The 112,003-nt window shown below is 60.8% G+C and carries 107 protein-coding genes, 1 other RNA gene and 4 pseudogenes (1 of these 112 cut by a window edge); 43 read left to right on the top strand and 69 right to left on the bottom strand.

Translation table 11 applies throughout. The annotated features are described in order from the left end of the window. From NTD84_RS23115 to NTD84_RS23090, 6 genes are all read right to left on the bottom strand, one after another. Positions 1-754, bottom strand: the 5' portion of a protein-coding gene (locus NTD84_RS23115; protein WP_157714327.1) for an ABC transporter ATP-binding protein. It extends 389 nt beyond the left edge of the window; only the first 754 of its 1,143 coding nucleotides appear in the window; the start codon lies at positions 752-754; its stop codon lies off the left edge, out of view. Between the two features lie 68 nt (positions 755-822). Then, positions 823-1,920, bottom strand: coding sequence for a polyamine ABC transporter substrate-binding protein (locus NTD84_RS23110; protein WP_315975572.1), 1,098 nt, complete (start codon positions 1,918-1,920; stop codon positions 823-825). 277 nt (positions 1,921-2,197) lie between these two features. Further along, positions 2,198-3,310: a polyamine ABC transporter substrate-binding protein gene (locus NTD84_RS23105; RefSeq protein ID WP_262170392.1), complete on the bottom strand. Its 1,113-nt coding sequence runs from the start codon at positions 3,308-3,310 to the stop codon at positions 2,198-2,200. A 169-nt stretch (positions 3,311-3,479) separates the two neighbouring features. Then, entirely contained in the window at positions 3,480-4,844 is a 1,365-nt protein-coding gene (locus NTD84_RS23100; RefSeq protein ID WP_262170389.1) for an aspartate aminotransferase family protein, read from the bottom strand. 58 nt (positions 4,845-4,902) lie between these two features. Then, positions 4,903-6,261: a glutamine synthetase family protein gene (locus NTD84_RS23095; RefSeq protein WP_262170387.1), complete on the bottom strand. Its 1,359-nt coding sequence runs from the start codon at positions 6,259-6,261 to the stop codon at positions 4,903-4,905. A gap of 80 nt (positions 6,262-6,341) precedes the next feature. Next, the gene (locus tag NTD84_RS23090) at positions 6,342-6,662 is read right to left on the bottom strand and encodes a glutamine amidotransferase (RefSeq protein ID WP_262170385.1); all 321 of its coding nucleotides are present in this window, start codon (positions 6,660-6,662) and stop codon (positions 6,342-6,344) included. Between the two features lie 278 nt (positions 6,663-6,940). Here NTD84_RS23090 and NTD84_RS23085 point away from each other — a divergent pair, with 278 nt between their 5' ends. Together NTD84_RS23085 and NTD84_RS23080 are read left to right on the top strand one after the other, a co-directional pair. After that, positions 6,941-8,317, top strand: a complete 1,377-nt coding sequence (locus NTD84_RS23085; protein ID WP_262170382.1) for a glutamine synthetase family protein — start codon at positions 6,941-6,943, stop codon at positions 8,315-8,317. Between the two features lie 203 nt (positions 8,318-8,520). Continuing rightward, positions 8,521-9,147, top strand: coding sequence for a TetR/AcrR family transcriptional regulator (locus tag NTD84_RS23080; RefSeq protein ID WP_262170379.1), 627 nt, complete (start codon positions 8,521-8,523; stop codon positions 9,145-9,147). A 202-nt stretch (positions 9,148-9,349) separates the two neighbouring features. On the opposite strand, the gene NTD84_RS23075 is transcribed toward NTD84_RS23080, so the two are convergent. The 7 genes from NTD84_RS23075 to NTD84_RS23045 form a co-directional block, all read right to left on the bottom strand. Then, positions 9,350-9,565, bottom strand: coding sequence for a molybdopterin-binding protein (locus NTD84_RS23075; RefSeq protein WP_003229256.1), 216 nt, complete (start codon positions 9,563-9,565; stop codon positions 9,350-9,352). A gap of 33 nt (positions 9,566-9,598) precedes the next feature. Next, positions 9,599-10,402, bottom strand: a complete 804-nt coding sequence (gene ssuB / locus NTD84_RS23070) for an aliphatic sulfonates ABC transporter ATP-binding protein (protein WP_262170378.1) — start codon at positions 10,400-10,402, stop codon at positions 9,599-9,601. Next, positions 10,399-11,181, bottom strand: coding sequence for an aliphatic sulfonate ABC transporter permease SsuC (ssuC, locus tag NTD84_RS23065; RefSeq protein WP_262170376.1), 783 nt, complete (start codon positions 11,179-11,181; stop codon positions 10,399-10,401). The genes ssuB and ssuC overlap by 4 nt, the downstream gene beginning before the upstream one ends. Before the next feature lie 8 nt (positions 11,182-11,189). Further along, complete coding sequence (gene ssuD / locus NTD84_RS23060; protein WP_262170374.1) at positions 11,190-12,338, bottom strand: FMNH2-dependent alkanesulfonate monooxygenase; 1,149 nt, start codon at positions 12,336-12,338, stop codon at positions 11,190-11,192. Positions 12,339-12,363: 25 nt separating this feature from the next. Next, a complete protein-coding gene (locus NTD84_RS23055; RefSeq protein ID WP_262170373.1) occupies positions 12,364-13,329 on the bottom strand; it encodes a sulfonate ABC transporter substrate-binding protein in 966 nt (321 codons plus the stop codon). Between the two features lie 90 nt (positions 13,330-13,419). Further along, a complete protein-coding gene (ssuE, locus tag NTD84_RS23050; RefSeq protein WP_262170372.1) occupies positions 13,420-14,013 on the bottom strand; it encodes an NADPH-dependent FMN reductase in 594 nt (197 codons plus the stop codon). A gap of 320 nt (positions 14,014-14,333) precedes the next feature. Further along, positions 14,334-14,972 (bottom strand): peroxiredoxin, encoded by a 639-nt coding sequence (locus tag NTD84_RS23045; protein ID WP_262170370.1) that lies wholly within the window; start codon positions 14,970-14,972, stop codon positions 14,334-14,336. A 93-nt stretch (positions 14,973-15,065) separates the two neighbouring features. Here NTD84_RS23045 and NTD84_RS23040 point away from each other — a divergent pair, with 93 nt between their 5' ends. Next, a complete protein-coding gene (locus NTD84_RS23040; protein WP_262170367.1) occupies positions 15,066-15,287 on the top strand; it encodes a hypothetical protein in 222 nt (73 codons plus the stop codon). On the opposite strand, the gene NTD84_RS23035 is transcribed toward NTD84_RS23040, so the two are convergent. From NTD84_RS23035 to argE, 3 genes are all read right to left on the bottom strand, one after another. After that, positions 15,266-16,627: an OprD family porin gene (locus NTD84_RS23035; protein ID WP_262170365.1), complete on the bottom strand. Its 1,362-nt coding sequence runs from the start codon at positions 16,625-16,627 to the stop codon at positions 15,266-15,268. The genes NTD84_RS23040 and NTD84_RS23035 overlap by 22 nt on opposite strands. A 474-nt stretch (positions 16,628-17,101) precedes the next feature. After that, the gene (gene argA, locus NTD84_RS23030; RefSeq protein ID WP_262170362.1) at positions 17,102-18,400 is read right to left on the bottom strand and encodes an amino-acid N-acetyltransferase; all 1,299 of its coding nucleotides are present in this window, start codon (positions 18,398-18,400) and stop codon (positions 17,102-17,104) included. 265 nt (positions 18,401-18,665) lie between these two features. Next, positions 18,666-19,823: an acetylornithine deacetylase gene (gene argE / locus NTD84_RS23025; protein WP_262170359.1), complete on the bottom strand. Its 1,158-nt coding sequence runs from the start codon at positions 19,821-19,823 to the stop codon at positions 18,666-18,668. 156 nt (positions 19,824-19,979) lie between these two features. Between argE and NTD84_RS23020 the strand changes: the two genes are divergently transcribed. Further along, positions 19,980-21,347: an inorganic triphosphatase gene (locus NTD84_RS23020; RefSeq protein WP_262170357.1), complete on the top strand. Its 1,368-nt coding sequence runs from the start codon at positions 19,980-19,982 to the stop codon at positions 21,345-21,347. 89 nt (positions 21,348-21,436) lie between these two features. Here the strand turns inward: NTD84_RS23020 and NTD84_RS23015 are convergent, their stop codons facing one another. Beyond that, positions 21,437-21,901 carry an Lrp/AsnC family transcriptional regulator gene (locus NTD84_RS23015; RefSeq protein ID WP_175391080.1) on the bottom strand — a complete coding sequence of 155 codons (465 nt, stop codon included), beginning with the start codon at positions 21,899-21,901 and terminating at the stop codon, positions 21,437-21,439. Positions 21,902-22,027: 126 nt separating this feature from the next. Between NTD84_RS23015 and NTD84_RS23010 the strand changes: the two genes are divergently transcribed. The 5 genes from NTD84_RS23010 (at position 22,028) to NTD84_RS22990 (ending at position 26,114) form a co-directional block, all read left to right on the top strand. After that, positions 22,028-22,366, top strand: coding sequence for a hypothetical protein (locus NTD84_RS23010; protein WP_262170353.1), 339 nt, complete (start codon positions 22,028-22,030; stop codon positions 22,364-22,366). 90 nt (positions 22,367-22,456) lie between these two features. Next, the gene (locus NTD84_RS23005) at positions 22,457-24,241 is read left to right on the top strand and encodes a GspE/PulE family protein (protein WP_262170351.1); all 1,785 of its coding nucleotides are present in this window, start codon (positions 22,457-22,459) and stop codon (positions 24,239-24,241) included. Positions 24,242-24,349: 108 nt separating this feature from the next. Further along, on the top strand, positions 24,350-25,270 hold the full coding sequence (locus NTD84_RS23000; RefSeq protein WP_008150402.1) for an SPFH domain-containing protein: 921 nt from the start codon (positions 24,350-24,352) through the stop codon (positions 25,268-25,270). 8 nt (positions 25,271-25,278) lie between these two features. Then, on the top strand, positions 25,279-25,728 hold the full coding sequence (locus NTD84_RS22995) for an NfeD family protein (RefSeq protein ID WP_262170349.1): 450 nt from the start codon (positions 25,279-25,281) through the stop codon (positions 25,726-25,728). Between the two features lie 68 nt (positions 25,729-25,796). Then, complete coding sequence (locus NTD84_RS22990) at positions 25,797-26,114, top strand: DUF2388 domain-containing protein (protein ID WP_410017375.1); 318 nt, start codon at positions 25,797-25,799, stop codon at positions 26,112-26,114. A 170-nt stretch (positions 26,115-26,284) separates the two neighbouring features. Here NTD84_RS22990 and gcvP read toward each other — a convergent pair whose 3' ends face one another. From gcvP to NTD84_RS22940, 9 genes are all read right to left on the bottom strand, one after another. Next, positions 26,285-29,158: an aminomethyl-transferring glycine dehydrogenase gene (gcvP, locus tag NTD84_RS22985; RefSeq protein WP_262170346.1), complete on the bottom strand. Its 2,874-nt coding sequence runs from the start codon at positions 29,156-29,158 to the stop codon at positions 26,285-26,287. Between the two features lie 153 nt (positions 29,159-29,311). Then, the gene (gcvH, locus tag NTD84_RS22980) at positions 29,312-29,695 is read right to left on the bottom strand and encodes a glycine cleavage system protein GcvH (RefSeq protein ID WP_262170343.1); all 384 of its coding nucleotides are present in this window, start codon (positions 29,693-29,695) and stop codon (positions 29,312-29,314) included. Positions 29,696-29,745: 50 nt separating this feature from the next. Further along, a complete protein-coding gene (gene gcvT, locus NTD84_RS22975) occupies positions 29,746-30,828 on the bottom strand; it encodes a glycine cleavage system aminomethyltransferase GcvT (protein WP_262170341.1) in 1,083 nt (360 codons plus the stop codon). Between the two features lie 155 nt (positions 30,829-30,983). Next, positions 30,984-32,600: an ABC transporter permease gene (locus NTD84_RS22970; protein WP_262170338.1), complete on the bottom strand. Its 1,617-nt coding sequence runs from the start codon at positions 32,598-32,600 to the stop codon at positions 30,984-30,986. A 188-nt stretch (positions 32,601-32,788) separates the two neighbouring features. After that, the gene (locus tag NTD84_RS22965; RefSeq protein ID WP_262170336.1) at positions 32,789-33,793 is read right to left on the bottom strand and encodes an extracellular solute-binding protein; all 1,005 of its coding nucleotides are present in this window, start codon (positions 33,791-33,793) and stop codon (positions 32,789-32,791) included. A 215-nt stretch (positions 33,794-34,008) separates the two neighbouring features. Next, positions 34,009-35,226 (bottom strand): 2-octaprenyl-3-methyl-6-methoxy-1,4-benzoquinol hydroxylase, encoded by a 1,218-nt coding sequence (locus NTD84_RS22960; RefSeq protein WP_262170763.1) that lies wholly within the window; start codon positions 35,224-35,226, stop codon positions 34,009-34,011. A gap of 136 nt (positions 35,227-35,362) precedes the next feature. After that, positions 35,363-36,550: a 2-octaprenyl-6-methoxyphenyl hydroxylase gene (gene ubiH / locus NTD84_RS22950; protein ID WP_262170334.1), complete on the bottom strand. Its 1,188-nt coding sequence runs from the start codon at positions 36,548-36,550 to the stop codon at positions 35,363-35,365. Next, entirely contained in the window at positions 36,547-37,881 is a 1,335-nt protein-coding gene (gene pepP, locus NTD84_RS22945) for a Xaa-Pro aminopeptidase (RefSeq protein WP_262170331.1), read from the bottom strand. Before pepP ends, ubiH begins: the two co-directional genes overlap by 4 nt. Before the next feature lie 27 nt (positions 37,882-37,908). Further along, positions 37,909-38,469: a YecA family protein gene (locus tag NTD84_RS22940; RefSeq protein WP_262170329.1), complete on the bottom strand. Its 561-nt coding sequence runs from the start codon at positions 38,467-38,469 to the stop codon at positions 37,909-37,911. A 194-nt stretch (positions 38,470-38,663) separates the two neighbouring features. Between NTD84_RS22940 and NTD84_RS22935 the strand changes: the two genes are divergently transcribed. From NTD84_RS22935 to NTD84_RS22920, 4 genes are all read left to right on the top strand, one after another. Continuing rightward, on the top strand, positions 38,664-38,873 hold the full coding sequence (locus NTD84_RS22935) for a TIGR02449 family protein (protein WP_003213954.1): 210 nt from the start codon (positions 38,664-38,666) through the stop codon (positions 38,871-38,873). Beyond that, a complete protein-coding gene (locus NTD84_RS22930; protein WP_017341388.1) occupies positions 38,870-39,187 on the top strand; it encodes a cell division protein ZapA in 318 nt (105 codons plus the stop codon). The genes NTD84_RS22935 and NTD84_RS22930 overlap by 4 nt, the downstream gene beginning before the upstream one ends. 30 nt (positions 39,188-39,217) lie before the next feature. Next, positions 39,218-39,396: non-coding RNA, 6S RNA (gene ssrS / locus NTD84_RS22925), on the top strand. A gap of 86 nt (positions 39,397-39,482) precedes the next feature. Continuing rightward, positions 39,483-40,088 carry a 5-formyltetrahydrofolate cyclo-ligase gene (locus NTD84_RS22920; RefSeq protein WP_262170325.1) on the top strand — a complete coding sequence of 202 codons (606 nt, stop codon included), beginning with the start codon at positions 39,483-39,485 and terminating at the stop codon, positions 40,086-40,088. A gap of 35 nt (positions 40,089-40,123) precedes the next feature. Here the strand turns inward: NTD84_RS22920 and NTD84_RS22915 are convergent, their stop codons facing one another. Beyond that, positions 40,124-40,279, bottom strand: coding sequence for a hypothetical protein (locus tag NTD84_RS22915; RefSeq protein WP_262170322.1), 156 nt, complete (start codon positions 40,277-40,279; stop codon positions 40,124-40,126). A 201-nt stretch (positions 40,280-40,480) separates the two neighbouring features. Between NTD84_RS22915 and NTD84_RS22910 the strand changes: the two genes are divergently transcribed. Then, the gene (locus NTD84_RS22910; protein ID WP_262170319.1) at positions 40,481-40,933 is read left to right on the top strand and encodes an EVE domain-containing protein; all 453 of its coding nucleotides are present in this window, start codon (positions 40,481-40,483) and stop codon (positions 40,931-40,933) included. Positions 40,934-41,057: 124 nt separating this feature from the next. Here NTD84_RS22910 and NTD84_RS22905 read toward each other — a convergent pair whose 3' ends face one another. Beyond that, positions 41,058-41,465: a flagellar basal body-associated protein FliL gene (locus NTD84_RS22905; RefSeq protein WP_262170318.1), complete on the bottom strand. Its 408-nt coding sequence runs from the start codon at positions 41,463-41,465 to the stop codon at positions 41,058-41,060. Positions 41,466-41,615: 150 nt separating this feature from the next. On the opposite strand from NTD84_RS22905, the gene NTD84_RS22900 reads away from it, so the two are divergent. After that, on the top strand, positions 41,616-42,593 hold the full coding sequence (locus NTD84_RS22900) for an NADPH:quinone oxidoreductase family protein (protein WP_262170315.1): 978 nt from the start codon (positions 41,616-41,618) through the stop codon (positions 42,591-42,593). A gap of 226 nt (positions 42,594-42,819) precedes the next feature. On the opposite strand, the gene NTD84_RS22895 is transcribed toward NTD84_RS22900, so the two are convergent. From NTD84_RS22895 to NTD84_RS22860, 8 genes and pseudogenes are all read right to left on the bottom strand, one after another. Then, positions 42,820-43,359: an energy transducer TonB gene (locus NTD84_RS22895; protein WP_262170312.1), complete on the bottom strand. Its 540-nt coding sequence runs from the start codon at positions 43,357-43,359 to the stop codon at positions 42,820-42,822. A gap of 351 nt (positions 43,360-43,710) precedes the next feature. After that, complete coding sequence (locus NTD84_RS22890; RefSeq protein WP_262170309.1) at positions 43,711-44,379, bottom strand: gamma-glutamylcyclotransferase; 669 nt, start codon at positions 44,377-44,379, stop codon at positions 43,711-43,713. A 220-nt stretch (positions 44,380-44,599) separates the two neighbouring features. Next, positions 44,600-45,568 (bottom strand): CDP-6-deoxy-delta-3,4-glucoseen reductase, encoded by a 969-nt coding sequence (locus NTD84_RS22885; protein ID WP_262170307.1) that lies wholly within the window; start codon positions 45,566-45,568, stop codon positions 44,600-44,602. After that, complete coding sequence (gene ubiD / locus NTD84_RS22880) at positions 45,568-47,034, bottom strand: 4-hydroxy-3-polyprenylbenzoate decarboxylase (RefSeq protein ID WP_262170304.1); 1,467 nt, start codon at positions 47,032-47,034, stop codon at positions 45,568-45,570. The genes NTD84_RS22885 and ubiD overlap by 1 nt, the downstream gene beginning before the upstream one ends. A gap of 61 nt (positions 47,035-47,095) precedes the next feature. After that, positions 47,096-49,051, bottom strand: coding sequence for an acyltransferase family protein (locus NTD84_RS22875; protein WP_262170301.1), 1,956 nt, complete (start codon positions 49,049-49,051; stop codon positions 47,096-47,098). A 272-nt stretch (positions 49,052-49,323) separates the two neighbouring features. After that, positions 49,324-50,583 carry a transcription termination factor Rho gene (gene rho, locus NTD84_RS22870; RefSeq protein WP_007942421.1) on the bottom strand — a complete coding sequence of 420 codons (1,260 nt, stop codon included), beginning with the start codon at positions 50,581-50,583 and terminating at the stop codon, positions 49,324-49,326. Positions 50,584-50,831: 248 nt separating this feature from the next. Then, on the bottom strand, positions 50,832-51,161 hold the full coding sequence (gene trxA / locus NTD84_RS22865; RefSeq protein ID WP_003177349.1) for a thioredoxin TrxA: 330 nt from the start codon (positions 51,159-51,161) through the stop codon (positions 50,832-50,834). A 120-nt stretch (positions 51,162-51,281) separates the two neighbouring features. Further along, positions 51,282-51,575: pseudogene (locus NTD84_RS22860) on the bottom strand (FadR/GntR family transcriptional regulator); the annotation flags it as partial. A gap of 159 nt (positions 51,576-51,734) precedes the next feature. Between NTD84_RS22860 and NTD84_RS22855 the strand changes: the two are divergent. From NTD84_RS22855 to ppx, 5 genes are all read left to right on the top strand, one after another. Beyond that, positions 51,735-52,520 (top strand): transporter substrate-binding domain-containing protein, encoded by a 786-nt coding sequence (locus tag NTD84_RS22855; protein ID WP_262170296.1) that lies wholly within the window; start codon positions 51,735-51,737, stop codon positions 52,518-52,520. Between the two features lie 21 nt (positions 52,521-52,541). After that, positions 52,542-53,210: an amino acid ABC transporter permease gene (locus NTD84_RS22850; protein WP_262170293.1), complete on the top strand. Its 669-nt coding sequence runs from the start codon at positions 52,542-52,544 to the stop codon at positions 53,208-53,210. Further along, positions 53,207-53,857, top strand: coding sequence for an amino acid ABC transporter permease (locus NTD84_RS22845; RefSeq protein WP_262170290.1), 651 nt, complete (start codon positions 53,207-53,209; stop codon positions 53,855-53,857). Before NTD84_RS22850 ends, NTD84_RS22845 begins: the two co-directional genes overlap by 4 nt. Continuing rightward, the gene (locus tag NTD84_RS22840) at positions 53,844-54,581 is read left to right on the top strand and encodes an amino acid ABC transporter ATP-binding protein (RefSeq protein ID WP_262170288.1); all 738 of its coding nucleotides are present in this window, start codon (positions 53,844-53,846) and stop codon (positions 54,579-54,581) included. The genes NTD84_RS22845 and NTD84_RS22840 overlap by 14 nt, the downstream gene beginning before the upstream one ends. A 165-nt stretch (positions 54,582-54,746) precedes the next feature. Beyond that, positions 54,747-56,249, top strand: a complete 1,503-nt coding sequence (gene ppx / locus NTD84_RS22835; protein ID WP_262170285.1) for an exopolyphosphatase — start codon at positions 54,747-54,749, stop codon at positions 56,247-56,249. A 165-nt stretch (positions 56,250-56,414) separates the two neighbouring features. On the opposite strand, the gene ppk1 is transcribed toward ppx, so the two are convergent. Both ppk1 and hemB read right to left on the bottom strand, forming a co-directional pair. Continuing rightward, the gene (ppk1, locus tag NTD84_RS22830; protein ID WP_262170282.1) at positions 56,415-58,637 is read right to left on the bottom strand and encodes a polyphosphate kinase 1; all 2,223 of its coding nucleotides are present in this window, start codon (positions 58,635-58,637) and stop codon (positions 56,415-56,417) included. An 18-nt stretch (positions 58,638-58,655) separates the two neighbouring features. Continuing rightward, positions 58,656-59,669 carry a porphobilinogen synthase gene (gene hemB / locus NTD84_RS22825; RefSeq protein WP_262170279.1) on the bottom strand — a complete coding sequence of 338 codons (1,014 nt, stop codon included), beginning with the start codon at positions 59,667-59,669 and terminating at the stop codon, positions 58,656-58,658. Positions 59,670-59,877: 208 nt separating this feature from the next. Here hemB and NTD84_RS22820 point away from each other — a divergent pair, with 208 nt between their 5' ends. Further along, positions 59,878-60,510: a DedA family protein gene (locus NTD84_RS22820; RefSeq protein ID WP_262170276.1), complete on the top strand. Its 633-nt coding sequence runs from the start codon at positions 59,878-59,880 to the stop codon at positions 60,508-60,510. Here the strand turns inward: NTD84_RS22820 and NTD84_RS22815 are convergent. After that, positions 60,491-61,726 carry a sterol desaturase family protein gene (locus tag NTD84_RS22815; RefSeq protein ID WP_262170273.1) on the bottom strand — a complete coding sequence of 412 codons (1,236 nt, stop codon included), beginning with the start codon at positions 61,724-61,726 and terminating at the stop codon, positions 60,491-60,493. The two genes, NTD84_RS22820 and NTD84_RS22815, sit on opposite strands and share 20 nt — an antisense overlap. Positions 61,727-61,842: 116 nt before the next feature. On the opposite strand from NTD84_RS22815, the gene elbB reads away from it, so the two are divergent. Next, a complete protein-coding gene (gene elbB, locus NTD84_RS22810; protein ID WP_262170271.1) occupies positions 61,843-62,511 on the top strand; it encodes an isoprenoid biosynthesis glyoxalase ElbB in 669 nt (222 codons plus the stop codon). 33 nt (positions 62,512-62,544) lie between these two features. Here elbB and NTD84_RS22805 read toward each other — a convergent pair whose 3' ends face one another. Both NTD84_RS22805 and NTD84_RS22800 read right to left on the bottom strand, forming a co-directional pair. Next, on the bottom strand, positions 62,545-63,000 hold the full coding sequence (locus NTD84_RS22805; protein WP_262170268.1) for a YaiI/YqxD family protein: 456 nt from the start codon (positions 62,998-63,000) through the stop codon (positions 62,545-62,547). A 107-nt stretch (positions 63,001-63,107) separates the two neighbouring features. Beyond that, the gene (locus tag NTD84_RS22800) at positions 63,108-65,006 is read right to left on the bottom strand and encodes an FTR1 family protein (protein ID WP_262170266.1); all 1,899 of its coding nucleotides are present in this window, start codon (positions 65,004-65,006) and stop codon (positions 63,108-63,110) included. 311 nt (positions 65,007-65,317) lie between these two features. Between NTD84_RS22800 and NTD84_RS22795 the strand changes: the two genes are divergently transcribed. The 4 genes from NTD84_RS22795 to NTD84_RS22780 are packed head-to-tail and all read left to right on the top strand — an operon-like array spanning position 65,318 to position 68,471. Then, positions 65,318-66,715: a COG3014 family protein gene (locus NTD84_RS22795; protein WP_262170264.1), complete on the top strand. Its 1,398-nt coding sequence runs from the start codon at positions 65,318-65,320 to the stop codon at positions 66,713-66,715. 15 nt (positions 66,716-66,730) lie between these two features. Continuing rightward, positions 66,731-67,102 (top strand): YcfL family protein, encoded by a 372-nt coding sequence (locus NTD84_RS22790; protein ID WP_262170261.1) that lies wholly within the window; start codon positions 66,731-66,733, stop codon positions 67,100-67,102. 34 nt (positions 67,103-67,136) lie between these two features. Next, positions 67,137-67,724 (top strand): penicillin-binding protein activator LpoB, encoded by a 588-nt coding sequence (gene lpoB, locus NTD84_RS22785; protein WP_017341418.1) that lies wholly within the window; start codon positions 67,137-67,139, stop codon positions 67,722-67,724. 3 nt (positions 67,725-67,727) lie between these two features. Next, positions 67,728-68,471, top strand: a complete 744-nt coding sequence (locus tag NTD84_RS22780) for a penicillin-binding protein activator LpoB (RefSeq protein WP_262170257.1) — start codon at positions 67,728-67,730, stop codon at positions 68,469-68,471. Between the two features lie 117 nt (positions 68,472-68,588). Here the strand turns inward: NTD84_RS22780 and rhtB are convergent, their stop codons facing one another. From rhtB to NTD84_RS22765, 3 genes are all read right to left on the bottom strand, one after another. Further along, positions 68,589-69,221, bottom strand: a complete 633-nt coding sequence (gene rhtB / locus NTD84_RS22775) for a homoserine/homoserine lactone efflux protein (protein WP_262170254.1) — start codon at positions 69,219-69,221, stop codon at positions 68,589-68,591. 139 nt (positions 69,222-69,360) lie between these two features. After that, positions 69,361-69,936 (bottom strand): mechanosensitive ion channel family protein, encoded by a 576-nt coding sequence (locus tag NTD84_RS22770; protein WP_262170252.1) that lies wholly within the window; start codon positions 69,934-69,936, stop codon positions 69,361-69,363. After that, positions 69,936-71,846 (bottom strand): ATP-binding cassette domain-containing protein, encoded by a 1,911-nt coding sequence (locus NTD84_RS22765; RefSeq protein ID WP_262170249.1) that lies wholly within the window; start codon positions 71,844-71,846, stop codon positions 69,936-69,938. The genes NTD84_RS22770 and NTD84_RS22765 overlap by 1 nt, the downstream gene beginning before the upstream one ends. Positions 71,847-71,896: 50 nt before the next feature. On the opposite strand from NTD84_RS22765, the gene NTD84_RS22760 reads away from it, so the two are divergent. Then, on the top strand, positions 71,897-72,361 hold the full coding sequence (locus NTD84_RS22760; protein WP_262170246.1) for a TIGR02444 family protein: 465 nt from the start codon (positions 71,897-71,899) through the stop codon (positions 72,359-72,361). On the opposite strand, the gene NTD84_RS22755 is transcribed toward NTD84_RS22760, so the two are convergent. After that, positions 72,358-73,620 carry an AlgP family protein gene (locus NTD84_RS22755; RefSeq protein ID WP_262170243.1) on the bottom strand — a complete coding sequence of 421 codons (1,263 nt, stop codon included), beginning with the start codon at positions 73,618-73,620 and terminating at the stop codon, positions 72,358-72,360. The genes NTD84_RS22760 and NTD84_RS22755 overlap by 4 nt on opposite strands. Before the next feature lie 192 nt (positions 73,621-73,812). Between NTD84_RS22755 and NTD84_RS22750 the strand changes: the two genes are divergently transcribed. Further along, complete coding sequence (locus tag NTD84_RS22750) at positions 73,813-74,478, top strand: FKBP-type peptidyl-prolyl cis-trans isomerase (RefSeq protein WP_262170240.1); 666 nt, start codon at positions 73,813-73,815, stop codon at positions 74,476-74,478. 57 nt (positions 74,479-74,535) lie between these two features. Here the strand turns inward: NTD84_RS22750 and NTD84_RS22745 are convergent, their stop codons facing one another. The 7 genes from NTD84_RS22745 to NTD84_RS22715 form a co-directional block, all read right to left on the bottom strand. After that, complete coding sequence (locus NTD84_RS22745; RefSeq protein WP_007899333.1) at positions 74,536-74,994, bottom strand: Rsd/AlgQ family anti-sigma factor; 459 nt, start codon at positions 74,992-74,994, stop codon at positions 74,536-74,538. Positions 74,995-75,172: 178 nt separating this feature from the next. Further along, on the bottom strand, positions 75,173-75,724 hold the full coding sequence (locus NTD84_RS22740; protein ID WP_262170237.1) for a disulfide bond formation protein B: 552 nt from the start codon (positions 75,722-75,724) through the stop codon (positions 75,173-75,175). Positions 75,725-75,974: 250 nt separating this feature from the next. Then, the gene (locus NTD84_RS22735) at positions 75,975-77,213 is read right to left on the bottom strand and encodes a heme biosynthesis protein HemY (protein ID WP_262170234.1); all 1,239 of its coding nucleotides are present in this window, start codon (positions 77,211-77,213) and stop codon (positions 75,975-75,977) included. Beyond that, a complete protein-coding gene (locus NTD84_RS22730; protein ID WP_262170232.1) occupies positions 77,210-78,370 on the bottom strand; it encodes a uroporphyrinogen-III C-methyltransferase in 1,161 nt (386 codons plus the stop codon). The genes NTD84_RS22735 and NTD84_RS22730 overlap by 4 nt, the downstream gene beginning before the upstream one ends. Before the next feature lie 16 nt (positions 78,371-78,386). After that, positions 78,387-79,154 (bottom strand): uroporphyrinogen-III synthase, encoded by a 768-nt coding sequence (locus NTD84_RS22725; protein ID WP_262170230.1) that lies wholly within the window; start codon positions 79,152-79,154, stop codon positions 78,387-78,389. Beyond that, on the bottom strand, positions 79,151-80,092 hold the full coding sequence (hemC, locus tag NTD84_RS22720; RefSeq protein WP_262170226.1) for a hydroxymethylbilane synthase: 942 nt from the start codon (positions 80,090-80,092) through the stop codon (positions 79,151-79,153). The genes NTD84_RS22725 and hemC overlap by 4 nt, the downstream gene beginning before the upstream one ends. 138 nt (positions 80,093-80,230) lie before the next feature. After that, positions 80,231-80,977, bottom strand: a complete 747-nt coding sequence (locus NTD84_RS22715; RefSeq protein ID WP_262170224.1) for a LytR/AlgR family response regulator transcription factor — start codon at positions 80,975-80,977, stop codon at positions 80,231-80,233. Positions 80,978-81,438: 461 nt separating this feature from the next. Here NTD84_RS22715 and argH point away from each other — a divergent pair, with 461 nt between their 5' ends. Next, the gene (gene argH, locus NTD84_RS22710) at positions 81,439-82,833 is read left to right on the top strand and encodes an argininosuccinate lyase (protein ID WP_017341432.1); all 1,395 of its coding nucleotides are present in this window, start codon (positions 81,439-81,441) and stop codon (positions 82,831-82,833) included. Here argH and NTD84_RS22705 read toward each other — a convergent pair. Beyond that, positions 82,787-83,356: a glutathione S-transferase family protein gene (locus NTD84_RS22705; RefSeq protein ID WP_262170219.1), complete on the bottom strand. Its 570-nt coding sequence runs from the start codon at positions 83,354-83,356 to the stop codon at positions 82,787-82,789. The genes argH and NTD84_RS22705 overlap by 47 nt on opposite strands. 176 nt (positions 83,357-83,532) lie before the next feature. Continuing rightward, a complete protein-coding gene (locus tag NTD84_RS22700; protein WP_262170216.1) occupies positions 83,533-84,192 on the bottom strand; it encodes a glutathione S-transferase family protein in 660 nt (219 codons plus the stop codon). Between the two features lie 124 nt (positions 84,193-84,316). On the opposite strand from NTD84_RS22700, the gene NTD84_RS22695 reads away from it, so the two are divergent. From NTD84_RS22695 to NTD84_RS22685, 3 genes are all read left to right on the top strand, one after another. Further along, positions 84,317-84,601: a hypothetical protein gene (locus NTD84_RS22695; protein WP_262170213.1), complete on the top strand. Its 285-nt coding sequence runs from the start codon at positions 84,317-84,319 to the stop codon at positions 84,599-84,601. A gap of 226 nt (positions 84,602-84,827) precedes the next feature. Further along, a complete protein-coding gene (locus NTD84_RS22690) occupies positions 84,828-85,073 on the top strand; it encodes a TIGR02647 family protein (protein ID WP_262170209.1) in 246 nt (81 codons plus the stop codon). Positions 85,074-85,256: 183 nt separating this feature from the next. Continuing rightward, a complete protein-coding gene (locus tag NTD84_RS22685; protein ID WP_262170206.1) occupies positions 85,257-88,103 on the top strand; it encodes a class I adenylate cyclase in 2,847 nt (948 codons plus the stop codon). A gap of 8 nt (positions 88,104-88,111) precedes the next feature. Here the strand turns inward: NTD84_RS22685 and rnk are convergent, their stop codons facing one another. From rnk to cyaY, 3 genes are all read right to left on the bottom strand, one after another. Next, positions 88,112-88,522 carry a nucleoside diphosphate kinase regulator gene (rnk, locus tag NTD84_RS22680; RefSeq protein ID WP_262170204.1) on the bottom strand — a complete coding sequence of 137 codons (411 nt, stop codon included), beginning with the start codon at positions 88,520-88,522 and terminating at the stop codon, positions 88,112-88,114. A gap of 234 nt (positions 88,523-88,756) precedes the next feature. Further along, on the bottom strand, positions 88,757-88,984 hold the full coding sequence (locus NTD84_RS22675; protein ID WP_262170200.1) for a DUF1289 domain-containing protein: 228 nt from the start codon (positions 88,982-88,984) through the stop codon (positions 88,757-88,759). A gap of 4 nt (positions 88,985-88,988) precedes the next feature. Next, complete coding sequence (gene cyaY / locus NTD84_RS22670; protein ID WP_017341439.1) at positions 88,989-89,321, bottom strand: iron donor protein CyaY; 333 nt, start codon at positions 89,319-89,321, stop codon at positions 88,989-88,991. Positions 89,322-89,629: 308 nt separating this feature from the next. Between cyaY and lptM the strand changes: the two genes are divergently transcribed. From lptM to NTD84_RS22640, 6 genes are read left to right on the top strand one after another with little or no spacing between them, the layout of a single operon-like run. Continuing rightward, positions 89,630-89,812 carry an LPS translocon maturation chaperone LptM gene (gene lptM / locus NTD84_RS22665; protein WP_262170195.1) on the top strand — a complete coding sequence of 61 codons (183 nt, stop codon included), beginning with the start codon at positions 89,630-89,632 and terminating at the stop codon, positions 89,810-89,812. A gap of 9 nt (positions 89,813-89,821) precedes the next feature. Continuing rightward, entirely contained in the window at positions 89,822-91,069 is a 1,248-nt protein-coding gene (gene lysA / locus NTD84_RS22660; RefSeq protein WP_262170192.1) for a diaminopimelate decarboxylase, read from the top strand. 4 nt (positions 91,070-91,073) lie between these two features. Beyond that, positions 91,074-91,904, top strand: a complete 831-nt coding sequence (gene dapF, locus NTD84_RS22655) for a diaminopimelate epimerase (protein ID WP_262170190.1) — start codon at positions 91,074-91,076, stop codon at positions 91,902-91,904. A 13-nt stretch (positions 91,905-91,917) separates the two neighbouring features. Next, entirely contained in the window at positions 91,918-92,643 is a 726-nt protein-coding gene (locus tag NTD84_RS22650) for a DUF484 family protein (RefSeq protein WP_262170187.1), read from the top strand. 2 nt (positions 92,644-92,645) lie between these two features. Further along, on the top strand, positions 92,646-93,545 hold the full coding sequence (xerC, locus tag NTD84_RS22645) for a tyrosine recombinase XerC (RefSeq protein WP_262170184.1): 900 nt from the start codon (positions 92,646-92,648) through the stop codon (positions 93,543-93,545). Further along, positions 93,542-94,249: an HAD family hydrolase gene (locus NTD84_RS22640; protein WP_262170181.1), complete on the top strand. Its 708-nt coding sequence runs from the start codon at positions 93,542-93,544 to the stop codon at positions 94,247-94,249. Before xerC ends, NTD84_RS22640 begins: the two co-directional genes overlap by 4 nt. A 186-nt stretch (positions 94,250-94,435) precedes the next feature. On the opposite strand, the gene sutA is transcribed toward NTD84_RS22640, so the two are convergent. The 4 genes from sutA to glnK all read right to left on the bottom strand — a co-directional run bounded on the left by sutA (position 94,436) and on the right by glnK (position 97,213). Beyond that, complete coding sequence (gene sutA, locus NTD84_RS22635) at positions 94,436-94,759, bottom strand: transcriptional regulator SutA (RefSeq protein ID WP_262170178.1); 324 nt, start codon at positions 94,757-94,759, stop codon at positions 94,436-94,438. 102 nt (positions 94,760-94,861) lie between these two features. Beyond that, positions 94,862-95,287 carry a secondary thiamine-phosphate synthase enzyme YjbQ gene (locus NTD84_RS22630; protein ID WP_046818495.1) on the bottom strand — a complete coding sequence of 142 codons (426 nt, stop codon included), beginning with the start codon at positions 95,285-95,287 and terminating at the stop codon, positions 94,862-94,864. A 213-nt stretch (positions 95,288-95,500) separates the two neighbouring features. Next, positions 95,501-96,838, bottom strand: coding sequence for an ammonium transporter (locus NTD84_RS22625; RefSeq protein WP_262170171.1), 1,338 nt, complete (start codon positions 96,836-96,838; stop codon positions 95,501-95,503). Positions 96,839-96,874: 36 nt separating this feature from the next. After that, positions 96,875-97,213 (bottom strand): P-II family nitrogen regulator, encoded by a 339-nt coding sequence (gene glnK, locus NTD84_RS22620; protein ID WP_002555808.1) that lies wholly within the window; start codon positions 97,211-97,213, stop codon positions 96,875-96,877. 418 nt (positions 97,214-97,631) lie between these two features. Between glnK and NTD84_RS22615 the strand changes: the two genes are divergently transcribed. Continuing rightward, entirely contained in the window at positions 97,632-97,892 is a 261-nt protein-coding gene (locus NTD84_RS22615) for an accessory factor UbiK family protein (protein WP_262170168.1), read from the top strand. A 579-nt stretch (positions 97,893-98,471) separates the two neighbouring features. On the opposite strand, the pseudogene NTD84_RS22610 reads toward NTD84_RS22615, so the two are convergent. Beyond that, a pseudogene (locus tag NTD84_RS22610) lies at positions 98,472-98,579 on the bottom strand (addiction module antidote protein, HigA family); the annotation flags it as partial. Beyond that, positions 98,576-98,794: pseudogene (locus NTD84_RS22605) on the bottom strand (type II toxin-antitoxin system RelE/ParE family toxin); the annotation flags it as partial. The pseudogenes NTD84_RS22610 and NTD84_RS22605, both read right to left, overlap by 4 nt. Before the next feature lie 131 nt (positions 98,795-98,925). On the opposite strand from NTD84_RS22605, the gene NTD84_RS22600 reads away from it, so the two are divergent. Next, positions 98,926-100,419: a YifB family Mg chelatase-like AAA ATPase gene (locus NTD84_RS22600; protein ID WP_262170165.1), complete on the top strand. Its 1,494-nt coding sequence runs from the start codon at positions 98,926-98,928 to the stop codon at positions 100,417-100,419. Between the two features lie 44 nt (positions 100,420-100,463). Here NTD84_RS22600 and NTD84_RS22595 read toward each other — a convergent pair whose 3' ends face one another. Further along, positions 100,464-102,440, bottom strand: coding sequence for a methyl-accepting chemotaxis protein (locus NTD84_RS22595; RefSeq protein ID WP_262170162.1), 1,977 nt, complete (start codon positions 102,438-102,440; stop codon positions 100,464-100,466). 179 nt (positions 102,441-102,619) lie between these two features. Beyond that, positions 102,620-103,540, bottom strand: coding sequence for a LysR substrate-binding domain-containing protein (locus NTD84_RS22590; RefSeq protein ID WP_262170159.1), 921 nt, complete (start codon positions 103,538-103,540; stop codon positions 102,620-102,622). A gap of 160 nt (positions 103,541-103,700) precedes the next feature. Here NTD84_RS22590 and NTD84_RS22585 point away from each other — a divergent pair, with 160 nt between their 5' ends. Next, a complete protein-coding gene (locus tag NTD84_RS22585; RefSeq protein ID WP_262170157.1) occupies positions 103,701-105,095 on the top strand; it encodes a NorM family multidrug efflux MATE transporter in 1,395 nt (464 codons plus the stop codon). Positions 105,096-105,194: 99 nt separating this feature from the next. Here NTD84_RS22585 and NTD84_RS22580 read toward each other — a convergent pair whose 3' ends face one another. Next, complete coding sequence (locus NTD84_RS22580; protein ID WP_262170154.1) at positions 105,195-106,868, bottom strand: putative bifunctional diguanylate cyclase/phosphodiesterase; 1,674 nt, start codon at positions 106,866-106,868, stop codon at positions 105,195-105,197. Positions 106,869-107,132: 264 nt separating this feature from the next. Here NTD84_RS22580 and rep point away from each other — a divergent pair, with 264 nt between their 5' ends. Both rep and NTD84_RS22570 read left to right on the top strand, forming a co-directional pair. Beyond that, a complete protein-coding gene (gene rep / locus NTD84_RS22575; protein WP_123367140.1) occupies positions 107,133-109,142 on the top strand; it encodes a DNA helicase Rep in 2,010 nt (669 codons plus the stop codon). Between the two features lie 70 nt (positions 109,143-109,212). Continuing rightward, on the top strand, positions 109,213-109,785 hold the full coding sequence (locus NTD84_RS22570) for a xanthine phosphoribosyltransferase (protein ID WP_090326577.1): 573 nt from the start codon (positions 109,213-109,215) through the stop codon (positions 109,783-109,785). 307 nt (positions 109,786-110,092) lie between these two features. Here the strand turns inward: NTD84_RS22570 and NTD84_RS22565 are convergent, their stop codons facing one another. The 3 genes and pseudogenes from NTD84_RS22565 to NTD84_RS22555 form a co-directional block, all read right to left on the bottom strand. After that, the gene (locus NTD84_RS22565) at positions 110,093-110,779 is read right to left on the bottom strand and encodes a DUF2931 family protein (protein ID WP_262170147.1); all 687 of its coding nucleotides are present in this window, start codon (positions 110,777-110,779) and stop codon (positions 110,093-110,095) included. A gap of 40 nt (positions 110,780-110,819) precedes the next feature. Further along, positions 110,820-111,506 carry a DUF2931 family protein gene (locus tag NTD84_RS22560; RefSeq protein ID WP_262170145.1) on the bottom strand — a complete coding sequence of 229 codons (687 nt, stop codon included), beginning with the start codon at positions 111,504-111,506 and terminating at the stop codon, positions 110,820-110,822. Then, positions 111,499-112,003: pseudogene (locus NTD84_RS22555) on the bottom strand (type VI secretion system tip protein VgrG); the annotation flags it as partial. The gene NTD84_RS22560 and the pseudogene NTD84_RS22555, both read right to left, overlap by 8 nt.

Genomic DNA, 112,003 nt, shown 5'->3' with positions numbered 1-112,003 from the left:
ATTCGCAGACCAGGCGACTGGTCGGGGTTTCGTAGATGTCGATCGGGCTGCCGATCTGGGCAATCCAGCCCAGGTGCATGATCGCGATGCGCTCGGCCATGGTCATGGCCTCTTCCTGGTCGTGGGTCACCATGACGCAGGTTACGCCGACGCGCTCGATGATCTCGACCAACTCCAGCTGCATTTGCGAGCGCAGCTTCTTGTCGAGTGCGCCCATGGGTTCGTCGAGCAGCAACAGCTTCGGCCGCTTGGCCAGCGAACGCGCCAGGGCCACACGCTGACGCTGACCACCGGACAGTTGATGAGGTTTGCGTTTGGCGTACTGGCTCATCTGCACCAGCTTGAGCATGTCCGCCACGCGGGCATCGACTTCAGCCGCCGGCAGCTTGTCCTGCTTGAGGCCGAAAGCGATGTTCTGCGCCACGGTCATGTGCGGGAACAAGGCGTAGGACTGGAACATCATGTTGATCGGCCGCTCGTACGGCGGCATGTCGGTGATGTCCACACCATCGAGGAAAATCCGCCCCTCCGTGGGCCGTTCGAAACCTGCGAGCATGCGCAGCAAGGTGGACTTGCCCGATCCCGAACCGCCGAGCAAGGCGAAAATCTCGCCTTTCTTGATTTCCAGGGACACATCGTCCACGGCAATCGTCTCGTCGAACTTCTTCGTGACCCGGTCGATTTTGACCAACACCTGTTTAGGTGACTGGTCGCCCTCGAGGGCTTTCTTATAGGCGCCGGAGGCAACTGCCATTTACGAAACTCCCAACAAAATTGCAGTTCGCTCGAGGTGAGCGAACCTTGGATAGTTTGAGCTTGAAGCTATTTACCCGACTTGACCTTGGTCCAGCTGCGGGTCATCAAACGTTGAATGTTTGGTGGTAACTCGACGGACACGTAGGTTTTGTCGAGGACGGCTTGCGGTGGATAAACCGCTTCGTCGGTGCGTATGGACTGTTCCATCAGTTTGTCCGACCCGGGGTTAGGGTTGGCGTAGCCGACGTAATCACTGACCTGGGCGATCACCTCAGGTTTCAGCAAATAGTTGATGAAGGCGTGGGCTTCCTTGACGTTGGCCGAGTCTTTTGGAATCGCCAGCATGTCGAACCACAGCGCGCCGCCTTCCTTGGGAATCGAGTACACGATGTCCACGCCTTTCTTGGCTTCAGCCGCGCGATTCTTCGCCTGGAACATATCGCCGGAGAAACCGATCGCGATGCAGATATCGCCGTTGGCCAGGTCTGCGATGTATTTGGAGGAGTGGAAATAGGTGACGTAAGGCCGGACGGCGAGCAACTTGGCCTCAGCCTTTTTGTAATCTTCGGGGTTGGTGCTGTTGGGATCGAGGCCCAGATAGTTGAGAACCGTCGGCATCATTTCATCGGCGGAATCGAGGAACGCCACGCCGCAACCGCGCAGCTTCTTGATGTTTTCCGGCTCGAATACCGCAGCCCAGGAGTCGATCTTGTCGACGCCCAGCGCAGCCTTGATTTTTTCCGGGTTGTAACCGATGCCGTTAGTGCCCCACAGGTACGGCACGGCGTACAGGTTACCCGGATCGTTTTGCTCAAGACGCTTGAGCAGCACCGGATCGAGGTTGGAATAGTTCGGCAACTTCGACTTGTCGAGCTTTTGGAAAGCGCCCGCCTTGATCTGTTTGCCCAGGAAGTGGTTGGACGGCACGACCACGTCATAGCCCGTACGCCCGGCCAGCAACTTGCCTTCCAGGGTTTCGTTGGAGTCGAAGACGTCATAGACCGGCTTGATCCCGGTTGCTTTCTGGAAGTCGGCCAGGGTGGTCTCGCCGATGTAATCGGACCAGTTATAAATATGCACGGTGCCGGCAGCCTGGACAGTGGCGGCAAGCGCCAGTCCAGCGCCACACAGCATGGCATTGCGCAACAAAGAAGAAATAGGCAAGTGGAGGTCCTCTAAAATTAGTTGGGCCCAAGTTGCCCCGCGTTACATGACAGGCATGGCTGCCCAGCAACAAAACCGGCGCGCAACTTACCCTCGAAAAACCGTTCCAGCAAAACTTTTATCAACATCCATGTGGGCATCTTTTGAAATGCCCGTGGATATCCGTGTGGGAGCGAGCCTGCTCGCGATGGTCGTCAATGATGACGAGGGGTGCCTGACACCCCGTGGTGTTCCTTCGTCCATCGCGAGCAGGCTCGCTCCCACAAGGGGGGTTTACTTACTTACCGGATTTGATCTTGGTCCAGCTGCGCGTCAGGATCCGCTGGGTCGCGGCCGGCAAGTCGGCAATCGCGTACAGCTTGGCCTGCACGTCGGCCGGCGGGTAGATGCCCGGGTCCGCAGTGATGTCTTTATCCACCAGCGGCGTGGCAGCCGCGTTACCGTTCGGGAAACGTACGGCGTTGGTGATGGCCGCCATGACTTCCGGCTTCTGCAGGTAGGTCATGAACTTGTAGGCGCCTTCGACGTTTTCGGCATCTTTAGGGATGGCGACCATGTCGTAGAAGCTGCCGGCACCTTCTTTCGGAATGTTGTAGCTGACTTTGACCTTGTCACCGGCTTCAGCCGCGCGGGACTTGGCCTGGTACACGTCACCCGAGTAACCCACGGCGACGCAGATGTTGCCGTTGGCCAGGTCGGAGATGTATTTGGACGAGTGGAAGTAGGCGATCGAAGGACGGACTTTCAGCAGCAGGGCTTCAGCCTTGTCGATGTCTTCTTTCTTCTGGCTGTCGGTCGGCAGGCCCAGGTAGTGCAACGCCGCCGGAATCATCTCGGTTGGCGAATCCAGCAGGCTGATGCCACAGGATTTCAACTTGGCGGCATTTTCCGGCTTGAAGATCAGGTCCCACGAATTGGTCGGCGCATCGGCGCCCAGTGCAGCCTTGACCTTCTCGGCGTTGAAGCCGATACCGATCGAGCCCCACATGTACGGGAAAGCGTGTTCGTTGCCCGGGTCGCTCACCGATACCGCTTTGAGCAGGTCAGGGTTCAGGTTTTTCCAGTTCGGCAGCTTGGACTTGTCCAGCTTCTGGTAAACGCCGGCCTTGATCTGCTTGGCCAGGAAGTTGTTCGACGGTACGACGATGTCGTAACCGGACTTGCCTGCCAGCAACTTGGCTTCGAGGGTTTCGTTACTGTCGAAAACGTCGTACACCACCTTGATCCCGGACTCTTTCTCGAAGTTCGCGATGGTGTCCGGAGCGATGTAGTCGGACCAGTTATAGACGTGCAACACCTTGTCGTCCGCCTGAACCGCGCCCGCCATAATGCCCATCAGGGACATGGCGAGAAGTGTCTTGCCAGCAAGCTTTTTTCCTAATGCCTTCATGCGTAATGCTCCAAATTTTTCTTTTTTGAACCACTTTGTTCAGCGGCCGAACCCGGACAACTGGAACCGCGGCTAGTCTGGCAAGATCCGAGGCGGTCTTTCAAGGAAAGGCCGCCCTTTACGGTTGCCCCAAGCGAAAGTTTCATCTCTGCCGCTCAGAGCCTAGCACTTAGCCCTGCAATGCACTGAGGGTCAGGTCCAGACACTTGCGTGCCTTTGTTACCAGCTCATCGATCTCGGCCTTGGTGATTACCAGCGGCGGAGCAATGATCATGGTGTCGCCCACGGCGCGCATGATCAGACCGTTGTCGAAGCAGAACTGGCGGCAGATCATGCCGACGCCCTTGCCTTCGTGACGCTTGCGCGTGGCCTTGTCCTGAACCAGTTCGATGGCCCCCAGCAGCCCGACCCCACGCACTTCCCCCACCAGCGGGTGATCGTTCAGTTCCCGCAGACGCTTTTGCAAATACGGTGCCGTTTCCGCGTGGGCGCGCTCGATAATTTTTTCTTCGCGCAGGATGCGGATGTTTTCCAGCGCCACTGCCGCCGCCACCGGGTGCCCGGAATAGGTGAAGCCGTGGTTGAAGTCGCCGCCTTCGTTGAGCACGGCCACCACTTCGTCACGCACGATCAGCCCACCCATCGGGATGTAGCCCGAGGTCAGGCCTTTGGCGATGGTCATCATGTCGGGCTTGAGGTCGTAGAAATCGCTGCCGAACCACTCGCCGGTGCGACCGAAACCGCAGATCACTTCGTCCGCCACGAACAGGATGTCGTACTTGGCGAGGATTTCCTTGATGCGCGGCCAGTAGGTCTCTGGTGGAATGATCACGCCACCGGCGCCCTGGATCGGCTCGGCAATAAAGGCACCGACGTTGTCCACGCCAATGTCCAGAATCTTCTCTTCCAGCTGGTTGGCCGCCCACACACCGAACTCTTCCGGTGTCATGTCGCCGCCTTCGGCGAACCAGTACGGCTGGGCGATGTGCACGATGCCCGGAATCGGCAAGTCGCCCTGTTCGTGCATGTACGTCATGCCACCCAGGCTCGCGCCGGCCACGGTGGAACCGTGATAGCCGTTCTTGCGGCTGATGATGACTTTCTTGTTCGGCTGGCCCTTGATCGCCCAATAGTGGCGGACCATGCGCAGCATGGTGTCGTTGCCTTCGGAACCGGAACCGGTGAAAAACACGTGGTTCATGCCTTCCGGCGCGATGTCGGCGATGGCCTTGGCCAGTTCCAGCACCGGCGGGTGAGCGGTCTGGAAGAACAGGTTGTAGTAAGGCAGTTCGCGCATTTGCTTGCTGGCGGCATCGGCCAGTTCATCGCGACCGTAGCCGATTGCCACGCACCACAGGCCGGCCATGCCGTCGAGGATCTTGTTGCCTTCGCTGTCCCAGAGGTACACGCCCTTGGCATTGGTGATGATCCGCGGGCCTTTCTCTTTCAGCTGCTTGAAGTCGCTGAACGGGGCCAGGTGGTGATCGTTGCTCAGGGTTTGCCATTCACGGGTTTGCGGATTGTTGCTGGTCATACAAATCTCCTAAAAAAATCAGGTGAAAGCGCCGCCCGAAAACGACGGCGCCGGCGCATCAGACGGCGAAAAGCAGGAATTCCCGTTCCCACGAACTGATCACGCGCTTGAAGTTTTCATGCTCGGCCCGCTTGACCGCGACGTAGCCCGTGATGAATTTCTTGCCCAGGTATTTTTCGATGGTCGCGCTGTTTTCCATGCGCTCCAGCGCGTCTTCGATGGTCAGCGGCAGGCGCAGGTTGCGGCGTTCGTAGCCACGCCCCACCACCGGCGCACTCGGGTTCAGGCCTTCGACCATGCCGATGTAACCGCAGAGCAGGCTCGCGGCGATCGCCAGGTACGGGTTGGCGTCGGCACCCGGCAGGCGGTTTTCCACCCGACGGTTTTGCGGCCCGGCATCCGGAACCCGCAGGCCCACGGTGCGGTTCTCTTCGCCCCACTCCACGTTCACCGGTGCCGAGGTGTCCGGCAGGAAGCGGCGGAACGAGTTGACGTTCGGCGCGAACAGCGGCAACAGCTCGGGGATCAGCTTCTGCAGACCACCGATGTGATGCAGGAACAACTGGCTCATGGTCCCGTCGTCATTGGAGAAGACGTTCTTGCCGGTCTCGAGGTCGATGATGCTCTGGTGGAGGTGCATTGCACTGCCCGGCTCGCCGGTCATCGGCTTGGCCATGAACGTCGCCGCCACGTCGTGCTTCAGTGCGGCTTCGCGCATGGTGCGCTTGAAGATCAGGATCTGGTCGGCCAGGGACAGGGCATCGCCGTGACGGAAGTTGATCTCCATCTGTGCCGTGCCGTCCTCGTGGATCAGCGTGTCGAGGTCCAGCTCTTGCAATTCGCACCAGTCATAGACGTCTTCAAACAGCGGATCGAATTCGTTGGCCGCTTCGATCGAGAACGACTGACGACCGATTTCCGGGCGGCCGGAGCGCCCGATGGGCGGCTGCAACGGGTAATCCGGATCGTCGCTGCGCTTGGTCAGGTAGAACTCCATCTCCGGCGCCACGATGGGCTGCCAGCCTTTATCGGCATAGAGCTTGAGGACTTTCTTGAGCACGTTGCGCGGCGACAGCTCGATCGGGTTGCCTTGCTTGTCGTAGGTGTCGTGGATCACCTGGGCGGTCGGCTCGATGGACCAGGGCACCAGGTACACCGCGTTCTGGTCGGGACGGCAGATCATGTCGATGTCCGCCGGGTCGAGCAGCTCGTAATAGATGTCGTCTTCGACATAGTCGCCGGTCACGGTCTGCAACAGAACGCTCTCGGGCAGGCGCATGCCTTTTTCCGCGATGAATTTGTTGGTCGGCGAAATCTTGCCCCGGGTGATCCCGGTCAAGTCGGCGATCATGCATTCGACTTCTGTGATCTTGTGGTCTTTCAACCAATCGGTGAGCTGGTCGAGGTTGTGACTCATAAATGCCTCTAGGCTTTGAGTTTCCTGACTCTCGCAAGTCAGGCAATGTTTGACGCATGGGCGTCGCGTTGAAATGCATGTCAACGACAGGCTATCGTGTTTTCCCCGAAGCGCACGGCGGATGCCGGGCGTGCAGAATCGCGAGCGGAGCGCCGGGTGATAGCCAGGCCGCTATTGTGAATCGGTTCTATATTGAATGAAGTAACCGTAATGGGGGTGCCATCGGCGGCGTCCAGAATATCGGACGGTAAAACGTGTTTCGTCAGCGCGGGGAAACGAGCCGACAGGCCCTGAGCCGGTGAGGCCACGGCGCAGAGGAAACGATCGCCACTGATGTGATAAGCATGCAGACCCATCTGCCTGGAGCAGATGGCGACGCCGATTAACGGCAGGCGAGACATGAAGCACCCCGGTATTATTGCTGTTATGGGTTTGAATCGAGCTTAGCCTTGTTCATTTTTTTACACAACACCCCCGTAAAAAATACAACACGGCCCGCTCAAGCCCGCGGACGGCAAAGTGTTCCAAGGCATAAAAACGCCCCAAAGTGCCTCAAAAAAGCCCCACAGGCGCTTTTTTAGGGCAAAAAAGGCCTCGCTTGACTTCGGCATGCCGTTCGGGTTGACTGAAACCCGAAGAGATCAATGATTGATATTTTTAACAACAAAGGTGTTGCATCATGTCGGTACCCCCGCGTGCCGTTCAGCTTAACGAAGCGAACGCGTTCCTTAAGGAACATCCTGAGGTTCTGTACGTTGACCTTCTGATTGCGGATATGAATGGTGTGGTGCGCGGCAAGCGCATCGAACGCACCAGCCTCCACAAGGTTTACGAGAAAGGCATCAACCTGCCGGCCTCTCTATTTGCTCTGGATATCAATGGCTCGACAGTGGAAAGCACTGGCCTGGGCCTGGACATCGGCGATGCTGACCGAATCTGCTATCCAATCCCTGACACCCTGTGCAATGAGCCTTGGCAAAAGCGCCCGACCGCGCAATTGCTGATGACCATGCACGAACTCGAAGGTGAACCTTTCTTCGCGGATCCCCGTGAAGTACTGCGTCAAGTTGTGACCAAGTTCGACGATATGGGCCTGACTATCTGTGCCGCGTTCGAACTGGAGTTCTACCTGATCGACCAGGAAAACGTAAACGGTCGCCCGCAACCTCCGCGCTCGCCGATTTCCGGCAAACGCCCGCACTCGACACAGGTCTACCTGATCGACGACCTCGACGAATACGTCGACTGCCTCCAGGACATCCTGGAAGGTGCGAAGGAGCAAGGCATCCCGGCCGATGCCATCGTCAAGGAAAGTGCCCCGGCGCAGTTCGAAGTGAACCTGCACCACGTGGCCGACCCGATCAAGGCCTGCGACTACGCGGTCCTGCTCAAGCGCCTGATCAAGAACATCGCCTACGACCATGAGATGGACACCACCTTCATGGCCAAGCCTTACCCAGGCCAGGCGGGCAACGGTTTGCATGTCCACATTTCGATTCTCGACCGAGACGGCAAGAATATTTTTGCCAGCGAGGATCCCGAGCAGAACGCCGCGCTGCGTCACGCGATCGGCGGTGTGCTCGAGACCCTGCCGGCGCAGATGGCTTTCCTCTGCCCGAACGTCAACTCGTACCGTCGTTTCGGCGCACAGTTCTACGTGCCGAACTCGCCGTGCTGGGGCCTGGACAACCGTACCGTGGCGATTCGCGTACCGACCGGCTCTTCGGATGCCGTACGCATCGAACACCGCGTTGCCGGTGCCGACGCCAACCCGTACCTGTTGATGGCGTCGGTCCTGGCGGGCGTGCATCACGGCCTGACCAACAAGATCGAGCCGGGCGCGCCCGTGGAAGGCAACTCCTACGAGCAGAACGAGCAAAGCCTGCCGAACAACCTGCGCGATGCACTGCGTGAGCTGGACGACAGCGAAGTCATGGCCAAGTATATCGATCCGAAATACATCGATATCTTCGTGGCCTGCAAGGAAAGTGAGCTGGAGGAGTTTGAACACTCCATCTCCGACCTTGAGTACAACTGGTATCTGCATACCGTTTAAGCGGTTGCAGTAAAAAGAACGCCGCAGGCCTCACAGCTTGCGGCGTTTTTTTATGGGAGCTCTGTGAAACCGAGGCGCCTGCTTCGCGAGCAAGCCCGCTCTCACACCGGTCCAGTGTGGGAGCGGGCTTGCTCGCGAAGGCGGCCTACGAGACAACATCCAACCCTGCTCGTACAATGCCCGCTGCCCCGCAGGAGACTCCAATGACGCGCACCGCCACCGCTCGCAAACCCCGCGCCCGCAGCCAGGCCCGGATCGATTCGATACTCGACGCCGCCCGCACGCTGCTGGCCGCCGAGGGCGTGGCCAGCCTGTCGATCTACAGCGTCGCCGAGCGCGCGGAGATCCCGCCCTCCTCCGTCTACCACTTCTTCGCCAGCGTTCCCGCCCTGCTCGAGGCGCTGACCGCGGACGTGCACGCCGCCTTCCGCGCCTGCCTGCAAGCCCCCATCGACCACGACGCGCTCGGCGACTGGCGCGACCTGTCGCGGCTGGTGGAACAGCGGATGCTCGACATCTACGACGAAGACGCCGCCGCCCGCCAACTGATCCTCGCCCAGCACGGGTTGACCGAAGTCACCCAGGCCGACCGCCAGCACGACATTGAACTGGGCGACTTGATGCACAAGCTGTTCGATCACCACTTCGAGCTGCCGCGGCTGCCGGCCGATGTGGATGTGTTTGCCCTGGCGATGGAGCTGGGTGATCGCGTGTACGCCCGCTCAGTGCAGCAGCATGGGCAAATCACGCCACGCATGGCCGAGGAAGGCATGCGGGTGTTTGATGCGTATCTCGGGTTGTATTTGCCACCTTATCTGGCCAAGCGCTGAGATTTTTATTGGCTCTACGGGCCTCATCGCGAGCAGGCTCGCTCCCACAGTGGTTTTGCGCCGGGCACAGAACCTGTGGCCACTAAAATCTCCTGTGGGAGCGAGCCTGCTCGCGATGGGAACCCCACCGACCTCACTGATTCACACCCACAAAAAACCCCGAAGGGCTCAAGCCTTTCGGGGCTGTGTGTACCGCATGCGATCACAACTTGGCGATCGACACCTCGGTGGATTTCACGAACGCGATTACTTCGCTGCCAACCACCAGCTCCAGCTCTTTCACCGAGCGAGTGGTGATCACCGAAGTCACGATGCCGGAAGCGGTCTGTACGTCGATTTCCGACAGCACGTCACCCAGTACGATTTCCTTGATCGAGCCTTTGAACTGGTTACGAACGTTGATGGCCTTGATAGTCATGATGTTGATTCCTGTCGTTGGATGAGGCGTGAGTTATTGCGCCCAACGCAATTGCGTAGGCAAGGGTGAAACGGGTTCCGGTTCCGGTGGCTCACCGGGCAGCGCGAGGACGCGGTTGAGGACTTCGGTTTCCAGCGTCGCCAGCCGATGGGAGCCGCGGACCCGAGGGCGCGGCAGCTCCACCTGCAGGTCGAGGCCGACCTCGCCCTCTTCGATCAGGATCACCCGGTCGGCAATCGCCACCGCTTCACTGACGTCGTGGGTCACCAGCAATACGGTGAAACCGTGCTTCTGCCAGAGCCGCTCAATCAGCTGCTGCATTTCAATTCGGGTCAGGGCATCCAGTGCGCCCAGCGGCTCATCAAGCAACAGCAAGCGCGGTTGATGGATCAGCGCGCGGGCCAGGGCCACCCGTTGCTTCTGGCCACCGGACAGCGCCGCCGGCCATTCATTGGCACGGTCCGCGAGACCGACCGACTCCAGCGCTTCCAGCGCCTGCGCACGCCAGTTGCCCTTGAGCCCGAGGCCAACGTTGTCGATGACCTTTTTCCAGGGCAGCAACCGCGCTTCCTGGAACATCAACCGGGTGTCTTCCCGGGCATCGCTCAACGGCGCGGAGCCGGCGAGCAGTTCACCGCCGGTGGGTTTATCGAGGCCCGCGAGCAAGCGCAGCAACGTACTTTTGCCGCAACCGCTGCGCCCCACCACGGCGACGAACTGGCCGGCCGGTATGTGCAGGTCGATCTCGCGCAGCACCTGCCGCGAACCAAAGGTTTTTTGCAGCTTGCGTACCGCCAGCGGAATACCGCGCAGCAGGCGTGGAGGCAGAGCAGTCATGCGGCACCTCCCTTGACGACCTGATAGGCCGGGTGCCAGCGCAGCCACACGCGTTCAAGTCCACGGGCCGCGAGGTCGGCGAGTTTGCCGAGCACCGCGTACATCAGGATCGCCAGCACCACCACGTCGGTCTGCAAAAACTCCCTGGCATTCATTGCCAGGTAGCCAATGCCGGAACTCGCGGAGATGGTTTCGGCGACGATCAAGGTCAACCACATGAACCCCAGGGCAAAGCGCACCCCCACCAGAATCGAAGGCAGCGCCCCCGGCAGAATCACCTGACGGAACAGGCTGAAACCGGACAGGCCGTAGCTGCGCGCCATCTCCACCAGCGCCGGATCGACGTTGCGGATGCCGTGATACGTATTGAGGTAGATCGGGAACAGGGTGCCGAGGGCGACCAGGAAGATCTTCGCCGACTCGTCGATGCCGAACCACAGGATCACCAGGGGAATCAGCGCCAGGTGTGGCACGTTGCGGATCATCTGCACCGAACTGTCGAGCAGGCGTTCGCCCCACTTCGACAGGCCGGTGATGAAACCCAGTGCCAGACCGATGCTGCCGCCAATGGTGAAACCCAGGGCCGCGCGCCAGCCGCTGATCGCCAGGTGCGTCCAGATTTCGCCGCTGCGCACCAGGCTGACGCCGGCTTCGATGACGGCGACGGGGGCCGGCAGAATCCGTGTCGACAACCAGCCCGCCGACACCGACAACTGCCACACCGCCAGCAGCAACACCGGCAACGCCCAAGGCGCAAGGTTGTGGATGATTTTCTTCATGGCGCGCCTCAGCTCTGGGACGCAGCTTTGGGAAGAATGTCGTTGGCCACCATCTCGCCGAACGGACTGACGTAGTTGGCGCCCTTCGGCAGCTCCGGTCGTTCGATGTCCAGGTGCGGAAACAGCAGTTCGGCGACCCGGTACGACTCCTCCAGGTGTGGATAACCGGAGAAGATGAAGGTATCGATGCCCAGGTCCGCGTATTCCTTCACGCGGGCAGCCACGGTTGGGCCGTCGCCGACCAAGGCAGTACCGGCACCACCGCGCACCAGGCCGACGCCGGCCCACAGGTTGGGGCTGACTTCGAGGTTATCGCGGCTGCCGCCGTGCAAGGCCGCCATGCGCTGCTGGCCGACCGAGTCGAAGCGCGACAGGGACGCCTGGGCTCGGGCAATGGTCTCGTCGTCCAGGTGCGAGATCAGTCGGTCGGCCGCTTGCCAGGCTTCGGCGTTGGTTTCACGAACGATCACATGCAGACGGATGCCGAAGCGCACCGTGCGCCCGAGCTTGGCGGCTTTGGCGCGCACTTGCTCGATTTTCTCGGCGACGGCGGCCGGTGGCTCGCCCCAGGTCAGGACCATTTCCACCTGCTCTGCCGCGAGGTCCTGCGCCGCTTCCGAAGAGCCACCGAAATACAGCGGCGGACGCGGTTGCTGGATCGGTGGATAGAGCAGCTTGGCGCCCTTCACACTGATGTGCTGACCGTCGTAATCGACGGTTTCGCCTTCCAGCACGCGGCGCCAGATGCGGGTGAATTCCACCGAAGCCTGATAACGCTCTTCGTGACTCAGGAACAAACCATCACCCGCCAATTCTTCCGGATCACCGCCGGTAACCAGATTGAACAGCGCGCGACCGCCGGACAGGCGATCCAGGGTCGCGGCCTGACGCGCGGCCACCGTCGGGGAAATGATCCCGGGGCGCAACGCGACAAGGAATTTCAAACGCTGGGTCACTGGGATCAGCGACGCCGCCACCAACCACGAGTCTTCGCACGAGCGACCGGTGGGAATCAGCACCCCGCCGAAGCCCAGGCGATCCGCCGCTTGCGCGACTTGTTGCAGGTAACCGTGGTCAACGGCGCGAGCGCCTTCGGCGGTGCCAAGGTAATGGCCGTCGCCGTGGGTAGGCAGGAACCAGAAGATATTGAGGCTCATGGAGTGGTCTCCTTAGGGAATCGAATTACTGCGCTTTGGCAACGGCTGCCGGTGGCGTCCAGATCACGTCTTTGATGCTGAGCGGCTTCGGAATCAGCTTGAGCTGGTAGAAGCTGTCGGCGATTTTCTGTTGCGCGGCGACCACGTCGGGGGTCAGGAACAGCGCACCGTAGCCCTGGCGTTTCACCGAGGTCAGGGTGATGTCTTGCGGCAGCCCGAGCAGTGGCGAAACTTGTTTGGTCACGTCCTCAGGATTGGCCTTGGACCATTCGCCAACGGCACGCACTTCTTCCACGAGGGTCTTGATCACCTCAGGATTTTTCTGTGCGTAGGGCTTGGTCGCGAGGTAGAACTGGTGGTTGTCGACGATGCCCTGGCCATCGCGCAGGGTGTGCGCTTGCAGTTGCTGTTCGGCGGCAGCCTGGTACGGGTCCCAGATTACCCAGGCATCGACGCTGCCCCGTTCGAACGCGGCGCGGGCATCGGCCGGCGGCAGGAATACAGTCTGGATGTCGGTGTATTTGAGGCCGGCGTCTTCCAGCGCGCGGACCAGCAGGTAGTGAACGTTAGAGCCTTTGTTCAGCACGACTTTCTTGCCCTTGAGGTCCTTCACCGATTTGATCGGCGAGTCCTTCGGCACCAGGATCGCTTCGCTGTGGGGCGCTGGCGGCTCGTAGGCGACGTAGAGCAGGTCAGCCCCGGCGGCCTGGGCGAACACTGGTGGTGTTTCGCCGGTAACGCCGAAGTCGATCGAGCCGACGTTCAAGCCTTCGAGCAGCTGCGGGCCGCCGGGAAACTCAGTCCATTGCACGTCCACGCCTTGGGCGGCCAGGCGTTTTTCCAGGGTGCCCTTGGCCTTGAGCAGGACCAAAGTGCCGTACTTTTGATAACCGATTCGCAACGTTTCGGCTTGAGCTTGAGTAATGGCGCCGAGGGACACAGCCGCAACAAACAGAGCGACCAGACCACGACGCAAAATGACAGTGCGCATTGCGCTCTCCTTTTTGCAGTTGGGTTTTGGCTGCACCTGCTTGGCCGTTGGCGGCTGAGTAAGGTGAGTACATCAAGTTTGGGGTAAGGTTTAAATGCTCCAGCGAGCACTCAACAGGCGTTCATTCAACACGTTCGGATCGAGCGGCTTGGGCCGGCGCGCCATGGCGCTGAAAAACAGCTCCAGGGATTCGCTCAGTCGTTCTTCAAGCTCAGGCGCCAGTTGCGCCAGCGCGCTGCCTTCGCCGTAAGCGATCTGACTGTCCACGGCGAAAATCCCGTGGAGCATCTCTTGGGCTTTCAACGCCGACAGCACCGGCTTCAGCGCGTAGTCCACCGCCAGCATGTGGGCGATGCTACCGCCGGTGGCCATGGGCAACACGACTTTGTGCGCGAGTGCGCGTTCCGGCAGCAGGTCCAGCACGGTCTTCAATGCGCCGGAGAACGACGCCTTGTAGACCGGGGTAGCAATCAGCAAGCCGTCGGCGTTTTCAATCTGTTGCAGCAGGTCGATCACCATCGGGCTGTCGAAACGTGCGTGCAGCAAGTCTTCGGCCGGGAAGTCCCGTACCTGATAACTCACCACCTCTACACCTTGCTCCTGCAACCAGCGTTGTGAACGGTCCAGCAGCACCCCGGAACGGGAGCGCTGGCTGGGACTGCCACCGAGTGAGACGACCAGCATTCAGAATTCCTTGGACGTTTGGGCGATTCGCAACGTGCGATCTCGCTTCGATGGGGAGACCATAACAGGGGATTTATATATCTTTAAATCATATTTATTCATTTGGTTATTCGATATGGAGATATGACAGGTGTCGTTTTCCAAGCATAAAAAAAAGGCCGTCGAAACGGCCTGAAATCCCCTGCTTTGTGGATGCTGTTGATTTTCCCCCTGTGAGAGCGAGCCTGCTCGCGATGGTCGTCAACGATGACGGTGGCAGCCTGACAACCCGCGGTGTTCAAACCTCCATCGCGAGCAGGCTCGCTCCCACAGGTACGGGCTTACTTGTTCGGCTGTGGCGTCAGGCGCAGGTACGGTTTCACCGCGCGATAACCTTTGGGAAAGCGTTGCTTGATTTCATCTTCATCCTTGAGCGAAGGCACGATCACCACTTCGTCACCGTCCTTCCAGTTGGCCGGGGTGGCCACCTTGTAGTTGTCGGTGAGTTGCAGCGAATCGATCACCCGCAGGATTTCATGGAAGTTACGGCCGGTGCTCGCCGGGTAGGTGATGGTCAGCCGCACTTTCTTGTTCGGGTCGATTACGAACAGCGAACGCACGGTCAGAGTGTCGTTGGCGTTGGGGTGGATCAGGTCGTACAGGTCCGAGACCTTGCGATCGGCATCGGCCAGGATCGGGAAATTGACGATCGTGTTCTGGGTTTCGTTGATGTCCTCGATCCACTTGTGGTGCGAGTCCACTGGGTCGACGGACAGCGCAATGGCCTTGACGCCACGCTGGGCGAACTCATCCTTGAGCTTGGCGGTGAAGCCCAGCTCGGTGGTGCACACCGGGGTAAAGTCCGCCGGATGCGAAAACAGCACGCCCCAGCTGTCGCCCAGCCATTCATGGAAGCGGATGGTGCCAGCGCTGGAATCCTGTTCGAAATCGGGGGCGATGTCGCCGAGTCTGATGCTCATGGTGGGCTCCTGATGAGTGTGTTGTAGGACTCAACTGTAGCTCGTGTTTGATATTTATTAAAAAGAATAAATATCGCCATTCTTAGATCTTTAATGAATATTAAAGATCTGTTCACTGGACCTGCACGCGCCATCGCGGCGAGTATCGCTACCGAGGTTCGAGAAGGCCTTGAGTTGCTGCAAAGAGGAAGTTTCAAGGCGGGATTACGGGGGTGGCCCCGCCTTGAAAACGCAAAAGCCCCGCCCGGCGTGATGCCGGGCGGGGCTTTTTTTCAGCGGTTACGCGAGCGCTATTACAGCAGCGGGATCGAGTAGCTGAGGATCAGGCGGTTTTCGTCCTGGGAGCGAACGCCCGGGATATCGGTACGCCAGGTAGCATTTTTCCACATGAAGCCAACGTTTTTCAGCGCGCCTTCAGGTACGACGTATGCGAGGGTGAAGTCGCGTTCCCACTCAGACGCACCGTTAGCTACTTGAGCGAAGGGACGGGTAGCCGAAGTTGTGTCGATGTTGTCGCCATGCAGGTAGACCATACCGGCGGTCAGGCCTGGTACGCCAACTTTGGCGAAGTCATACGAGTAGCGTGCTTGCCAGGTACGTTCGCCGGCACGGCCGAACTTCTGGATTTGCATGTCGGTGATGGTGTAGTTCGACGAACCGTCGCCCTGGTTCAGCCAAGGGAAGTCGCTGCTGCCGTTGCTGACCTGGTAACCGCCACCAAAGGTATGACCGGCAACGGTGTACAGGAACAGGCCGCTGTACAGGTTGTTGTCGACTTTACCGCGACCGCTCGCAACGCCGCTGTAGTCACCGGAGCTGTAGTAGGCAGGGGTATTACCATTCTTGCCGTCGTCGGAACTGTTGAAGTAGCGCAGATCAGATTTCAGCACGCCCGGGCCGATAGCCCAGTTGTGAACCAGACCCAGGAAGTGTTGCTTGTAGAAATCTTCCAGGTTGCCGTAGTAATACTGGGCAGTCAGGTCTTTGGTGATCTTGTAATCACCACCGCCGTAGATGAACTTGTTGCTGTTAACGGTACGCACAGCCGCACCGTTAATGGACAGGTTCTCGTTGTTGCTGGAGTTACGACCCTTCACAGCTTCGATCTGACCGCCAACCAGGGTCAGGTCCTTGATGTCGCCGGAAGTGATCTGGCCACCCTGCCAGGTTTGCGGCAGCAAGCGACCGTCGTTGGTCACGATTACCGGGTTCTTCGGTTGCAGGGTACCCAGCTTCAGTTCGGTCTGGGAGATCTTGGCTTTGGCAGTCAGGCCCAGGCTGGAGAAGTCATCAACCGCTTCGCCGTTGGACTTGCTTGGGAAAACAGTGCCGCCGTAGGCGGTACCAGGGCTGCCGTTAGCGGCAACGTTGCCGTTAGTGCCGCCGCCCGAATCCAGACGTACGCCCAGCAGGCCGATAGCGTCGATACCGAAGCCGACGGTGCCTTGGGTATAACCGGAAGTGAAGCGCAGATCGAAGCCTTGGCCCCATTCTTCGTTACGACTTGGGCTGGCAGTGCCATCACGGTTATCAGTGTTGATGTAGAAGTTACGCAGACCCAGAGTGGCCTTGCTGTCTTCGATGAAACCGGCGGCGCTTGCCTGCTGCGCCAAAACCCCTACAGCCACAGCCAGGGCCAAGGTGGACTTGTTCATTGTTTCGCTCCTCTCGTTTCTAATTCTTGTGTTCCTGGTCCTGGGTCGTATGCCCGGGATCCTAAGATGCGCGATTAGCGCCAGACCGTGACCCACAAGTCAATCGTAACCATGTGTGTCTACGACCAAGGTCTAATCACAGTGTGTGGGTGGTGCAAGAGTAATAGCTTCTGAATAAAGCCAAAAAGAATTATTTCATTCTTTTTCATACCGTTCGGATATATAGCCCGAGGCGCCGTCTTTGTGTTGGCCCAACGTATCGGCCGCCTGGGCTAATTCCTGAATGGTATCTGCTCGCCTTTCCGGACCGATGAGCATCGACGCGATCTGCAAACGTCAAACCCTATCGAAAAAGCGGCGCCATCATGGCCAAACGCGCACTATCTAGTCAATTTGTTACAGTTTTTGTATCGCCCGAATATTTTTTTAGGAGCCGGCTGCAGGCAGGCGGCTCGTACAAGGGCCGTGCTGTGATCACAGCGTTTTTTCGAAGATCTTCGAATTACGCTGATAGTTGTACAGCGATGCCCGCGCCGACGGCAGGCGCTCGACGCTGCTCGGAACGAAGCCGCGCTCACGGAACCAGTGCGCCGTGCGGGTGGTGAGGACGAACAGCGTCTTCAATCCCTGAGCCCGGGCACGGGTTTCAATGCGCTCGAGCAATTCATCGCCACGCCCCCCATGGCGGTATTCCGGGTTCACCGCCAGACAGGCCAGCTCCCCCGCATCCGAATCGGCAATCTGATACAGCGCCGCGCAGGCGATGATCATGCCTTCGCGCTCGACCACGCTGAACTGCTCAATCTCGCGCTCCAGCACTTCACGAGAGCGACGCACCAGGATGCCCTGCTCTTCCAGTGGACTGATCAAGTCGAGCAAACCGCCGACGTCTTCAATCGCGGCCTCGCGCACCACCTCGAATTGCTCTTGCGCCACCAGCGTCCCGCCACCGTCGCGGGTAAACAGTTCGGTCAGCAGCGCGCCATCCTCGACGTAACTGACGATATGACTGCGCGCTACGCCGCCCCGGCAGGCCTGCGCAGCCGCATCCAGCAATTCGCCCTGATAATTACTGCCCAGACGCTGCAAATGCGCCGGCACTTGCTGCGGGCGCAGTTCGCGCACCAGGCGACCGTGTTCATCGATCAGGCCCAGATCGGCGCCGAACAGCAGCAACTTGTCCGCCCCCAGATCGATCGCCGCGCGGGTGGCAACGTCTTCGCAGGCGAGGTTGAAGATCTCCCCGGTCGGCGAGTAGCCCAACGGCGACAGCAGCACGATCGAGCGCTCGTCCAGCAGGCGATTGATCCCCTTGCGGTCGACCCGACGCACCTCGCCGGTGTGGTGATAGTCAACCCCCTCGAGCACGCCGATCGGGCGGGCGGTGACCAGGTTGCCGCCGGCCACCCGCAGGCGCGAGCCCTGCATCGGTGACGACGCCATATCCATGGACAGGCGTGCTTCGATGGCAATCCGCAGCTGGCCGACTGCATCGATCACACATTCGAGGGTCGCCGCATCGGTGATGCGCATGCCGTGGTGATAATGCGGGGTCAGGCCGCGCGCGGCGAGGCGGGTTTCGATCTGCGGGCGGGAGCCGTGAACGAGCACCAGCCGCACGCCAAGGCTGTGCAGCAGCACCAGGTCGTGGACGATATTGCCGAAGTTCGGGTGCTCAACGCCGTCGCCGGGCAGCATGACGACAAAGGTGCAATCGCGGTGGGCATTGATGTAAGGCGAAGCGTGGCGAAGCCAATTAACGTATTCGGGCATGAACCTGGGCCTGTAATAAAGAGCAGCCAAAAAATGGGCGAAGCAGAAAACGCACAGCGGGCTGATGGTTATCGTCGGAACAGGCTTGGCGACACGCGCGCTCTCCTCATGAATACGGGTAGGGGTACCGGCAATTTATACGGTTTATCACTCACTGCATGACCCCTGTGGGAGCGGGCTTGCTCGCGAAAGCGGTGTGGCAGTCGCCATTGATGTATCGGATACACCGCTTTCGCGAGCAAGCCCGCTCCCACATGGATTGCGCTCAACTGACTGGCACCGGGCTCAGGCAGTAATGTTCAATCAACTGACGCAATAGATGCACCGTAGGCTGCAAACGTGACATTTCGAGGTATTCCCCCGGCTGGTGCGCACAGGCGATGTCGCCCGGCCCGAGCACCACGGTTTCGCAGCCAAGGCGCTGAAGATAAGGCGCTTCGGTGCCGAATGCCACTGATTCGGCCCGATGGCCGGTGAGCTTTTCCGCGACCCGGACCAATTCGGCGTCCTCGGCCTGCTCGAACGGCGGCACTTCGGGAAACAGCGGCGCGTAATCGATCTTCACCTGGTGCCGTTCGGCAATCGGATTGAGCTTCTTCAGGATCTCGGCGCGCAGGACCTTGGGGTCCATGCCTGGCAACGGGCGCAGGTCAAATTCCAGCGAACACTGGCCGCAAATTCGATTGGGATTATCGCCACCATGAATGCAGCCGAAATTCAGGGTCGGCGTGGGCACGCCGAACTGCGGATTGCGAAATTCCCGCTGCCACAGCAGGCGCAGGCCTCGCAGTTCGCCGATCGCATCGTGCATGGCTTCGAGGGCGCTGTGGCCCAGGCGCGGGTCCGAGGAATGGCCGCTCTGACCGAGGATGTCGATGCGCTCCATCATGATGCCTTTGTGCATGCGGATCGGCTTGAGCCCGGTCGGCTCACCGATCACCGCCGCCCGACCCAACGGCCGCCCGGCTGCGGCCAGGGCACGCGCGCCGGACATCGAGCTTTCTTCGTCGCAGGTGGCAAGAATCAGCAGCGGTTGCTTGAACGACTGGTCGAGCAAGGGTCTGACGGCTTCGATGGCCAGGGCGAAAAAGCCTTTCATGTCGCAACTGCCCAGACCAACCCAGCGGCCATCGACCTCGGTCAGTTTCAACGGGTCGGTCTGCCACAATGCGCCATCGAACGGAACGGTATCGCTATGCCCCGCCAGCACCAGGCCGCCGGGCCCCGAGCCAAAACTGGCGAGCAAGTTGAATTTGCCCGGGCTGACCTGCTGGATGTCACACGTAAATCCCAGGTCGCCAAGCCATGTCGCCAGCAAGTCGATCACCGGGCGGTTGGTCTGATCGAGGCTCGCCTGGGTGCAACTGACCGACGGCGCGGCAATCAGCGCAGCGAACTGATCTTTCATGGACGGCAAAGGCATCGCTGACTCCAACTCCCGAATTGAGGACCATCATAGAACCATCCAGCGACAGGAATAAACCGTCGCGGCGCGTAGGATGGATGAGTCCTGTACACTGCACGGCCTTGGCAGCCACACATTCCCCCGGCTGCGCTCCCGATCCTGGATTTTCCGGCCATGCAGAAAGAAACCGAAATCAAACTCCGCGTCAGCCGCGAAACCCTCGCTGCCCTGCGCGAGCACCCGCTCCTGAAAAAACGCAACAAAAGTGGCTGGGAACGCCGTGAACTGATGAACCAGTACTTCGACACGCCTGAGCGCGACTTGGCCCGTGCCAAAGTGGCCCTGCGCCTGCGCCGCGATGGCGAAGACGTGATTCAGACCCTCAAGACACGTGGCCAGAGTGTCGCCGGGTTGTCCGAGCGTAACGAGTACGACTGGAACTTGCCCAAAGCCAAGCTCGACGTGAAAAAGCTCGACGGCGAATGCTGGCCGGAAGAACTGGCCGAGCTGGACAAGAAAACCCTGAAGCCGATCTTCACCACCGATTTCATCCGCGAACGCGCTGAAATCGCCTGGGGCCGTGGCAAGACCAAAGTGGTCATCGAAGCCGCGTTGGACCTGGGCCACGTGGTGGTCGGCAAGCAGAAAGAAGAAATCTGCGAGCTGGAACTCGAACTGCGCGAAGGCGAACCGGCTGCATTGCTGGAGCTGGCCGCCGAACTGGCGTCGACCTTGGCCCTGATGCCATGCGACATCAGCAAGGCCGAGCGCGGTTACCGTTTGTACGACGCCAACAGCTATTCGCTGAGCCTGCCGGCGCCGCAGATCACCGCCGAAACGCCGCTGGACGACGCGTTCGCCGCGCTGGGCTGGCACTTGCTGGGCAGCAGCCAGCGTCTGGCCGAGCAGTATCGCTTCAACGGCCACTGGCGCCTGTTGCAGGACTGGGTGGAAAACCTCGCCGAACTGCGCGCACTGCTGAGCAGCCTGGGCCAGGCCGCCCCGCGTCAGTCGACCCACGACCTGCGCCTCGCCCTGGACGCCTTGCTCGAAGACTGGCGCCCGCTGGTACTGGCCGGTCTGGACGACGAAGACGTGCGCAAAGCCGCGCCGGAGCAGTTCCTCGAAGAGCTGGAAGACCCGCGCTGGGGCCAGTTCTCGCTGAGCACGTCGCGCTGGTTGCTGGCCCGCACCTGGGCCGCCGATCGCAACGTCCGTGGCAACCGCCAGGGCGCTGCGCAATTGGGTAGCTGGCTGCCGCGCCTGTTGGGCGAGGAAGCGACGTCGCTGCAGTTGCAGCGCTACCAGCAACAACCGGAAGATCTGGCCGAGCAACTGCCGCGTATCGAGCGCATCCAGGCCTGGCTGCACCATGCCCGCCACGTGCTGGACATCCCGGAAATGGACCGCCTGTACGGTGAATTGAAACAACTGGCGCAACTGGCCAACGAGCCGATCACCGATGAATCGCTGGATGCGCGCAAGCAGCAGGCGATTGCGGTGTATCAGCATCGCGCCTGGAAAATGTTGCTGCGCCTGTAATATCGCTATCGCCAGCAGCTGGCTCCCACATTGGTTTCCTGTGGGAGCCAGCCTGCTGGCGATGGGTCCCGCACTATCCGGGCAGAATTTCAGACCGGTAAACTCGTCGTCGACTTGATCTCCGACAACGCCACAATCGAATTCACCTCCTGAATCCCCGGCACCATCGACAGCTTCTCGAAGAAAAACCGCTCATACGCCTCGATGTCCGCCGCGACGATTCGCAGCATGAAATCCACCGCGCCCATCAGCACATAGCACTCCAGCACTTCCGGAAAACCGCGGATCGCCTCGGTAAATTCAGTGAAGTTCGAACGCCCGTGGGCGTTGAGTTTCACCTGGGCAAAGATCTGCGTGTTGAGCCCGATTTTCTTCCGGTCCAGCAGCGTCACCTGACCGCGGATGATCCCCTCCTCCTTCATCCGCTGGATCCGCCGCCAGCACGGCGACTGCGAGAGCCCCACCTGCTCGGCGATCTGTGCGCTGGAGAGCGAGGCGTCCTCCTGCAGCAGCGCGAGGATCTTGCGGTCATAACCGTCCAGTTCGCTTTGCATAAAAAAACCCACGATTGATGGAATGATGAATTATGCGATTCGATAAATCGTTAATACGTCCCATCATAGATGAGAAATACCCGGCCTCGAATGTAAAAATTTCTCCAATAATTGTGGAGACCGACCATGCCGCACCTCGAAGCCGTGAACAGCCCGCCCACCCGCGCCGATGTCTGGAACATCAACAACGCCCACTGCCACGTTCACTACCATCTGCTGGCCGAGGCCGAACCGGATCTGCTGTGCCGCGCGCTCAACCTGTTTGCATTGCAATGCCTGACACCGCAACAGCTCAACGTGCAGCGCCGGGGCGATCAGCTGTCGATGGACATCGTCATGGATGGCGTGAGCTGGCACCGCGCCCAAGTGATCGCGGAAAAATTGCGTAACCTGATCAGCGTCTTTTCGGTTGAGCTGCAAGTGGCTGAATCCGGCTGGGTTGACGCGGCTCAGGCGGCGGGCTGAAAAAACTCGATACGGCTTCGTCGGGTAGTGGCCCAACGGTCAGTCGGTCCACTACTATCCTTGCCGAACTGTTGTTCTCGAGGAGCCCGCATGTCCGTTCAACTTGCCATTCAGGACCGCTGGCTGGATCTCAATGATTTGCTGCGCGAACTGGTCGCCCAGGGCTTTATCAGCCAGGACTCGGCCGAGCACGCGCTCAACGCCCGTCGCCGTCACGCCGCCAATGGCCAGATGCATCCGCTGGAGTTCATCGCCAGCCAGCAACTGGACGATCTCAGTCGTCCGGGCAAACACCTTGACCTGGAAAGCCTGACCCTGTGGCTGTCCCAGCAGGCCGGCCAGCCGTACCTGCGCATCGATCCGTTGAAAATCAACGTCGCGGCCATTACCCCGCTGATGTCCTACGCCTTCGCCCAGCGCCACAAGATTCTTGCGGTGTCGATTGATCGCGAGGCCGTGACCGTGGCCAGCGCGCAGCCCTACGTCAAAGGCTGGGAAGCCGACCTGACCCACGTGTTGAAGCTGCCGATCAAACGGGTGGTGGCCAACCCGGTGGACATCCAGCGCTTCAGCGTGGAGTTTTTCCGCCTGGCCAAATCGGTCAGCGGCGCGACCACCAACGATCAACAGGCCAGCAGCCTGGGTAACTTCGAACAGTTGCTCAACCTGGGCGCCAGCGATCAGGAGCCGGACGCCAACGATGCGCACATCGTCAATATCGTCGACTGGCTGTTCCAGTACGCGTTTCAGCAACGTGCCAGCGATATCCACATCGAGCCGCGGCGCGAGCAAGGCACCGTGCGCTTTCGTATCGACGGCGTGCTGCACAACGTCTATCAATTCCCGCCACAGGTGACCATGGCGATCGTCAGCCGCCTGAAAAGCCTGGGGCGGATGAACGTCGCGGAAAAACGCAAACCCCAGGACGGTCGGGTGAAAACCAAGACGCCGGACGGTGGCGAGGTCGAGTTGCGGCTGTCGACATTGCCGACGGCGTTCGGCGAAAAAATGGTCATGCGGATTTTCGACCCGGAAGTGCTGCTCAAGGACTTCGATCAATTGGGGTTCTCCGCCGAAGACCTGCGCCGCTGGCAGGACATGACCCGCCAGCCCAACGGCATCATCCTGGTCACCGGCCCGACCGGTTCCGGCAAGACCACCACGCTCTACACCACCCTGAAGAAACTGGCGACGCCGGAGGTCAACCTCTGCACCATCGAAGACCCGATCGAGATGGTCGAACCGGCGTTCAACCAGATGCAGGTGCAGCACAACATCGACCTGACCTTCGCCGCCGGCGTGCGGGCGCTGATGCGGCAGGACCCGGACATCATCATGATCGGCGAGATCCGCGACCTCGAAACCGCCGAAATGGCGATCCAGGCCGCGCTCACCGGCCACCTGGTGCTGTCGACGTTGCACACCAACGATGCGCCCAGCGCCATCAGCCGCCTGCTGGAACTCGGCGTGCCGCACTATCTGATCAAGGCCACCGTGCTCGGCGTGATGGCTCAGCGTCTGGTGCGAACCTTGTGCCCGCATTGCAAGGCACCGCTGACCTTGAGTGAAGACGACTGGCAAACCCTGACCAAACCCTGGCAGGCACCGTTGCCGGGCAACGCCCAGCGCGCCATCGGCTGCCTGGAATGCCGCGACACCGGCTATCGCGGCCGCGCCGGGGTCTACGAAATCATGCAACTGACGGATGGCCTCAAAGCGCTGATCAATCCCGACACCGACCTGACGGCGATCCGCCGCCAGGCGTTCAAGGAAGGCATGCGCAGTTTGCGGCTGTCCGGAGCGCAGAAAGTCGCTGCGGGGCTGACGACCGTCGAGGAAGTGCTGCGGGTGACACCGCAGAGCGAGCAGAAATGACACCTGATATGTCTCGTGATGATGCGAAGGCCGACAAACGGTTCTTATCGCCGCGCCGCGCCGTTACACTCCTGCGATCGCAACTTCATTGATCAACAGGGAATCGTTATGCAGATCGGTAGCGTGCTTTTGCTGTTTGTCGGCCTCGTGGTCGCCATTCTGTTCATGGGCTTCAAGGTGGTGCCGCAGGGTTATCAATGGACGGTCGAGCGTTTCGGCCGTTACACCAACACCCTCAAGCCTGGCCTGAACATCATCATTCCGGTCATGGACCGCATCGGTCGCAAGATCAATGTCATGGAAAGCGTCCTGGATATTCCACCGCAGGAAGTCATCACCGCCGACAACGCCACCGTGCAGATCGACGCCGTGTGCTTCTTCCAGGTGGTCAACACCGCCCAGGCGGCCTACGAGGTGAACAACCTCGAACACGCCATCCGCAACCTGTTGCAAACCAACATCCGCACGGTGCTCGGCTCGATGGAGCTGGACGCGATGCTCAGTCAGCGCGACGGCATCAACGAAAAACTGCTGCGTACGGTCGATGAAGCCACCGCGCCGTGGGGCATCAAGATCACCCGGATCGAAATCAAGGACATCAGCCCGCCCGCGGACCTGATGGCCGCGATGTCCGGGCAGATGAAAGCCGAGCGCATCAAGCGCGCGCAAATCCTCGAAGCCGAAGGCCTGCGCGCCGCGGCCATCCTGACCGCCGAAGGCAAGAAACAGGCGCAGATCCTCGAAGCCGAAGGCGGTCGTCAGGCCGCGTTCCTCGAAGCGGAAGCCCGGGAACGACAAGCCGAAGCGGAAGCCCAGGCGACCAAAGTGGTGTCGGAAGCCATCGCCGGCGGCAACGTGCAGGCGGTCAACTACTTCGTCGCGCAGAAGTACATCGACGCGCTGGGCAAACTGGCATCGGCCAACAACAGCAAGGTCATCCTGATGCCACTCGAGGCCAGCTCGATGATCGGCGCGGTGGGCGGCATCGGTGAAATCGTCAAGGCCACCTTCGATAACAAGAAAGCCTGAGGCTCGCCATGTGGGCATTCCTGCAGCATTTATCGTTCTGGGACTGGCTGGCGCTGGGCACCGTGCTGCTGATTCTCGAAGTGTTCGGCGCCGGCGGCTATCTGCTGTGGATCGGCATGGCGGCCGCCGCCGTGGGCGTACTGACGTTCGTGCTCCCGGAGATGTCCTGGGAGCTGCAGTTGCTGCTGTTCGGCCTGCTCTCGATCGCCACCGCCGTTTATTGGTGGCGGCGCCAGCGCAGCGCGGTACGCCAGAGTGACGAACCGAACCTCAACCTGCGCGGCCAGGAATTGATTGGCAAAACCTTTGTGGTGCATGAAGCGATTGTCGACGGTCGCGGCAAGATCAAAGTGGCGGACGGCGTATGGATGGCCCGCGGGCCTGACGCCGCGGCCGGCAGCCGTGTGCGGGTGGTCGGGCAGCAAGGCGTGGTTTTGCAGGTCGAAAAGGCGGAATGAGCGGATAGGGAACTCCGTTGGCTCCTCGGCAATCAAACCCGGTAGATAACCCAGTGGAGTCACCCATCATGCGTCTCAAACTTGCTGTCGCTACGATCGCCCTGTTGTCCCTGCCAATCGGTTCGGCGATGGCCGACGGCTTTTGGCGTAACGTCATTTCCTCCGGTGCGACCACCGGTTCGACCTACCTGACGTTCAAGGATCACAAGCTGATCATTGCCGCCCAGGACGATGCGGGCAGTTTCGTTGCCAGCGATGGCAGCATTCGTGGCCCGTACCTGGAAGCCGCGATGCAGAAAGTCCGCGCCGACAACCCGGGCCTGCAGGCCACGGACATGGAATTGGCCAATGCGATCCTGGCGAAAAATGCCGTCGCGTCGGAATAAGCACCAAGGCTGAACAAAAATGCCGCTCTCTTGAGCGGCATTTTTTTGCCCAACACAAAACCCCTGTGGGAGCGGGCTTGCCCGCGAATGCGGCGTGTCAGTCGACTATAACGTTGAATGACACACCGCTTTCGCGGGCAAGCCCGCTCCCACAATGGGTCGGCTTCACTTCAGCGGTAATCATCTACAGGTACGCAAGCGCAGAACAGATTGCGGTCGCCGTAGACGTTATCGACGCGATTCACCACCGGCCAATACTTGTGCGCCTTGGTGTGCGTGTCCGGCGTCACCGCCTGCTCAATGCTGTAAGGCCGCTCCCAGACCCCGGTGATGTCGGCCAAGGTGTGCGGCGAACGTTTCAGCGGGTTGTCCTCCGCGGGCCAGTTGCCGTTCTGCACTTCGGTGATTTCCGCGCGGATGCTCAGCATCGCTGCGATAAAGCGATCCAGCTCGGCTTTCGACTCACTTTCCGTCGGTTCGACCATCAAGGTGCCTGGCACCGGGAACGACATGGTCGGCGCATGGAAGCCGTAATCCATCAGGCGCTTGGCGACGTCCTCTTCGCTGATGCCGGTCAGCGCCTTGAGGGGCCGCAGGTCGAGGATGCACTCGTGGGCCACCCGTTCGTTGCGCCCGGTGTAGAGCACCGGGAAGGCGCCGGACAGGTGTTGCGCCAGGTAATTCGCGGCAAGGATCGCCACCTCGCTGGCGTCCGCCAGTTGCGGCCCCATCATGGCGATGTACATCCAGCTGATCGGCAGGATGCTCGCGCTGCCCCACGGCGCCGCGCTGACCGCACCGTTCTGCGGCAACGGGCCGTCAATTGCCACCACCGGGTGATTGGCCACGAACGGCGCGAGGTGCGCGCGCACACCTATCGGCCCCATGCCCGGTCCGCCGCCACCGTGGGGAATGCAGAAGGTCTTGTGCAGGTTCATGTGGGAGACGTCGGCGCCAATGTCCGCCGGCCGCGCCAACCCGACTTGTGCATTGAGGTTGGCGCCGTCCATGTAGACCTGGCCGCCATGATGGTGGATCACTTCGCAGATCTCGCTGATACCTTCCTCATACACGCCGTGGGTCGACGGATACGTCGCCATGAGGCAGGCCAGTTTGTCGCCCGCCTCCGCCGCTTTGGCTTTCAGGTCCCCCAGGTCAACGTTGCCCGCCTCGTCGCACTCGACGATGACCACGCGCATGCCGGCCATCTGCGCCGATGCGGGATTGGTGCCGTGGGCCGAAGACGGAATCAGGCAGATGTCCCGCGCGCCTTGATGACGGCTCTCATGGTATTTGCGGATCGCCAGCAGCCCGGCGTATTCGCCTTGGGCGCCAGAGTTGGGCTGCATGCAGATTGCATCGAAACCGGTAATCGCGCAGAGCCAGCGCTCCAGCTCTTCGATCATCAACGTATAACCGACCGCCTGCTCTTTCGGCACGAACGGATGCAGGTTGGCGAACTGCGGCCAGGTGATCGGAATCATCTCGCTGGTGGCGTTGAGCTTCATGGTGCAGGAACCCAGCGGGATCATTGACTGATTGAGGGCCAGGTCCTTGTTCTCCAGGTGTTTGAGGTAACGCAGCATCTCGGTTTCGCTGTGGTGCGCGCTGAACACCGGGTGACGCAAGTAGGGCGAGGAGCGCAGCAGCTCGGCGGGAATACCGCGAGGCAGGGTTTCAGCGTCCAGTGCCTCGACCGTCAGCCCATGATCGGCGCCGAGGAAAATATCGAAAAGCTTCGCCACGGTGCTTTCGTCAGAGGTTTCGTCGAGGCTCAGTCCCAGGCGTCCGCGCCCGAGAATGCGCAGGTTGATCTGCGCGGCCCTGGCGCTTTCGATGATCGCCGTCTGGGTGCCGCCCACCTCCAGCGTCAGCGTGTCGAAAAAGTGCGTGTTGAGGCGGGTGATGCCGTGGCGCTGCAGGCCCGCCGCGAGGATGCAGGTGAGCCGGTGCACCCGCTGGGCAATGCGCTTCAACCCCTCCGGCCCGTGGTAGACCGCGTAAAAACTGGCGATGTTGGCCAGCAGTACTTGAGCGGTGCAGATGTTCGAGTTGGCCTTCTCCCGGCGGATGTGCTGCTCGCGGGTTTGCAGGGCCATGCGCAATGCGGTGTTGCCGCGGGCGTCTTTCGATACGCCGATGATCCGTCCTGGAATCGCCCGTTTGTACTCGTCGCGACTGGCAAAAAATGCCGCGTGCGGGCCGCCATAGCCCATCGGCACGCCGAAGCGCTGGGACGAGCCGAACACCACGTCGGCGCCCAACTCACCCGGCGGCGTCAGCAACAACAGGCTCAACAGATCAGTGGCGACGCAGGCCAGCGCTTGCTGGGCGTGCAGGTGATCGATCAAAGGACGAAGGTCACGGATCTCGCCGTGGGTGTCGGGGTATTGCAGCAATGCGCCGAATACCTGGTGCCGTTGCAGGTTATCCACGGCGTCGATGATCAGCTCGAAGCCGAAGCCTTCGGCGCGGGTCTGCACCACGGAGATCGTCTGCGGATGACAGTTTTCATCGACGAAAAACAGGTTGCTTTTGGACTTGGCGACGCGTTTGGCCAGGGCCATGGCTTCTGCCGCCGCGGTGGCTTCATCCAACAGGGAGGCGTTGGCCAGTTCCAGCCCGGTCAGGTCGATGGTCAATTGCTGGAAATTCAGCAGCGCTTCCAGTCGGCCTTGGGCGATCTCGGGTTGATACGGCGTGTAAGCGGTGTACCAACCGGGACTTTCCAACACGTTACGCAGGATAACGGCCGGTGTGAGGGTGCCGTAGTAGCCCATGCCGATCAGGCTGGTCCAGACCTGGTTCTGCTCGGCATAGCCGCGTAGCTTGGCCAACGCCGCTTGCTCGTCGAGGGCTGGCGGCAGGTCGAGCGCGCGGTTCAGGCGGATACCCGGCGGCACCGTCTGCTCGATCAGCTCGACCCGGCTGCCGACGCCAAGGCTGTCGAGCATCGCCTGCTGCTCGGCGGCATCGGGCCCGAGGTGGCGGCGAAGGAAGGCATTGGGGTCGCGTAACTGGCTCAAGGACGGCAACTGGGACATGACGGGCTCTCTCATGCAGCACGGTCAATCCAGCATAGCAGGCACTGTCGGATGCACGCCCTGCAGGAGCGAGCATGCTCGCGCCTACAGGGGAGAATGCGCAGGCAAACAAAAGCCCCGACAGGTCGGGGCTTTGGGGGAGACGCTGAAAGCTTACTCGCCGATGGCAGCCTTGTAGCCCGCCGCATCCAGCAGCTTGTCCAGATCGCCCGTGTTGTTCGGCTTGAGCTTGAAGATCCAGGCGCCGTACGGGTCGGAGTTCAGCAGTTCCGGTGTCGCGCTCAGTTCTTCGTTGATCGCGATCACTTCACCGGCAATCGGCGAATAGATGTCGGAGGCAGCTTTAACCGACTCGACCACACCCGACTGGTCGCCAGCGGCGAAGACGGTGCCGACTTCGGTCAGCTCAACGAACACCACATCGCCCAAGGCTTCCTGAGCGTGATCGCTGATGCCCACGGTGACGGTGCCATCGGCTTCCAGACGGGCCCATTCGTGACTTTCGGCAAAACGCAGGTCGGCAGGGATATCGCTCATGTTCTGTGTCCTCAAGGAAAATGTCAGCGGTCGTTGTCCGCCAGAAAAGGTTAGATCAAGGTTTTGCCGTGGCGAACGAAGGTCGGTTTGACCACTCGGACCGGGTACCATTTGCCACGAATTTCCACTTCCGCGCGGTCGGCAGTGGCCGTCGGCACGCGCGCCAGTGCAATCGACTTGCTAAGCGTAGGGGAGAAACTACCACTGGTGATCTCCCCTTCGCCAACATTGGCGATGCGGACCACTTGATGAGCGCGCAAAACCCCGCGCTCCTCAAGGACCAGACCGACCAGTTTGTGCTGTACGCCACCCGCCCGCTCGGCCTCCAGGGCCGCGCGGCCGACGAACTGACGGGCGGCCGGCTCCCAGGCGATGCTCCAGGCCATGTTCGAGGCCAACGGCGAAACGTCCTGGTGAATGTCCTGACCGTAGAGGTTCATGCCGGCTTCGACACGCAGGGTATCCCGCGCGCCCAGACCAATCGGCGAGATGCCTGCGCCCACCAGATCGTTGAAGAACCCTGGCGCCTGATCGGCCGGCAGAATGATTTCCAACCCGTCTTCACCGGTGTACCCGGTGCGCGCGATGAACCAGTCACCGTCCGGCTGGCCTTCGAAAGGCTTAAGCAGCTGGATCAGGTTGCCGCGAGATTGAGTGACCAGTTCGGAAATCTTGTGCCGGGCCTGAGGCCCCTGAATGGCCAGCATCGCCAGTTCCGAACGCCCGTTGATAAGGACCTCGAAGCCATCGAGGTGCGCCTGCATCCACGCCAGGTCCTGATTACGAGTGGAGGCGTTGACCACCAGGCGATAACCGTCATCGAGGCGATAGACGATCATGTCGTCGACGATGCCGCCGTGCTCGTTGAGCATGGTGCTGTACAAGGCACGGCCGGAGCTGTGCAGGCGCTCGACATCATTGGCCAGCAAATGCTGGAGCCAGGCCTTGGCCTGCGCCCCGCTGACATCGATCACGGCCATGTGGGATACGTCGAAAACCCCACAATCGCGGCGCACCTGATGGTGCTCCTCGACCTGCGAGCCGTAATGCAGAGGCATATCCCAACCGCCAAAATCGACCATCTTCGCGCCGAGGGCGAGATGAAGGTCATACAGAGGCGTACGCTGTCCCATGGGTTTCTCCTTCCGGGCGTGGCGAGGGTGCGGGCCAGTGCTGTACGGGTGAAAGCCTTGCAATAGAAGGCGCTCAGCCAATCTCAGCTACCGGGTCTGTAGGACGGACCGCACCGAATGCCGCGCATTGTAGCCTCAAGGTGTAGGACTGACACCTAGCTGTTTCGATGCGCCGAACGTCGAATCAATCCGATGACCGGTAACAGTCCGACCACAACCAGGGTCAACGCCGGTAACGATGCTCGCGCCCATTCGCCTTCGCTGGTCATTTCAAAGATGCGCACCGCCAGCGTGTCCCAGCCGAACGGGCGCATCAGCAGGGTCGCGGGCATTTCCTTGAGCACGTCGACGAACACCAGCAGCGCCGCACTCAATGTTCCTGGCAGTAACAACGGCAGATACACTTTGAAAAACAGTCGTGGCCCACTGACTCCGAGGCTACGTGCCGCTTCGGGCAAAGAAGGCCGTATTCGCGCCAGGCTGCTTTCGAGTGGCCCGTACGCCACCGCGATGAAGCGCACCAGATACGCCAGCAACAATGCCGACAGACTGCCTAACAGCAACGGCTTGCCGGCGCCGCCGAGCCAGCCCGAAATCGGGATCACCAGCTCGCGATCCAGGTAACTGAACGCCAGCATGATCGACACCGCCAGCACCGAGCCGGGCAACGCATAGCCGAGATTGGCCAGGCTGACGCCGGAACGGATCATCCGCGTTGGCGCGAGGCGTCTGGCGAACGCCAGCACCAGCGCGACGCTGACGGTAATCAGTGCCGCCATCGCGCCCAGGTACAAGGTGTGGATGATCAGCCCGGTATAGCGTTCATCCAGATCGAACCGCCCGCGCTGCCAGAACCACACCACCAGCTGCAGCATCGGGATGACAAAAGCACAGGCAAACACCAGGCCGCACCAGCTCGTCGCCGCCAATGCCTTTAACCCACGCAGGTGATAAAGCGCCTTGACCCGCGGCCGTTCGTTGCTCGCCCGGTTGGCGCCGCGGGCACGACGCTCGCCGTACAGCACGACCATCACCACCAACAGCAACAAGCTGGCCAGTTGCGCGGCGGTGGACAGGCTGAAGAATCCGTACCAGGTCTTGTAGATCGCCGTGGTGAAGGTGTCGAAGTTGAACACCGACACCGCACCGAAATCCGCCAGTGTTTCCATCAACGCCAAGGCCACGCCAGCGCCGATGGCCGGCCGCGCCATCGGCAAGGCAACGCGCCAGAACGCCTGCCACGGAGACTGTCCAAGGACGCGCGCCGCCTCCATCAGGCCTTTGCCTTGAGCGAGGAATGCGGTGCGGGCCAACAGGTAAACGTAGGGATAGAAGACCAGCACCAGAACGAGGATCACGCCGCCGGTGGAGCGCACTCTTGGTAGCCTCAGGCCGGTGCCGAACCATTCGCGCATCAGGGTCTGGACCGGGCCAGCGAAATCCAGCAGGCCGACGAACACGAATGCCAGCACGTAGGCGGGGATCGCGAATGGCAGCATCAACGCCCAGTCCAGCCACTTTCTACCGGGGAATTCGCAGAGGCTGGTGAGCCAGGCGAGGCTCACACCCAGCAGCGTGACGCCGACGCCCACGCCGAGTATCAGCGTGAGCGTGTTGCCCAGCAGGCGTGGCATCTGGGTGTCCCAGAGGTGGGACCAGATCTGTTGATCAATGGTTTGCCAGGACAGCAGCAAAACGCTAAGGGGCAGCAGGACCAGCGCGGCAACGGCGAAGACCAGTGGATACCAACGGCGTTGGGCGGGGTGGGCCAAGGAAAAGGGCTCTCTGATGAATGGGATAACTACCGCGACCGCCCCCCTGTAGGAGCGAGTTTGCTCCGGGCGGCGTTCCGACGATGGTCGTCACGATAACGCTGGATACCTGACACTCCGCGACGTTGCCGAATTCATCGCGAGCAAGCTCGCTCCTACATGAATAGCGGTACAGCCTGCCGACAGACTCAGTTCCAGCCAGCCCGATCCATCATGCGAATTGCTTCAGCCTGACGCTTGCCGGCGATTTCCACTGGCAAGGTATCCGCCACGAACTTGCCCCAGCTCGCCACCTCCGCTGACGGCGCAACGGCAGGGTTGGCCGGGAATTCCTGGTTCACGTCGGCAAAGATTTTCTGCGCTTCAGGCGTGGTCATCCACTCGACCAGTGCCTTGGCCGCTTCCGGGTGCGGCGCATGTTGGGTCAGGCCGATGCCCGACAGATTGACGTGTACACCGCGATCACCCTGGTTCGGCCAGAACAGCTTCACCGCCAGGTCAGGCTTCTGCTTGTGCAGACGACCGTAGTAGTACGTGTTGACGATGCCGACGTCGCACTGGCCGGCGTTGATCGCTTCCAGCACCGCGATGTCGTCGGAGAACACGTCGGTGGACAAATTGTTGACCCACCCCTTGAGGATCTTCTCGGTTTTGTCGGCGCCATGGACTTCGATCATGGTCGCGGTCAGGGACTGGTTGTAGACCTTCTTCGCCGTACGCAGGCATAAGCGGCCTTCCCAGTTCTTGTCGGCCAGCCCTTCATAGGTGGTCAGCTCGCCCGGTTTCACCCGAGCGGTGGAGTAAGCGATGGTCCGCGCCCGCAGGCTCAGGCCGGTCCAGGCATGGCTGGACGAGCGGTATTGCAGCGGAATGTTGCTGTCGATGGTTTTCGAGGTGAAGGGTTGCAGGATGCCCATCTGCTCGGCCTGCCAGAGGTTACCGGCATCGACGGTCAGCAGCAGGTCGGCGGTGGCGTTTTCGCCCTCGGCCTTGATCCGCTGCATCAGCGGCGCTTCCTTGTCGGTGATGAACTTCACCTGCACCCCGGTTTTCGCGGTGTAGGCATCGAAGACCGGCTTGATCAGCTCGTCGATCCGCGAGGAGTAAACCACCACCTCGTCAGCGGCCTGGGCGACAGTGCTGCCGATCAGGGTCAGGGCGAGTGCGGTCAGTAGACGCTTCGGTGCCAACATGGGAGCAGTCTCTCGATTGGAAAATTGAGGCCAAATGATAAGGACTCACATTTGCCTTCTCAATCGAACACTTTGCGGAGGCGTTACCAGATGTTGCATGGATGGGGTGGGGTGGATTCGCCGTCCCCTCGCGAGCCAGCCCGCTTCCACAAGGATCGCGTAACTCCTGTGGGAGCGAGCCTGCTCGCGAAGGGATCGTCAGCGTCAATGAAGACTCAGGCCTTGGCGAGCACCGGCAAATCCCCGGTCAACCCCAATGCCTCGCGCACAAATAAAGCCTTGGCCTCCGGCATGTGTTCCACCATCTTCAACCCGGCATTGCGCAACCAGCGCACCGGCAACGGATCGGCCTGGAACAACCGCTCGAAGCCTTCCATCGCCGCCATCAACGCCAGGTTGTGCGGCATGCGCCGACGTTCGTAGCGGCTCAGCACTTTCACTTCCGCCAGCCGCTCGCCCCGTTCAGCCGCTTGCAGCAATACTTCAGCCAGCACGGCCGCATCGAGGAAGCCGAGGTTCACGCCCTGCCCGGCCAATGGGTGGATGGTGTGCGCCGCGTCGCCAATCAGCGCCAGGCCTTCGGCCACGTAACGCTTGGCGTGGCGCTGACGCAGCGGCACGCACAGTCGCGGATCGGCGCTGAGCACCGTCCCCAGACGGCCCTCGAAGGCCCGTTCCAGCTCGCTACAGAACGCTTCGTCGTCCAGCGCCATCAAGCGTTCGGCTTCACTTGGCGTGGTCGACCAGACGATCGAGCACCAATCCTGCTGACCGTCACGCTCCAGCGGCAGAAACGCCAGCGGGCCGTTATCGGTGAAACGCTGCCAAGCCGTCATCTGATGAGATCGGGAACTGCGCACACTGGTGACGATGGCGTGGTGCAGGTAATCCCATTCGCGCGTGGCCATGCCCGTCAGGCGGCGCACGGCGGAGTTTGCGCCGTCCGCTGCGATCACCAACGGCGCCCGCAGCGTCCGGCCATCAGCGAGGGTCAGCAGCCAGTCATCGCCTGAGCGACGCATCTGCTCCAGGCGCGCATTGGCCAGCAGGCCCAGGTCGCAGTCGTGCAAGCGGTCGAGCAAGGCGTCCTGCACCACCCGGTTCTCGACGATATGCCCCAGCACCTCGGCGTGCACGCTGGCCGCCGAAAAGTGAATCTGCCCGGTGCCGCTGCCGTCCCAGACATGCATGTCGGTGTACGGACTGCTGCGCCGTTTGACGATGCCGTCCCAGACGCCCAGGCGCTCGAGAATTCTCTGGCTGGCCGTCGACAGCGCGCTCACTCGCGGTTCGAACGGCGCCTGCGCGTCGAACGGTTTGACGGTCATCGGGCTGCCGTCCAGCAGCAGGACGTCCAGCCCACTGTCCTGCAACGCCAGCGCCAGGGCGCTGCCGACCATTCCGGCCCCGACAATCAGCAGATCTGCGCGCATGTCCATGCTTTAAGCCTGTCTCGCTGGCGACTTGAGCCGCACGTAAAGGGTTTTTTCGACCCGCGCCACCAAGGTGCCCGCGTCGATGTAAATACTGGCCCGCGCTCGCAGCAGGCCGTGTGCGTCCACCGACCACTCAAGCATCGGGACGCGTACCCAATCCCATGGCCTGCCGGGCGAACCAGCGTTTGGCCGGGGGCAGCAGGTCGAGGCCGAGCAGGCCGATATTGCGGCCCAGGGAAACCAGCGGCTGGGTGCTGCCGAACAACCGCGTGACCTGATCGGAGAAGCCCACGGTGAGGTTCTGATCCAGACGCTGGCGTTCGCGATAAGCCTGCAACGTCGCGAAATCGCCGGGCGATGTTTCGCTGCCCAGCAGCGCATCCGCCAGGGCCTGGGCATCACGCAGCGACAGGTTGAAACCCTGGCCGGCAATCGGGTGCAGGCTGTGGGCGGCGTTGCCGAGAATCGCCAGGTGCGGACGCACTTGCTCCTCAGCTTCAATCAGCGTCAGCGGGTAAAGATGCCGCGCGCCGACCTGTTTCAATGTACCGAGACGGTAACCGAACACGCCCTGCAATTCGCTGAGAAAACTGCGTTCATCGAGGGCCGCGAGCCGTTGCGCGTCCATGCCCAGACGGGTCCAGACCAGGGCGCAGCGATTTTCCGGCAGCGGCAGCAAGGCCATCGGGCCGTCGTCGGTGAACCGCTCGAAGGCCATGCCGTTGTGCGCTTCGCTCGGCGTGATGTTGGCGATCAGCGCGCTCTGGTTGTACGGGCGTTTCTTGATGCCGATTCCCAATTGCTCGCGCAGGCCCGAGCGGCCGCCATCGGCGAGGACCGCGAGGTCGCATTCCAGGGTGGTTTCATCGTTGAGGGTCAGGCGATAGCCATCGGTCAGTGGCTCCATGCGCGTGACTTCCGCCGGGCAGCGCCAGGCGACCACGTCCTTGTCCAGACTTTGCCACAGGCATTGGCCGAGCCAGGCGTTCTCCACCACGTAGCCCAGCGCTGGCACGCCCTCTTCCATCGCCGACAGGCGTGCGGTGGAGAAGCGACCCCGGTCGGAGACATGAATCTGCTTGATCGGCTCGGCGCGACGGGAGATTTCCTGCCACACGCCCAGCCGTTGATAAATCTGTTTGGCCCCATAAGACAGTGCCGAAGACCGGGCGTCGTAGCTCGGCTGGTAGGTATCGCCGGGGGCAAACGGCTCGATCAACACGATCTTCCAGCCGCGGGCTTTGGCTCCGGCCTGTAACGCCAACGCGAGGCTGGCACCGACCAGACCACCACCGATGATTGCCAGATTGACCCGACTCATGCTGCTTTTGCTCGTGCTTCAGCCATCAAGGCCTCAATCTCGGCGACCGTTTTCGGTACGCCATGGGTCAGGATTTCACAGCCGGTTTTGGTAACCACGACGTCGTCCTCGATGCGCACGCCAATGCCGCGCCATTTCTTCGCCACATTCTGGTTGTCCGGAGCGATGTAGATCCCCGGCTCTACCGTCAGCGCCATGCCGACTTCCAGCACGCGCCATTCGCCGCCGACCTTGTACTCACCGACGTCATGCACATCCATGCCCAGCCAATGGCCGGCGCGGTGCATGTAGAACGCTTTATAGGCTTCGCTGGCGATCAGTTCATCGACGTCGCCCTGCAACAGGCCCAGCTTCACCAGCCCGGCGGTGATGACTTGAACCGTGGCTTCATGCGCCTGGTTCCAGTGTTTGTTCGGGGCGATTTCGGCAAATGCCGCTTCCTGTGAAGCCAGCACCAGCTCGTAGATCGCCTTCTGTTCCGCCGAATACTTGCCGCTGACCGGCCAGGTGCGGGTGATGTCGCTGGCATAGCAGTCGATCTCGCAACCCGCGTCGATCAGCACCAGGTCACCGTCCTTGAGCAGCGCGTCATTCTGCTGGTAATGCAGGATGCAACTGTTGCGCCCCGCCGCGACGATCGAACCGTAGGCCGGCATCTTCGCCCCGCCCTTGCGGAATTCGTAATCGAGCTCGGCTTCGAGGCTGAACTCGTGCAGCCCGGCGCGACTGGCCTGCATCGCGCGGATATGGGCCTGGGCGGATATCCGCGCGGCTTCGCGCATCACCTTCACTTCTGCCGCCGATTTATACAGACGCATGTCGTGCAGCAGATGATCCAGCGCAACAAACTCGTTCGGCGGCTGGGCACCGAGGTGCGCCTTGGAGCGGATCACGTTGATCCAGTCCATCAGGTGGCGGTCGAATTCCGGGTTGCTGCCCATGGCCGAATACACCCGGTCGCGCCCTTCGATCAGGCCCGGCAGGATGTCGTCGATGTCGGTGATGGGAAACGCGTCGTCAGCGCCAAAATCGCGGATCGCGCCTTCCTGGCCGGCGCGCAGGCCGTCCCAGAGTTCCCGTTCGGCGTTGCGTTCACGGCAGAACAGCACGTATTCACCGTGCTCGCGGCCAGGCATCAACACGATGACGGCCTGGGGCTCGGGGAAACCGCTGAGGTACTGGAAGTCGCTGTCCTGGCGGTAAACGTGCTCGACATCGCGGTTGCGGATGGCCACCGCGGCGGCGGGCAGGATGGCGATGCTGTTGGGTTCCATCTGCGCCATCAAGGCCTTGCGGCGACGGCTGTATTCCGATTTCGGGATATGAATCATGGGCAGATGGCTATTCCTGGCTCGCGATTAATGCAACGACGGTTTGGCGGCAGCCGGCGCGTCCGGCTTCTTGGTTTCGGAGAACAGTAGCAGCGGCGCGACGCGCAGGTACTCCATCACTTCCATGTAGTCGCTTTCGCCGTCATCGGACTCTTCCAGCGCATCCTGCACCTGGGCGATGGCCGCCAGGTCCTGCAATACTTCGGTGGCCTCGGTGCTGAGCATGCTGCTGTCGCGGCAGTTCAGGCCGAAACCGCTGAGGAAACCCTGGCACCATTGGCCCAGTGCGGCGGCACGGTCGGTCAACGGCTGGTCATCGGTCGGCAGCAGCAGGACGACGGTCACGTCGTCGCCGGTGAGTTCACCCTTGACCATCTCTTGCAGGCCGATCAAGGCATTGCGAACGTTGTCTTGCGGCTCGCCTTCAAGCAGTTCGGCGGCATCGACCAGCCAGCCTTCGGCATCGAAGCCGGCACCGGCGCAACTGCGGCCGAGGAGCAGGCCGTGCAGTTCGGCAGGCGAGACGTTATGGCCGCTGGAGGTCAGCAGGGTGGCGAAGGCTTGGTACGGGGAATTCTGAATGGGCATGGGCAGCTAGGCGCCAGACGGCGCTATGTCTAGAATGAAGGCCTTGTATCCTACATCGACTACCCCTGTAGGAGCGAGCCTGCTCGCGATGGTCGCCAACGATAACGCTGGGTACCTGACGACCCACGGCGTTTTCGGGTACATCGCGAGCAACCTCGCTCCTACCGTTCAAAACCCATCAGACAGTGAAGACAATGGAAGACACCGACCTGCAAGCGCTGATGGCCAGACTCGAACTGCTAATTAATCGGGTCGAGCAACTAAAGAGCCAAAACGGACTCCTATTAGCTCAGGAAAAGACCTGGCGCGAGGAACGCGCTCACCTCATTGAAAAGAACGAAATCGCCCGGCGTAAGGTCGAATCGATGATTTCGCGCCTCAAGGCCCTGGAGCAAGACTCATGAGTTCAAGCAATAGCGTCACCGTGCAGATCCTCGACAAAGAATATTCGATCATCTGCCCCCAGGAAGAGCGCAGCAACCTGGTGAGCGCTGCCCGTTACCTGGACGGCAAGATGCGCGAAATCCGCAGCAGCGGCAAAGTCATCGGTGCCGATCGCATCGCCGTGATGGCCGCGCTGAACATCACCCACGACCTCCTGCACAAGCAGGAAAGCCCCGATGTGCAAGTCAGCGGCTCGACCCGCGAGCAGGTTCGCGACTTGCTGGATCGCGTCGATCTGGTGCTCGCTACCGATCCGGACGTCACCAAGGGCTGATTCGTCGGACCGCTTGGGTTATACTCGCAGCACTCCCTGGGGTGCTTGCCAGTTGACCACGTCCCTGAGCCGATTCGCACTACCCTGGAGGCTGCACGTTGGGCTGGTGTGCATGTCCGCTAGACGGAAAGCCTTAAAGCCTACTGCATCTTCCACCTTGAACTTTCGGGTTCAAGGGCTAAGTCAGCAGCGGTTCATCCGGGGAGCCTGATTCCAGTCCGATGCCGGTTTAAACACCGGCATCGGCTTTTTTACGGGTACGCTTTGTGTACCCGCACTGCCGAAGCCTGAATCCATGACCGAACCTGCGCTGCTGCCCCGCCCGCAACTTCGACGCATGCTGCGCAAGGCTCGCCGCGCACTGACCCCCAGTCAGCAGCGCCAGGCGGCTCGCGGGCTCTACAAGCAATTGGCCCAGCAGCCATTGTTTCGCCGCGCCAAACACATCTCGCTGTACCTGCCGACCGACGGTGAAATCGACCCGCGCCTGTTGCTGCGGGCGGCGCAACGTCGCGGGAAGGCCACTTATCTCCCGGTGCTCAGCGCCTGGCCCCGAACCAAAATGGTGTTCCAGCGCATTCGCCCCGGGGAAAAACTCAAACCCAACCGTTTTCGCATTCTCGAGCCCAGGCACAACCTGGCCCGCCAACGCAAAGTCTGGGCGCTCGACCTGGTGTTGCTGCCGCTGGTGGGTTTCGACGATGCCGGCGGCCGACTCGGTATGGGCGGCGGTTTCTACGACCGCAGCCTGGCGTACCTGGCGCGGCGAAAAAGCTGGCGCAAGCCGACGCTGTTGGGCCTGGCCCATGAATGTCAGAAAGTCGAACGATTGGCTCAAGCGAGCTGGGATGTGCCGCTGCAAGGAACGGTGACGGACAAGGCCTGGTATTTCGCAGGCTAGACGCCACTGGACTCAGCGGCGTCGAAAAGACAGGTTCAGCGTTTGAAGGCCGACGGCTGTTGTTGCTGCTGCGCGATTTCGATCGGCGCGTCAGTCTTGTTGCTCCACAGGCTTTGGGCATAGCCAGTGGTCACGACGCCCAGGCCGAACAAAATAACCAATATCCATAGTAAATCCGGTTTGCGTTTCATCGATTGCCCCCCAAAGGCATATCAACACGATGACAGCAGCGGTTTCCGTTGTAGGTGTAGGCCGTGCAGCAGCGTCAAGCTTAGAAGGCCGGCATTTTGCGACAACGTGAACCGACACGCAAACGCTGGCGTCAACCGACTGTCGGTTTGTCATAAAATTGCCGGACAACTTGCCCACCTGACTCGCAAGGAGCAAAAACCATGGCCTACTGGCTGATGAAATCCGAGCCCGACGAACTCTCGATCAAGGGCCTGGAGAAACTTGGCAGAGCGCGCTGGGACGGCGTTCGCAACTACCAGGCGCGAAATTTCCTGAGAGCCATGGCGGTCGGCGACGAGTTCTTCTTCTATCACTCCAGCTGTCCGGAGCCCGGGATTGCCGGGATCGGCAAGATTGTCGAAGCGGCGTATCCGGACCCAACGGCGCTGGAACCGGAGAGTCATTACTTCGATCCAAAGGCCACCGCCGAGAAAAACGCCTGGAGCGCGATCGATGTCGCGCATGTCGAGACGTTTCCCAAGGTGTTGAAACTGGACTATCTGAAGCAACAGACGGCGCTGGCAGAGATGCCGCTGGTGCAAAAAGGCTCAAGACTGTCGGTGATGCCTGTCACGGCTGAGCAGTGGGCGGCGGTCGTGGCGCTCAAGCCGTAAGGTGTTCGGCGATGCTCAGGATGCCTTCGCGAGCAAGCCCGCTCCCACAGGAGATCCTCAGTGAAACAGATCCTTTGTGGGAGCGGGCTTGCTCGCGAAGAGGCCCGGCCAAACAACGAATGACTTATTGGATGATGAGGTTGTTGAACAACAGATCCTCAACCACAGGCTTGCCGGTTTCATCATTCATGATCTGCTGAGTCTGCTTCAGGGCTTCCTGACGCAGCTTTTCCTTGGCTTCGACGTTGTTCATCGTATCGGTCGTCTGCTGGGCAAACAGCGCCACCAGCTGATTGCGAATCAACGGTTCGTTGGCTTTCACCAGTTTGGTCGACTCGTCACCGGTCACGCGCAACGCCACGTCGGCCTTGTAGACCTTGAGCTTCGGTGTGCCATCCAGCCCGTAATTGCCCACGAACGGCGGGCTCAGGGTGATGTAATTAACCTTTGGCGCCTCGCCTTCTTTGGCCTCTTCAGCCACGGCTGCCACAGGCAGAGACAGGGCCAGCAACAACATGATCCACGCTTTCACAATTCGCTCCTTATCCGGTTTGCGGCCTAGCATAACGACCCGCCGCGCAAGCACAAGCTTATGGCTGACTATCAGGGCGGGGCATGCTCGTTGACCCGTCGACTCACACACCTACACTTATCGGCCATCACTCCCAAAGGAATAGCCCTGATGAAAGCCGTGCTGTGCAAAGCCTTCGGCCCTGCCGAATCGCTGGTGCTGGAAGACGTCGCCAGCCCTGTCGCGAAGAAGAACGAAATCCTGCTGGAGGTGCATGCGGCCGGGGTGAATTTCCCGGACACGCTGATCATCGAGGGCAAATACCAGTTCAAGCCGCCCTTCCCGTTTTCCCCGGGTGGCGAAGCGGCCGGCGTGGTCAGCGCGGTGGGTGAAAAGGTCAGCCACCTGAAAGTCGGTGACCGCGTCATGGCCCTGACCGGCTGGGGCAGTTTTGCAGAGGAAGTCGCGGTCCCCGGCTACAACGTACTGCCCATCCCGCCGTCCATGGACTTCAACACCGCGGCGGCATTCAGCATGACCTACGGCACCTCGATGCACGCCCTCAAACAACGCGGCAACCTGCAACCGGGTGAAACCCTGCTGGTAATCGGCGCCTCCGGCGGTGTCGGCCTGGCCGCAGTGGAAATCGGCAAAGCCATGGGCGCCCGCGTGATCGCCGCCGCCAGCAGCGCCGAAAAACTTGCGGTGGCCAAGGCTGCCGGCGCCGATGAGCTGATCAACTACACGGAAACCAGCCTCAAGGATGAAATCAAGCGCCTGACCGACGGCCAGGGCGCCGACGTGATCTACGACCCGGTCGGCGGCGACCTGTTCGACCAGGCCATCCGCGCCATCGCCTGGAACGGCCGCTTGCTGGTGGTCGGTTTCGCCAGTGGACGCATTCCGGAATTCCCGGTCAACCTCGCCCTGCTCAAGGGTGCGGCAGTGGTCGGCGTGTTCTGGGGCTCATTCGCCCAGCGCCAGCCTCAGGACAACGCGGCCAACTTCCAGCAATTGTTTGGCTGGTTTGCCGAGGGCAAATTGAAGCCACTGGTATCGCAGGTGTATCCCCTGAGCAATGCGGCGCAGGCGATCAATGATCTCGGCCAGCGCAAGGCGGTCGGGAAAGTGGTGGTGCAGGTTCGCTGAATCTCCGAACGCAAAAAGGCCAGAACGATGATGAAGTTGTTCTGGCCTTTTTTATTGGGGCAGAGCAGCATTTTTTGATCAATGTGCGGTAATTATGTAGCACCTTCATCACCAAAGCTTTCGTTAACTTGAGGCCATACAGACACAAGGAGTAACTGTATGAGCAATCAAGAACTAGCTCATAAACATAAGAGAGCGCGGCCGTACGGCAGCGCTCCACATTTATCTAAAGCAACTCACGCACCTCCCTCGGAACAAAACGCACATACCGGCTCATCGGGTGCGAGTGACAGCGTCGAACAATCGTCCGCGCTTCTTTGTTGAGTTTGGCAATAAGCGCCAGGCGTTTCTCCTCTGGCAACTGCATGGGGGAAATGGAGTGAGTCAGGTAACTGCGGGTCCAGCTAAACACCGGCAAGTCCACCCAAGACGATTCCGCGTAGTGCTGGGCGACCCGACTGACGTCCGAACAAAGCAGCTTCTTCAGCTGTTCGTTGGCGTGCAAAGGCGGCGTGTCATCCAGCTTGAAGACCATGGGTGCGACCACCTCGATTTGCCCCGGACGATCATCGCTGACTTTCCAGGGCCGGAATCGCCACTTACTCACCGCTGCAAGGGACGCCGCTGCGAATTCAGGATGAGTGGCTTTCAGGACAACAGGCTGACTGACCGATCCATCGGCGCGGACATACAGGGTGACCCTTACTTCCCCGGTGATGCCCGCCCGGTAAAGTACCCTGGGGTAGGTCGGCTTGGGGTTATCCATCGGTATCAGGAACACCTCCCCGGCGCGGACAACGCCACAGAGCACACACAACACAAACACTACACACCACCGCATAACCCCTCCCTCTGCGACTGAAAAGCCAGATCTGGCAACAGCACAAAGGTTACGGCTCGACGATTTTTTACATAACGTCACGACTTCCCGATTAGCCGCAGGACATTTCCCAAAAGCCCGCCCTACTCCGGGTGAAACCTCGTCATAAAGGATCTTGAAGTAACAATTCCCACGGCGCCCTTCACTTATACCTGGGCAACAGGTTCGTAAAAGAACAGGTGATCTTCAACATCTCCGACCGCCCCGCGTGGCTTCCTGCCTTCAGAACGTCGCAAGTCAGACCCGCGAAGCCATCGCCTGATCGGCTTTTGATTGGCAGCGCTTGAGCCGCGCCTCCAGATTCCGGTCGGGCATGGCGTGGCTACGCAGGGCGTTGGCCGTCTGCTCGACATAATCGCGCGTGGTGCCGTATCGCCCGCAGGCGTTTTCGAACACGTGGCTCAGCACGTGATCCGGCAAGTTGCCGGCATAGCTGGGCAGGTGTCGCTCCAGTACAAACCCCAAGGCCTGAACCTGGCTTCCGTCCTCGAGACGGCAATTGAGCCAGTGCGGACGATAGGAAGGGAACGGCATTTCGCGCTGCCACAATGCGTAAAGAGAAGCTTCAAGCTGTTCTTCCGGCAAACGATAGGCGAAGCCGCTGCAAGAACCACCGCGGTCCAGGCCAAACACCAGGCCCGGCACTTCCGGTGTACCGCGATGTTCGTGGGACCACAGATACAACCCGCGATGGTAGCCATGCACCCGGCCGCGAACCCGTTCAACGGCGGGGCATTCAGGACGCCAGATCAGCGAGCCATACGCGAACAGCCAGACCGGCCCACCCTTGTGACGCGCCATCGTCGACTGCATCGAAGTGAGCAATTGTTCGTGCGTAAGCTGCGGCCCCAGGTCGAGCCGCGGAGGGTAAGGCAGATTCATAAAAGCAGATTCAATGGCGCTCATGGCGAATAGCGTTCAGCTCCTCGCGGGTGATGAATTACTTAATAGAACGCACCGCTGTAACAATAAGGCACATATGTTTTAAGGCAAATTAAGTGCCATGGCACAGTTCTTAATTACTAACCGATAGGGATATAACCTACCGGCATTTATATAATTCTATAAATACCGATCGGCTATATAGGGAGTTATAACCCGGTAGAGCAAGTGCGCTCCTACAGCATCAGGATCGAGGTGCGTACGCAAATACATCCGCGCGCATCTGATGAGCATCCATCCCGGCCTCCACCAGCGCATCCAAGGTGCCGTAGACCATGGCCGGTGAGCCGCTGGCGTACACATGCAAGGCTTTCAGATCAGGGAAATCCTCACACACTGCCTCGTGCAGCATGCCGCAACGGCCCTGCCAGCCGCATTGATCGCTGACGACTTTATGCAGGAACAGATTGGGCAGTTTCAGCCATTCATCCCAATGTTCGATCTCATAAAAGTCTTCAGGACGACGCACACCCCAATACAGGTGCACCGGATGCTTGAATCCCGCAGCCCGGCAATGCTCGATCAGGCTGTGGATCTGGCCCATGCCGGTGCCTGCGGCAATCAGCACCAGCGGGCCATCCGGCAATTCCGCAAGGTGGGCGTCGCCGAACGGCATTTCGATGCGCACCATCGGATTGCGCTGAAGCTGTTCGATCAGGTTCAGCGCACTGCTTTCGCGCGCCAGTACGTGAATTTGCAAGTCGCGCCCGGCATGCGGTGCGGAGGCCAGGGAAAAGGCTGATTTCTCGCCATTTTCGCGCTCGATCATCAGGTACTGACCGGCGTGATAGCGCGGCGGCTTGCCGGCCGGCGCTCGCAGGCTCACGCGCCAGGTATCGCCGCCGACGTCCCTGCATTCAATGACCTGACACGACAAGCTGCGCACCGGCAGTTCTCCCAGCGCAAGCACGCCATCCCACAGCACAATGCAGTCTTCCAGCGGCTCAGCTATGCAAGTGTAGAACTCGCCATGGTCCCGCACGGCGCCGGCTTGTTCGACCCGTCCTTCCACAAGCAGCGCGGCACACACGTGGCAGTTGCCGTTGCGGCAGCTTTGCGGGCATTCATAGCCCAGACGCCGCGCACCATCGAGAATCCGCTCGCCGGGCAGAATCTCAAGCACGGCTCCGGAGGGCTGCAAAGTTACACGCATCAATCTATTCCTAACTGATTCCAGATGGCATCGATCCGTTGGGTCACGGCATCGTCCTTGACGATGACCCGGCCCCATTCGCGGGTGGTTTCGCCCGGCCATTTGTGCGTGGCGTCGAGGCCCATTTTCGACCCCAGGCCAGAAACCGGCGAGGCGAAGTCGAGGTAGTCGATCGGCGTGTTGTCGATCATCACTGTATCGCGCTTGGGGTCCATGCGCGTAGTGATGGCCCAGATCACGTCGTTCCAGTCGCGCGCGTTGATATCGTCGTCCGTGACAATAACGAACTTGGTGTACATGAACTGTCGCAAAAACGACCAGACACCGAGCATTACCCGCTTGGCATGGCCGGGATACGACTTCTTCATGGTGACGATGGCCATGCGGTACGAACAGCCTTCGGGCGGCAGGTAGAAGTCGGTGATCTCCGGGAACTGCTTTTGCAGAATGGGCACGAACACTTCGTTCAGCGCCACGCCGAGAATCGCCGGTTCATCCGGTGGACGGCCGGTGTAGGTGCTGTGGTAGATCGGCTTGATCCGGTGGGTGATGCGCTCGACGGTAAACACCGGGAAACTGTCGACTTCGTTGTAGTAACCGGTGTGGTCGCCGTACGGCCCTTCATCCGCCATTTCACCCGGATGGATCACGCCTTCGAGGATGATTTCCGCGGTGGCCGGCACTTGCAGGTCGTTGCCGCGGCACTTCACCAGTTCGGTACGATTGCCCCGCAGCAGGCCGGCGAAGGCGTATTCGGAAAGCGTGTCCGGCACCGGCGTCACGGCGCCGAGAATGGTCGCCGGGTCAGCGCCCAGCGCCACGGACACGGGGAACGGCTGGCCGGGATGTTTTTCGCACCACTCGCGGTAATCCAGCGCACCGCCACGGTGGCTCAACCAGCGCATGATGACCTTGTTGCGGCCGATCACCTGCTGGCGATAGATACCGAGGTTCTGGCGATCCTTGTTCGGACCTTTGGTGACGGTCAGCCCCCAGGTGATCAGTGGCGCGACGTCGCCGGGCCAGCAGGTTTGCACGGGCAGCATCGCAAGGTCGACGTCGTCGCCTTCGATGACCACTTCCTGGCAGACCGCCTCTTTGACGACCTTGGGCGCCATCGCGATGATCTTGCGGAAGATCGGCAGTTTGGACCAGGCGTCTTTCAGGCCTTTCGGTGGCTCGGGCTCCTTGAGGAACGCCAGCAGCTTGCCGATTTCGCGCAACTCGCTGACCGCTTCCGCGCCCATGCCCATGGCCACCCGCTCCGGGGTGCCGAACAGGTTGCCCAGCACCGGGATGTCGTAGCCGGTAGGCTTCTCGAACAACAGCGCCGGGCCTTTGGCCCGTAGCGTGCGGTCGCAGACTTCCGTCATCTCCAGCACTGGAGAGACGGGAATCTGGATGCGTTTCAACTCTCCGCGCTGCTCAAGCTGCTGCACGAAATCCCGAAGGTCCTTGAATTTCATTGAAGATGCCACCCCGAAAATAGGCGTACATCCTACCTGCTCTGGCGCCCTAACAGCACGATCAATTGTGATTTGCACCCAGCAGCATCGGCGTGAACAGCGGGCTCAACCGGGCGCTGCCGGTGTCCGAGAGATGATCCTCATCCCTGTATTTCGAATGCCCATTGACCTCGATGCTGCAGATGTCGTCCGCACACATGAGGGGCGTTGGATCGATGACATGCACGCCGGGATCGGCCGCGCTCATCGAGTCGAACAATCCGCTGAGAAAATGCTGGCGTGCCAGGTGCTCTGCGAGCGGCCGCCCCAGACCCTCGACTGAGCGGCCCGCGCGGGTCAGGCTGGTCAATCGGCTGACGGCGCCCTTGTGCTGCAGCGGCACTTCCTTGAACAGCCAGACTTGCGCGCCCGTGGCCCGTATCGCCGCCACCCGCGCCTTGAGCGCGGCCGCCATACGTGCCTCGGCCTGGGCCGTGTTGTCGTGGGCGTTGAGCAAGACTTTTCGGTCGCCATCTTCACGACCGTAAACGTTAAGACTCCAGTTGGAGGCCAGCACCACATCTTTGATCTGCAGGCGGCGAACCTGCTCCATGGTGTGGTCGTTGAAGTCCCTGCAACGCTGGCGCTGGTCCTCGCTGAGCACTGGCGAACAGGCGCTCATGCTGTAGAGCCACACCGGACGGCCCTCACGCTTGGCGCCACTTTCAATGGCCGGCATCAACGCCGCGGCATGACTGTCGCCCCAGACCAGTCGGGTCGCCGGGACGTCCTGGTTGTCACCCAGCAGGCAGGCCTTGTCGAGTTTCTTGTCCTTGGTCACCAGCATGCATTTCATCTGCCCGGCCCGCCATTCCCGGGACTGTGCATACTCCAGCGCTTTGCCGGTCATACGCTGAGGGAAACCATCCTGCGAGCGTACGACAGAACCGGTCACCGCCAGCACAGCCATCGCCATCAGGCCTGCCACCAGCACGGGCTTGCGGCCGGCCAGCAGACGCTTTTCCCGGAACGGCAGCTCGACGAAGCGCCAGCTCAGCCACGCCAGACCCAGCGCCAGCAGAATCCAGCCCGCCGCTTCCCAGGGCTGGATACCGTCGATCGTGATGGCATTGGCGTAGACATAGACCGGCCAATGCCACAAATAAAAGGAGTAGGAGAGCAAGCCGACCCAGACGAATACCCGCGCACTCAACAGCTGGCCGGCCCATGTCGAACCTTGCCCACCTGACCAGATCAGCGCGGTGGCACCGAGTACCGGCAGCAACGCCGCCCAGCCAGGAAACACCGTCCCGCGGTCAAACGTGAACACCGCGACCAGCACCGCCGCCAACCCGGCCATACCCACAGACTGGGAGACCCAGGGTCGAACCGCGTGTTTACGCGCGGGCAGGACGGCAAGCATTGCACCGCATAACAATTCCCACGCACGCGTCGGCAGCGAAAAGAAAGCGAAGTCGGGTTTACGTTCGATGTAAGCGATGTTCAATCCGAAAGAGATCAACAGCACGGCAAACAGCATCCAGCGCCAATGACGAACATGGCGCATCAGCAACACCATCAGCAACGGAAAGAAGATGTAGTACTGCTCTTCAACCGCCAGGGACCAGGTATGCAGCAACGGCTTCAAATCCGACGCCGGCTGGAAGTAACCGTCTTCGCGCATGAACAGAATGTTTGAAATGAACAGCGACTGATAACGCACCGTCCTTCCCAGTTCGGAGAAGTCTTTGGCCGTCAGCAATAACCAGCCGAGCACCAGTGTGGCCACCATCACCACGCTCAAGGCGGGAATGATGCGTCTGGCACGGCGAGCCCAGAAGTCGACGAAGCTGAAACGCTGCGCGCTGATCTCGCGGAACAGGATGCTGGTAATCAGGAAACCGGAAATGACAAAGAAAACATCCACCCCGACAAAGCCACCGCTGAACGTGCTGAAACCAAAGTGAAACAGCACCACCGGGATAACGGCGAGAGCCCGTAATCCGTCAATGTCACGGCGACTGCCAAAAGTGTGCATAACGTCCCTTGTCGTTTTAGATACAAAATGAGTTGAAAACGGACGCATCGATAGCGCAACGGCGGATATCCGACGCAGGTCAACGTGGACAGGACCTGTCAGAACACGTGATTTATTGCCAGTACAAGGCAGATAGATCCGCTGTTAGCGGGCGGAGGCACCCAATGAATGGGCGCCAGTTTACAACACAGTAATTATCCGGATACAAAATATCAGGCACAAAAAAAGAGCGCCCTGTTCGGGGCGCCCTTTTTGTCGAAGCGAACTTCGTATTACTTGCGCTTCATCGACAGGAAGAACTCGTCGTTGGTCTTGGTCGTTTTCAGCTTGTCGACCAGGAACTCGATGGCGGCGATTTCGTCCATCGGGTGCAGCAGCTTGCGCAGGATCCACATGCGCTGCAACTCGTCGTCGGCGGTCAGCAACTCTTCGCGGCGGGTGCCGGAACGGTTGATGTTGATGGCCGGGAAGACGCGTTTTTCAGCGATACGACGATCCAGCGGCAGCTCCATGTTGCCCGTGCCTTTGAATTCTTCGTAGATCACTTCGTCCATCTTCGAGCCGGTTTCAACCAGCGCGGTGGCGATGATGGTCAGCGAGCCGCCTTCTTCGATGTTCCGCGCAGCGCCGAAGAAACGTTTCGGTTTCTCCAGAGCGTGGGCATCGACACCACCGGTGAGCACTTTGCCGGAGCTCGGGATCACGGTGTTGTAGGCGCGAGCCAGACGGGTGATGGAGTCGAGCAGGATCACCACGTCCTTCTTGTGTTCGACCAGGCGCTTGGCCTTCTCGATCACCATTTCGGCAACCTGCACGTGGCGGGTTGGCGGCTCGTCGAACGTCGAGGCAACCACTTCACCGCGCACGGTGCGCTGCATTTCGGTCACTTCTTCCGGACGCTCATCGATCAGCAGCACGATCAGGTGAACTTCAGGGTTGTTACGCGCGATGTTGGCCGCGATGTTTTGCAGCATGATCGTTTTACCGGCTTTCGGCGGTGCAACGATCAGACCGCGCTGGCCTTTGCCGATCGGGGCGCACAGGTCGATGACACGACCGGTCAAGTCTTCGGTGGAACCGTTGCCGGCTTCCATCTTCATGCGCACGGTCGGGAACAGCGGGGTCAGGTTCTCGAAGAGAATCTTGTTTTTCGCATTCTCGGGACGATCGTAGTTGATCGTGTCGACCTTGAGCAGTGCGAAATAACGCTCGCCTTCCTTCGGAGGGCGGATCTTGCCAACGATGGTGTCACCGGTGCGCAAGTTGAAACGGCGGATCTGGCTCGGCGAGACGTAGATATCGTCCGGGCCGGCGAGATAGGAAGCATCAGCGGAGCGCAGGAAGCCGAAGCCGTCCTGGAGAATCTCCAGCACGCCATCACCGGAGATTTCCTCGCCGCTTTTCGCGTGCTTCTTGAGCAGGGAGAAAATCACGTCCTGCTTGCGCGAACGGGCCATATTTTCTATGCCCATCTGTTCGGCCAATTCGAGCAGTTCGGTAATCGGCTTTTGCTTGAGTTCAGTCAGATTCATATAGGAATGACGTAATCATTTATGGAGGGGGGAAATTAAGCTTTTGGCTTAATGAGGCCGCGCCGCGGAGAAGGCGACAGGATCGCGTACTTATTCGAAAAGGAGTGCGTCGGCGACGGCTAGCAGGGGGCAATGGAGAAACCAGTGCGGGGCCGAATGTACCACCTGAGTTTCGGAGCGTCTAGCCCTCTATAACGAAAAAGCCCCGCAATGTGCGGGGCCTTTTTTCGGACACTTTACGACGACACTTAGATGTTGGCGTCGAGGAAAGCAGCCAGTTGCGACTTCGACAGGGCGCCGACCTTGGTCGCTTCAACGTTGCCGTTCTTGAACAGCATCAGGGTCGGGATACCACGCACGCCATGCTTGGCCGGGGTTTCCTGGTTTTCGTCGATGTTCAGCTTGGCAATGGTCAGCTTGCCTTTGTACGTCTCGGCAATCTCGTCCAGAACCGGAGCGATCATTTTGCAAGGGCCGCACCATTCAGCCCAGTAGTCGACCAGTACAGCGCCTTCGGCCTTGAGTACGTCGGCCTCGAAGCTAGCGTCGCTAACGTGTTTGATAAGATCGCTGCTCATGGAAGTCTCCAGGTTGTAAGCAAAAAAACGTGGCCCATCATAGCCGCCCTTCCTTCGTTCAGGAAGGTGCAGATGATTGAGTCTCGCTATGGTGCTGCATGAGTTTGGGTATAGCTCAAGTCAGGACGTGGCGGGAGCGACGAAGGCAATCCCGGTGCGCAGGGCGGCGTTGCGCACATGTTCATGCATGGCTTTCTGCGCTGCGCCAGACGAGCGCCGGGCCAGCGCGCGGAGGATCTTGCGGTGCTCCTGCCAGGTTTCCATGGCCCGCTCCGCCCGGATGAACGGTAGCTTCTGGCTCTCCAGAAAGATCTCGGCTCTGGCCGTCAGGATGCTCAACATCGCCTGATTGCCGCTGGCCAGCAGGATCCGGCGGTGGAATTCGAAGTCCAGGCGCGCAGCCGCCTCGAAGTCGATGCGCTATCGAGGTGCGAAACGCCGCCCAACTGTTCAGACCAGTAAGACCGTTCCACGTCCGCAAAACCGTGGTCTGAACCCGCTAAAGCCGATGTTGGCATGGCCCGTGCTCTGTCGATCCGCAGAATTCCTTTCTCGCCGATCCGGAGATTTGCCATGACCCTGCGTTACCGCGCCCTCCTCGCCTCCCTGTTCGCCAGCCTGCTGCTGAGCCAGGCACCCGCCCACGCCGACGGCCTGGAGGATGTGGTCACACGCGGTATCCTCAAAGTCGCCGTGCCCCAGGACTTCCCGCCGTTCGGCTCGGTGGGCCCGGACATGAAGCCGCGCGGCCTGGACATCGACACCGCAAAGCTGCTGGCCGACCAGCTCAAGGTCAAGCTTGAACTGACGCCGGTCAACAGCACCAACCGCATCCCGTTCCTGACCACCGGCAAGGTCGATCTGGTGATCTCCAGCCTCGGCAAAAACCCCGAGCGCGAGAAAGTCATCGACTTCTCCAGCGCCTACGCGCCGTTCTACCTCGCGGTGTTCGGTCCACCCGATGCCGATATCAAAGGCCTGGACGACCTCAAGGGCAAAACCATCAGCGTCACCCGCGGCGCCATTGAAGACATCGAATTGACCAAAGTCGCCCCCGAAGGCGTGACCATCAAGCGCTTCGAAGACAACAACTCGACCATCGCCGCGTACCTTGCCGGCCAGGTCGACCTGATCGCCAGCGGCAACGTAGTGATGGTGGCGATCAGCGAGAAAAATCCGAAACGCGTGCCTGCGCTGAAAGTGAAGCTCAAGGATTCGCCGGTCTACGTCGGCGTGAACAAGAACGAGCCGGCCCTGCTGGACAAGGTCAATCAGATCCTCGCCACCGCCAAGACCGATGGCGCGCTGGAAAAGAACTCCCGGACCTGGCTGAAAGAGCCACTGCCGGCCGATCTCTGATCGGCGCTCGGGGAATTTGATATGGCCTATCAGTTCGACTTCCTGCCGGTGGTGCAAAACACCGACCTGCTGCTGCGCGGCGCGCTGTTCACCCTGGAACTGACGGCTATCGGCGCGGTACTCGGCGTCGGCCTGGGCATCGTCGGCGCGCTGGTGCGGGCGTGGAACATCCGCCCGTTCTCGGCGATCTTCGGTGTCTACGTCGAGTTGATCCGCAACACGCCGTTTCTGGTGCAGCTGTTTTTCATCTTTTTCGGATTGCCTTCGCTGGGCCTGCAGATCTCCGAATGGCAGGCGGCGGTGCTGGCGATGGTGATCAACCTCGGCGCCTATTCCACCGAGATCATCCGGGCCGGCATCCAGGCGATTCCGCGCGGGCAACTGGAAGCGGCGGCAGCCTTGGCGATGACCCGCTTCGAAGCCTTTCGCTACGTGATCCTGCTGCCGGCGCTGGGCAAGGTCTGGCCGGCGCTGAGCAGCCAGATCATCATCGTCATGCTCGGCTCGGCGGTCTGCTCGCAGATTGCCACCGAAGAGTTGAGCTTCGCCGCCAACTTCATTCAGTCGCGCAACTTCCGCGCTTTTGAAACCTACGCCCTGACCACCCTGATTTATCTGTGCATGGCGTTGCTGATCCGTCAGTTATTGAACTGGATCGGCCGCCGCTTCATCGCAAGGAACGTCCAATGAGCGATTTCACTTTCTGGGACATCGTGCGCAACTTGCTCACGGGCCTGCAATGGACCCTGGCGCTGTCGCTGGTGGCCTTTGTCGGCGGGGGGCTGATCGGCTTGCTGATCATGGTCATGCGCATTTCGAAGAAAGCCCTGCCGCGCAGCTTTGCCCGAACTTACATCGAACTGTTCCAGGGCACGCCGCTGTTGATGCAGCTGTTTCTGGTGTTTTTCGGCGTGGCACTGGCCGGCGTGGAGATTTCGCCGTGGATGGCGGCGGCGGTTGCCTTGACGCTGTTCACCAGCGCTTACCTGGCGGAGATCTGGCGCGGTTGCGTCGAATCGATCCCCAACGGTCAATGGGAAGCCTCGTCGAGCCTGGCGCTGAATCCGCTGGAGCAACTGCGCTACGTGATCCTGCCGCAAGCGCTGCGCATCGCCGTCGCGCCGACCGTGGGCTTCTCGGTGCAAGTGGTCAAAGGCACCGCTGTCACGTCGATCATCGGGTTCACCGAGCTGACCAAGACCGGCGGCATGCTCGCCAACGCCACCTTCGAACCGTTCATGGTCTATGGCCTCGTCGCCCTCGGCTACTTCCTGCTCTGCTACCCCTTGTCCCTCAGTGCGCGCTACCTGGAAAGGAGACTGCATGCCTCTGCTTAGAATTTCCGCCCTGCATAAATATTACGGCGACCACCACGTGCTCAAAGGCATCGACCTGAGCGTCGAGGAAGGCCAGGTGGTGGCGATCATCGGCCGCAGCGGCTCGGGCAAATCCACCTTGCTGCGGACGTTGAATGGTCTGGAGTCAATCAACGATGGCGTGATCGAAGTCGACGGCGAATACCTCGACGCCGCCCGCGCCGACCTGCGCAGCCTGCGGCAGAAAGTCGGGATGGTGTTCCAGCAGTTCAACCTGTTTCCACACCTGACCGTGGGCGAGAACGTCATGCTCGCGCCGCAGGTGGTGCAGAAAGTACCGAAAGCACGCGCGGCGGAACTGGCTCGGCAGATGCTGGAACGGGTCGGCTTAGGGGAAAAATTCGATGCGTTCCCGGATCGCCTGTCCGGCGGCCAACAACAGCGGGTGGCGATTGCCCGGGCACTGGCGATGTCACCCAAGGTGCTGCTGTGTGACGAGATCACCTCGGCACTGGACCCGGAACTGGTCAATGAAGTGCTGAGTGTGGTCCGGCAACTGGCGAAGGACGGGATGACGCTGATCATGGTCACCCATGAAATGCGCTTTGCCCGGGAGGTCGGGGACAAGTTGGTGTTCATGCATCAAGGCAAGGTGCATGAGGTGGGGGATCCGAAGGTGTTGTTTGCCCAGCCGCAGACGGCGGAGCTGGCGAATTTCATTGGCACTGTTGAAGCGACAGCCTGAAAGAACCTTGGCGTTTTTAATGCCCTCATCGCTAGCAGGCTAGCGATTGACCGCGCAGCGGTCAGTGTCTGGAACTGTGCTGGATCAACGCTTTGAACACTGCGCGTTGGCGTCAGCGTTTGATCGTGGCACGATGTCGAGGTTATCGACCGAGACCCCCTGACCATGCCGCAATCCCAAGCCAAGAATCTGTCCCTGATCGCCGCAATCGACCTGGGCTCCAACAGCTTTCACATGGTCGTGGCCAAGGCCCAGAATGGCGAAATCCGTATTCTCGAACGTCTCGGGGAGAAGGTTCAGCTGGCTGCCGGCATCGACGACGAGCGCCATCTCAGCGAAGAGTCCATGCAACGCGGGCTCGACTGCCTGAAGCGCTTTGCCCAACTGATCAACGGTATGCCGCTCGGCGCCGTGCGGATCGTCGGCACCAACGCCTTGCGGGAAGCGCGTAATCGCATCGAATTCATCCGTCGCGCCGAAGAAATCCTCGGCCACCCGGTGGAAGTCATCTCCGGTCGTGAAGAAGCGCGCCTGATCTACCTCGGCGTGTCCCACACCCTCGCCGACACCCCGGGCAAGCGCCTGGTGGCCGACATCGGCGGCGGCAGTACCGAATTCATCATTGGCCAGCGCTTCGAACCGTTGCTGCGTGAAAGCCTGCAGATGGGCTGCGTCAGCTTCACCCAGCGCTATTTCAAGGACGGCAAGATCACCCCGGCCCGCTACGCCCAGGCGTACACCGCAGCGCGACTGGAGATCATGAGCATCGAGCACGCCTTGCATCGCCTGACCTGGGATGAAGCCATCGGCTCCTCGGGCACCATTCGCGCCATCGGCCTGGCGTTGAAAGCGGGCGGTCATGGCACCGGCGAGGTCAATGCCGAAGGCCTGTCCTGGCTCAAGCGCAAGATTTTCAAGCTCGGCGATGCCGAAAAGATCGACTTCGATGGCATCAAGCCTGACCGTCGAGCGATCTTCCCGGCGGGCCTGGCGATCCTCGAAGCGATCTTCGACGCCCTAGAACTGCAACGCATGGACCATTGTGAAGGCGCCCTGCGTGAGGGCGTGCTCTATGACCTGCTGGGCCGTCATCATCACGAAGACGTCCGCGAGCGCACCCTCAGCTCGCTGATGGAGCGCTATCACGTCGATGTGGATCAGGCGGCACGGGTCGAGCGCAAGGCGCTGCACGCGTTCGACCAGGTGTCCGCGGATTGGGACCTGGACGACGGCGTCTGGCGCGAACTGCTTGGCTGGGCCGCCAAGGTCCATGAAGTGGGCCTGGACATCGCTCACTACCACTACCATAAGCACGGCGCCTACCTGATCGAGCACTCGGACCTCGCCGGTTTCTCCCGCGAAGACCAGCAAATGCTCGCCCTGCTGGTGCGTGGCCACCGCCGTAACATTCCTCGGGACAAGTTCGCCGAATTCGGCGACGAAGGCATCAAGCTGATTCGCCTGTGCGTGCTGTTGCGCTTTGCGATCCTGTTCCATCACATCCGCGGCACCCAGGAAATGCCCCAGGTCGTGCTGCACGCCAAGGGCGACAGCCTGGATGTGCTGTTCCCGGAGAACTGGCTGGACGAAAACCAGCTGACCCAGGCGGATTTCGCGCTGGAAGCGGAATGGCTGACGCGGGTGGGCTTTACCCTCAACGTCCGCTGAAATAAAAAAGGCCTTCTTCGGAAGGCCTTTTTTTGTGTCCATGATTTACCAAGCGGTGCAACCGATGTGGGAGCGGGCTTGCTCGTGAAAGCAGTGTGCCAGGCAACACAATTTTGGCTGACACTCCGCTTTCGCGAGCAAGCCCGCTCCCACAGGTTTCGCTCTTTAGCGAACCGCCAGGATCGGGCTACCCAACCGCTCAAGCAACGTTGCCTGCGCACTGCGCGGGTTCTGGTTGCCGGTCGGTGTGTTGCGGATGTAGCGACCGTCCGCCTGCAGGCTCCAGCTGTGGGTGTTGTCGGTCAGGTACAGCTCCAGCTCTTTCTTGACCCGCATGATCAGCTTCTTGCCTTCCACCGGGAAGCAAGTCTCGACGCGTTTGTCGAGGTTGCGCTCCATCCAGTCGGCGCTGGACAGGAACATCTGCTCCTCGCCGCCGTTGAGGAAGTAGAACACCCGCGTGTGCTCAAGGAAGCGACCGATGATCGAGCGCACATGGATGTTGTGCGAGACCCCAGCGATGCCCGGACGCAGGCAGCACATGCCGCGCACCACCAGATCGATGCGCACGCCGGACTGGCTGGCCTTGTACAGCGCGCGGATGATCTTCGGATCGGTCAGCGAGTTGAACTTGGCGATGATGTGCGCCGGTTTGCCGTCGAGGGCGAACTGGGTCTCCCGGGCAATCATGTCGAGCATGCCCTTCTTCAACGTGAATGGCGCATGCAGCAGCTTCTTCATGCGCAGGGTTTTACCCATGCCGATCAGCTGACTGAACAGTTTGCCAACGTCTTCGCACAGGGCGTCGTCGGAGGTCAGCAGGCTGTAGTCGGTGTACAGGCGGGCGTTGGCCGCGTGGTAGTTACCCGTACCCAAATGCGCGTAACGCACGATCTCGCCGGCTTCGCGACGCAGAATCAGCATCATCTTGGCGTGGGTCTTGAACCCGACGACGCCGTAGATCACCACCGCGCCGGCCGCTTGCAGACGGCTGGCCAGTTGCAGGTTGGACTCTTCGTCGAACCGCGCCCGCAACTCGATCACCGCGGTGACTTCCTTGCCGTTGCGCGCGGCATCCACCAGCGCATCGACGATTTCCGAGTTGGCGCCGGAGCGGTACAGGGTCTGCCGAACCGCCAACACATGCGGGTCCTTGGCAGCCTGGCGCAACAGGTCGACGACCGGGGTGAACGACTCGAACGGGTGCAGCAGCAGGATGTCCTGCTTGCTGATCACGCTGAAAATATTCTCGCTGTTTTGCAGCAATTTCGGGATCTGCGGCGTGAACGGCAGGTATTGCAGCTCGCGCTGGCTGTCGAGGCCGGTGATGCTGAACAGGCGCGTCAGGTTGACCGGGCCGTTGACCTGGTACAACTCGGTCTCGTGCAGGTTGAACTGCTTGAGCAGGTAGTCGGACAGGTGTTTCGGGCAGGTGTCGGCCACTTCCAGACGCACCGCGTCGCCGTAGCGGCGGGAGAACAACTCGCCGCGCAGGGCGCGAGCCAGGTCTTCCACGTCTTCGGTGTCGACGGCGAGGTCGGCGTTGCGGGTCAGGCGGAACTGGTAGCAGCCCTTGACCTTCATGCCCTGGAACAAGTCATCGGCGTGCGCGTGGATCATCGACGACAGGAACACATAGTTGTCGCCAGGGCCGCCGACTTCTTCCGGGACCTTGATCACGCGTGGCAACAGACGCGGCGCCGGGATGATCGCCAGACCGGAATCGCGACCGAAGGCATCGATGCCTTCAAGTTCGACGATGAAGTTCAGGCTCTTGTTCACCAGCAATGGGAACGGGTGCGTCGGATCGAGGCCGATCGGGGTGATGATCGGCGCGATTTCGTCACGGAAATAACGGCGGACCCAGGCTTTGAGCTTGGTGGTCCAGTAGCGACGGCGGATGAAGCGGACCTGATGTTTCTCCAGTTCCGGCAACAGAATGTCGTTGAGGATTGCGTACTGGCGATCGACGTAACCGTGCACCAGCTCGCTGATCCGGGCGAGGGCCTGATGCGGTTGCAGACCATCGGCGCCGGCCTGTTCACGGGCAAAGGTGATCTGCTTCTTGAGACCGGCCACCCGGATTTCGAAGAACTCGTCCAGGTTGCTCGAGAAGATCAGCAGGAACTTCAGCCGCTCCAGCAAGGGATACGACTCGTCCAGCGCCTGCTCCAGCACGCGGATGTTGAACTGCAGTTGCGAAAGCTCGCGATGGATGTACAGGCTGCTGTCATCCAGACCTGGAACCACGATCGCGGGCGGCGCCGGTGCGGTTTCGAGCGCCACCGCGGGTGGAGCAGGCTCCAGCTCCGGCGGTGTCTCGGCGATCGGTTCCACCACAGGTTGAGCCTCTTTTACGGCAACTTCAGTGAGTCCTTCGGTATTCATGGAATGTTCCTGGGAGGGCTATTGTTGCTCTCGTAACAATTGAGCAGCACGAACGGCAAAGTACGTCAGGATGCCGTCTGCGCCTGCGCGTTTAAAAGCGGTCAGGGATTCGAGGATAACCCCTTCGCTCAACCAGCCATTCTGGATCGCCGCCATGTGCATGGCGTATTCACCGCTGACCTGATAAACAAAAGTCGGCACTTTGAATTCTTCTTTGACCCGGTAAAGGATGTCGAGATACGGCATGCCCGGCTTGACCATGACCATGTCCGCCCCTTCTGACAAGTCCGCCGCCACTTCGTGCAGGGCTTCGTTGCTGTTGGCCGGGTCCATCTGATAGGAGGCCTTGCTGGCCTTGCCCAGGTTCAGCGCCGACCCCACCGCATCGCGGAACGGACCGTAATAGGCGCTGGCGTACTTCGCCGAATAGGCCATGATCCGCACGTTGACGTGACCGGCCAGTTCGAGGGCTTCGCGAATCGCCTGGATGCGACCGTCCATCATGTCCGACGGGGCCACGACCTGCGCCCCGGCGGCGGCGTGGGACAGGGCCTGCTTGACCAGTGCATCGACGGTGATGTCGTTCTGCACGTAGCCTTCTTCGTCGAGAATGCCGTCCTGGCCGTGGGTGGTGAACGGATCCAATGCGACGTCGGTGATCACACCCAGCTCGGGGAACTGCGCACGCAGCGCGCGGGTGGCGCGCTGGGCAATGCCTTCGGGGCTCCAGGCTTGCGCCGCGTCGAGAGACTTGAGTTCGGGCGGCGTGACCGGGAACAGCGCCACGGCCGGAATCCCCAGCTCGACCCACTTGGCCGCCTCTTCCAGCAGCAGGTCGATGGTCAGGCGCTCAACGCCTGGCATCGAAGCGACCGCTTCACGGCGGTTTTCACCGTCCAGCACAAACACCGGCAGGATCAGGTCATCGACGGTAAGGACATTTTCACAAACCAGTCGGCGCGAGAAATCGTCACGTCGATTGCGACGCAGGCGGGTGGCTGGAAACAGACGATTGGCGGGGGTAAAGCTCACGACAGACTCCTGAGCCCGCGCTGGCAGGCGAGCGTGACAGTTATAAGCGGCCATTATGACCAACGTATTACAGTTGTGTGCACCCCTGTGACAGGTAGCCGCATTCCATTGTCCTTGTAGGAAATGTTCACGTCGAGACACATTTGGACACTTTCATGAATGTGTACGAAGGGTTAGGCTGCGCGTTCATTTCGCCAGCACCCAGACAATGCTCCAACAATTTCTGCATGACTTCGGCTACTTTGCCCTTTTTCTCGGCACATTCTTCGAAGGCGAAACCATCCTGGTGCTCGCAGGCTTCCTCGCGTTCCGTGGATACATGGACATCAACCTGGTGGTGGTCGTGGCGTTCTGCGGCAGTTATGCCGGCGACCAGCTGTGGTACTTCCTGGGACGCAAGCACGGGCGCAAGTTGCTGGCGCGCAAGCCGCGCTGGCAGATGATGGGCGATCGGGCGCTGGAGCACATCCGCAGGCACCCGGACATCTGGGTCCTGAGTTTCCGCTTTGTCTACGGTTTGCGCACGGTGATGCCGGTAGCGATCGGCCTGTCAGGCTATCCGCCAGGACGTTACTTGCTGCTCAACGGGATTGGTGCGGCGATCTGGGCGACCGCGCTGGCGGCTGCCGCCTATCACTTCGGCGCGGTTCTCGAAGGCATGCTGGGCAGCGTCAAGAAGTACGAGCTGTGGGTGCTCGGCGCGCTGCTGGTGCTTGGCGTCGTGCTGTGGCTGCGTCGGCGCTTCAAGAATGCGCGCCTGGCCAAGCAGGTCTACGCCGACGAGCAGGCCCTGAAAGCCGAACAGGCCAAGGCTGACGCGTCTAAGACGCCCATCGAGTGAAGCGGTTTCTGCAACAGTAGAGCCCGATTCCGCTGAGCAGGCTGTAACTCAGCAGGCCGACCCAGCCCACCGCGCTGGCCGGCCACAGCCCGACGATCGGCGCCAGCCACACCAGCGGCACGTTCGACGCCAGCCGCAGCAGCTCCAGCTTCCACGCCCACGGGCGATTCTCCAGGGCCACGCCCAACGTGAACAACCCCAGCGCCACCGCACCCCAGCCGAGCACCAGCGCGGCGGTCGGCAAGCGCGATTCGAAGTTCATCAGGTAACTGCCCAAGGCGATGTAGACGCAGAATTGCAACAAGACGTAAATCTGCTGACGCCCGTCCAGCGGCACCTCGAACTTGCGAAACTGGCTCAGGTCCGGCTTGTGCATCGGGTACTTCGCCGCCACATCCGCCGGCCGCCAACCGGTGCGCATGAACCAGATCCGCAGCTTGTCCCAGGTACTTTCAGCCCGTCGCGCGTCATCCCAGAGCTGCGCATAAAACTGCACGTTCGCCCACAACGGGTTCCAGCTCGCCAGCGGCGTGGTCACGCCGAAAATCACCGGTTCGTCGTCGTCCTCTTCCTGAAACGAGCCAAACAGACGGTCCCAAATAATGAACACCCCGCCGTAGTTGCGATCCATGTAGAGAGCGTTCTGCGCATGGTGGGCCCGATGATTGGATGGCGTGACGAAGAACCACTCGAACCAGCCAAGCTTGGGAATGTGCCGCGTATGCACCCAGAATTGATACAGCAGGTTCAGCGCGGCGACGCTGACGAACACCAGCAACGGCACGCCGAGCACCGCCATCGGCAGGTAGAAGATCCAGCTCAGCAGAAACCCCGTACTGGTCTGGCGCAGCGCCGTGGAGAGATTGTAATCCTCGCTCTGGTGATGAACCGAGTGCGCCGCCCAGAGGATGTTGCGCTCGTGGCCCATCCGATGCAGCCAGTAGTAGCAGAAGTCATAGAGCACAAAGGCGAACACCCAGACCCAGACTTTGTCGGCCGACAGCTCGAACAGCGCCAGGTGCCTGAGGGCGAACGCGTAGGTCAACAGCCCGACACCCTTGGTCAGCAGGCCGGTGGTGGTCGACAACACGCCGGTGCTGATGCTGTTGACCGCGTCAGCCACCCGATAATTGCTGACCCCGCGCCAACGGTCTGCCAGCAGTTCGACGGCAATCAGCACAAAGAAGAACGGCACCGCATACAGAATGAAGTCCATGACGCGCCCTGATCGGAATCCTGAGGACAGATGCTAGGTGTAGCCGCGAATTAACCCTATGGCAACGAGTGACAAATTAGTGGACATTTAACGCCATGAATCTGGAGAAAAAGCCCATGAGCAAAAAAATTGCAGTGATCCTTTCCGGCTGTGGCGTGTACGACGGTGCCGAAATCCAGGAAAGTGTGATCACCCTGCTGCGCCTGGACCAGCGCGGCGCTCAAGTGCAGTGTTTCGCACCGAATATTGCGCAGTTACATGTGATCAACCACCTGACCGGCGAAGAGATGCCCGAGTCGCGCAACGTGCTGGTGGAATCGGCGCGGATCGCCCGGGGCAACGTCAAGGACATTCGTGAAGCCGACGTCGAAGACTTCGACGCGCTGATAGTGCCCGGTGGCTTCGGGGCGGCGAAGAACCTGTCGAACTTTGCCATCGAAGGCGCTGGCTGCACGATTCAGCCGGAAGTCCTGGCGTTGGCCGAAGCGTTCGCCGAGGCGGGCAAACCGGTCGGGCTGATCTGCATTTCACCGGCCCTGGCCGCGAAAATCTACGGGCCGGGCGTGACTTGCACCATCGGTAACGACACCGATACCGCGGCGGCGATGAACAAGATGGGCGCGACTCACACCGATTGTGCGGTGAGCGAGATCGTTGAGGACAAGGCGCGCAAACTGGTGACCACCCCGGCGTACATGCTGGCGCAATCAATCAGCGAGGCGGCGTCGGGCATCAACAAACTGGTGGATCGGGTCCTCGAACTCACCCACGAAAACGACGCCTGACACCGATTACTGCAGGAGCGAGCATGCTCGCTCCTACAGTTTACGGGTCAGCCGGGTCAGGATTCGATCCAGCGCATTCGCAAACGCCTGCTTCTCGCGCTCGCCAAACGGCGCCGGCCCGCCGCTCATCTGCCCCTGTTCACGCAGGTCAGTGAACAGGTTGCGCACCGCCAGCCGATCACCCATGTTCTGCGCGTCGAACTCCTTGCCTCGCGGGTCCAGCGCCGACACGCCTTTCTTCACCAGCCGATCGGCCAGTGGCACGTCGCTGCAGATCACCAGCTCACCGGGCACCGCGTGCTCCACCAGGTAATCGTCAGCCGCATCCGGACCGCTCGGCACCACAATCAGCTTCACCAGCGTCAACGCCGGTTTGATCTGCGGCTGCCCTGCCACCAGCACCACTTCGAACTGACGCTTGAGGGCGAACTTCACCACCAGATCCTTGGCCGCCCGCGGGCAGGCGTCGGCATCGATCCACACACGCATCGAGTGTTCCTCCGTTAAAAAGCATCGCGGGCAAGCCCGCTCCCACAGGATACACATCGTCCATGTGGGAGCGGGCTTGCCCGCGAATATGAGCGCAGCGAATGCTTTTACGAAACCTGCACCCGCCGCTTCTCCGCCACCCAACTGCGGCCATACAGCACGATAATCGCAAGGATCGCCACCGCCTGCGCACTCAGCGAATACGCATCAGCATGGATGCCCAGCCAGTCGAACTCAATGAACGGCACCGGCCGCGTGCCGAAGATCCCGGCTTCCTGCAATGCCTTCACACCATGCCCGGCAAACACCACCGACAGCGCACACAGCAACGCGGCGTTGATACTGAAAAACAACGCCAGCGGCAGCTTCGCCGAGCCGCGCAGGATCACCCACGCCAGGCCCACCAACAGCACCAGCGCCGTCGCACCACCGGCGAGCACCGCGTTGTGCCCCGCCGGCCCGGCCTGCAACCACAGGGTCTCGTAGAACAGGATCACTTCGAACAGCTCGCGATACACCGAGAAGAACGCCAGCGTCGCAAAGCCGAAACGCCCGCCGCCGCCCACCAGGCTGCTCTTGATGTAATCCGTCCAGGCCGCCGCATGGCGCCGGTCGTGCATCCACACGCCGAGCCAGAGCACCATGACCGCGGCAAACAGCGCCGTCGCGCCCTCCAGCAATTCACGCTGCGAGCCGCTGACATCGATCACATACGCCGCCAGTGCCCAGGTCGCCAGACCGGCCAACAGCGCCAGTCCCCAACCGATGTTGACGCTGCGCGCCGCCGATTGCTGGCCGGTGTTGCGCAGGAACGCGAGGATCGCCGCCAGCACCAGAATCGCTTCCAGGCCTTCGCGCAGCAGAATCAGCAAGCCAGAGAGGTAGCTCAAGGACCAGCTCAACCCATCGCTGCCGAGCAGACCGGCGGATTGCTTCAACCTGGCCTTGGCCGCGTCCAGACGCTGCTGGACCTCGGCCACCGGCAAACCGTCCTGCAGCGACTGACGGTAGGCCATCAGGGATTTTTCCGTGTCTTTGCGCACGGTGGCGTCGACGTTATCCAGGGAGCTTTCGACCAGCTCGAAACCTTCCAGGTACGCGGCCACCGACAGGTCATACGCCTGATCGTGATCGCCGGCGCGGTACGCCGCGATGCTCTTGTCCAGGGTCGCTGCGGTGTAGTCGAGCAACTGCGCCGGGCCACGCTTGACCTGCGGCGGTTGCGCGCGCTGGGCGCGGAAGGTCGCTGCGGCTTGCGCGCCTTCGGCAGCCAGTACTTCGGCCGGCGTCCGGCGAGCCAGGTCGGCGAGGTTGTAGGCTTTCTCGGATTTCGCGGCGGCCGGATCGGCGCTGAAACTGGCGATGTACGTCGCCAGGTCCCAACGCTGGCGGTCGTCCAGTTGATCGGCGAACGCCGGCATGTCGGTGCCTTCAACGCCCATTCCCAAGGTGTTGTAGATCGCATAGAGGCTCAGTCGATCCAGCCGTGCGGCATCGCGCAGATTGGCCGGCGGTGGGGTCAGGCCGACACCGGCCGGGCCATCGCCGGCACCCGCATCACCATGGCACACCGAACAATGCTGGACGTACAGCGGCGCACCGCGGGTCGGGTCCGGCGTAATGATCGGGGCCTGACTCACTTCATAGGCCACCGCCAGCTGCGCACCGAGCTGGCGCGCCTGGCGGGCGACGTCCACGCCGTCCTGGCGCGCAGCAATGGCGCTGTGCAACGTGCTGACGCCCTGCTCCAGCCCCGGCTTTTCCGGCTTGTGCGGCATCGCGGCGATCAGGCCCTGCAACACCTTGGTAAATTCCAGCTGTTCGCGGTATTCGGATTCATTGATAACCTTCCCGGCCTCGACTGACTCGGGGTAATCCGCGCCGATGTAATCGAGCAAATGCAAGGCTTGCGGCGCGCCTTCCACGGTGTCGGCCAGCAGATTGGAACTGCACAGGACGAACAGGGGCAACACCAGCCAGGCCAGGAAACGAGACGGGGCAGTCATGAATGAATCTCAATTGGAAATACGAAGTAACACATTGTTCACTTCGAATGAGTTTCGCTCAAGCTTTGTTGTGCAAACGGAGCACGCCGTCTTGATTTTCGCTTGGTTTGGGTGATGGCACAGTCTGAAAAAAAGGTGACTAAAAAGCCATTGCATAGCCATCATCCTGTTTATAATGCCGCGCCCTTGATGATCGAGAGGGCATTCAAGCTCCTCAGCCCACGAGGAATTGGCAGGACGCCAGTCTGTGCCGATAGGTCTCAACAGCCCGACCGGCAAGCACGGCTGATTATTCAGGGAAGAAGTAAACCATGGCCTCCCGCGCCCTTACGTTGCTCACGCTCAGCGCTGTCACGTTGTTGTCCGGCTGTTCGGCCTTTCGCAATTACGATTCGGAACTCGCGCAAACCAATCAGCACCTGGCTTCCGGCAACATCGACGCCGCGCTGACCCTGCTGGAAAAGAACAACTCGGGCGAAGACAAAGACCTGCTCTATTACTTCGAGAAAGGTGAACTGCTGCGCGCCAAGGGCGATTTGTCTGGCAGCCAGAACGCCTGGAGCAGCGCCGACGTGGTGGTGGGTCAGTGGGAAGACGCGGTCAAGCTGGACACCGGCAAATACCTCGCGCAGTTCGGCAGCTTCCTGGTGAACGACAAGGTTCGTCGTTACGAAGGCTACGACTACGAAAAAGTCATGCTGACCACGCAGATGGCCCTGAACCTGCTCGCCGTCAACGACTTCGACGGCGCCCGCACCGCAATCAAGAAAACTCACGAACGTGAAGCGGTGATCGCCGATCTGCGCGATAAGGAATACCTCAAGAGCGAGGAGGAAGCCGAGAAACAAGGCATCAAGACCGAATTCAAAGACCTGCAGGGTTATCCGGTCGCCAGCCTGGATGCGCCGGAAGTGGTCGGCCTGAAAAACAGCTACCAGAGTGCGTTCAGTCACTACCTGGCCGGCTTCGTCTATGAAGCCCTGGGTGAAAAGGACCTGGCCGCACCGGGTTATCGCAAAGCCGCCGAACTGCGCCCGAATACCCCGCTGCTGGAGCAGGCGCTCAAGGACCTCGACAAGAAAACCGGCAAGGATGAGGACAGCGACATCCTGATCGTCGTGCAAAGCGGCCTGGCGCCGGCGCGGGACTCGGTCCGCGTGCCGCTGCCCCTGCCGATCAGCGGCAACGTGGTGATCACCCCGCTGTCGTTCCCGATCATCAAGCCTGACGCCTCCACCGCCACGTTCGCCCAGATCGGGGTGGACGGTCAGCAGCTCAGCCTGACGCCACTCAACAGCATCACCGCCATGTCGCGCCGCGCGCTGCGTGACGACATGCCGGGGATCATTCTGCGCACCACCGTTCGCGCAGTGACCCGTGGCGTGGCGCAGAAGCAAATCAATGAAACCAACCCGCTGGCGGGCCTGGCGGTTGGCATCACTTCAGCCGTGCTCGAGGGTGCCGATACCCGTACGTGGCGCACCCTGCCGGACAACACCCAGGTGGTGCGTCTGCGGATGAAGAAAGGCGAGCACCAGCTGACCTTGCCGAGTGCGGTCGGCGGTTCAGTGGTCAAGATCACCGTGGATCAGCGCTATCAGGTCATCAGCCTGCGTGCCGTGGGCAGCCAGGTGTTCGCCAGCGGCCTCGCGGCTCACGTGATCTCGAGCGCCAGCCCGACGGCCGTGGCCAGCCTTAAACAACCTTAAGAACGGAGTCTTTACATGCGTTTCAAACTCATCGCTGTTGTCGCCCTGGCGTTGCTCGCCGGGTGCGCCACACCGCCTCCGCCAGAGCCAGGCAGCGCTGCCAGCAAAGTCGTGGCCATGGGCAAGCTGAAGAACATCGTGGTGGGCGCCATGCGGGTCGCCCGGGAAAACGGCTTCATGACGGTCAATGTGCAGCTGAGCAACACCAGCTACAACAACAAGACTTTCTACTACCGCTTTGCCTGGCTAGGCCCTGAGGGCTTCCCGATCGCCGACGAAGAAACCTGGAAAAGCCAGATGATGTACGGCGAACAGACCAGCTTCATTCAGGCCATCGCGCCAACTGCCAAAGCCGTGGATTTCCGCCTGGAAATCAAAACGCCTTAAACCCTTATTCGTTCAGTTGCAGAGAGCACTCCCCATGTTTGCACGCTTTTCGTTCATCGCCGTTATCGCCCTTCTGGCCAGCGGTTGCGCCAACACCTCGCCTACCCTGGGCAGCAAGAACATCAGCTACGGCGACACCAAGGCCGTGGAAACCGTGACCAACGAGTTCGGCTCCACCGACCTGCAGATGATCGCCGAGTCCATGACCCGCTCCCTCGCTCAGTCCGGCATTTTGCAGGGCCGCCCGGTGGTTCAGGTCTACGACGTGAAGAACAAGACCAGCGAGTACATCGATACCCGCGAGATCACCACCAGCATCAAGACCCAGCTGATGAAGAGCGGCACCGCCCGTTTCGCCAGCGACAACACCGCCATGCAGAGCCAGGTCGACCAGCTGAAGCTGCAAAACCAGAGCGGCCTGTACAAGAAAGCCACGGTGGCCAAGACCGGCAACATGATCGCCGCCAAATACCGTCTTGAAGGCTCGATCAGCTCGATCGTCAAGCGCAGCAGCGACTACAAGGACGTCTTCTACAAATTCAGCCTGCAATTGATCGACGTTGAAAGCGGTCTGGCCGAATGGATGGATGAGAAAGAGATCCGCAAGACCACGGAGCGTTAATCAATGCGCGCATGGATTGGCATAATGGCCCTGGCTTGCGCGTTCAGCCTGCAAGCGGCGCCGAAGGTGGCGGTGACGGACCTGGCGTACCAGGAGCGGGTGGAGCAATACATCCACATCGCTTCGGCGCAGAGCAATCACCGCGAGAGTTACTACAGCGCCAGCGGCTCTTCGAGCTACAACGAAATCGAGGCCACCAGCAGTTACATCGAGCAGGGTGAATTGCGCAAATTCACCGGCGACATCAAGGGCGAGATCCTGCGCACTGGAATGTTTCAACTGGTGCAAGGCACGCCGTACACCGCCGCGTCCAAGGGTGATGTCTATGACGTGATCAAGCGGATCAAGGCCGGGAATTTCAAAGGGGCCGACTATGTGCTGTTCGGCACCGTGTCGGACATCGACTTCAACCGTGACATCAACGAACTCGCCAACACCGACAGTTATTCCGCGGTGCTGGCGCTGACCCTGGTGGCGGACTTCAGCCTGATCAACACCCGGACATTCGAAATCACCTCGGCGTTTACGGCCATGGGCGAAGGTCAGGATACCAAGCTGTTGAACCATCGGGACATCCGCGTCTCCCTGAACCGCCCGCGGGTGGTGCGTGACGTGTCCAAGGCGCTGGGCGAAGACGTGGCCGCGCAACTGAGCCAACAGCTCGGCGGCGGTGGCTACGAGCAGCCAGGGCGAGCCCCGCTGCGCAACAACCTGCCACGGGATACAGCGCCGGTGATTCTGCACTGATCCCGCCTTTTGTAGGAGCGAGCTCGCTCGCGATGGACTCAAGACCGACGCGTTTACTCAGAAGAAACGCGTCATCGTTGAGGTCCATCGCGAGCAAGCTCGCTCCTACAGGGATTTTTATACAGCGGCTTTTCGCAAGGTCGCCATGAACGCCGCGGCACCGATGAACAATCCGGCAAACGTGCGGTTCATGCGTTTTTGCTGCTTCGGCGTGCGCAGCAGGCGCAACACTTTGGACGCCAAGCCGGTGTATCCGGCCATGACGACCAGATCAACGCAGACCATGGTCACGCCGATGATCAGGTACTGCGCCAACAGCGGCGCATGCGGGTCGATGAACTGCGGCAACACCGCGAGCATGAACACCAAAGCCTTGGGGTTGCTGATGTTGACCAGGAAGCCGCGAAACACCAACGCCATCGGTTTACCGATCTGGCGCACGGTCGTGTCGTCGCTCATGTCGCTGGGCAAGGCGCGCCATTGTTTGATCGCGAGGTACACCAGATACGCCACGCCGAACCATTTGATGGCATAGAAGGCCGTCGCGGAAGCCGTGAGGATCGCGCCTACCCCGGCGCCGACAATCGCAATCTGCACCGCCAGGCCTATTTGCAGGCCCAGGGCGTTCCAGTAACCGCGCCAGAAACCGTATTGCAAACCGCTGGACATCGACGCAATGGCGCCGGCACCGGGAGACAGGCTGATCACCCAGCAGGCGGCAAAAAATGCCAGCCATGTTTGAAGCTCCATCGCACACCTCGATTCAGACTCGTGACAGACGTCTAAGCTAATGCCGCTTTGGGTGGATGACCATTGATTTTTTTGCCGGATGTTACAACTTGAGGGCCTGCTCGCGAACGCGGCCGGTCAGACCACGGAAAAGCTACTTTTAAGATCCGCCTATAGGGAACACATCTGTCCCGCGCCAACGTCGCACCGAGCGCTGAAAGAACAGACTATTGGGCACCTGCACCATCGCGCTGCCCGTACCAAGTTCTTCCGCCTCGATCAGCGTGGTGTACAACAGATTGATCGCCACCACTCGCCCTTTGACGCCGGGCTTATCGGTGGTGTCCACCAACTCGACCACGTCGCCAATCCGGAACGGGCCGACGGTGAAGATCAGGATCGCGCAGAGCAAATTGGAGAGCACGCTCCACATGGCGAAAAACGCCACTGCGGCCACCGCGACGAAACCGGACAAGGCAGTCCACAGCACCGTAGCCGACACCCCGAGGCGCTCCAGCACGAAAATCAGCGCGCTGCCCATGATCAGCCAACGCAACCCGCCCCGCAGCGGCATCAGCAACTGCGGCGGAAACGGGTAGCGCTCGCCCAGGCGAGTCAGGCCTTTGGCGACGAAGCGCTGGGCGAAATAACCGGCCAACAGGATCAGCAGGATTTGCACCACGAGCCAGACCGGTTCGATCCAGACCGCCGACAGCGGCAGCTTGAACGCTTCCATCAGGACAGCGCCTCCAACTCCGCCTGCATGCTCTCGAGCAATTCCAGGGCTTCCATCCAGGCTTCTTCCAGCTCGGCTTCACGCACCTTGAGCCTGGCTTGTTCAGCCAGCAGATCACGCAGGTCGTTCTTGCGCGCCGGTTCGTAAATGTCGCTGTCACCGAGGCTGGTGTCGATCTTCGCCAGTTTCTCGTGCAGCTTGCCGAGCTCTGCTTCCAGCTTGTCAGCCTCACGCTTGTGCGGCGCCAATTGCTGGCGCAACGCTGCGGCGGCCTGACGCTGAGCCTTCTTGTCAGTCTTGTCCGGATTGACCGGCGTGTTGCTGACCGGGGCATTGCGCTGACGGTAGTCGACCAGCCAACGGGCGTAGTCTTCCAGGTCGCCGTCGAACTCTTCGACCTTGCCGTCCGCCACCAGATAGAAATTGTCGGTGGTGCTTTTGAGCAAATGACGATCGTGGGAGACCACCAGCACCGCACCGCTGAATTCCTGCAGCGCCATGGTCAGCGCCAGGCGCATTTCCAGGTCGAGGTGGTTGGTCGGTTCGTCCAGCAGCAACAGGTTAGGCCGCTCCCAGGCGATCAACGCCAGGGCCAGGCGGGCTTTCTCACCGCCGGAGAAGTTCAGCACCGGCTCGTCGATACGCGCTCCACGGAAGTCGAAACCGCCGAGGAAGTCGCGCAGGGTCTGCTCGCGCTCGGTCGGCGCCAGCCGCTGCAAGTGCAGCAACGGGCTGGCCTTGGCGTCCAGCGAGTCCAGCTGATGCTGGGCGAAGTAACCGACGACGGTGTTCTCGCCACGGGTCAGTCGACCGGCCAACGGAGAGAGTTCACCCGCGAGGTTTTTGATCAGGGTCGATTTACCGGCACCGTTGGGGCCGAGCAAACCGATGCGCGCGCCGGGGGTCAGTTGTAGCTTGACCTTCTCCAGCACGGCTTTGTCGCCGTAGCCCAGGCGGGCATCGGACAGATCGATCAACGGGCTGGAAATCTTCGTCGATTCGCGGAAGACGAAGTCGAAGGGCGAATCGACGTGAGCGGCGGACAACTCTTCCATGCGCTCCAGCGCCTTGATCCGGCTCTGGGCCTGACGGGCCTTGGTGGCCTGCGCCTTGAAGCGGGCGATGTAGCTTTCCATGTGCGCACGTTGCGCCTGCTGCTTCTCGTAGGCCTGCTGTTGCTGGGCCAGACGTTCGGCGCGGGCGCGTTCGAAAGCGCTGTAGCCACCGCGATACAGCGTGATCTTGCGCTGGTCGACGTGGGCCACGTGGTCGACCACGGCGTCGAGGAAGTCCCGGTCGTGGGAAATCAGCAACAAGGTGCCGGGGTAGCTTTTCAGCCACTCTTCGAGCCAGATGATCGCGTCGAGGTCCAAGTGGTTGGTCGGTTCGTCGAGCAGCAACAGGTCCGATGGGCACATCAGGGCCTGCGCCAGGTTCAGACGCATCCGCCAGCCGCCGGAGAAATCGCCGACCTGGCGATCCATCTGTTCATTGGTGAACCCCAGGCCTGCCAGCAGCTTGCGAGCGCGGGCATCGGCGGTGTAACCGTCGGCGCTGTCGAGTTCCGAGTGCAGGCGCGCCTGGGCGGCACCGTCATGGGCCGCTTCAGCGGCGGCGAGGTCACGTTGCACCTCGCGCAGCCGCAGGTCGCCATCGAGCACGTAGTCGACCGCAATGCGTTCGAGCGTCTCGATTTCCTGGCGCATGTGGGCGATGCGCCAGTCGGCCGGCAGGAAGCAGTCACCCGAGTCCGGGTGCAATTCGCCCCGGATCAAGGCGAACAGGCTCGATTTGCCGGCGCCGTTGGCACCGATGAGGCCGGCTTTGTGGCCGGCGTGCAGGGTCAGCTCGGCGTCTTCTAGCAGACGTTGCGGGCCACGCTGTAAAGTCAGGTTCTGAAGTCGAATCATAATGGCGGCGGAGTCTACCAGCTTCGCTCGCAACTGGCGCGAGTAGCACTATGTCCTCTGACCTGTGGAGCTTTTCCGTAACCACCTATTCCCGGCGCGGCGTTGAGCCCGCGTGCCTGCACCTGCAGTCAACGGGCGTGAACGTCTGTTTGCTGCTGTGCGGTTTATGGCTGGGCCAACGAGGGGTTAGCTGCAATGCACAACGTCTGCAGTTGCTGCGCGACCTGGCCGGGCCTTGGGACGCGGATGTCGTGCAACCGTTGCGCGCCTTGCGTATGCAATGGAAAGCCAGCGCCCGCGAGGATGCCGATCTGAATGATCTGCGCGAGCAAGTGAAGTCACTGGAAATGGAAGCCGAAAAGCAGCTGTTACTGCGATTGGAACGGACGACGCGGGCTTGGCCGCAGGATGGCGCGACCGATGTCCTGGCCTGGCTGGAGGGCGTGGCGGCGGACGCGGCACACCTGAACCGCGACGCGCTGCATCAGCTGCGCGTCGCGGCAACCGGCACTTAGGAAGCGCTGGTTGGGGTGGTGCTGGTGCTCGACGGTGCCACTGGCGTTGGCGCGGTGGTGGTTGTCGAGGTGGAGGCTGCCGGCGCAGGAGCGGCCGACGCAGACGGTGCCGGGTTCGCTGGCTTGGCAGCAGGTGCCGGGGTCGGCTTGGCAGCAGCGGCCGGTTTTTTCACGGCTGGTTTTGCTGCAGCAGGCTTGGCGGCTGGTTTTGCAGCCGGTTTTGCAGCGGCGGGTTTAGCGGCCGGTTTTGCTGCAGCAGGCTTGGCGGCGGTGGCTGGCTTGGCGGCGGCTGGTTTAGTAGCATCGGCTGGTTTGGCGGCAGCTGGTTTTGCTGCTGGCTTGGCCGCAGCCGGTTTGGCAGCAGCGGTTTTGGCAGCGGGTTTAGCGGCAGGCTTGGCAGCGGTTTTAGCCGCTGGTTTTGCCGCAGGCTTGGCAGCCGTTTTAGCCGCGACTGGTTTCGCCGCTGGCTTGGCAGCCGGTTTCGCAGCAGCGGTTTTCGCAGCGGGTTTGGCAGCTGCAGTTTTCGCTGCGGGTTTAGCCGCTGCAGTCTTCACAGCTGGAGTCTTCACAGCTGGAGTCTTCACAGCAGTGCTTCGCGCAGCAGGTTTTGCAGCGGGTTTGGCGGCGGCGGTTTTGGCAGCAGCTGGCTTCGCGGCAGGCTTGGCAGTTGCCGTTTTAGCCGCCGGTTTCGCAGCACTGGCAGCGACTGGTTTTTTCGCTGCGGGTTTGGCCGCTGGTTTTGCAGCAGCGGTTTTGGCAGCCGGTTTAGCGGCAGGTTTGGTTGCAGTCCTGGCCGGTGCTTTTGCAGCAACCGGTTTGGCAGCGGCTTTCTTGGCAGGGGCCGCAGCAGACTTGGCCGAACGCAGGGACAACGCCTTGCCGACAGCCTCTTGTACACGACCGACGCCCTGGGCCAATTTCAGGCTTTCCTGAGCATCGCGTTTGAGTTGCAGAATGTAGCCGCGAGTTTCGGATTGACGATCCTTGAGTGCGTCGAGCAGGCTCTCAAGTTCCTTCACTCCGTCCTTCGCCTTGGCTTGTGCCTTGGCTTTACCGGCCGCCGCAGCGTCCTGCAATTTGGTACGGGATTTGTGCAATTTTTCCTGCGCTTTTCCACGCTGCTTTTCCAGCTTGGCGAGCAGTTTTTCAGCATCAGCCAAGGCTTGTGAACAAGCGGTTTCCAAATGCTCGAGCAGGCTGCCCGAAAGTTGTTGGAGTAAGTGCAACGGGGTATTTACAGGCTTCTTGGTGGCCGACATGGTTTACCTCCTGGCTGACGTGGGTGCGGCTCATACTAGACCTCTGCTGCTACCGCCGCTAGGGCATGTTGACAGTATCGAAAGCGTCGCGTTGCAACGAATCGAAAATCTTCTGCGCTTGCGCAAAACAAGTTCACTGTTTAGCGCATTCACACTGGCATAATCTGCCGCATCTCAGGTCGGAGAGTGCCGATGTCGCGCTACCTTTTTTTATCGTTGTGCGTGTTTTTTTCCGCGGCCCAGGCCGCCGAAAAAAACCAGGAAAACGAAGCTCACGATCTCGCTTACAGCCTCGGTGCAAGCCTTGGTGAACGCTTGCGCCAGGAGGTGCCCGAGCTGCAACTTCAGGCGCTGGTCGAAGGGTTGCAGCAAGCCTATCAAGGCAAACCGCTGGCCCTGAAAGACGAGCAGATCGAACAGATTCTGACTGAGCACGAAGCTCAGGTTGCCTTGCAGCAGAGTGCACCGCAGAGCGAAGCCGCCGTCGGCAAAGAGAAAGCTTTTCTCGCAGCAGAAAAATCCAAGCCTGGCGTTCGTGAACTGGCCGACGGCGTACTGATGACCGAACTCGTTCCGGGCACCGGCGCGAAAGCCGGTCCGAACGGCAAGGTTCAGGTGCTGTACATCGGTCGCCTGCCTGACGGTACCGTGTTCGATCAGAGCACTCAGCCGCAGTGGTTCAGTCTCGACAGTGTGATCAGCGGATGGCGCAGCGCTTTGCAAAACATGCCGGTCGGCGCGAAGTGGCGTTTGGTGATTCCATCGGCTCAAGCCTATGGTGCCGACGGTGCCGGCGATGTGATCGAGCCGTTCACACCGTTGGTATTCGAGATCGAATTGCGCGGCGCCACCAGCTGAATATCGAAACGAAAAACGGCGCGCCTGGCGCACCGTTTTTGGGTGTTGCGGGACGGTTCAGGCTTGAACCGAATCCTCTTCCTTGTGTGCGGTGTGCAGCACTTCGATCAGGCAATCTTCCAGTTCGAAGCGTTCGTGCAACAGGCCGCCCAGTTCCTTGAATTTCTCTGCCACGCATTTACCTGCATCGCACAGGTCGTTGAACGCGAGCAGCTTCTCGGTGATGACGTCGATACGCGGATAGATCGTCTCGGCTAACTCGAGACCGCGCGTATCGCCAAAGGCCTTGGCTTCGCCTGTCAACTGTTCATAAATCTCGAAGTGCCCGGCCGACACGTAATCGACCAGCACGCCGCAGAATTCCTGCAATGGCTTGCGATTCTCGCCCAGGGCCTCAGGCTTGGCGCCGAGAGCATCATAGGCCCGAACCAGTTCGTGACGCTCCTGCAACCAGCGGTCGATCAGCAGATGCACTCCACCCCAGCGTTCCTGAGCATTCTGACAACTTTCGAGCATGGTGATCTCTCTTCCCTTGTGGGTCATGCTGCCCTACACCTGCCGCACACTTGAAGGTCAAGCATCAGCCAGGCAGAGCGTCATTCGAGCAACATAATTCCAATGACACGTGCGGGCCAGATTATGCCCGCACGACTGTGGCTTCAAGGTACGCAGGAGATAAAGTTCATACAAGTGTTTAATCGCCCGCGAGTGCCGGGTGCGACGAGTCGCCGCTGAGCGGTCTCCGCAGGGCAATACCCAGAAGGCGCAGCAACTGATAAACACCCACACTCGTCATCGCGACAAAGAACAGCAAACTCCATTCAGGAGGGCTCAGGTCGAACAGTGTCCAGGAGACATGTTCACAGTCGGCGGTGCCGTTGAACAGTTGCTGCACCGCGTAAATCCAGGGGTTGCTTGCGAGCAGATCGGCCAGATTGGCTGAGCACGTTGACAGGTGTTGCAGTGCCTCGCCCTGCCATAACACCTGGCGCCACGCCGTTACTGTCCCCGCCAGACTGCACAACACACCCAGCAGCCAATACAGGGAAGACCCCAAACGCTCAGGCCCATGCACCGAAGCCATCAGGCAGACAGCCGTGAACAGTGCCAGACACACGCGCTGCAACAGGCACATGCCGCATGGCGGCAGGCCGATCGTATATTCGAGGTAATAGGAAATACCCAAGGCCAGAGCACCGGCAACGAAAACCATGAAAAACAAGGAGCGTGAGCAGGCCAGTGACATGGCTTTTCCGTACCGTTAGAGACAAGTGGTTACGGTAGAGGAAAGCGTGCCAGCCTTTCAAGACAGGACGGCAGGGAGACTTCAACGTAGGTGTAGGGAATTCCCGACAGAATCGCGAGGATCAGGTGTAGTCCTCTGTAGGACTCTGCCATTTAGGACCTACGAAGGTAGGAAAACGGTGAATTCGCGTGACTGCCAACGCCGCCTGTGACAGCTGGCGAAGCCTGCGCCAGCTGCCACAGAAATCCGCTCAAGCCTGAACGGGGACCGGCAATGGCGCCGCCAGCAGGCGCTCATCCAGGAGAACGAGGCCTTCCTGAAACAGTTGGTTGCTGCGTTCGGTATCGCCAAGCTGCGCCAGTAATCTCGCCAGCTCCGCACAGGCCTCCGGGTTGCGCTGCACGCGCAGGCTGCTTTCCAGATAATCTCGCGCCTTGCCCCACAGGCTGTTTTGCAAGCAAAGGCGACCGAGGGTCAGTAACAGGCTCGGATCCGTCGGATGATCCTTCAGCCAGCCCTCGGCAGTCTGCAGCTGACGCGCCGGATCACTGCCACGCACCAACCCGTAAAGCCGCGCGAGATGGCTGTCGTAGCTGCGCTTTAGCGCCGTTCGCAACACCTCTTCGGCCTCGACCTGAGCGCCCAGTTGCCGAAGTTGCTCGGCATACGCCAACACCAATTGCGGTTCCTGGCGTTGTGCCGAGGTGAGTTGCTGCCAGGCGCGGTTGAGCGCCTGCAAACCGATCGTTCCGTCTTCTTCCTGATGCGCCGCCACGGACAGGTTCTCCTCCCAGGCCCGGCGCTCCAGTTCGGCCAGCTCGGCCGGCGGCAGGACTTTGTCCTTGCGCAGTTCCGGCAACAGACGGATCACCGAAGACCAGTCCCCGCGCTGTTGATACAAACGCTGCAACTGGCGCAGGGTCTGGACATTATGTGGATGGCGGTCGTGCATGGCCTGCAACGTTGTCAGGGCGCCGTCGGTGTCGCCCCGATCGGTCTGCAATTGCGCGTGACTCAGGGCAATCGCCAACTCAGCCTGGGGCTGGCGTTCCAGCGCGCGCTCCAGCAGGTTGTCACTTTCCTGGTAATGACCTTGTTCGTTCGCGGCGCGGGCGGCGCCGAGGTAATAGAGCAGCGGTTGCTGCTCGGCTTCGGCGGCGCGGTGCAAATGCCGCTGTGCGCTGGCCCAGCGACCTTCGGCCAGGTCCATCTGCCCGTGCTCGATCGCGACTTGCACCCGACGGCTGCGATTGCGCCGCGACCAGGGATTGACCACGCCACTGGACGTCGTCACCAGCTCGACCAAGGCCTTGATGCCCCAGAACACCAGCCACAACACCGCCACCAGGGCGAGGGTCGCCCACAGGCTGGATTCGAAACGGAAGCTTTTATAAGCGATCAACACGTAGCCGGAATGCTCGGCAATCGCCAGCCCCAGCGCGGCGGCCGCGGCGATGACCAGAAACACGATCACGTAGAGGCGTTTCATGGCGTAGCCTCCTGCGCGGTGTCCGTGGCAGGTTTGGCCATGGGTTTGATCGAGTCTTCGGCATTGATATTGCGTCGCTCGAGATAGCCCTGAACCGCACTCAACGTACCCGTCAGGTCAGGCGTCACTACCGTGACCGGCTCCTTGCTCAACTCACCCACCTGCTCAAGCATCACTTTGCTTTGCGGGTTGTCCGGGTTGAAGTTGCCTTTGAGCACGTCCCGCGCCTCGGCCAGCGCCTGGGTATAAACGGCGGCCTGACCATTGAGCGCCGCCCATTGCGCCTGCTCCAGCGCCAGGCTCAGGGCCAGACGCACCTGGCTCAGGCTCTGCCCTGCCAGCAGCGGACGAACATTTTTGTCGGCATTGAAATCGATGCGGATGTAGCGCGAGATCTGATCCCACCACTGTGCCCAGCGGCTCGCGCCGTCGCCATCGGCGGTCAGGCCCAGCAGCGATTCGCCGCGATCCTTGTACTCGGGCGCCAGTTCGGTGAGGTTGATCACCTGATCGCGCAGCGCACCCAGCCGGAGGAACAGGCCAGTGCGATCCGGCTGTTCAGTGCTGCGCAAGGCAACCAGGGTTTTCGCCACTTGCTCGCGAGCGGCAAAGGAGCCCGGGTCGTTCTGTTCGCGAAGAATTTCATCAGCGCCCTGGACCAGCGCCTGAGCGCTGCTGATGTCCTGCAACGCCGAAAGCCGCAGGCTGGCCAGCCGCAGCAAGTGCTCGGCCTCGGCCAGGCGCCAGTCCTTACGACTCGCGCCGAGGACGGTTTCGAGACGTTGGTTCAGGCGCTGCTGCTCGCCCTGCAGCTGGACGACGAGGCGGCTGCGGGCATCCAGTTCCTCGGCGGCCGGCATTTGCTCAAGCCGCGCACTCAGGCGCTGTTCGTTGAGCTTCAGACTTTGCGCCTGATCGTTCAACGCCTGCACTTGGCTCAACTGCTGCTGCGTATTGGCCTGCAGGTGTCGCACCTGCCAGACGCCCCAACCGCCCACCGCCACACCGGCGGCACCCAGCAGTAGCGCGACGATTGCCAGCCCATTGCCTCGGCGCTGCACGGCAGCAGGTGGAGGGGTTTCTACCGGTGCTTCGACCGGCGCATCGAGATCGATCACTGGCCGGGAATCATCTTTAGGCAAGGCAGTTTCGTTCACGTATCCATCCTTTGCATTAGAGAACGGGTTCGGGATGCTCCCGCAACGCCGTCAGCAAAGCCGCGGCACTGGCGCCACGACAATCCACAACTGTTTGGGCCCCGGCGGCACGTGCCAGCTCGGCGACCCGGGGGCTTGGAACAAACAACGGCAGCTGCGCCAATTGCGCCCAGGCAGCGCCGGCCAATTGATGCAGGTGCTCAAAACCCTGTCCACTGCTGACCACCAGCCCGTTCAAGCGTTCCGCCTTGATCCGCTCTGGCAGTGTCGCCGACGGATAGACCGGCACGTTGCGGCGGTATAACTCCAGATACTCGACACTAGCACCAAGCTCGCGCAAACGCTCTGCGAGCCACTCGCGACCGCCCTCCCCGCGCATAATCAACACCCGTGGATCAGGCCGTGCGACAGCCTCGCGCAACGAGGCCAGTTCCAGCAAGGCTTCGCTGTCATCCCCTTCGGTTGGGAAACACACACTCAGCCCGTGGTCATCGAGGATCTGCGCCGTCGCGGCGCCCACGCTGAACCACTTTGGATTCGGCAGGTGCGGCCAATAGTTCGTGAGCAGTTCCACGGCGATTCTGGCGGCAGGTTTGCTGACCACAATGATTGCGCAGTAGCGATCCAGCCCCCGAATGACCTGGCGCATTGTCTCAGAGAGCGGAACCGCTTCGATTTCCAAAAGCGGCAGGCTGCTGCTAAAAATCCCCGCTTCGGCCAGGACATCGCTCAGCGCCGCCGACTCATCCGCGGGACGCGTCAGCAGCAGGCGCCAGCCGCTCACTCGTGACCCGCCTCGCCATAGACTGCTTTGAGAATGTCGTTGGCGCCCTGGTTCAGCAGGTCGTCGGCCACTTGCACACCCAGCGCTTCGGCATCGCCGCGTGGCGCACGAGCTTCGGCGCTGAGCAGCAGGCCGCCGCTCGGATCGCCCACCAGGCCGCGCAACCAGATCTGCTCGCCTTCAAGCACGGCGTAGCAGGCGATCGGCACTTGGCAGCCGCCATTCAGATGTTTGTTGAGGGCACGTTCGGCGGTGACACGGGTGGCGGTGTCCTGGTGGTGCAGCGGTGCGAGCAAGGCGTGGATTTCACTGTCGACGGTGCGGCATTCAATACCCACGGCACCCTGGCCACCGGCCGGGAGGCTGTCGTCAACGCTGATGGCGGATGTGATGCGATCTTCAAAGCCCAGGCGAATCAGACCCGCCGCGGCGAGGATGATGGCGTCGTATTCGCCGGCATCGAGCTTGGCCAGGCGGGTGTTGACGTTGCCGCGCAGGAAGCGGATTTTCAGGTCCGGGCGACGCGTCAGCAGTTGGGCCTGACGACGCAGACTGGAGGTGCCGACGACGCTGCCCTGCGGCAACGCGTCCAGGCTGGCGTAAGTATTGGAGACGAATGCATCACGCGGGTCTTCGCGCTCGCAGATGCAGAACAGACCGAGGCCTTCGGGGAAGTCCATCGGCACGTCTTTCATCGAATGCACGGCGATGTCCGCTTCGTGGTCAAGCAGCGCGGTTTCCAGCTCCTTGACGAACAGGCCCTTGCCGCCGATTTTCGACAGTGGCGAGTCCAGCAGCTTGTCGCCGCGACTGACCATGGGCACCAGCGTCACGAGCAGACCGGGATGAGCCGCTTCCAGACGGGCTTTGACGTATTCGGCCTGCCACAGGGCGAGAGCACTTTTGCGGGTGGCGATGCGGATTTCGCGAGGGGACATGGATCAATCCGTACTGAATAGATACGGCGGATAATAACAGCTCAGTCAAATCCACTTTGACTTGTATCAGGTAAGACCTGGCCTCCCTGGCCCCGGACGTCCGGCAATCGGGTGAGAAATTCGCCTGCGGACGGCGAATTAAAGCTGTTGCATCATTTTGCGCACACCGGCCACATGACGCCGGCTGACAATCAGCGCATCGCCATTCAGGCCCTTGAGGAACAGCTGAAAATGGCCAAGAGGCGTGCGTTGCAGGCGTTCGATGCGTTCGCGGGCGACCAGGGCGTTGCGGTGGATGCGCACGAACCGGTCACCGAATTCATCTTCAAGCGCCTTGAGCGGCTCATCCAGCAGCACTTCGCCGCCTTCATGGCGCAAGGTCACGTATTTGTGGTCGGCAATGAAGTACACCACCTGACCCAACGGGATCAGCTCGATGCCTTTACGGGTACGCGCACTGATGTGGCTGCGCGGGCCGCTGCCAGTTTCGGCGGCGGGACGGGTCAGGGCCGCGAGCTGGACCCGGTTGGGCCGCTCGGCTTTTTTCAACGCGTCATGCAATTGTTCTGTACGCACAGGTTTCACCAGATAGCCTACGGCGCTGGCCTGTAAGGCTTCCACGGCAAATTCATCGGGCCCTGCGCAAAACACCACGGCTGGCGGGGTTTCACGTTCGCACAATCGCGCAGCCACTTGCAGGCCATCGAGACCCGGCATGCCGATATCGAGCAACACGATATCCGGCTTGTGGCTGTCGATCAGCGCCAACGCCTCTTCGCCGTTCGTGGCGCTGGGCTCCAGGACACTGTATCCCTCGAGTTCGCCGACCATTCGGCTCAGGCGCTCGCGGGCAAGGGGTTCGTCATCAACGATCAGGACATTCATATTGCGCTGGATTCCTGCGTGAGTCTCGCACAAGGATAGCGTAGACAGGTGAAGTGACGTCCGTCACCGCGATCCACGCTAAGACTAGCGCGAGGGCCAAAAAGTGCCGCCGGGCCGACGGCTAAATTTTCATCTGCCGGGCAATTGGCGGCCCAGGCCCGCGTTGGCGAGGCATCGCCGTAGGGTTTGCTGATACACAATATGAACACCCCCTCTTCTTATAGTCAGTTACAGCACCGAGAAGTGCACTGATCCTACTGTCCAACTGTAGACGGTTGCCGGGACGTTATTGCTCAATCGAAAAATATCGTTGCGTAATTAATGTCGCGCGCTGACTTCGAGCATAGGCCGGTATACCCAGGAAAATCCTGTCGACCAGCGTCAGCGACAGCATTGGCAACCCTGTTATTATTCGCGGCAGCTTTAAACGCCATCTTTCTTCAGCCGATACGAGCGAATTCATGAGCACTGACAAGACCAATCAGTCCTGGGGCGGCCGCTTCAGTGAACCCGTCGACGCCTTCGTCGCCCGCTTCACCGCCTCCGTCACCTTCGACCAGCGCCTGTATCGCCACGACATCATGGGCTCGATTGCCCATGCGACCATGCTGGCCAAGGTCGGCGTGCTGACCGATGCCGAGCGCGACAGCATCACCGACGGCCTGAAGACCATCCAGGGTGAAATCGAGGCCGGCCAGTTCGACTGGCGCATCGATCTCGAAGACGTGCACATGAACATCGAGGCGCGCCTGACGGATCGCATCGGCGTGACCGGTAAGAAGCTGCACACCGGCCGCAGCCGTAACGACCAGGTCGCCACCGACATCCGCCTGTGGCTGCGAGATGAGATCGACCTGATTCTGGCAGAAATCACCCGCCTGCAAAAAGGCCTGCTGGAACAGGCCGAGCGCGAAGCCGGCAGCATCATGCCGGGCTTCACCCACCTGCAAACCGCCCAGCCAGTGACCTTCGGGCACCACATGCTGGCCTGGTTCGAAATGCTCAGCCGCGATTACGAGCGCCTGGTCGACTGCCGCAAGCGCACCAATCGCATGCCGTTGGGCAGCGCCGCGCTGGCGGGCACCACGTACCCGATCGATCGCGAATACACCGCGCAGCTGCTGGGCTTCGACGCCGTCGGCGGCAACTCGCTGGACAACGTGTCCGATCGTGACTTCGCTATCGAATTCTGCTCCGCCGCGAGCATTGCAATGATGCACTTGTCGCGTTTCTCCGAAGAACTGGTGCTGTGGACCAGCGCGCAATTCCAGTTCATCGATCTGCCAGACCGTTTCTGCACCGGCAGCTCGATCATGCCGCAAAAGAAAAACCCGGACGTGCCGGAACTGGTGCGTGGCAAGACTGGCCGCGTGTTCGGCGCACTGATGGGCCTGCTGACCCTGATGAAAGGCCAGCCATTGGCCTACAACAAGGACAACCAGGAAGACAAGGAGCCGTTGTTCGACGCCGCCGACACCTTGCGCGACTCGCTGCGGGCCTTTGCCGACATGATCCCGGCGATCAAACCCAAGCACGCGATGATGCGCGAGGCGGCGTTGCGCGGTTTCTCCACCGCCACCGACCTCGCCGACTACCTGGTTCGCCGCGGCCTGCCGTTCCGTGACTGCCACGAAATTGTTGGCCATGCCGTGAAGTACGGCGTGGAAAGCGGCAAGGACCTGGCGGAAATGAGCTTGGAAGAGCTGCGCAAGTTCAGCGACCAGATCGATCAGGACGTCTTCGCCGTGCTGACCCTGGAAGGCTCGGTGAACGCCCGTGACCATATCGGCGGGACTGCGCCGGCGCAGGTCAAGAAGGCGGTGGCTCGCGGTCAGGCATTGCTCGCCAGCCGCTGAGGTCAGCGGCAACGACTGGGCTCGATGGCCGCCCGGCCATCGAGCTTTTTTTATCAGCCAGCAGCGTGAACTGCTCACCGGCCACGTAGGGAGCGAACCGCGCCCGCTGTTTCAGCGCGGTGAATCCTTTGATCAGGTCTCGCTCAGACTTGGCTCTGAGCGCTTCGGGAGTGGGCCTGCCAGCAAAAAACACCTCGGCATGGCAGACACGCGCGGGCAGTTCGATGTAGAGCTCGATTTCCTTGGCCAAGGAGCGAAAGCGTGCCCGCATGAAGGGATCTTCGGGCAGCAGTGGAATGCCCGGCTGGGTCTCCTCGATAAAATCGAGGATCGCATCCGTCTCGCTCAGAAAACCTTGCCCGGTCTCCAGTACAGGCACTTTTCCGCGAGGGCTGACAGCAAGGATGTCTGGATTCTGGCATCCATGGAGAGGGACCGTTTCAAACGGCACAGCCTTCTCCAGAAGTGCCAGTTTGACCATGTTGAAATAATTACTGGCCGCAAAGCCATGCAGTTTGAGCATCACCGATTCTCCTTGTAGGTGTCGACGCTCAAGGTAAACACTGCTCGATTGCCTGTAAGTGTTCACATAATTACCGAATGCGACGGCCCCGGACGAAAACGACGCCCGCCAGGGCGAGGCGGCCATAGGGGACAAAAGATTACGATTCTTGTATCACCCAAAATGGCCGACTTTCTTTAACGTTTGGACGCGACCATCGCCATAAACGCCGGCATCGCCGCTTCCTTGTCCGCTGCAATCCGCTGCACGTTCGGATTCTGCTCCAGACGCTCCAACAACGCCTTGGCCGCAGGCATCTCAGCCAGCAGGTCCAGGCCAAACAGCTTCTGCCCCACCGCACAGGCCAGCGGCACGCTGTACAGGAAATACAGATCCGCAAGGCTCAGGCTGTCGCCCGCGACATAAGGCGCAAACTTGCCATGCCTGCCCAGCGAGGCAAAGCCCAGCAGCAATTCGGCCTTGGTCTTGTCCTTGATCGCATCCGGCACCGGCATGCCGAAAAACGCTTCGGCATAACAGGCGCGCGCCGGTAATTCGATGTACAGCTCGATTTCCTTGGCAATCGCCAGCACCTGCGCCCGCTCAAAGGGATCGCTCGGCAGCAGCGGCGTGCCTTTCTGGCTCTGTTCGATGTATTCCAGAATCACTGCCGTTTCGTTGATGAAACCTTCGTCGACGCGCAGCACGGGCACCTTGCCACGCGGGCTGATGGCCAATGCCTCGTGACTGGTGCCGCCATAAAACGGCACTTCTTCGAACGGCAGTCCTTTCTCCAACAGCGCCAGTTTGACCATGTTGTAATAATTGCTGACGGAAAATCCATAAAGCTTAAGCATCACAAAGCCTCCGGGCCGTGCGGGGTGGGCAGTGCCTGTTTATAGAACGTCGCGCAAGTTCTCGCCAGCAGCATTACGTCGCTGAATGCAGGTAAACTGGCCGCCTTAACGTGAGGAGCCTGCCATGAGCGAGCCAACAGATATCGATCTCGACGAAGAAGAGTTCGCCGAAAACACCTTGGTCGAAGCCATCGAAAACCAGATCGCAAGCGACGACCCGCCTGCCGCCAAGGCAACGTTCAACAAGCTGACCCTGGTGGGTTACGAACGTGAGGAAATCCTCAACCTCATGGCGCATGTATTAGCAGTAGAAATCGACGCGATCCTCGAAGAAGACCGCGCGTTCAACACCGAATGGTACGAAGCAGCGTTGCGCGCATTGCCGGAATTGCCGCCGGAAAAGCAGTAAACCAAGCCCCGTGGGAATGCGGCGCCGCCGCCCCCACACAGATTGTCACCATTCAAGCCTGCCTTCCCCCAGACCCTGACTACACTGGTACGCACCCCGCTGCCGCTCTACCTGTCGGGGAATGCTGCCCGAGGTGAAAAACCCTGTCGCGAGCACTGGACATGCCGCACGAGTGGGATCACCTTAGGGGCGCTGTCGTCCAATTCCTAGAAAGTCTGGAGTCCTTATGTCGCTTACCCCTGAGTTGGTTGCCGAACTGGAAATCCTCGCACTCTTCAACCTGGACAGTGCCCAGGAAGGTTTGAAAATTCATCAGACCGCTGCCCCGAAAGCCATTGCTGCCGCTCAACGCCTGTACGAAAAAGACCTCATTGACCAGCCCGACGGCGGTTATCTGACCAGCCTGGGTCGTGACGCCGCGCAAAACGTGCAAACCGTTCTGACCATTCTGAACGTTCAGGAAACGGCCTGAGCATCCCTGCATCGCCCACGGAAACCCTGCGACGGGATTTCCGCGGGCACACTCCTGCCGACGCTTCGCCATGGAAATCTGACGTAAAAACAAATTCCGCTTAAGAGTGCCGCGACCGAGGCGCTAAACTGCCTTCATCCTGAGACCCCGACGTCCGAGCCCCGCGAGCCGGTTTGAGCTGACATGACCCGCACCCATGAAATCCGCCCTGATCTGGACGAGGGAATCGACCGCAAGGTTCTCAGCCAACTGCGCGCACGCTTCCTGAAGGTCAACGAGGGTCGCCTGGCCCGCGCCATGGAAGGCCTGTCGACCCGCCAGCAAGGCGTTTTGACCCTGCTGCCGCTATTTTTTCACGTCAATCATCCGCTGTTGCCGGGTTACGTATCGGGCAGCACCCCTGCCGGGCTGTCGAACTTCGAACCGGACGCCAACGCCCTCGCCGAAGCCCAGCGCCTGACCCGTTCCTTCTCCTACAAACCGCGCCACGGCAGCAATCCACCGCGACCGATTCACGGCCTGTTCCTGATGGGCAGCCTCGGCACCCTCGCCCAGGCGGACCAGAGCGACATGGACGTGTGGGTCTGCCACGCGCCGGACCTGACAGAGAACGAGCTCGCCGAGCTGCGTAAAAAGTGCCAGTTGCTCGAAACCTGGGCCGCCAGCCAGGGCGCCGAGGCGCATTTTTTCCTGATCGACCCGGCCCGCTTCGTGCTCGGCGAGCGCGATACGCAATTGAGTTCGGAAAACTGCGGCACCACCCAGCACTATCTGCTGCTGGACGAGTTCTACCGCACCGCCATCTGGCTGGCCGGGCGCACGCCAATCTGGTGGATGGTGCCGGTCTACGAAGAAGCCGCCTACGACCGCTACACCCACACGTTGCTGTCCAAACGGTTCATCCGCGCGGACGAAAGTCTGGACCTGGGCAATCTGGCGTTCATTCCGCCCGGTGAGTTCATTGGTGCGGGCCTCTGGCAGTTGTTCAAGGGCATCGAGTCGCCCTACAAGTCGGTGCTCAAATTGCTGCTGACCGAGGTCTACGCCAGTGAGCACCCCAGGGTTCAGTGCCTGAGCCTGCGATTCAAGCAGGCGGTGTTCGCCAATCAACTCGATCTCGACGAGCTGGACCCGTACGTCGTGGTCTACCGGCGCATCGAGGAATACCTCACCGTCCGTAACGAACCGGAACGTCTGGAACTGGTGCGGCGCGCGCTGTACCTGAAGGTCAACCGCAAACTCACCGGCAGCAACAGCCGCACCCAGAGCTGGCAGCGCTCATTGCTGGAGCGCCTGGCCCACGAATGGCACTGGGATCAGCGTCAACTGGCCCTGCTCGACAGCCGCAGCCAGTGGAAAGTCCGCCAGGTCAGCTCCGAACGCCGCGCATTGGTCAACGAGCTGAATTACAGCTACCGCTTCCTGACCGAGTTCGCCCGCAGTGAACAGACGGTGAGCCTGATCAACAAGCGCGACCTCAATGTGCTGGGTCGACGCCTGTACGCGGCGTTCGAGCGCAAGGCGGACAAGGTCGAGTTCATCAACCCGGGCATCGCGCCGGACCTGGCCGAGGACACCCTGACGCTGGTCAACGCGCCAAACAAAAAGGAACCAGAGCAAACCCAGTGGGGCCTGTACAACGGCAGCCTGACCGCCCTCGAGTGGGAGCATTTCGCACCGATCAAGCGCAGCCGCCAATTACTCGAGTTGCTGACCTGGTGCCATCGCAACGGCGTGATCGACAGCAGCACCCGTCTGGCCCTGCATCCCGGCGAAAGTGACCTGAGCGAGTTCGAGCTGTTCAACCTGCTCGGCAGCCTGCAACAGAGCATCGCCCTGCCCCTGCCCACCGTCGCCGAAGAACCGTTGCTGCGCGCCAGCGTGCCAAGCGAGGTGTTGATTCTGGTGAACGTGGGCGTCGATCCACTTAAACATCACCGTGACCTGAACATTCTGATGACCACCGAGCGCACTGACTCCCTGAGTTACGCCGGGGTCCGGGAAAACCTGGTGCTGACGCTGGACCAGGTCACGCTCAACAGCTGGAACGAGGTGATGGTCAACCGCTTCGACGGCCCTCACGCCCTGCTCGACTGCCTGCGCGACTACCTCAACAACCTGCCGAACGGCCCGCGGCAACCCAGGTTGCGCGTCCGTTGTTTTTGCCATAACCGCGCGCAATTCATTGCCCAACGGGTGGAAGAAATCCTCGACACTGCGCAGAACCTGCTGCTGAGCAAGCTCAATCATCGCTACCTGATTCAGGTCCAGCAGCATTACCACGTGCTGGAGCTGGTGCCGGGACAGGTCAATCACGTCGCCCTCGCGACCTTGCCGGCGCTGTTCGATTACCTCGGCGAAGAACTGGCGAGCTACAGCCCGCTGCACCTGGATCCGAGGGCGCTGGAGGACCATGACCTGGCGCTGATCCTGCCCATGGGCCAGCCCGAGTGCATCCAGGCGTTCTACCGGATCCACGACGACCAGGCCGATCTGTATGTGCTGGATGAATTCAACGCCTTATGGCAGCAGCGTTTGCCCTACCACGAGGAAGAAAGCCTGCTGGTACCGCTGCAGCGCTTCCTGCAGTCGATCCAGTACCGCCGCGATGCCTTGTTGCCGATGGACGCGGCCCAGCCGCAGAGCCTCGACACCTTGTATTACCAGTTGTTGCCCTCCGGCCCGGGACGAGCCCGCCGGGTCGAACCCCGGCCCGCTCCGCAGACGCCGGTCAACAGGCCGTTCTATGACGTGCAGGCGATCGTCGGCAAAGCCGCACCTGGTGAGGTGCAAGTCACGTTGTATTGCAATCAGCGGGAGTTTTCAGAGCTGGAACATGGCGAGCAGTTGTTCAGCGTGGTAGCCCGGGAAATTGTCGACCAGCGCCGCGAGACCGAGCGTTATCGCTGCTACATCACCGACCTGGACCTGTCGGGCCTGCTCGGTGATGGTCAGAGCTCAAGCAATTTGTATTTGCGCTACAAGGCCGATCTGGAGCGCGCATTGAACGACGCGCTCGAACGGGCCTGAGGGAGAGATTATTCCGGGAAGTCGCCGCCATTGGCCGGCTGCGATTCGACTTCAAGCAAGGTCAGCTTGAGGGTTTTGCCGCCCGGTGCGGGCCAATCGATGTGCTGGCCCACTTTGAGCCCCAGCAGGGCACTGCCGACAGGCGCCAGAATGGAAATCTTGCCTTCGTCTGCGTTGGCGTCCTTGGGGTAGACCAGCGTCAGGTGATAGTCCTTGCCGCTGCTTTCTTCACGGCAATGAACTTTGGAGTTCATGGTCACGACATCGGCAGGCACCTCTTCGTGACCGACCAGCGTATCGGCGCGATCCAGTTCGGTTTGCAGCGCGATAACGCCCGGCAGCGTGTCGTCCAGGCTGTCGATCAGGCGTTCCAGACGTTGCACGTCCAGTCGGGTAAGGGTGATGGAAGGTGCGGTCATGATCAGGGCAGACTCCTTTCTTCTGCACGAAAAAAGCAAAACCCCGCCAGAAAAAGGCGGGGTTTTCACGAACCTCGATGGGTTGAGGCGTACCCGGACACTATCACAGCTCAATAAATATACAAGCCAGGCCATTTTCTGTAGGAGCGAGCTTGCTCGCGAAGAACGTGAACACGCCGCGCTCATGCTGGCGGCCCTTGTCATCGTTAACGCCCATCGCGAGCAAGCTCGCTCCTACAGGGGATGGGCCGGGGGCTTGCGATTGGAGGCCTGGGCGCATATCACCCGGCGGCGCTCATCATCGGCCGAACGCCACTCGCGGATGTCTTCGACATGGCGAAAACACCCGAGGCAGACCTTCTGTTCATCCAGCCGGCACACGCCGCTGCACGGCGAAGGCACCGCCGTGCTGACATTGCTGTAGAGCGGCTTGGGCGGACGAACGGGTGCAGGCTGGGTCACGATCTCACAGACCTTCGAAGTCGAATTCAGCACCGGCCTGTTGCTTGACGATGCGCTCGAGCATCTCGCCGAGCTGCTCCTCGCTCTTGTCGCACATCCAGCGTTCGCTTTCTTCGTCGTAGTCGAAGTGGAAACCACCGGACACCGCCGCCAGCCACAGCTGACGCAGGGGTTCCTGACGGCTGAAGATCAACTGGCTGCCGTTTTCGAACTTGACGGTGAGCACACCGGCCGAGCTCTCAAGGTCGATGTCGAGGTCGCTCTCATCGAAAATATCTTCCAGCGATTGCTGGGTGGCATCGACCAGATCGTGGAAACGGGCTTCGGTCAAACTCATTACGGCAAACCTCAAAAAGTGTCTACTCACGCTCAAGCGCCGCAAGATACGGCCGAGCCCCGGTGATTGCAAAGGATAACGACCAGCAACCGTTCCCTGTGGGAGCGAGCCTGCTCGCGATTACGCCAGTCCATCGGGCATTATGGCCGCTGACACACCGCCATCGCGAGCAGGCTCGCTCCCACAGGGGTTGACCGGCGCCGACAGGTATCGCGCAACCCCCGCCGGACGGGAGCCCCATCGCATAGGCAATCCGCCGGGTGGCCGGTATACTCCGGCGCAATTAACGTATTTTCAAGGATTTCGCCATGAAGCGCCTGATCTCTTCCCTTGCTGCGCTTGCTTCGCTCGTCGCTTTCGCCAGCTTATTGTCGGCCTGTGGTCAAAAAGGCCCGCTGTACCTGCCCGACGATAAACAGGACCCTGCCGAGCAGGCGCAGTCCTCGCAAAAGCAGCCGTCGAAGGCTCACAAGCACGACGTCTACCAATAAGGGAACGCCATGGACGCTTTTAACTACCGTGACGGCGAGCTGTTCGCGGAAGGGGTTGCCCTGTCCGCCATCGCCGAACGCTTTGGCACGCCGACCTACGTCTACTCCCGAGCCCACATCGAAGCCCAGTACCTGGCATACGCCGATGCGCTGGCTGGCACGCCGCACCTGGTCTGCTACGCGGTCAAGGCCAACTCCAACCTGGGTGTCCTGAATGTCCTGGCGCGTCTCGGCGCCGGTTTTGACATTGTCTCCCGTGGCGAGCTGGAGCGCGTGCTGGCCGCTGGCGGCAGCGCCGACAAGATCGTGTTCTCCGGCGTCGGCAAGACCCGTGACGACATGCGTCGCGCCCTGGAAGTCGGCGTCCACTGCTTCAACGTCGAATCCACCGATGAGCTGGAACGGCTGCAGGTGGTCGCCGCCGAACTGGGCGTTCGCGCCCCGATCTCGTTGCGCGTGAACCCGGACGTCGATGCCGGCACCCATCCGTACATTTCCACCGGTCTCAAAGAGAACAAGTTCGGCATCGCCATTGCCGACGCCGAAGACGTGTACATCCGCGCCGCGCAGCTGCCGAACCTGGAAGTGGTCGGTGTCGATTGCCACATCGGTTCGCAACTGACCACCCTGCCGCCATTCATTGATGCCCTCGACCGCCTGCTGGGCCTGGTCGACCGCCTCGGCGATTGCGGCATCTACCTGCGCCACATCGATCTCGGTGGTGGTTTGGGCGTGCGTTATCGCGATGAAGAGCCGCCACTGGCCGCCGACTACATCAAAGCCGTGCGCGAGCGTCTCGACGGTCGTGACCTGGCACTGGTGTTCGAGCCGGGCCGTTTCATCGTCGCCAACGCCGGCGTGCTGCTGACCCAGGTGGAGTACCTCAAGCACACCGAACACAAAGACTTCGCCATCGTCGACGCGGCCATGAACGACCTGATCCGCCCGGCGCTGTACCAGGCCTGGATGGACGTCACCGCCGTGCGCCCACGGGACACCGCGGCTCGCGCCTACGACATCGTCGGGCCGATCTGCGAGACCGGCGACTTCCTGGCCAAGGACCGTCAGCTGGCCCTGGAAGAAGGCGACCTGCTGGCGGTGCATTCCGCTGGCGCCTATGGGTTTGTCATGAGTTCCAACTACAACACCCGCGGCCGTACCGCCGAAGTGTTGGTGGACGGTGATCAGGCATTCGAAGTGCGTCGCCGTGAGACGGTAGCCGAGTTGTTTGCTGGCGAAAGCCTGCTGCCGGAGTAAAACCATGCTGCTGCGTTTTACCAAGATGCACGGCCTGGGCAACGACTTTATGGTCCTCGACCTGGTCAGCCAGCACGCGCACATCCTGCCCAAACACGCCAAGCAATGGGGCGATCGGCACACCGGCATCGGTTTCGACCAGTTGCTGATCGTCGAGGCGCCGAGCAACCCGGACGTGGATTTCCGCTATCGGATCTTCAACTCCGACGGCTCCGAAGTGGAGCAGTGCGGCAACGGCGCGCGCTGTTTCGCCCGCTTTGTGCTCGACAAGCGCCTGACCGCAAAACGGCAGATTCGCGTCGAAACCAAAAGTGGCATTATCCAACTGGACATCCGCAGCGACGGCCAGATCAGCGTCGACATGGGTGCACCGCGCCTGGTGCCGGCCGACATCCCGTTCATCGCCGACAGCCAGGCGGCGAGCTACTCGCTGGACGTCGACGGCACATCGGTTGAACTGGCCGCCGTGTCGATGGGCAACCCCCACGCCGTGCTGCGGGTCAACGACATCAACAACGCACCGGTGCATGAACTGGGGCCGAAAATCGAACATCACCCGCGCTTTCCCGCGCGAGTGAACGTCGGTTTTCTCCAGGTCATCGACCGGAACCGCGCGCAGTTGCGCGTCTGGGAACGCGGCGTCGGGGAAACCCAGGCCTGCGGCACCGGCGCGTGTGCTGCAGCAGTGGCCGCGATCAGCCAGGGGTGGATGGATTCGCCGCTATTGATCGACCTGCCCGGCGGGCGCCTGTCCATTGAATGGGCAGGCCCAGGCCAACCGGTTGTGATGACCGGCCCGGCAGTCCGAGTGTACGAAGGACAAGTGCGTCTTTGAGTGAGTCAAACCCATGACCGACAAGCCCCAGGTTCCCGCCCGACAGCCCGACGAATCACCTTCCGAAAGCCTTGAGGCGGCGGCGATTGCCGCGTACCTGGAGGCTCATCCGGACTTCTTCGTCGAGCACGAAGAACTGCTGCCGGCCATGCGCATTCCGCACCAGCGTGGCGACACCATTTCGCTGGTCGAGCGCCAGATGACCATCCTGCGCGACCGCAACATCGAGCTGCGGCATCGCTTGTCGCACTTGATGGACGTGGCCCGGGACAACGATCGCCTGTTTGACAAGACCCGTCGCCTGATCCTTGCGCTGATGGACGCTGCCAGCCTGGAAGACGTGGTGATCAGCGTCGAAGACAGTCTGCGTCAGGATTTCCAAGTGCCTTTCGTGAGCCTGATCCTGCTGGGGGACAACCCGATGCCGGTCGGCCGCTGGGTGACCCACGCCGATGCGCAAACGGCCATCGGCGGTCTGCTCTCGGAAGACAAAAGCATCAGCGGGAGTCTGCGTGAGCATGAACTGGACTTCCTGTTCGGCGAAGAGCAACGCAAGCAGATCGGCTCCACCGCCGTCGTCGCGATCAGCCATCAAGGCATCCACGGCATCCTGGCCATCGCCAGCCGCGATCCGCAGCACTACAAAAGCTCGGTGGGTACGCTGTTCCTGAGCTACATCGCCGAAGTCATGGGCCGTGTACTGCCACGGGTCAACAGCTCGCTGCGCTCGGTACGCTGATCGTGGAACGGCAACTGGACGCTTACTGCGAACACCTGCGCAGTGAGCGGCAGGTGTCGCCGCATACGCTGTACGCCTACCGCCGCGACCTCGACAAAGTGCTGGGCTGGTGCGTCAAACAGAACATCGGCAGCTGGGCCGCGCTGGATATCCAGCGCCTGCGCAGCCTGATCGCTCGCTTGCACGCCCAGGGACAGTCGTCCCGCAGCCTGGCACGCCTGCTCTCGGCCGTGCGCGGGCTCTACCATTATCTGAACCGCGAAGGCCTGTGCGATCACGATCCAGCCAATGGCCTGGCGCCGCCGAAAGGCGAACGCCGACTGCCAAAAACCCTCGACACGGACCGCGCGCTGCAGTTGCTCGAAGGTGCGGTGGAGGATGATTTCCTGGCGCGTCGGGACCAGGCGATTCTGGAGCTGTTCTATTCCTCGGGTTTGCGCTTGTCGGAGCTGACCGGGCTCAATCTCGATCAGTTGGACCTGGCCGACGGCATGGTCCAGGTGCTCGGCAAAGGCAGCAAGACCCGGTTGCTACCGGTGGGCAAAAAGGCCCGCGAAGCGCTGGAGTTGTGGTTGCCATTGCGCGCGTTGACCAACCCGGCCGATGACGCGGTATTTGTCAGCCAGCAGGGCCGGCGCCTCGGGCCCCGGGCGATCCAGGTGCGGGTCAAGGCGGCTGGCGAGCGCGAGTTGGGGCAGAACCTGCACCCGCACATGCTGCGCCACTCCTTTGCCAGTCACTTGCTGGAGTCTTCCCAAGACCTGCGCGCCGTGCAGGAACTGCTCGGCCACTCGGACATCAAGACCACCCAGATCTACACCCACCTGGACTTCCAGCACCTGGCGACGGTCTATGACAGTGCCCATCCACGGGCCAAACGCATTAAGGGCGATGATTCATGACAATCCAGCTGATCACCTTCGACCTCGACGACACCCTGTGGGACACCGCCCCGGTGATCGTCAGCGCCGAAGCCGTACTGCGTGAATGGCTGACCGAACACGCGCCGAATCTGGGCGCGGTGCCGGTGGAGCATTTGTGGGCGATTCGCGAGCGCATCCTGAGCAAGGAGCCGCAGCTGAAACACCGCATCAGCGCGCTACGCCGCCGCGTCCTGTTCCATGCGCTGGAAGAGGCCGGCTACGACCATGGCGAGGCGTCGGATCTGGCCGACAAGAGTTTTGAAGTGTTTCTGCATGCGCGGCATCAGATCGAAGTGTTCCCTGACGTCGAACCGACACTGGAGGCGCTGGCCAGGCATTTCGCCCTGGGCGTGGTCACCAACGGCAACGCCGACGTACGCCGGTTAGGGCTGGCGGACTACTTCAAGTTCGCGCTGTGTGCCGAAGACATCGGCATCGCCAAACCGGATGCGCGACTGTTTCATGAAGCCTTGCAACGTGGCGGTGCGACCGCCGAGACCGCGGTGCACATCGGCGATCATCCGGGTGATGACATTGCCGGGGCGCAGCAGGCGGGGTTGCGGGCAATCTGGTTCAACCCGGCGGGCAATGTGTGGGAAGCCGATCGTTTGCCAGACGCGGAGATTGCCAGCCTGACCGAATTGCCGGCGTTGTTGGCGCGGTGGAATGCAATCTCAGCCTGACACAAAACCTGTGGGAGCGGGCTTGCTCGCGAAAGCGGCAGGCCAGCGGACATTGATTTTGAATGTGATGACCTCTTCGCGGGCAAGCCCGCTCCCACAGGGGCCTGCGCAAACCCGATACCGTTGATTCGCCCATGAAAAAGCCCGCAGCGACGGCGGGCTTTTTCAGCAAGCAAGGGCAGGCGCTTAGATAGGCCGGCTGCCGTACTTGTTATCAGGCTTCTTGGGAGGATCGGCGACCACATTGGCCTCCACTTCCTGCACCTTGCCGCCCTTGGCCAGAAACTCTTCCATGGCTTTGGCCAAGGCATCGCGTTCCTTGTTCTTCGCTTCGACGCTCGGCAGCTCATCGACCGATACCGCAGCCTTGGCCTTGCCTTTGGCGGTCGGAACGGGCGCTTCACCGCCGTCGTCTTCAACGACTTCGTCCGTCGCTGCTTCCAGACCTTCTTCGGTTTCGTCGTCGTCGCCTACTTCGAGGTCGTCGTTTTCCAGATCATCGTCGCTCATGTTCTACCTCATGACTTGCGAAAAGCAGATTAGTTATAGCCCAGCTTCGCCGTCTGTCGAAGGCTGCCGGAAAAAAATCAACAGCCGCTGATCACCAGCGGTTCATGCCCCTTCACCGTGCAAGGTGGCGAGGACTTTACGGGCACCGCCATGATCACGGTGCTCGCCCAGATAAACGCCTTGCCAGGTGCCCAGCGCCAGTCGGCCTGCCGAAATCGGCAAACTGAGCTGACAGCCAAGTACGCTGGCCTTGAAGTGCGCCGGGAGGTCGTCCAGGCCTTCGTCGTTATGCTCGTAGCCGTCTGTTCCTTGTGGGATCAGACGATTGAAAAATCGTTCGAAGTCGCGACGTACCGCCGGATCGGCGTTCTCGTTGATGGTCAACGACGCCGAGGTATGCTGCAGCCACAAATGCAACAGACCGACCCGGCACGCCTTGAGTTCAGGCAGGCCGGCGAGTAACTCGTCCGTTACCAGATGAAAGCCCCGGGGCCTTGCCCGCAGGGTAATCAGAGTCTGTTGCCACATACAGTTCTCCGCACGTTCGGGGCGCATTCTAGCGCGCTCTGGGAAAAAACAAAGGCCCTAATATTCCTTCAATCATGTAAGTGATTGGCCGTAGAAAAACGCCCGGCGCAAACGCCATCAAACGTGTACGAAAAAACCTTTCAGCTGTGCCTACACTGACAAATCCCGGACAAAAAAATGCCCGGCAAGCCGGGCAAGTTTTTGATACGCGTCTTACAGGTTGTAGCCGCGCTCGTTGTGAAGCGCCAGGTCGATGCCGACAGCCTCTTCTTCTTCAGTGATACGCAGGCCCATGACGGCGTCCAGTACCTTGAGAATGACGAAGGTGACGATCGCGGTGTAGATCACCGTGAAGCCCACGCCTTTGCACTGAATCCAGACTTGTGCGGCGATGTCGGTGACGGTGCCGAAGCCGCCCAGGGACGGTGCGGCGAACACACCGGTCAGGATCGCACCGAGGATACCGCCGATACCGTGTACACCGAAGGCGTCCAGGGAATCGTCATAACCGAGTTTGCGTTTCAGGGTGGTGGCGCAGAAGAAGCACACCACGCCCGCTGCCAGACCGATCACCAGCGCGCCCATCGGGCCCACGGTGCCAGCGGCCGGGGTAATCGCGACCAGACCGGCCACAACACCCGAGGCGATACCCAGTGCGCTGGGTTTGCCGTGGGTGACCCACTCGGCGAACATCCAGCCCAGTGCAGCAGCGGCGGTTGCGATCTGAGTCACCAGCATCGCCATACCGGCCGTGCCGTTGGCCGCGGCGGCAGAACCGGCGTTGAAACCGAACCAGCCGACCCACAGCATCGCCGCGCCCACCAGGGTGTAACCGAGGTTGTGCGGGGCCATCGGGGTGGTCGGGAAGCCTTTGCGCTTGCCCAGCACCAGGCAGGCAATCAGACCGGCCACACCCGCGTTGATGTGCACCACGGTGCCGCCGGCGAAGTCCAGCACGCCCCAATCCCACAACAGGCCGCCGTTACCGGACCAGACCATGTGCGCGATCGGTGCATACACCAGGGTGAACCACACGCCCATGAAGATCAGCATGGCGGAGAACTTCATCCGCTCGGCGAAGGCACCGACGATCAGCGCGGGAGTGATGATGGCGAAGGTCATCTGGAAGGTGATGAACACCGCCTCGGGGAACAGCGCCGCAGGCCCGGTCAGGCTGGCTGGCGTGACACCGGCGAGGAACGCCTTGCCCATGCCGCCGAAGAACGAGTTGAAATTGACGACGCCCTGCTCCATGCCGGTAGTGTCGAACGCGATGCTGTAGCCATAAATGACCCACAACACGCTGATCAGACCGGTAATGGCGAAGCACTGCATCATCACGGAAAGAATGTTTTTGGAGCGAACCATGCCGCCGTAGAACAACGCGAGGCCGGGAATGGTCATGAACAGCACGAGGGCTGTAGAGGTCAGCATCCAGGCGGTATCGCCGGAATTGAGGACTGGGGCCGCCACTTCGTCTGCCGCCATGGCCAGGCTGGGCATTACGAGGGACAACAGGGCTCCTAGCCCTGCGAATTTACGCAGAGTCATATTGTTTTCTCCTGGGGCGTTGGGGTTTGTGGCGGCTTAAATCGCGTCGGTATCGGTTTCGCCGGTACGGATGCGAATCGCCTGTTCCAGATTGACCACGAAGATCTTGCCGTCACCGATCTTGCCGGTGTTGGCAGCCTTGGTTATCGCCTCGATAACCCGGTCAAGATCCTTGTCGTCAATGGCAACATCGATCTTCACCTTGGGCAGGAAATCGACCACGTATTCCGCGCCGCGATACAGCTCGGTGTGACCCTTCTGCCGACCGAAGCCTTTGACTTCAGTAACGGTAATGCCCTGCACGCCGATCTCGGACAGCGACTCGCGCACGTCGTCCAACTTGAACGGCTTGATGATGGCAGTGACTAGCTTCATGAAAACTCTCTCCCGAATTGGTGGACTTGCCCCAGGAAAACAAACCCGACTCAAGTCTAAGCGCAGTGCCTGGCTTTGTAACGCATCGTCGGCCTTACCTGCCCGTCCGACGCCAGCTAACCACTCCGCACGAAACACTTCCCCGTTCCGCTTGGCGCACTGCATTCGTCACATCGACTGCATCAGTGCATGGGTCACTACCGACTAAGCAGAAAGCTTGCCATCTCGCCAAAAACCACTGAATTCAATCCTTTGGCCGTCGCAACCGGCACCGGCGCCCGAACGGCGCGGCAGATACGCACAACAACGGTGCGGCGCCGTCCGTCCGCCTGCGCGAAAAGCGTGCATGGTCAGCGGTCGGAATTGACTATAGACACTGCGTGATACACTGCCCGCCATTGTTTCCAGGACCTTCACCATGCTCGCGCCCAAAGACTTCCTCGACGCCCTGACCGGCACTGCCTCCCGCCTCTTCAGCGGCGACACCCCACTGCCAAAAAGCGAAATCGAAAGCCAGTTCAAAGCGTTGCTGCAAAGCGGTTTCAGCAAACTGGACCTGGTGAGTCGGGAAGAATTCGATAGCCAGATGGTTGTGCTCGCACGGACCCGGGCGCGGTTGGAGAGCCTTGAGACGAAGGTGGCGGAGTTGGAAGCGAAGCTCAATCCCCCAACTGTATAACCCCGCAAATCCCACTTTGAAACCCGATCTAATGTGGGAGCGAGCCTGCTCGCGATTGAAGGTCGGCACGACCCTCAGATGCATCTGTAGGAATTGGTGCCAAGTGCGATCACCCTCAAAAATCCCGGCACCTTCCTACAACAAAACCACCGCCGTCCGATTGCGCCGCAAAGCTCCGGTTTTTAAGCTCACCCAATGCTGAATGTTCAGCACTGGGTTTGGCGACCTGGAAGCTTAAGGAGCGCGACGACCATCGACCCAGGTCATGGCGGTTGTGCGTGGGGAGACCTTCGGGTCTGCCGGGTTCCTTTTGCTCCGGTTCGCCAACCCGCGTACAGCTGCCACCCAATTGTTTGGCGACAATTGCTGGCAGCCCTTCCGGCAAAAGGAGCTGTATCAATGAATTGCGATAACGATTATCTAATTCCCCACACCTTCACCCGCCACAAACTCCACCTCCACGCCCTCAAGCTTTGCTATTAATTCACCTTGGTGGAAAAGAGCCGCGAAGATGCTTCACGCATCCTGAATAAAAAACCCCACGCCTTTGGCGTGGGGTTCAATAATCCCGGACAACACTCAGGCACAGTGCGCAAGCCGCTCGACCTGATCCCGAATTGCAGCCCCTCGTTCAATTTCGGCTTTGCGTAAATCGTAGGTTAATTGCAGGTTCAGCCAAAATTCCGGATGCTGTACTGACCTTTTCGATTGCCTTCCAGCGCCTCCAATCGGTTGCCAGGGGGTGATCGAAGGTCCATCAGAACCGCAGCCGCGTCAAGCATCGTCAGCTTTCGTTCCACGACACTCAGAATGGCTGACCACATACGGGCCTTGCCGTTGCGAAACAGATATTCAGTCTCAGAACACTTGAGGATCCGCCCGAGTGGCGGTTTCTTTCGCATCCAAAGCGGCGCAACAACGCTTGCAACATTCTGCGAAAGTTTGGCGCCTCCGCCGCCACACCAAATCGTCACCACCCGACTACCCTTAAAAAACCGCAGGAAGCGGCCCCCGCAAAACTCAAGGAACGACCATGTCCCTTTCCATCGTTCACAGCCGCGCCCAGATTGGCGTGGATGCGCCCGCTGTCACCGTCGAAGTCCATCTGGCCAACGGTCTGCCATCGCTGACGATGGTCGGCCTGCCCGAAGCGGCGGTGAAGGAAAGCAAGGATCGGGTGCGCAGCGCGATCATCAACTCCGGCCTGCAATTTCCGGCGCGGCGGATCACGTTGAATCTGGCCCCCGCGGATTTGCCGAAGGACGGCGGGCGCTTCGATCTGGCGATTGCCTTGGGGATTCTGTCGGCCAGTGTGCAGGTGCCGACGTTGACGCTGGACGATGTGGAATGCCTGGGGGAATTGGCGCTGTCAGGCGCGGTGCGGGCCGTGCGCGGCGTGTTGCCGGCGGCGCTGGCGGCGCGCAAGGCCGGGCGCTCGTTGATGGTGCCACGGGCGAATGCCGAGGAAGCGTGCCTGGCGTCAGGGTTGAAGGTGATTGCGGTGGATCATTTGCTGGAGGCGGTGGCGCATTTCAATGGGCATACGCCGGTCGCGCCTTATGTTTCCAATGGTCTGCTTTACGCCAGTAAGCCTTATCCAGACTTGAATGAAGTACAGGGCCAGCTCTCGGCCAAACGCGCATTGCTGATCGCGGCAGCGGGGGCGCATAACCTGCTGTTCAGCGGACCGCCCGGGACCGGGAAAACCTTATTGGCGAGCCGCCTGCCGGGGTTGCTGCCACCGCTGGCCGAGAGCGAAGCACTGGAAGTCGCGGCGATTCAGTCGGTCACCAGTTGCGTGCCGCTGAGTCATTGGCCGCAGCGGCCGTTCCGCCAACCCCACCACTCGGCGTCGGGTCCGGCGCTGGTCGGTGGTGGATCGAAACCGCAACCTGGTGAGATCACCCTCGCCCACCATGGCGTGCTCTTCCTGGATGAGCTGCCTGAATTTGATCGCAAAGTGCTGGAGGTGTTGAGGGAGCCGCTGGAGTCCGGCCACATTGTGATTTCCCGCGCCAAGGACCGTGTACGTTTCCCGGCGCGGTTTCAATTGGTGGCAGCGATGAATCCTTGCCCCTGTGGGTATCTTGGCGAGCCGAGTGGCAAATGTTCCTGCACGCCGGACATGGTCCAGCGCTACCGCAACAAACTGTCGGGACCATTGCTGGATCGCATTGATCTGCACCTGACCGTTGCCCGCGAAGCCACGGCGCTCAACCCAGCCGTCAAGCCTGGCGAGGACACGGCCGCTGCCGCCACGTTGGTCGCCGATGCCAGGGAGCGGCAACACAAACGCCAGGGTTGTGCCAATGCGTTCCTCGATCTGCCGGGGCTACGCCGTCACTGCAGCTTATCCGCAGTCGATGAAACCTGGCTGGAGACCGCTTGCGAACGATTGACCTTGTCGCTCAGGTCGGCCCATCGCTTGCTCAAGGTTGCGCGCACGCTGGCGGATCTTGAGCGAGTCGATGGTATTACCCGCGAGCATCTGGCCGAGGCGTTGCAGTATCGGCCGGCGACGCAATAGGTGCGGGAACCGGGTTGCCCGCGAAGGCGATCCAAAGCATCACTTCAACGAAACCGATCAACCTCGGCCCGCAACTCTGCCGCCAGGCTTTCCAGCTCCTTGGCCGTCACCGCCAGGTTCGACACCACCTCACGCTGCTCACTGTTGGCCAACGCAATGCTCTGCAAATTGCTGCTGAGCAAGGTCGCGGTGCTGCTTTGCTCCTGGGTCGCAGTCGTGATCGCGGCGAACTGCTCGCCGGCGGAACGGCTTTGCTCATCGATTCGTGCCAGCGCCGAGGCGACATTCGCGTTGCGCGATAAGCCTTCCTGCATCAGCACGTTGCCCTGCTCCATGGTGCTGATGGCGTTGCCGGTTTCCTGCTGGATACTCTGGATCATGCCGGAGATTTCATCGGTTGCCTGACGGGTCCGCGAAGCCAGGTTGCGCACCTCGTCGGCCACCACCGCAAAACCACGCCCTTGCTCACCAGCACGCGCCGCTTCGATGGCGGCGTTGAGTGCCAGCAGGTTGGTCTGCTCGGCAATCGATGTGATCACCCCGACAATCCCGCCGATTTCCTGCGAGCGCTGGCCCAGGGTATTGATCACCGTAGCCGTGCTGTTCAGGGCGCCGGCAATCTGCTCCAGCGACGAGGAGGCTTCGCCCATCGAGGTACGACCGATCTGGGTTTGCTGTGCGTTTTCCTGCGCCAGGCGCTGCGTGTTGCCCATGTTGTCGGCGATGTTCAGCGAGGTCGCGCTGAACTCTTCCACGGCACCGGCCATGCTGCTGATTTCGCCCGACTGCTGCTCCATGCCCTCGTAGGCACCACCGGACAAACCGGACAGGGCCTGGGCTCGACTGTTGACCTCTTGCGAGGCCTTGCGGATGTGCTCGACCATCGTCGACAGCGCCTGGCTCATCTGGTTGAAAGCGCGGGCCAACTGACCAATTTCGTCGTTGCTCGACACGTTCAGACGCACACTCAGATCACCGGCACCCAAGGCTTCCGCCTGGCGGACCAGATCACCCAGCGGCGCAAGTTTGCTGCGCAACAGCCAGACGGCCGAGCAGACGGCGATCAGCATCGCCAGCAGGCTGCCAATCGCCAACTGAATGCCGACGCTCCAGGTCACCGCTCTGATTTCTTTTTGCGGCATGCTCGCCACGACCGACCAGGGACCACCCTCGAAAGGCACGGCAACGCTGTAGAAATCTTCGTTTGTGTCGCTCCAGAAATCGCCCTTGCCCGGTGTTTTCGCCAATGCGGCGATCGCCGGGCCCGCTTGATCCAGCGCCTGCACGCCGGCAATCGGCACCAGCCATTTGTTCTGCTCGTCCAGCAGCGCCAACGAGCCGGTCTGGCCGATGCGGAAGCGTTTGAGGTTGGCGAACTGCGCGTTCTGCGCGTCGGTGTAATCGAATCCTACGAACAACACGGCAATCACCTTACCGCTGCTGTCGCGGACCGGCGTGTACTGGGTCATGTAGGAACGTTCGAACAGCAAGGCGCGCCCCACGTAACCCTGCCCCGCGATCAAGCGCGCATAGGCCGGATTGGCGTGGTCGAGCAACGTGCCGATGGCGCGGCTACCGTCCTGTTTGCTCAGGGACGTGCTGACCCGAATGAAGTCCTCGCCGCTGCGCACGAACACCGTCGCCACGCCCGCGGTCATCTGCTTGAACTCGTCCACTTCCTTGAAGTTGTTATTCAGCACTTCACTGCCCAGGTGCAAGCCCGGGGTCTGCGCGCCCGCCACGGCCACCGGTTCGTCCGGGTGCACGCTCAGCCCCGCACTGAAGCGCTTCTCGAACAGGCCGGCCAGGCGCTGGGTGCTTTCACGCAGCGTGCCATGAAACGTACTCAACTGATCGGCCAGCAAGCGGGCCTCACTGGCCAGGTGCTCTTCGCGGGTCGCGAGGTTGGCCGTGTCCAGCGAACGCAAGGCGAACACGGTGCTGCCACTGATGACAATCGCCAGAATGACGGCGAGCGCGAGGCCAAGCTGTGAGGCGATCCGGGCACGGGGTTGAGACATGACAGCTCCTGGCCGAGCGCCCGGATCGACTTCGATCGGCAGCTCAGCAAATTTCTAATAATGGGAATTGCGTCGAACCTGCACGAAGGTTCCACATGTAGGCTTCGGCGGCAAAACTGAATACTTGAGCGGCGAGTTAGGATATAGCGGGCAGCCTTAACTTCGGCGGCTCTATCGATTCAGCCCAAGTGCTCGACGTCCGGCAGTTTCATGGCCTGGACTTCACCCTGCAGGAAATCACTGAGACGGCGCAAACGTTCACCTCCCGGGCGCGTCTTCGGCCAGACGAGGTAATAATTCTCACCGCTGGCGACGGCGGTCGGCCACGGCAAACTCAGACGACCCTGAGCCACGTCCTCAGCCACCATCAGCAAATCCCCCATCGACACGCCATAACCGCGGGCGGCCGCAATCATCCCCAACTCCAGCGTATCGAACACCTGCCCGCCCTTGAGCGACACCTGATCGGTGAGGCCCATGCGCTCCAGCCAGTTGCGCCAGTCACGCCGATCCGGCGTCGGGTGCAGCAACTCGGCATTGGCCAGGCGTGTGACATCCCAGGGCTGATCGTTCAGAAGATTCGGCGCGCCGACCGGAATCAGTTCTTCCGGGAACAGGAAACTCGCCTCCCAGTCCGGTGGAAAACGCCCGTTGCCGAGGATCACCGCGCAGTCGAACGGCTCATGATTGAAGTCCACCGAATCGACGTCCATCCACGCGCTGGTCAGTTGCACCTCGTTGCCCGGTTGCAGATGGCGGAAACGACTGAGCCGCGCCAGCAACCAGCGCATGGTCAGGGTGGACGGGGCTTTCATGCGCAGGATGTCATCTTCGGCGCGCAAGGTATTACAGGCGCGTTCGAGGGCAGTAAAACCTTCGCGGATGCCCGGCAGGATCAGCCGCGCCGACTCGGTCAGTTGCAGATTGCGCCCGCTACGATGAAACAGGCGGCAGGCGAAATGCTCTTCGAGTGTACGAATATGCCGACTGACCGCACTTTGCGTGATCGACAATTCTTCGGCCGCACGGGTGAACGAGCTATGGCGCGCCGCCGCTTCGAATGCACGAAGGGCATACAAGGGAGGGAGACGACGGGACATCAGGAAAGCTCCTACAGCGCATTTTGGTCAACGTAGCAGAAACTCTCTCAGGATGAGTATTAATCATGCCATCCATCCTTTTTATCCCTTTGTGCAAACCCCGCAGAGCGCCGAGAATCGACGCTTTCCCTGTTCCCTTTGACCATCGAGCGTGATGACCATGCAGCATCCAGCGCGTTTTGAACTCTGGGCCATCCTGCGGCTGGCGGGGCCGTTGATTGCCTCGCAGTTGGCGCACATGCTGATGGTCCTCACCGACACCCTGATGATGGCGCGCCTGAGCCCCGAGGCTTTGGCCGGGGGTGGACTCGGCGCGGCGAGCTACTCGTTTGTGTCGATCTTTTGCATTGGGGTGATAGCGGCGGTCGGCACGCTGGTGGCGATCCGTCAGGGCGCGGGCGATATCGTCGGTGCGGCGCGACTGACTCAGGCCGGGTTGTGGCTGGCGTGGTTGATGGCATTGGTGGCGGGATTGCTGTTGTGGAACCTTAAACCGGTGCTGTTGCTGTTCGGCCAGACTGAAACCAACGTGCACGCGGCGGGGCAATTCCTGTTGATCCTGCCGTTCGCCCTGCCCGGCTACCTGAGCTTCATGGCCCTGCGTGGTTTCACCAGCGCCATTGGCCGGGCGACCCCGGTGATGGTCATCAGCCTCGGCGGTACCGTCGCCAACTTCTTGCTCAATTACGCGCTGATCACCGGGATGTTCGGCTTGCCGAAAATGGGCCTGGTGGGCATCGGTCTGGTCACGGCGATTGTCGCCAACCTGATGGCCCTGGCGTTGGCCCTGCACATTCGCCGGCATCCCGCTTACGACGCCTACCCGCTGCGCCAAGGCCTGTCGCGGCCGAACCGTCAGTATCTGAAAGAGCTGTGGCGCCTGGGCCTGCCGATTGGCGGCACCTACGCGGTGGAGGTCGGGCTGTTTGCGTTCGCGGCGCTGTGCATGGGCACCATGGGCAGCACGCAACTGGGCGCGCACCAGATCGCGCTGCAGATTGTCTCGGTGGCGTTCATGATTCCGGCGGGGCTTTCCTATGCGATCACCATGCGCATCGGTCAGCACTACGGTGCCGGACAGTTGCTGGACGCGCGGCTGGCCGGGCGCGTCGGGATCGCGTTCGGTGCGGCGGCGATGCTGGGTTTCGCGATGGTCTTCTGGCTGTTGCCGAACCCGTTGATCGGCCTGTTCCTGGACCACAACGACCCGGCGTTCCGCCCCGTCATCGAACTGGCTGTGAGCCTGCTGGCGGTGGCCGCGTGGTTCGAGCTGTTCGACGGTACGCAAACCATCGCCATGGGTTGCATTCGCGGGCTCAAGGACGCCAAGACCACGTTCCTGGTCGGGCTGGGCTGCTATTGGCTGATTGGGGCACCGGCCGCGTGGTGGATGGCCTTTCATTTGAACTGGGGGCCGACGGGCGTCTGGTGGGGGCTGGCGCTGGGCCTGGCCTGCGCGGCGGTAAGTTTGACGCTGGCGTTTGAATGGAAGATGAAGGGGATGATTCGGCGGGAGCCGTCGTCACAACGTTTCGAAGTCGCGCAGCCAGACTGAGATCCCCCTGTGGGAGCGAGCCTGCTCGCGATGGTGTCAGCCAAGAAAGTGTCGGCTGACACACCATCGCGAGCAGGCTCGCTCTACAGAGGACTTGTGTCAGCTCACGATCTCCAGCATCGGCTGCTGACTGCTGCCGAAGCTCAGATAATCCACCAGTTCCGCCAACGGCAATGGCTTACTGATCAGATAGCCTTGCACCTGATCGCAACCAAACCCGCGCAACAGGTCCAGCTGCTCCGGCGTTTCCACCCCTTCGGCGACCACTTCGAGGTTGAGGTTGTGCGCCAGGTTGATCATCGCGTGCACCAGCTTGCGATTCTCTTCTCGCTCCTCCATCCCGCCGACAAAACTTTTGTCGACCTTGAGCAAGGCAATCGGCAGGCTGTTGAGGTGCACGAAGGACGAAAACCCGGTGCCGAAATCATCAAGGGAGAAGCGCACCCCTAAACGCCCGAGGGCATCCATGGTCTGCTTCACCAGATCGCTGCGGCGCATGACAGCGGTTTCGGTCAGTTCGAACTCCAGCCATTGCGCCTCGACCCCCCGTTCGGCAATCAGCCGGCTCAGGGTCGACAGCAACTGGCTGTCCTGAAACTGCCGAAACGACAGGTTGATCGCCATGTGCAGCGCCGGCAGACCGCGTTCGCGCAGCGCCTGCATGTCGCGCAACGCGCGGGAAATCACCCAGTAACCGAGCGGCACGATCAAGCCGCTTTGCTCGGCCAGTGGGACGAATTCGCTCGGCGGCAGCAAGCCACGTTCAGCGTGACGCCAGCGCACCAGGGCTTCGAGGCCGACGATCTGGCCGTCCTCGAGATTCAGGCGCGGCTGGTAATGCAATTCCAGCTCATCGCGACGCAACGCCCGGCGCAGTTCGCTTTCGAGGTCGGCCATGCTGCGGGCGTTGCGGTTGATGCGTTCGTTGAAAATATGGAAGGTGCAGCCTTGGGTGCTCTTGGCCTGCTGCATGGCGATGTGAGCGTGCCACATCAATGGGTCGGCGCCGGCCTGGGCGCGGGCGTGGGCAATGCCCAGGCTGGAGCCGATCAACAGGCTCTCGCCGTCAACCCAGTAGGGTTCAGCCAACGCTTCGGTGATGCGTTCGGCCATCCACTCGGCGCGTTGCGGCGCACGGCGAGTGTCGATCAGCAGGGCGAACTCATCGCTGCCCAGGCGCGCCAGTTGGTCGCTTGCTTCAAGCTGGCTTTTCAGGCGGGCGACCACTTGCAGAATCAGCCGGTCGCCGGCCTGGTGGCCGAGGGCATCGTTGGCGTGACGGAAGTTGTCGAGGTCGAGATGACCGAGGGCCAGGCCGCGACCTTCGTTTTCCGCCAGTCGCGCAGCCAGCAAGGTCTGGAACCCCTGGCGGTTGGCGATGCCGGTCAACGGGTCTTGCTCGGCCAGGCGTTGCAGGGTGTTCTCCAGCAAACCACGCTCGCGCACATGGCGCAGGCAACGGCGCAACATGCCCGGGTCGAGATGATCGCGCACCAACCAGTCGCTCACGCCATCGGGCGGCAACTGCGGCTCGTGTTCGAGCAGCAACACCGTCGGCAAATTGCAGCGGCCCGGCGCCGGCTGAAGGGCCGGGACCGTCAACAACACCGCGCTGCGGTTGTCGTCGAACAGAGTGCTGACCGATTCCCAGCTCGGAGCGCTGATGAGCACGGCCGAGCTCCCCATCGGAGCCAGACACTCGCGCAACAACGCTGCCCACGCTGGCTCTTCGGCCAGTAGCAGCAAACGCAAGGGTTCGACAGGCGTAGACAAGCTAGCTCCCTAGACTCTGCAATGATGTTGGCGGCGGGCATTATGCCGTGCCGATAACCAATGACCAAATGACATCAATTATCAAACGAGGCCTTTGTATCCGGAATTACGAACATTAGACGCAAATTCCTCACGCATCCTGCGTGAAAGTAACAAAACCGGCAAATATAGATAGCGTCTTGCGTCACAAGTCGGAGAGAGCAGCACAAATCGCTGAGCCTGTTAAAATGCCGGCCCATTTCGCAAACGACTTCCTGATTTCGTATGTCCCGACTCAATCCCCGGCAGCAAGAAGCCGTGAGCTACGTCGGCGGCCCTCTTTTGGTGCTCGCCGGCGCAGGCTCCGGCAAGACCAGTGTGATCACGCGCAAGATCGCGCACTTGATCCAGAACTGCGGCATCCGCGCCCAGTACATCGTCGCCATGACCTTCACCAACAAGGCGGCGCGCGAGATGAAGGAGCGGGTCGGCACCCTGCTCAAGGGCGGCGAAGGCCGTGGCCTGACGGTGTGCACGTTCCACAACCTGGGCCTCAACATCATCCGCAAGGAACACGTGCGGCTGGGCTACAAACCGGGCTTCTCGATCTTCGACGAGACCGACGTCAAGGCCCTGATGACCGACATCATGCAGAAGGAATACTCGGGCGACGACGGCGTCGACGAGATCAAGAACATGATCGGCTCCTGGAAAAACGACCTGATCCTGCCGCCCGAAGCCCTGGAAAACGCACGCAACCCCAAGGAACAGACCGCCGCCATCGTCTACACCCACTACCAGCGCACGCTCAAGGCGTTCAACGCGGTGGACTTCGACGACCTGATCCTGCTGCCGGTGAAGCTGTTCCAGGAACACGCCGACATCCTCGAAAAGTGGCAGAACAAAGTCCGCTACCTGCTGGTGGACGAATATCAGGACACCAACGCCAGCCAATATTTGCTGGTGAAATTGCTGATCGGTACGCGCAACCAGTTCACCGTGGTCGGTGACGATGACCAGTCGATCTACGCCTGGCGCGGCGCACGGCCGGAAAACCTGATGCTGCTCAAGGACGATTACCCGTCCCTGAAAGTGGTGATGCTGGAGCAGAACTATCGCTCCACCAGCCGCATCCTGCGTTGCGCCAACGTGCTGATCTCGAACAACCCGCACGAATTCGAAAAGCAATTGTGGAGCGAGATGGGTCATGGCGACGAGATCCGCGTGATCCGCTGCCGCAACGAAGACGCCGAAGCCGAGCGCGTGGCCGTCGAGTTGCTGACCCTACATTTACGCACCGACCGGCCGTACAGCGATTTCGCCATCCTGTATCGCGGTAACTACCAGGCGAAGCTGATCGAGCTGAAACTGCAGCACCACCAGATTCCGTATCGCCTGTCCGGCGGCAACAGCTTCTTCGGACGTCAGGAAGTAAAAGACCTGATGGCCTACTTCCGCCTGATCGTGAACCCGGACGACGACAACGCCTTCCTGCGGGTGATCAACGTCCCGCGCCGGGAGATTGGCTCGACCACCCTGGAAAAGCTCGGCAACTACGCCACCGAACGCAAGATCTCGATGTACGCCGCCACCGACGAAATCGGTCTGGGCGAACATCTGGACACACGCTTCACCGATCGACTGTCACGCTTCAAGCGCTTCATGGACAAAGTCCGCGAGCAGTGCGCCGGCGAAGACCCGATCTCGGCGCTGCGCAGCATGGTCATGGACATCGACTACGAGAACTGGCTGCGCACCAACAGCTCCAGCGACAAGGCCGCCGATTACCGCATGGGCAACGTCTGGTTCCTGATCGAGGCGTTGAAAAACACCCTGGAGAAAGACGAAGAAGGCGAGATGACCGTTGAAGACGCCATCGGCAAACTCGTCCTGCGCGACATGCTGGAGCGGCAGCAGGAAGAGGAAGACGGCGCCGAAGGCGTGCAGATGATGACCTTGCACGCGTCCAAGGGTCTGGAATTTCCCTACGTGTTCATCATGGGCATGGAAGAGGAAATCCTCCCGCACCGCTCGAGTATCGAAGCCGACACCATCGAGGAAGAGCGACGCCTGGCCTACGTCGGGATTACCCGCGCGCGTCAGACGCTGGCGTTCACCTTCGCCGCCAAGCGCAAGCAATACGGCGAGATCATCGATTGCGCGCCCAGCCGCTTCCTCGATGAGTTGCCGCCGGACGACCTGGCCTGGGAGGGCAACGACGACACCCCCGTTGAAGTCAAAGCCGTTCGCGGCAATACCGCATTGGCGGATATACGGGCGATGCTAAAGCGCTAGAATCGAGCACTTTTTAACCGAACACTTTTTGACAAACTAGGCGCACACGGCGCCAGTAGAGGAACGCTTCATGGAAGCACTGCACCAGAAAATCCGCGAACAAGGCATCGTGCTTTCCGATCAGGTCCTGAAGGTCGACGCCTTCCTGAACCATCAGATCGACCCGGCCCTGATGAAGCTGATCGGGGACGAGTTCGCCACGCTGTTCAAGGACTCGGGGATCACCAAGATCGTCACCATCGAAGCCTCGGGCATCGCCCCGGCGATCATGACCGGGCTGAACCTCGGCGTACCGGTGATTTTTGCGCGCAAGCATCAGTCCCTGACCCTGACTGAAAACCTGCTGTCGGCGACCGTCTACTCGTTCACCAAGCAGACCGAAAGCACCGTGGCGATCTCCCCACGCCACCTGACCAGCAGCGACCGCGTGCTGATCATCGATGACTTTCTGGCCAACGGTAAGGCGTCCCAGGCGCTGATTTCGATCATCAAACAAGCCGGCGCGACCGTGGCCGGTTTGGGCATCGTGATCGAGAAGTCGTTCCAGGGCGGACGGGCGGAGCTGGACGCGCAAGGTTATCGGGTCGAGTCGCTGGCTCGAGTGAAGTCGCTGGCTGGCGGCGTCGTGACCTTCATCGAGTAAAGCGACACCGCAGAATCAATGTGGGAGCGGGCTTGCTCGCGAAGTCAGTGTGTCAGTCGACAACATCAGCGACTGACACACTGACTTCGCGAGCAAGCCCGCTCCCACAGTGGTTTTTGTGTGACCGTTATTGCGCGGTGGCTTCAGGCCCGCAAGGTCCGGCTAGAGACTGCCGCCCGCCCTTCGGAACACCTGCTCGTTGAAATCAACGACATCCGCCGTTTCGATCCAGGTGTCCATAGAGTCGGGGATAACGAACCTCAGGCTCCACTCATCAGAAGGCAGGGGTTTCGGCATGGTTAATGAGTTACCAGGAGCCGTAGGGGATGCCGAATTTGTCGATGTAGGCTTTGGACTCCTCTGAAAGCCGCCGATGTTTTCCATTGGACATCCCGTCGTAGGGGCCCTTGGGATTGATTGTGCCTTGGACCCGGGTGACTTCGATCGATGTGAGACAGGGCCCTCCCAACCAAACCTTGGCCACGCCGCCTGGAGCCAGGCCAACAACCAACAGCTTCCGGTAATCAGTTTTCCATTTGCCTACCGCGCCGCAATAGGCTTTTTCTCCTTTGAGCATCGTGTTCCACGCCGACTCGGGAATCTCGATAGTTACTTCATACGTCTGCGGTTCTGCCAGGGACTGCCAGCGCACATAGACCAGGCGAGGCAGGTCAGCCCCCGTCACATATCGACCTTTTCCCCCCGGATCTTCAAACCATCCTTTTGCATCGCCCTTGAAATGAGCGGGTACGCCTTTACTTAGCGCTCTGGGATAACCCGTCGCGGGAATCCCACTACCCGCACCCCGGAAAACCCGGTCGTTGATATCAACGACATCTGCCGTTTCGATCCAGACCTCCATGTAGTCGGGAGAAAAAAAATTAAGGCTCCATGCGTCGTAAGGCAATGGCCGAGTATTGTGTACGCACCCGCTCAATAGAAGCGCGAACACCATTGCATAGCCTGTTTTAACTAGAGATGAGTTCTTAGGCATTGGAAGTCCGTCAGTCGAGGTTTCGGTAATGTTTCATGAGTTACCAAGAACCGTAGGGAATGCCGAACTTGTCGATGTAGGCTTTGGACTCTTCTGAAAGCCGCCGATGTCTTCCATCGGACGTCCCTCCGTTGGGGCCTTTGGCGTTGATCGTGCCTTGGACCCGTATGACCTCGGTGGGCATTAAGCACGGGCCGCGTAGCCATGCCTTGGCAATTCCTCCAGGTGCCAGGCCCACGACCAACATGTTCCGGTAATCCGTTATCCATTTACCGCCTTTACGGCAAGACGTTTTTTCACCCTGGAGCATGGTCTTGCGCGCCGATTCAGGGATCTTGATATACGCTTCATAGGTCTGCGGTTCGGCCGTGGACTGCCAGCGTACGTAGACCAGGCGAGGCAGGTCGGCGCCCCTTACGGATCGACCTTTTCCTCCGGGATGTTTAGGCCATCCTTTTGGGTCACCCTTGAAATGATCCGGGATACCTTTACTGAACGGCCGGGGATAACTACTCGCGGGGATTCCGCTCCCGGCGCGCCGAAATACCCGCGCATTGATATCAACGACATCTGCCGTTTCGATCCAGACTTCCATGTAGTCCAGAGAAAAAAACCTGAGACTCCAATCGTCATACGGGAGTGATCGGTGATCGGCAAAGGCACATCCGCCCAACAATGGGATCAGCAGCGCAAAACCTAATTTGAATATCCATGGGCGCTTACTCATTGGGGTGCACCACGCGTTGATAGTTTTCGGCAGGGCGATCGATAAACACAATGTCCAGGGCGCTGTTGTTCCAACCTTTGGCAGCGTTCCAGTTGGCAGATAGATGGATGTAGCGTTCATAGAGCAACGCCTCCTCGGACAGGCTCAAGCCCACACTGCGAGTTTCGCCCAGTGCGTAAGCCATGAGTTTTTCGGCAATCGGTTTCAGCTCTGCCGGCAATGCGAACTTCTGATCGTCTTCTTCCATAAACTTAAATGGAACGTCGTGTCGGGCCGCCAACTCACGCATGATGCGCAGATAAATCAAGGCCAGATCGTTGCGCACAATGCGCCTGCTATGGACTGCCGCGTAGACCGTTTTCGATCTGTATACATCACCCTTGACGTGGGTATCAGTCTCCAGCGCCCAGGTTTTCACCTCCGGGGCAAGCCCGTATAAATTGAGTTGCTTCCAAAGGTGTTTCAGCTCGTACTGAGCCCATCTGTAGGCGGAGGTA

Source organism: Pseudomonas sp. 14P_8.1_Bac3 (genome assembly GCF_025466085.1).
GTDB lineage: Bacteria > Pseudomonadota > Gammaproteobacteria > Pseudomonadales > Pseudomonadaceae > Aquipseudomonas.
Note: the sequence above shows the minus strand (reverse complement) of the source record. Positions and strands in the feature narration are given on the sequence as shown.

What these genes read in the sequence shown, in the direction of transcription:
- NTD84_RS23105 (WP_262170392.1), bottom strand. Translation starts at nt 3,310, where the DNA reads ATGAAGGCATTAGGAAAAAAGCTTGCTGGCAAGACACTTCTCGCCATG.
- NTD84_RS23100 (WP_262170389.1), bottom strand. Translation starts at nt 4,844, where the DNA reads ATGACCAGCAACAATCCGCAAACCCGTGAATGGCAAACCCTGAGCAAC.
- NTD84_RS23095 (WP_262170387.1), bottom strand. Translation starts at nt 6,261, where the DNA reads ATGAGTCACAACCTCGACCAGCTCACCGATTGGTTGAAAGACCACAAG.
- NTD84_RS23090 (WP_262170385.1), bottom strand. Translation starts at nt 6,662, where the DNA reads ATGTCTCGCCTGCCGTTAATCGGCGTCGCCATCTGCTCCAGGCAGATG.
- NTD84_RS23085 (WP_262170382.1), top strand. Translation starts at nt 6,941, where the DNA reads ATGTCGGTACCCCCGCGTGCCGTTCAGCTTAACGAAGCGAACGCGTTC.
- NTD84_RS23080 (WP_262170379.1), top strand. Translation starts at nt 8,521, where the DNA reads ATGACGCGCACCGCCACCGCTCGCAAACCCCGCGCCCGCAGCCAGGCC.
- NTD84_RS23075 (WP_003229256.1), bottom strand. Translation starts at nt 9,565, where the DNA reads ATGACTATCAAGGCCATCAACGTTCGTAACCAGTTCAAAGGCTCGATC.
- ssuB (WP_262170378.1), bottom strand. Translation starts at nt 10,402, where the DNA reads ATGACTGCTCTGCCTCCACGCCTGCTGCGCGGTATTCCGCTGGCGGTA.
- ssuC (WP_262170376.1), bottom strand. Translation starts at nt 11,181, where the DNA reads ATGAAGAAAATCATCCACAACCTTGCGCCTTGGGCGTTGCCGGTGTTG.
- ssuD (WP_262170374.1), bottom strand. Translation starts at nt 12,338, where the DNA reads ATGAGCCTCAATATCTTCTGGTTCCTGCCTACCCACGGCGACGGCCAT.
- NTD84_RS23055 (WP_262170373.1), bottom strand. Translation starts at nt 13,329, where the DNA reads ATGCGCACTGTCATTTTGCGTCGTGGTCTGGTCGCTCTGTTTGTTGCG.
- ssuE (WP_262170372.1), bottom strand. Translation starts at nt 14,013, where the DNA reads ATGCTGGTCGTCTCACTCGGTGGCAGTCCCAGCCAGCGCTCCCGTTCC.
- NTD84_RS23045 (WP_262170370.1), bottom strand. Translation starts at nt 14,972, where the DNA reads ATGAGCATCAGACTCGGCGACATCGCCCCCGATTTCGAACAGGATTCC.
- NTD84_RS23040 (WP_262170367.1), top strand. Translation starts at nt 15,066, where the DNA reads ATGAATATTAAAGATCTGTTCACTGGACCTGCACGCGCCATCGCGGCG.
- NTD84_RS23035 (WP_262170365.1), bottom strand. Translation starts at nt 16,627, where the DNA reads ATGAACAAGTCCACCTTGGCCCTGGCTGTGGCTGTAGGGGTTTTGGCG.
- argA (WP_262170362.1), bottom strand. Translation starts at nt 18,400, where the DNA reads ATGCCCGAATACGTTAATTGGCTTCGCCACGCTTCGCCTTACATCAAT.
- argE (WP_262170359.1), bottom strand. Translation starts at nt 19,823, where the DNA reads ATGCCTTTGCCGTCCATGAAAGATCAGTTCGCTGCGCTGATTGCCGCG.
- NTD84_RS23020 (WP_262170357.1), top strand. Translation starts at nt 19,980, where the DNA reads ATGCAGAAAGAAACCGAAATCAAACTCCGCGTCAGCCGCGAAACCCTC.
- NTD84_RS23015 (WP_175391080.1), bottom strand. Translation starts at nt 21,901, where the DNA reads ATGCAAAGCGAACTGGACGGTTATGACCGCAAGATCCTCGCGCTGCTG.
- NTD84_RS23010 (WP_262170353.1), top strand. Translation starts at nt 22,028, where the DNA reads ATGCCGCACCTCGAAGCCGTGAACAGCCCGCCCACCCGCGCCGATGTC.
- NTD84_RS23005 (WP_262170351.1), top strand. Translation starts at nt 22,457, where the DNA reads ATGTCCGTTCAACTTGCCATTCAGGACCGCTGGCTGGATCTCAATGAT.
- NTD84_RS23000 (WP_008150402.1), top strand. Translation starts at nt 24,350, where the DNA reads ATGCAGATCGGTAGCGTGCTTTTGCTGTTTGTCGGCCTCGTGGTCGCC.
- NTD84_RS22995 (WP_262170349.1), top strand. Translation starts at nt 25,279, where the DNA reads ATGTGGGCATTCCTGCAGCATTTATCGTTCTGGGACTGGCTGGCGCTG.
- NTD84_RS22990 (WP_410017375.1), top strand. Translation starts at nt 25,797, where the DNA reads ATGCGTCTCAAACTTGCTGTCGCTACGATCGCCCTGTTGTCCCTGCCA.
- gcvP (WP_262170346.1), bottom strand. Translation starts at nt 29,158, where the DNA reads ATGTCCCAGTTGCCGTCCTTGAGCCAGTTACGCGACCCCAATGCCTTC.
- gcvH (WP_262170343.1), bottom strand. Translation starts at nt 29,695, where the DNA reads ATGAGCGATATCCCTGCCGACCTGCGTTTTGCCGAAAGTCACGAATGG.
- gcvT (WP_262170341.1), bottom strand. Translation starts at nt 30,828, where the DNA reads ATGGGACAGCGTACGCCTCTGTATGACCTTCATCTCGCCCTCGGCGCG.
- NTD84_RS22965 (WP_262170336.1), bottom strand. Translation starts at nt 33,793, where the DNA reads ATGTTGGCACCGAAGCGTCTACTGACCGCACTCGCCCTGACCCTGATC.
- NTD84_RS22960 (WP_262170763.1), bottom strand. Translation starts at nt 35,226, where the DNA reads ATGCGCGCAGATCTGCTGATTGTCGGGGCCGGAATGGTCGGCAGCGCC.
- ubiH (WP_262170334.1), bottom strand. Translation starts at nt 36,550, where the DNA reads ATGAGTCGGGTCAATCTGGCAATCATCGGTGGTGGTCTGGTCGGTGCC.
- pepP (WP_262170331.1), bottom strand. Translation starts at nt 37,881, where the DNA reads ATGATTCATATCCCGAAATCGGAATACAGCCGTCGCCGCAAGGCCTTG.
- NTD84_RS22940 (WP_262170329.1), bottom strand. Translation starts at nt 38,469, where the DNA reads ATGCCCATTCAGAATTCCCCGTACCAAGCCTTCGCCACCCTGCTGACC.
- NTD84_RS22935 (WP_003213954.1), top strand. Translation starts at nt 38,664, where the DNA reads ATGGAAGACACCGACCTGCAAGCGCTGATGGCCAGACTCGAACTGCTA.
- NTD84_RS22930 (WP_017341388.1), top strand. Translation starts at nt 38,870, where the DNA reads ATGAGTTCAAGCAATAGCGTCACCGTGCAGATCCTCGACAAAGAATAT.
- NTD84_RS22920 (WP_262170325.1), top strand. Translation starts at nt 39,483, where the DNA reads ATGACCGAACCTGCGCTGCTGCCCCGCCCGCAACTTCGACGCATGCTG.
- NTD84_RS22915 (WP_262170322.1), bottom strand. Translation starts at nt 40,279, where the DNA reads ATGAAACGCAAACCGGATTTACTATGGATATTGGTTATTTTGTTCGGC.
- NTD84_RS22910 (WP_262170319.1), top strand. Translation starts at nt 40,481, where the DNA reads ATGGCCTACTGGCTGATGAAATCCGAGCCCGACGAACTCTCGATCAAG.
- NTD84_RS22900 (WP_262170315.1), top strand. Translation starts at nt 41,616, where the DNA reads ATGAAAGCCGTGCTGTGCAAAGCCTTCGGCCCTGCCGAATCGCTGGTG.
- NTD84_RS22895 (WP_262170312.1), bottom strand. Translation starts at nt 43,359, where the DNA reads ATGGATAACCCCAAGCCGACCTACCCCAGGGTACTTTACCGGGCGGGC.
- NTD84_RS22890 (WP_262170309.1), bottom strand. Translation starts at nt 44,379, where the DNA reads ATGAGCGCCATTGAATCTGCTTTTATGAATCTGCCTTACCCTCCGCGG.
- NTD84_RS22885 (WP_262170307.1), bottom strand. Translation starts at nt 45,568, where the DNA reads ATGCGTGTAACTTTGCAGCCCTCCGGAGCCGTGCTTGAGATTCTGCCC.
- ubiD (WP_262170304.1), bottom strand. Translation starts at nt 47,034, where the DNA reads ATGAAATTCAAGGACCTTCGGGATTTCGTGCAGCAGCTTGAGCAGCGC.
- NTD84_RS22875 (WP_262170301.1), bottom strand. Translation starts at nt 49,051, where the DNA reads ATGCACACTTTTGGCAGTCGCCGTGACATTGACGGATTACGGGCTCTC.
- rho (WP_007942421.1), bottom strand. Translation starts at nt 50,583, where the DNA reads ATGAATCTGACTGAACTCAAGCAAAAGCCGATTACCGAACTGCTCGAA.
- trxA (WP_003177349.1), bottom strand. Translation starts at nt 51,161, where the DNA reads ATGAGCAGCGATCTTATCAAACACGTTAGCGACGCTAGCTTCGAGGCC.
- NTD84_RS22855 (WP_262170296.1), top strand. Translation starts at nt 51,735, where the DNA reads ATGACCCTGCGTTACCGCGCCCTCCTCGCCTCCCTGTTCGCCAGCCTG.
- NTD84_RS22850 (WP_262170293.1), top strand. Translation starts at nt 52,542, where the DNA reads ATGGCCTATCAGTTCGACTTCCTGCCGGTGGTGCAAAACACCGACCTG.
- NTD84_RS22845 (WP_262170290.1), top strand. Translation starts at nt 53,207, where the DNA reads ATGAGCGATTTCACTTTCTGGGACATCGTGCGCAACTTGCTCACGGGC.
- NTD84_RS22840 (WP_262170288.1), top strand. Translation starts at nt 53,844, where the DNA reads ATGCCTCTGCTTAGAATTTCCGCCCTGCATAAATATTACGGCGACCAC.
- ppx (WP_262170285.1), top strand. Translation starts at nt 54,747, where the DNA reads ATGCCGCAATCCCAAGCCAAGAATCTGTCCCTGATCGCCGCAATCGAC.
- ppk1 (WP_262170282.1), bottom strand. Translation starts at nt 58,637, where the DNA reads ATGAATACCGAAGGACTCACTGAAGTTGCCGTAAAAGAGGCTCAACCT.
- NTD84_RS22820 (WP_262170276.1), top strand. Translation starts at nt 59,878, where the DNA reads ATGCTCCAACAATTTCTGCATGACTTCGGCTACTTTGCCCTTTTTCTC.
- NTD84_RS22815 (WP_262170273.1), bottom strand. Translation starts at nt 61,726, where the DNA reads ATGGACTTCATTCTGTATGCGGTGCCGTTCTTCTTTGTGCTGATTGCC.
- elbB (WP_262170271.1), top strand. Translation starts at nt 61,843, where the DNA reads ATGAGCAAAAAAATTGCAGTGATCCTTTCCGGCTGTGGCGTGTACGAC.
- NTD84_RS22805 (WP_262170268.1), bottom strand. Translation starts at nt 63,000, where the DNA reads ATGCGTGTGTGGATCGATGCCGACGCCTGCCCGCGGGCGGCCAAGGAT.
- NTD84_RS22800 (WP_262170266.1), bottom strand. Translation starts at nt 65,006, where the DNA reads ATGACTGCCCCGTCTCGTTTCCTGGCCTGGCTGGTGTTGCCCCTGTTC.
- NTD84_RS22795 (WP_262170264.1), top strand. Translation starts at nt 65,318, where the DNA reads ATGGCCTCCCGCGCCCTTACGTTGCTCACGCTCAGCGCTGTCACGTTG.
- NTD84_RS22790 (WP_262170261.1), top strand. Translation starts at nt 66,731, where the DNA reads ATGCGTTTCAAACTCATCGCTGTTGTCGCCCTGGCGTTGCTCGCCGGG.
- lpoB (WP_017341418.1), top strand. Translation starts at nt 67,137, where the DNA reads ATGTTTGCACGCTTTTCGTTCATCGCCGTTATCGCCCTTCTGGCCAGC.
- NTD84_RS22780 (WP_262170257.1), top strand. Translation starts at nt 67,728, where the DNA reads ATGCGCGCATGGATTGGCATAATGGCCCTGGCTTGCGCGTTCAGCCTG.
- rhtB (WP_262170254.1), bottom strand. Translation starts at nt 69,221, where the DNA reads ATGGAGCTTCAAACATGGCTGGCATTTTTTGCCGCCTGCTGGGTGATC.
- NTD84_RS22770 (WP_262170252.1), bottom strand. Translation starts at nt 69,936, where the DNA reads ATGGAAGCGTTCAAGCTGCCGCTGTCGGCGGTCTGGATCGAACCGGTC.
- NTD84_RS22765 (WP_262170249.1), bottom strand. Translation starts at nt 71,846, where the DNA reads ATGATTCGACTTCAGAACCTGACTTTACAGCGTGGCCCGCAACGTCTG.
- NTD84_RS22760 (WP_262170246.1), top strand. Translation starts at nt 71,897, where the DNA reads ATGTCCTCTGACCTGTGGAGCTTTTCCGTAACCACCTATTCCCGGCGC.
- NTD84_RS22755 (WP_262170243.1), bottom strand. Translation starts at nt 73,620, where the DNA reads ATGTCGGCCACCAAGAAGCCTGTAAATACCCCGTTGCACTTACTCCAA.
- NTD84_RS22750 (WP_262170240.1), top strand. Translation starts at nt 73,813, where the DNA reads ATGTCGCGCTACCTTTTTTTATCGTTGTGCGTGTTTTTTTCCGCGGCC.
- NTD84_RS22745 (WP_007899333.1), bottom strand. Translation starts at nt 74,994, where the DNA reads ATGCTCGAAAGTTGTCAGAATGCTCAGGAACGCTGGGGTGGAGTGCAT.
- NTD84_RS22740 (WP_262170237.1), bottom strand. Translation starts at nt 75,724, where the DNA reads ATGTCACTGGCCTGCTCACGCTCCTTGTTTTTCATGGTTTTCGTTGCC.
- NTD84_RS22735 (WP_262170234.1), bottom strand. Translation starts at nt 77,213, where the DNA reads ATGAAACGCCTCTACGTGATCGTGTTTCTGGTCATCGCCGCGGCCGCC.
- hemC (WP_262170226.1), bottom strand. Translation starts at nt 80,092, where the DNA reads ATGTCCCCTCGCGAAATCCGCATCGCCACCCGCAAAAGTGCTCTCGCC.
- NTD84_RS22715 (WP_262170224.1), bottom strand. Translation starts at nt 80,977, where the DNA reads ATGAATGTCCTGATCGTTGATGACGAACCCCTTGCCCGCGAGCGCCTG.
- argH (WP_017341432.1), top strand. Translation starts at nt 81,439, where the DNA reads ATGAGCACTGACAAGACCAATCAGTCCTGGGGCGGCCGCTTCAGTGAA.
- NTD84_RS22705 (WP_262170219.1), bottom strand. Translation starts at nt 83,356, where the DNA reads ATGCTCAAACTGCATGGCTTTGCGGCCAGTAATTATTTCAACATGGTC.
- NTD84_RS22700 (WP_262170216.1), bottom strand. Translation starts at nt 84,192, where the DNA reads ATGCTTAAGCTTTATGGATTTTCCGTCAGCAATTATTACAACATGGTC.
- NTD84_RS22695 (WP_262170213.1), top strand. Translation starts at nt 84,317, where the DNA reads ATGAGCGAGCCAACAGATATCGATCTCGACGAAGAAGAGTTCGCCGAA.
- NTD84_RS22690 (WP_262170209.1), top strand. Translation starts at nt 84,828, where the DNA reads ATGTCGCTTACCCCTGAGTTGGTTGCCGAACTGGAAATCCTCGCACTC.
- NTD84_RS22685 (WP_262170206.1), top strand. Translation starts at nt 85,257, where the DNA reads ATGACCCGCACCCATGAAATCCGCCCTGATCTGGACGAGGGAATCGAC.
- rnk (WP_262170204.1), bottom strand. Translation starts at nt 88,522, where the DNA reads ATGACCGCACCTTCCATCACCCTTACCCGACTGGACGTGCAACGTCTG.
- cyaY (WP_017341439.1), bottom strand. Translation starts at nt 89,321, where the DNA reads ATGAGTTTGACCGAAGCCCGTTTCCACGATCTGGTCGATGCCACCCAG.
- lptM (WP_262170195.1), top strand. Translation starts at nt 89,630, where the DNA reads ATGAAGCGCCTGATCTCTTCCCTTGCTGCGCTTGCTTCGCTCGTCGCT.
- lysA (WP_262170192.1), top strand. Translation starts at nt 89,822, where the DNA reads ATGGACGCTTTTAACTACCGTGACGGCGAGCTGTTCGCGGAAGGGGTT.
- dapF (WP_262170190.1), top strand. Translation starts at nt 91,074, where the DNA reads ATGCTGCTGCGTTTTACCAAGATGCACGGCCTGGGCAACGACTTTATG.
- NTD84_RS22650 (WP_262170187.1), top strand. Translation starts at nt 91,918, where the DNA reads ATGACCGACAAGCCCCAGGTTCCCGCCCGACAGCCCGACGAATCACCT.
- NTD84_RS22640 (WP_262170181.1), top strand. Translation starts at nt 93,542, where the DNA reads ATGACAATCCAGCTGATCACCTTCGACCTCGACGACACCCTGTGGGAC.
- sutA (WP_262170178.1), bottom strand. Translation starts at nt 94,759, where the DNA reads ATGAGCGACGATGATCTGGAAAACGACGACCTCGAAGTAGGCGACGAC.
- NTD84_RS22630 (WP_046818495.1), bottom strand. Translation starts at nt 95,287, where the DNA reads ATGTGGCAACAGACTCTGATTACCCTGCGGGCAAGGCCCCGGGGCTTT.
- NTD84_RS22625 (WP_262170171.1), bottom strand. Translation starts at nt 96,838, where the DNA reads ATGACTCTGCGTAAATTCGCAGGGCTAGGAGCCCTGTTGTCCCTCGTA.
- glnK (WP_002555808.1), bottom strand. Translation starts at nt 97,213, where the DNA reads ATGAAGCTAGTCACTGCCATCATCAAGCCGTTCAAGTTGGACGACGTG.
- NTD84_RS22615 (WP_262170168.1), top strand. Translation starts at nt 97,632, where the DNA reads ATGCTCGCGCCCAAAGACTTCCTCGACGCCCTGACCGGCACTGCCTCC.
- NTD84_RS22600 (WP_262170165.1), top strand. Translation starts at nt 98,926, where the DNA reads ATGTCCCTTTCCATCGTTCACAGCCGCGCCCAGATTGGCGTGGATGCG.
- NTD84_RS22595 (WP_262170162.1), bottom strand. Translation starts at nt 102,440, where the DNA reads ATGTCTCAACCCCGTGCCCGGATCGCCTCACAGCTTGGCCTCGCGCTC.
- NTD84_RS22590 (WP_262170159.1), bottom strand. Translation starts at nt 103,540, where the DNA reads ATGTCCCGTCGTCTCCCTCCCTTGTATGCCCTTCGTGCATTCGAAGCG.
- NTD84_RS22585 (WP_262170157.1), top strand. Translation starts at nt 103,701, where the DNA reads ATGCAGCATCCAGCGCGTTTTGAACTCTGGGCCATCCTGCGGCTGGCG.
- rep (WP_123367140.1), top strand. Translation starts at nt 107,133, where the DNA reads ATGTCCCGACTCAATCCCCGGCAGCAAGAAGCCGTGAGCTACGTCGGC.
- NTD84_RS22570 (WP_090326577.1), top strand. Translation starts at nt 109,213, where the DNA reads ATGGAAGCACTGCACCAGAAAATCCGCGAACAAGGCATCGTGCTTTCC.
- NTD84_RS22565 (WP_262170147.1), bottom strand. Translation starts at nt 110,779, where the DNA reads ATGCCTAAGAACTCATCTCTAGTTAAAACAGGCTATGCAATGGTGTTC.
- NTD84_RS22560 (WP_262170145.1), bottom strand. Translation starts at nt 111,506, where the DNA reads ATGAGTAAGCGCCCATGGATATTCAAATTAGGTTTTGCGCTGCTGATC.